This window comes from Corynebacterium sp. ACRQP (genome assembly GCF_022345915.1).
In the GTDB taxonomy this organism is placed as follows: Bacteria; Actinomycetota; Actinomycetes; order Mycobacteriales; family Mycobacteriaceae; genus Corynebacterium; species Corynebacterium lehmanniae.
In genome coordinates, this window is sequence record NZ_JAKRMZ010000005.1 from 1 (window position 1) to 102,432 (window position 102,432).

Consider the following 102,432-nt stretch of genomic DNA (forward strand, 5'->3'; position numbering starts at 1 on the left):
TTTCTGGCGGGTTCGGCGGGGGTGGCCGGGGTGGCGTCGACAGGCATGCTGCTTGCAGCTTGCGACGACGAGCCGAGCAACTCCGAGCCGAACACCGAACCGTTGACGGAGGCGTCCGTCGCCTTCGACGGTGCCCACCAGGCTGGCATCCAGACGCCGACGCAGGCGTCGCTCAACCTGGTCGGGTTCAACCTCAGGGATGGGGTGGACGCTGCGGGCGTCGTCAGGCTGATGCGCCTGTGGACGGAGGACGCCCGCGAGCTGACCGCCGGCCGCAACCCGCTGTCCAGCCTGGAGCCGGAGATGGTGCAGTGGCCCGCCAACCTCACCATCACCTGCGGGTTCGGCGAGCGCATTTTTGATCTTGCGGCGCCGGAAGCCAAGCCAAAGTGGCTGCACGACATCCCCGCGATGCCGCGCGAAGAGCTGCGGTCGGAATGGGGCCAGACCGATCTGGTGCTGCAGATCTGCTCCGACGACCCGGTGATGTGCGCCTGGGCGCTGCGCCACATGTCACGCGCCGGCATGGACTACGTGGAAACCGCCTGGCTGCAGCAGGGGTTCATGCACGCGTTCGGCTCCATCCCCAAAGGCCAGACGCCGCGCAACCTCTTCGGCCAGGTGGACGGCACGGTCAACCCGCGCTCGGACGAGGACTACGCCGAGCAGGTGTTCGCGGACGACGGCTCGTCGTCGCTCGTGGTGCGCCGCATCGCGATGGACCTCGACGACTGGGAGCGGCTGGACCGCACCTCCCGCGAGGTTGCCGTGGGGCGAAAGCTTTCCGACGGCGCTCCGCTGACCGGCGAGGACGAGTTCGATGCGCCGGACATGGACGCGTTGGACGAATACGGGCTGCCCGTCATCGACAAGAACTCCCACATGGCGCGCGCCATGCCGCCTGCGGACCACCCGGAGCAGAAGTTCTTGCGCAGGCCGTACAACTACTCGCTGCCGCCGGCGCCCGGCGAGCTGTCTGACGCAGGCCTGGTCTTCTTGGCCTACCAAAAGGACCCGGACGTGCAGTTCACCCCCGTGCTGCAACGGCTTTTGGAGGTGGACCGGCTCAACGAATGGACCACGCACATCGGATCCGCGGTGTACTGGATCCCGCCGGGCACACGGGAGCCCGGTGGTGAGGCAAGCGGCGACGCGTTCTGGGGCGAAACAGTGCTTTCCGGCGCCCGGGGGTAGAATCCCTGGCGTCCGGCGCGCCACCTGCGCCGTCGGGAGAGAACGTAGAAGATGGGCGGCGTCCAGGTATGACGCAGCCCAGTGACGCGCAAAGGAGCGCACGACAGATATGTCTACCGAAGCAGCAGTCGAGTTCGCACCGTTCGAGGTTCCCGCCGGCACCGCCGTCGGCGCCGCCATGCGGGAGCTGAACCTGCCGAACAAGGGGGAGGACGCCGTCGTGTGCGTCCAGGACGAAGCGGGCGAGCTGAAAGACCTCTCGCACGTCCCCGAGGCCACCGCGACGTTCACGCCGGTGCCGGCAAACACTGAGCTCGGCCGCTCCGTGATCCGCCACTCCTGCGCCCACGTGCTCGCCCAGGCCGTGCAGGCCGAGTTCCCCGGCACCAAGCTGGGCATCGGCCCGGCCATCAACGACGGCTTCTACTACGACTTCGATGTTGCGGAGCCGTTCACGCCCGAGGATCTGAAGACGCTGGAAAAGCGGATGAAGAAGATCATCAAGCAGGGCCAGAAGTTCGTCCGCGGCGTCTACGCCTCCGCGGAGGAGGCCGCGGAAGACCTCAAGGACGAGCCGTACAAGCTCGAGCTGATCAACGACAAGGGCAACGTCGACCCTGACTCCGACGAGGCCACCGAGGTCGGCGCCGGAGAGCTGACGCACTACGACAACGTCAACCCGCGTACGAACGAGGTGGAGTGGCACGACCTGTGCCGCGGCCCGCACGTGCCCACCACGAAGTACATCCCGGCGTTCGCGCTGACCCGCTCGTCCGCCGCCTATTGGCGCGGCGACCAGAACAACGCCGGCCTGCAGCGCGTCTACGGCACCGCTTGGGAGTCCAAGGAAAAGCTCGAAGAGTACATGACCATGCTCGAGGAGGCGGAAAAGCGCGACCACCGCCGCCTGGGCAACGAGCTGGACCTGTTCTCCTTCCCGGACGAGGTCGGTTCCGGCCTGCCGGTGTTCCACCCGGACGGCGGCATCGTGCGCATGACCATGGAGCAGCACTCGCGCGAGCGCCACGTCGCCGCCGGCTACTCCTTTGTCAACACCCCCCACGTGACCAAGGGCGACCTGTTTAAGAAGTCGGGCCACCTGGACTGGTACGCCGACGGCATGTTCCCGCCGATGAAGCTCGACGGAGAGGTCGACGAAGACGGCAACGTGACCAAGCAGCCGGTGGACTACTACACCAAGCCGATGAACTGCCCGATGCACAACCTCATCTTCGACTCGCGCGGGCGTTCTTACCGCGAGCTGCCGCTGCGCCTGTTCGAGTTCGGCACCGTCTACCGCTACGAGAAGTCCGGTGTGGTCCACGGCCTGACCCGCGCCCGCGGCTTCACGCAGGACGACGCCCACATTTACTGCACCGAGGAGCAGCTCGAAGAAGAGCTGACCAGCGTGCTGGAGTTCATCATCTCCCTGCTGCAGGACTACGGACTGGACGACTTCTACCTGGAGCTTTCCACCAAGGACCCGAACAAGTACATCGGCGACGACGAGATCTGGGAGCGCTCCACCAGCATCCTGGAATCCGTGGCGAAGAAGTCCGGCCTGGAGCTCGTTCCGGACCCGGCGGGCGCCGCGTTCTACGGCCCGAAGATTTCCGTGCAGGCGCGCGACGCCATCGGCCGCACCTGGCAGATGTCCACGGTGCAGCTGGACTTCAACCTGCCCGAGCGCTTCGACCTGACGTACACCGCCTCGGACGGCTCGAAGAAGCGCCCGGTGATGATCCACCGCGCACTCTTCGGCTCCATCGAGCGCTTCTTCGGCGTGTTGCTCGAGCACTACGCCGGCGCTTTCCCAGCATGGCTGGCCCCGCACCAGGTGGTGGGCATCCCGGTGGCTGACGCGTTTGCCGACCACCTCGACGGTGTCATCGGTGCTCTGCGCGAGCGCGGCATCCGCGCCGAGGTGGACCACTCGGACGACCGCATGCAGAAGAAGATCCGCACCCACACCACCTCCAAGGTGCCGTTCATGCTCCTCGCCGGCGAGCGCGACGTGGAGGCGAACGCGGTGAGCTTCCGCTTCCTCGACGGCAGCCAGATCAACGGCGTGCCGGTCGATCGCGCGGTCGAGCTGATCACGGACTGGATCACCGCCAAGCGCAACGACCAACCGAGCGAGGACACCGTTGCAGCCGGCAACTAACGGGGAGACCTACGTCGATACCGGCGTGGGCGACCCGGACCGTCTTGCCCGTCTGTGGGCGCCGTACCGCTCCAGCTACATCACCCAGATGCCGGCGGGGGAGGAGACGGGGGAGGCCGAAGGATCGTCGAGAAGCAAAGGCGATCCCTTCCTCGACATCCCGGAGATGAGCGACGAGGACGGCCTGATCGTCGCGCGCGGGGAGACGGTGTACGCGGTGTGCAACCTGTACCCGTACAACGCCGGGCACCTGATGGTGGTGCCGTACCGCAAGGTCGCCGAGCTTGAAGCGCTCACCGACGCGGAGACAGCCGAGCTGATGGCGTTTGCGAAGCACGCGGTGAAAACACTCAAGCGAGTGTCCAAGCCGGAGGCGATCAACGTCGGGCTCAACCTGGGCAAGGCCTCGGGCGGGTCGGTGGGCGACCACCTGCACCTGCACGTGGTGCCGCGCTGGGCGGGCGACGCGAACTTCATGACCGTCATCGGCGGCACCAAGGTGCTGCCGCAGCTGCTGCGGGAAACACGGGCGCTGCTTGCCGAAGGCTGGCGCGAAGTCCACGAGATGGAAGCAGGTGAACGCGATGCTTAGCGTGCATGGACGCAAACCCGCCGCTGTGGTGGTTGAGCCGGTGGCGAAGGGGCTGCTGAAGATCGGACTGACGCCGAACGCAACAACTGTTGCGGGCACCGTGCTGACCATGCTGACAGCGATGGTGCTCATCCCCACCGGCCACCTGGTGTGGGCGGCGGTGCTCAGCCTGCTCTTCGCCGCCTTCGACATGGTCGACGGCACGATGGCCAGACTGCGCGGCGGGGGCACCGCATTCGGTGCGACGCTAGACGCGAGCTGCGACAGGCTTACCGACGGCGCGCTGTTCGGCGCGATCGCGATGTGGCTGATCTACGTCGCGGACGCCGCGCCCGTCAATGTGGCGGTGTGCCTGGCGGTCATCGTGCTCTCGCAGACCATCAGTTACATCAAGGCGCGCGGCGAGGCAGGCGGGTTGAAGATCGTCGGAGGCCTGATCGAACGCCCTGAACGGTTGATCCTGGGCCTCGGCGGCATCGCGCTGGAAGGCTTCGGCGTGCCAAACGCCGTGGTGGTTTCGCTGTGGATCCTGCTGATCGGGTCCGTGATCACTGTGGTCCAGCGCCTGATGTTCGCCGGGCGCGACAGGGGAGCGGACGCGAAGATTGCGCCGCCGGCGGGAGCGTAAATGGCTTCCGTGCGGGAGCGAATTGTCGCCGCGGGCTACATCGCCGGCTGGATAATCGTCGGCGCGCTTCCGCAGCGACTGACCGCGCGGGCCGCGCAGTGGGCCGCTGACCGGGCCTCTGGCGACGGCGCGGGCATGGAGATGCTGCGGCGCAACCTCACCCGCGTGGTGGGGCCGGAAAACGTCACGCGGGAGTTGGTGCGCGACGCTACGCGCTCCTACGCGCGCTACTGGCTGGAGGCCTTCCGCCTGCCGCGAATGGTGGGCGACCCGGGGTTGAACGCTGCGCTTTCTGCCGGGGTGGTCGGCCGCGAACACCTCGACGCCGCCGTGGCGCGCGTCAAAGGCGTCGTGCTCACGCTGCCGCACACCGGCAACTGGGACATGGCGGGAACGTGGCTGGCTGAAAACTATGGAGGGTTCACCACCGTCGCCGAACGGCTCGAGCCCGAAGCGCTGTTTGACGCCTTCGTTAAGTTCCGGGAGTCGCTCGGCTTCGAGGTGGTGCCGCTGACAGGGGGCGAGCAGCCCCCGTTCGAGCGGCTGAAGGAAGTGCTGTTAGACGACGGGATCGTGTGCCTGCTGGGGGAGCGGGACTTCTCGCGCCACGGGGTGCCGGTGACGTTCTTCGGCGAGGAAACGACTTTTCCGGCGGGCCCGGCCAAGCTAGCGCGGGACACCGGCGCGACACTGCTTGTGGCCCACTCCTGGTTCACGGGCACGTGGCGCAATCCCGGCTGGGGCTTCAGTATCTCCGCCCCGGTGGAGGCGGCAACGCTCGAGGACACGGCGCAGCGGGTGGCCGACCAGTTTGCAGAAAACATCGCCGCCCATCCGACGGACTGGCATATGCTGCAGCCGTTATGGCCCTCAGACAGGCCGCAGCCGAGCCGTCGCAGGGAGCTGGAGCGGCGGTCGCGCGAGCATCCCAAACGGAGGAGGTAGCCGAGGTGCGGATTGGTCTGGTGTGCCCGTATTCCTTCAACGTGCCGGGCGGCGTTCAAGCCCACGTGCTTGACCTTGCCGCCCAGCTGCGCACAATGGGCCACCACACCGAGGTACTCGGACCGGCCTCCGACAGCGTCGACCTTCCGGAGTGGGTGACCCGCGGCGGTATCGCCGTGCCGGTGCGCTACAACGGCTCGGTCGCGCGGCTGTCCTTCGGCCCTCAGGTGCGCCGCACCACGCGCCAGTTCGTCGAGCGCGGAAACTTCGACATCCTGCACGTGCATGAGCCGAACTCGCCGAGCTACTCCATGGCCGCGCTGCGCATGGCCACCGGCCCGATCGTGGCCACGTACCACGCCTCGGCGGATTCCTCGTACGCACTCAAACTTGCGTTGCCCGCGCTGCGCGGCAGTCTGGAAAAGATCCGAGCCGGTATTGCGGTCAGCGAGGAGGCGTGGCGCTGGCAGTCGCAGCAGGTGGGCACCGACCCCGTGATCATCCCCAACGGCGTGGACACCGCCCGGTTTGCGGCGGCGCGGCGCGTTTCGGGAAACCAGGCAAGGCCAGAAGTGGTCTTCCTGGGGCGATTGGACGAGCCCCGCAAGGGCCTGGAGGTGTTTTTGCAGGCTGTGGACCAGCTTCCGCAAAAGCCCCGGGTCACGGTTATTGGAGCTGGCGCGCCCCGCGAGGTCGAGGGCGTCGAATTTACGGGCCTGGTCTCCGAGGCGGAGAAGGCGGAGATCCTCGGTCGCGCGGACATATTCGTCGCGCCGAACCTCGGCGGTGAATCCTTCGGGATCGTGCTCGTGGAGGCGATGGCCGCCGGCTGCGCCGTCGTGGCCAGCGACATTCCGGCGTTCGCCGCGGTCTGCGGCGAGGGTTCGGGGGTGTTGTTTCCTCCCGGCGATGCGTCGGCGCTCGCGCAGCAGTTGCAGTTGCTTATCGACGACGCCCCGCTCCGCGCCGACCTCGCCACCCGCGGCGTGAGGCGGGCCGAAGACTTCGACTGGTCCGTTGTGGCACGTCAGGTGCTGGCGGTGTACGAGGCTGTGTCGATCGGGGAGAAGGTCGGGGTGGAAGGATGGCTATGACTTTGGTGTGGATCGCCGTGGCGGTGGTGGTGACGCTGCTGGCTGCGTGGGCCTACAACACGGCGCAGCGGCTCAACCGGCTGCACATCCGGCTCGACCGTTCGCGCGACGCCTTGCAGGCGGCGCTGGACCGGCGCTGCGCTGTCATCGCTGCCATTTACCCCGAGCTTCGTTCCGCCGTGGAAGATGCGGAGCACGTCAGGATGACACCGCAGGACATACACACACGTCTTACGCAGGAGGAGCAACTCTCGGCCCAGGTGGCCGAGCGGATCGCAGGCAAGGAGGCGCCGGGCGCGCTCAGTGACGCGGACATCCGGGTTGAGCTGGCGACGCGGTTCTACGACGACGCTGTGGCGGATACGCGTGCGCTGCGCCTTCGGCCGTCGGTAAGCATCTTGCGTCTCGGAGGCACGGCGGCATTGCCACAGTTTGCGCGAGGTGACCGGTAAGAGCTTGATTGAGGCGGTGCGTATAATGCCGTCTGTTACACGTCAACCGAGGAAAAGGGGTGCGTTATGTCGGGCCACTCAAAGTGGGCAACCACGAAGCACAAGAAGGCCGCAAACGACGCGAAGCGGTCGAAGTTGTGGGCGAAGATGATTAAGGACATCGAGGTCGCAGCACGAACCGGCGGCGGCGACCCGGCTGCGAACCCCACCTTGGACGACATGATCCGCAAGGCCAAGAAGGCCTCGGTGCCGGGCGACAACATCGAGCGCGCCCGCAAGCGCGGCTCCGGTGAGGAAGCCGGCGGCGCGAACTGGGAGACCGTGATGTACGAGGGGTACGGCGTCAACGGCGTCGCCGTGCTCATCGAGTGCCTAACGGACAACCGCAACCGAGCGGCCACCGAGGTGCGCACCGCTATGACCAAGAACGGCGGCAACCTGGGCGAGTCCGGTTCTGTCGGCTACATGTTCGAGCGCACTGGTGTGGTGACCATCCAGAAGGGTGAGCTCAGCGAGGACGACGTGCTCATGGCGGTGCTCGACGCCGGAGCTGAGGAAGTCAACGACCTCGGCGATGAATTCGAGATCACCTGCAAGCCGACCGACCTGCCGGCGGTGCGCGAGGCGCTCGGCGGCGAGGGCATTGAGATCGAAGACGCCGGGCAGGAGTTCCGTGCCGACGTTGAGGTCGAGGTTGACGCTGAGAGCGCGAAGAAGATGATGCGCATCATCGACGCCCTCGAAGACTCCGACGATGTGCAAAATGTCTACACCAACATGAGCATCTCCGACGAAGTGGCCGCGCAGCTCGAGGACTAGATCCGATTCGCGTAAACGCCCGTGCCGCTGACTGTGGCGCGGGCGTTTGCTGTGTCTACTGTGGTAGAACATATGTGTCACATGTGCGGAAAGGAGAGGCAATGTCGCTGGAGGGTCTGCGGGTCATGGGCATCGACCCTGGCTTGACGCGGTGCGGTCTTTCCGTGGTGCAGGCGGGACGTGGCCGCCAAATCATCCCCGTCGCCGTCGGCGTCGTGCGCACCCCGTCTACCGCGGAACTCGCGGAGCGTCTTTTGCGCCTCTCCCGCGCCGTAGGCGAATGGATCGACGACTACCAGCCAGACGTCATCGCCATGGAGCGCATTTTCGAGCGGGGGAACGTCTCCACGGTCATGCACACCGCCCACGCTGTGGGCGTGATGGTGCTCGCCGCCGCGGAGCGCGGGATCCCGGTGCACATGTACACCCCGTCCGAGGTAAAGAAAGCCATCTCCGGCAACGGCAGGGCGGACAAGAAGCAGATGACTGCGATGATCACCCGCATTCTCGGACTGTCCGAGGCACCGAAACCCGCGGATGCGGCAGACGCACTGGCCATCGCGGTGTGTCATTGCTGGCGCGCCCCCTTGATCGCACGAACCAACCAGTTGACCATGAAAGCGGCGAACCAATGATTGATTCTCTCAACGGCGAAGTGCTCACCATCGGGCTCGACCACGCAGTGATCGAGTGCTCCGGCGTGGGCTACCGCTTCTTGGCCGCACCCCAGACGCTGGGCCGTCTCACCCGGGGCGAGACATGCCGGGTGATGACGTCCATGGTGGTCAAGGACGACGGTGTGACCCTCTACGGCTTCGGCGACACGGACACCCGCGAGATGTTCCACAAGCTGCAGACCGTCTCCGGGCTGGGCCCGAAGCTTGCACTTGCCACCCTTTCTGTCTTCGAACCGGGGGAGTTGTCCTCCCATATCGCGTCCGGGGACGTGAAGGCGATTCAATCCATCCCCGGTGTGGGCAAGAAGATGGCGGAGCGCATTGCCCTAGAGCTCAAGGACAAGGTGGAGGCTTTCGTGCCGGTGGGCGACGCTGCAGCTGCCGGCGGACCCGCCACTGCCGCAAAGGGCACTTCGCTGGTCTCCGAGCAGGTGGTCGAGGCTCTCGTCGGGCTGGGCTTCCAGGAGCGATCGGCAAGGCCGGTGGTGGATGCGCTGGTGCAGGAGAACCCGGACGAAGACGCGTCCGCGTTGCTGCGCCAGGCGCTGAGCCAGCTGGGCAAGAAGTAGGGAGGCAGCCGTGTCCGACGTGGAAAAGACAGAGTTTGAACTGCCGGACGGGTTCGCGGCGAAGCCGCCGTCGCCAGTAGACGCGCATGCGCAAGCAGACGAGCACGACATTGAGCGTTCGCTGCGCCCAAAGTCGATCAACGAATTTATCGGCCAGCCAAAGGTGCGCGAGCAGCTCAACCTCGTGCTCGCGGGCGCGCGAAGCCGCGGTGTGACCCCGGACCACATCCTGCTGTCCGGCCCGCCCGGGCTGGGCAAGACCACCATGGCCATGATCGTCGCGCAAGAGCTGGGCACCTCCCTGCGGATGACATCTGGCCCGGCCCTCGAGCGGGCGGGTGACCTCGCGGCGATGCTGTCCAATCTGATGGAAGGCGACGTGCTTTTCATCGATGAAATCCACCGCATCGCCCGCCCGGCTGAGGAAATGCTCTACATGGCGATGGAGGATTTCCGCATCGACGTCATCGTGGGCAAAGGCCCCGGTGCGACGTCGATCCCGCTGGAGATCCCGCCGTTTACCCTCGTCGGCGCCACCACCCGCGCCGGCATGCTCACCGGTCCTTTGCGTGACCGCTTCGGCTTTACCGCGCAAATGGAGTTCTACGACGTGGAGGACCTGACCAAGGTGGTCAGCCGCGCCGCGCAAATCTTGGGGGTCGGCATAGACACCGATGCCGCGGTGGAGATTGCCTCGCGCTCCCGCGGCACCCCGCGCATCGCTAACCGTCTGCTGCGGCGCGTGCGCGATTTCGCGGATGTGCACGGCGACGGCCATGTCGACCTTGGTGCCGCGCGCTCGGCGCTGAGCGTGTTCGACGTGGACGAGCTCGGCCTTGACCGGCTGGATAGGGCGGTGCTGGACGCGCTGATCCGCGGTCACGGCGGGGGACCGGTGGGAGTGGGCACGCTCGCCATCGCGGTCGGTGAGGAGCCGGGCACTATTGAAGAGGTGTGCGAGCCCTACCTCGTGCGCGCCGGCCTGATGTCGCGCACCGGGCGTGGGCGGGTGGCCACGGCGGCGGCGTGGGAGCACCTGGGGCTGCAGGCGCCGCCGGACGCACCGGGCCAAATGTCGCTCTATTAAGGCTGACACGGACCGGACTGCTGGTTTTGCGGGGCTATGCCGTAGCATGTTCCGTTGTGTCTTCACCGGCACGCTGTTCACTCATACCGCTTCATGGGTGTTTTGGGGCAGGTGGAGGAGAAAAATTGGAGCTCGGAAAGCAGAGGAGTCAGCTCAGTGTCCAACAGCACTCGGCGGTCCCGCGAAGTGAAGGGGAAGAAGCGCTGGCCTGCCCGGCTACTCGCGCTTTTCGCCCTCATTGTCATCGGCGTCTACGCCCTAGTCTTTTTCACCGGAAGCAAATCCGCTGAGCCGAAGCTCGGCATCGACCTGCAGGGCGGCACGCGCGTGACCCTTGTCCCGCAGGGCGAGGAACCGACCAACGAGCAGTTGCAGGACGCCCGCAAGATCCTTGAAAACCGTGTCAACGGCATGGGTGTCTCCGGCGCGTCCGTGGTCGTGGACGGCAACACGATTGTCATCGAGGCAGCCGGCGACGACACCGCTGAGATCCGCAACATCGGCCAGACTTCCCAGCTGTTCTTCCGTCCGGTGCTCGACCCGCCGGCGGCGGACAGCACAAAGGTCGACGATGTCATCCTGGACATGACCAACGAGTGGGTCGAGTACGGCATTTTCACCCCGCAAGAGGGCCAGGCAGTGCTCACCCAGATCGCGGCCCGCAAGGAGGCGGCGGAGAAGGAGAACGAAAAGGCTGCCGAGAATCCGCAGGATCCAAACGGTGAGGGCAAGGACGCCGCGCCGAAGGAAGAGGAAGAGCCTGCCGCGCCGAAGGATGTCCCGCAGCTGAGCGCCGAGCCGCTGCCGGAGCCGGACGGCCCGGTGGAGGCGGCGGAGCGCCGCCAGGAAACGACGGACATGCTGCGCCGCACCCGCCAGTCCACTGATCCGACGGAGCAGTTCGCGGCCCTGACACTCATGTCCGCGCGCTGCATGGGCCAGATCACCGACCCGCTCGCCGGTTCCGACAAGGCGGACCTTCCGCTCGTTTCCTGTGACCCGACTTCGGGCCAGGCGCTGCTTCTCGACGAGGTTCCCTTGCTCGACGGTGTCACCGATCCGGACGGACCTCGCCTGACCGGCGAGCAGATCGACACCAACCGCGCGATCACCGGCGGCTTCAACCCGCAGTCCAGCCAAATGGAAATCAGCTTCGCCTTCAGCCAGGCGGGCGAGCCCAACGGCTCCGAGACGTGGGCGCACCTGACCAGCGAGATGCTGCAGAAGCAGATCGCCATCACCTTGGACTCCCAGGTGATCTCCGCTCCGGTGATCCAGGGCCCCACCCCGGTGGGCTCCGCTACCTCTATCACGGGCAACTTTACTCAGGAGGAAGCTGAGGGCTTGGCAAACAACCTGCGCTACGGTGCACTGCCGCTGTCCTTTGCCGGCGAGAACGGAGAGCCCGGCGGCACCGCGCTTTCCGTGCCGCCGTCACTGGGCCAGGCGTCCCTGAAGGCCGGCCTCTACGCCGGCCTGGTGGGCCTGATCCTGGTCGCACTGTTTGTCTTCGCCTACTACCGCCTCTACGGCCTGATTTCGCTGGCCTCGCTGGTTGCCTCAGGCGCGCTCGTCTACGGCACGCTGGTGCTGCTGGGCCGCTGGATCGGCTACTCGCTGGACCTGTCCGGCATCGCCGGCCTTGTCATCGGCATCGGCGCAACCGCCGACTCGTTCATCGTCATCTACGAGCGCATTAAGGATGAGGTGCGCAAGGGCAAGACGTTCCGCTCCGCCTCCGCATCCGGTTGGCAGCGCGCGAAGGACACGGTCGTCACCGGCAACATGGTCACATTGATCGCCGCGGTCATCATCTACTTCCTGGCTGTCGGCGACGTGAAGGGCTTCGCCTTCACCATGGGTCTGACCACCGTCTTCGACCTGGTCGTGACCTTCCTTGTCACCGCGCCGCTGCTGATCATCGCGTCGCGCAGCAAGTTCTGGTCCAAGCCGTCCGTCAACGGCATGGGCAAGGCGTTCAAGACTGCAGAAGCACGGCGTGCGGAAACCCGTGGCGTCGGGGAGCAGGATGGCGTCGAAAAGCATGAGCTCGAACCGGCCGCAACGAATGAGGAGATCTAGACATGTCGAGCACCAAGGCAACATCGACACACACCTCCACTGACGCGGCGGGCACCGCCGCCCCAGTGAAGGCGAAGCGCTCCGCGGAGACGCTCTACGACGGCTCCGGCGCCATCGACTTCGTGGGACGCCGCAAGCTCTGGTACGGCATCACGTTCGTGCTTTTGGTGATTTCGCTGCTGGCAATGCTGCTGCGCGGATTCAACATGGGCATCGACTTCGAAGGCGGCACCAAGATGACCATGCCGGCCGGCGACCTCGTCGCTGAGCAAGTGGAGGAGACCTTCGTCGACGCCACTGGCGTAACTCCGGAACTGACCCAGATCGTGGGCGCCGGCGACACACGCACCCTGGAGATCAACTCCGAGCACCTCAGCCAGGAACAGATCGACGCCGCACGCCAGGCAATCTTCGACGAGTACCAGGTTGAAGACCACACCGGCGAGCCCAGCGCCGACGCCATCGGCGACTCCACGGTGTCGGAGTCTTGGGGTTCAACCATTACGAACCGCATGCTGCTGGCGATGGCGGTGTTCATGGTCGCCGCTGCCGTGTACGTGGCTGTCCGCCTGCAGCGTGAAATGGCGGCCGCCGCCATGGCCGCGCTCGTCGTGGACGGTGTCCTGATCGCCGGCTTCTACGCCCTGTTCGGCCTAGAAGTCACGCCGGCGATGATCATCGGCCTGCTCACGGTGCTGACCTTCTCCCTGTACGACACCGTCATCGTGTTTGACAAGGTGCGCGAGAACACCTCGGGCGTGCTAGATTCGCGGCGCTCCACCTACGCCGAAGAGGCAAACCTGGCCGTGAACCAGACGGTGATGCGTTCCATCTCCACCTCCGTGATCTCGGCGCTGCCGATCGTGGCGCTGATGGTCGTGGCGGTGTGGATGCTTGGCGTGGGCACGCTGAAGGACCTGGCGCTGATCCAGCTCATCGGCGTGATCGAGGGCATCTTCTCCTCGCTGTTCCTGGCTACGCCGCTGCTGGTGAGCCTGGTGAACCGGAAGAAGAAGTACAAGGAGCACAACGCCGCAGTGGAGCGCTACCGCGCCCGCGGAACCAGCGAGCTGGAGGAGGAGACGACCGAGGAGGTCGCCCACGAGAAGCGCCAGGTGGCCACGCCAGTGCGGCGCACCGACGCCGCAACTGACGGTACCGCCGGATCCGCAACCTGGCGTCCCGGGCGGTAGACGGCGGCACGCACATGGCAGGACGTTTCATACGGGGACTAGCCGCGGTTGCCGCCGCGGCGATCGGTTATGCCTCGCTCGCAGGGTGCGGCACGGCAGACAACGACGACAACCAGTCGAAGAAGCTGTTCGGCTACCAGGTGCTCGGTGAACTGCGCACCACAAATGCCGGCACGCTCGAGGGCGCCACCGACATGGCTGAGGTGCTATCTGGTCGTTTGTACCCGGGTGTGTACGTGCCGGGCCCGAGCGGGCAGATGATCCCGAACACGGATTTGGTCACCACCCAGGTGCTGCCGAGCGATCAGCGCAAGGTGATCTACACCTTGTCCGACGCCGCGGTCTTTTCCGACGGCACGCCGGTGACTTGTTCCGACTACTTGCTCACGTTCACAGCCGGGCATTATCCGGGCATGTTCGGATCGCACATGCCGCTTTTCGACGACACGGAAGCGCTGTCGTGCACCCCAGGCGCCAAAGAATTCACTTTGACGTTCAAAGAGAAGCGGGGCGCACGCTGGCGCGGATTGTTCGACGCCGGCACGGTGCTGCCAGCCCACGCCGTGGCCGCGAAGCTGGACAAGAGCGTTGAGGAGCTGGACCACGACTTGCAGTCTGGCGATTTCTCCCTGCTCAAACCAATTGCCAATGTGTGGCGCCACGGCTTCAGCCTCTCCGAGTTCGACCCCGATCTGCAGGTGTCCTTCGGCCCCTTCAAGATCGCTGAGGTAGGAGAGCGCGGTGAGGTAACGCTAGTCGCCAACGAGCACTACTACGGCGACGCGCCGCAGACTTCAGAAATGGTTGTCTGGCCCGGGTCCGCAGACTCCGGAGAGCTGGCGGCGGACGAGGCGCTGCGCATCGGCGATCTGCGCGAGACCTCCCCGGCATGGCACAACGTCAACGCCGAAGGCAACCGGCTCAGCGTTGACACCCAGATCGGCGAGCTGACTGAGGCGTTGACGTTCCCGGAGATCGGCATGTGGGCGATCCCCGAGAACCGCCAGGCGTTTGCCAAGTGCGTGGACCCGCGTGCCGTCGCTAAGGCATCCAGCGGTGTCGCCGGCCTCGACGTGCCCGTCGCACCGCTGCACGTGCTGCAGCACGCTGACCCACTGGCGGCGCGCCTCAACGACGTCGCAGCCCCCAATCTCGACGTGGACATCGAAGCCGCGTCTGCGCTTTCGGGCACAGAGATTCGCATCGGCTACCCCTACCCGGATAAGCGGTTTGCCGCGATGGTGGAATCCATCCGCCGCACGTGCGAGCCCGCCGGCATCACTGTCACGGACGTGACAGAGGGCGGAAAAACGCTCGCGGACCTGCCGCGGGCGGAGTACGACGAATGGGGCAACGAGACCTGGACCGAAGGCGCGGCCGACGTGATCTTGCATGCCACCGACCCCATGCGGGAGTTCCCGTCCGCCAACAACCGCGCCCAGGAACTCGGCGCCCTGCGCGCACAGGAAGGTCACCTGTGGAAGCAGCTGCCGTCCATTCCGTTGGCCGCACAGCCCCGCACCTTCGCGGTGGACGGCGCAGTGCGTAACGTGGTGCCGTACACGGGTCTTGCCGGCATCGGCTGGAACATGGACCGGTGGCAGCTGAATTCAGAGACAACCCCGGCCGAAAAATAACAGGAGAATTCAACCAATGGCCCCCACACCTATCGACGGCAACCGCTACGCCACCGCCCGAGACGCGCTGAAGGACAAGATCCGCCAAGTGCAGGACTTCCCGGAGAAGGGCGTACTGTTTGAGGATCTCACCCCGGTGCTCGCGGACCCGGCGGCGCTCAACATCGTCATCGCGGAAATGGCCACCGCCAGCCGCAAGCTCGGCGCAGACCTCGTCGGCGGCTTAGACGCCCGCGGTTTCCTGCTCGGCTCTGCTGTGGCGTACGAGCTCGGTACCGGCATTCTGGCGATCCGCAAGAAGGGTAAGCTCCCGCCGCCGGTGATCACGCAGGAGTACACCACCGAGTACAGCTCGGCCGCACTGGAGATTCCGGCGGACGGCATGGACATCACCGGCAAACGCATCGTGCTTGTGGACGACGTGCTCGCCACCGGCGGCACCCTCGTCGCTGCCCGCGACCTAATTGAGCGGGCCGGCGGTTCTGTCGCCGGTTACGTGGTCGTGCTCGAGGTCCCGGGGCTTGGAGGGCGAGCCAAGCTTGGCGACGCTCCGCTGGTGGTCCTCGGCGAAGAGCACCCCGAGGAAGCGTAGTATTACGGCTTTAGTCGCTGGAGTAGTTCCTGGGATCGGAGGCTGGAGATGACCGACAAGCCGGTGAAGAGGACAGGCCCCTCCGTGCGCAGCATGTCCGCCCGCCTGGCACGGTCGCTGACCGGCAACAGCCGCTCCAAAACCAACCCTGTGCTCGATCCGCTGCTGTCGTTGCACCGCAAGTTCCACCCCAAGGCCGACGCGGAACTGCTCGACCGCGCCTACTCCACTGCGGAGCGTCTGCATGAAGGCGTCTTCCGCAAATCCGGCGATCCATACATCACCCACCCGTTGGCGGTGGCGACCATCTGCGCCGAGATCGGCATGGACACCACCACGCTCGTGGCGGCGCTGCTGCACGACACCGTGGAGGACACCGACTATTCGCTCGACGACCTCACCCGCGACTTCGGGCCCGAGGTAGCCAAGCTGGTCAACGGCGTAACCAAGCTGGACAAGGTCGCCCTCGGCGCGGCGGCCGAGGCGGAGACGATCCGCAAAATGATCGTCGCTATGGCGGAAGATCCGCGCGTGCTGGTGATCAAGGTGGCGGACCGCCTGCACAACATGCGCACGATGCGCTTTTTGCCTCCGGAGAAGCAGGCGAAGAAGGCGCAGGAAACACTTGACGTCATCGCCCCGCTGGCACACCGCTTGGGCATGGCCAGCGTGAAATGGGAACTGGAAGACCTCGCCTTCGCCATCCTGCAGCCGAAGAAGTACGAGGAGATCGTGCGCATGGTCGCCGACCACGCGCCGTCCCGCGACAGGGCGCTGCGGGAGATCACCGAGGTGCTGCAGCGCGAGCTCGCATCCAACGGCATCACAGCCGAGGTGATGGGCCGCCCGAAGCACTACTGGTCCATCTACCAGAAGATGTCCGTGCGGGGCCACGACTTCAACGAGATCTTTGACCTCGTGGGCATGCGCGTGCTGGTGGACACCGTCAACGACTGCTACGCGGCAATCGGCGTGGTCCACTCCCTGTACTCCGTGATGCCGGGCCGGTTCAAGGACTACATCTCCAACCCGCGCTTCGGTGTGTACCAGTCGCTGCACACGACCGTGATGACGCAGACGGGCCGCCCGCTCGAGGTGCAGGTGCGCACCCACGAGATGCACTACAACGCTGAATTCGGCGTAGCCGCGCACTGGCGCTACAAGGAGACGAAGGGCTCGCACAAGGGCGACCAGTCCGAGGTGGACCAGATGGCGTGGATGCGCCAGCTGCTTGACTGGCAGAAGGAAGCCGCGGACCCGAACGAGTTTCTGGATTCTCTGCGCTACGACCTGACCAGCCAGCAGATCTTCGCCTTCACCCCGAAGGGCGACGTGGTGGACCTGCCTGCGGGGTCCACGCCGGTGGACTTCGCGTACGCGGTGCACACCGAGGTCGGCCACCGCTGCATCGGCGCCAAAGTCAACGGCAAGCTGGTCACGCTGGAAACCGAGCTCAAGTCCGGCGACCGGGTGGAGATTTTCACCTCCAAGGACCAGAGCGCGGGGCCGTCGAGGGACTGGCAGGACTTCGTCGTGTCCCCGCGGGCGAAAGCGAAGATCCGCCAGTGGTTTGCCAAGGAGCGGCGCGAAGAACAGCTCGAGGCCGGGCGCGACGCGCTCGCGGCGGAAGTGCAGCGTGGCGGGTTGCCCATGCACCGCCTGTTCACCAATGAGTCCATGCGGCAGGTGGCGACGCGTCTGCACTACCAGGACGTGGACGCGCTGTACACCGCTATCGGTGCCGGCAACGTCTCTTCCCAGCACGTCGCGCACTTGCTCATGGACATGTTCGGCGGCGACGACGACGCCGTCGATGCGCTTACCGCGCGCACGCCGATGTCGGCTTTGGTGCGCCCGCAGACCAGCGGCGACGGCCCCGCGATTCTGGTAGAGGGCAGCCCGGATGTGATGGCGAAGCTGGCCAAGTGCTGCCAGCCGGTGCCCGGCGACGCCATCTTCGGTTTTGTCACCCGCGGCGGGGGAGTGTCGGTGCACCGCACGGATTGCACGAACGCCAACAAGCTCAAGGACGAGCCGGAGCGCCTGGTGGACGTCGAGTGGGCGAACCAACGCTCGCACAAGAGCGCGTCGCGAGCCACCATCCAGCTGGAGGCGCTGGACCGCAACGGCCTGCTCACGGAGACCACCGGGGTGCTCTCGGAGGCGAAACTGCCAATTTTGGCAATGTCGTCCCAGGCGGGCGACGACCGCATCGCCACGATCCGTTTGACCATCGAGGTCTCCGACATCAAGCAGCTCGGTTCCATCATGAACCAGATCCGCAACATCGAGGGAGTCTTCGACGTCTATCGCGTGACTGCCTAACGACGGCCAAAGGTTGCCCTCACCCTCCTCTGAGCCGACCTTAAGGTGTCCAATAGATGAAATGTTGGTGGACGCGAGGTTATTTTCCCAGCGCAGACCGGCGAGTGGCGGGAAGTTGCGCTGCGGAGTGGAGGAATCAGGGATAAAAGGGAAGGACACCATCCCCCGACACCGAGGAGTCTCCCGTGTTTGATTTCCGTCGCGCTGGCGCCCTGATCGCCGCAACCACCACGACCGCTGTGGTGCTCACCGCAGCACCGTTCGCTGCAGCAGCTGAGGCTGACCAGGTCACCATCAACGTTGCCAACATCACCGACTTCCACGGTCGCCTGAAGTACAACCCGTCCACGACCACGGTGAAGGACGCCGCAGGCAACCCGGTCCTCGACGAGAATGGCAAGGAAGTCAAGGAAATCACCCCGAAGGCCGGCGACGAGATGGGTGCCGCCAATGTCGCGGGCATCATGAACTACCTGCGTGAGCAGAACCCGAACACCATCGTCACCACCTCCGGTGACAACCAGGGTGGCTCGGCGTTCGTTTCCTTCATCTCCGACGACAAGTACACGATGGACTTCATCAAAGCCATCGGCACCGACGGCTCCGCTGTGGGCAACCACGAGTTCGATAAGGGCTACCAGGACCTGATCGACCGCATCGTTCCGGGCACCAATGACAAGCAGCTCGGCGCGAACATCTTCGTTGATGGCGAGCAACCGGTGAAGCCGTACACCATCGTGGAGAAGGAGGGCGTGAAGGTTGCCCTGGTGGGCACGACCTCCAACCTCACCCCGGAAAAGTCCAGCCCGGCCAACGTTGCGGGTGTGAAGTTCACGGATTCCGCCGAGCAGGTCAACGTCGAGGCCAAGAAGCTCAAGGAGTCCGGCAAGGCTGACCTCGTCATCGCTCTGATTCACGATCCGGCCCACACCAGCGCACCGAAGCTCGACGCGAAGTACGTCGATTTCGTATTCGGTGGCGATGACCACATCAAGCGCCTGGAGCTCGACCGCGACGGCAAGGTTCCGTACGCGCAGTCCCACGAGTACGGCAAGGTCGTCACCGATATTGCTTTCACCTACGATAAGGCCGAGAAGAAGCTCGTCGAGGTCGACGGTCGCCAGATCGAGGCGTCGCAGCTCGAGGAGCTCGGCATCACCCCTGATGCCGAGGTTGAGAAGATCGTTGCAGAGGCAGACAAGATTGCCAGCGAGCTCGGCCAGAAGGTCGTCGCCAACATCGCCGCCGACTTCAAGCGTGGCTCCAATCCGGAGGATAAGCCAGGCTCCAACCGCGGCACCGAGTCCACCGCGAACAACATGCTGGCGCAGTCCGCCGTCGCTGCGCTTTCCGCATTCCTCGACACCGAGATCGACTTCGGTGTGATGAACGCCGGCGGTGTTCGTGCGGACCTGACCAAGGGCGATGTGACCTACGAACAGGCCGCCACCGTCCAGCCGTTCGGCAACAACATCGCTGTTGCCAAGCTGTCCGGCGCCGCCATCAAGGAAGCGTTGGAGAATCAGTGGCAGACCCCGGAGGTTGCAGCAAAGTCGGGTCGCCCGCGTCTGGACATGGGCCTGTCCGACAACGTGTCCTACACGTACAACCCGAACGCTGAGCGTGGCAACCGCATCCTGGACATCCAGATCAACGGCGAGTCCGTGGATCCGGAGAAGGACTACACCGTTGCAGCGTCGACCTTCCTGCTCGACGGTGGCGACGCCCTGATCAACGCTGACGAAGTCCGCGACCGCAACGATGTGGGCTACAACGATCTGCAGGCATTTGTGGACTACCTGCAGACCGGCGACGCCCAGGTCCGTGAGGGCCAAAAGGACGTCGGCGTGGTGCTCCCGGAGGGCGGTCTGAAGGCTGGCCAGAAGAACACCATCGAGCTGACCTCCCTGAGCTACTCCTCCGAGGGCGAGGCGCAGGCTGAGACCGTCACCGCGAAGGTGGGCGAGGCAACGGCTACCGCCGACGTCGACAACGCGGTCACCGACGCCGACAAGGGCTTAGGCGAGCAGGGCCGCGCAAAGATTGAGCTGGAGATCCCGGCGGGCGTGTCCGGCGAGCAGACCCTGGAGATCACCACCGACAAAGGCACCAAGGTGTCCTTGCCGGTAACTGTTGCCGAGGCTGAAAAGCCGGCTCCGGAAGAGAAGCCGACCGAGGAGCAGAAGCCGGCTCCGGAAGAGAAGCCGACCGAGGAGCAGAAGCCGACCGAGGAGCAAAGCTCCGCTTCTTCCTCCTCCGACGCTCCGATTGGCGTCATTCTCGGCATCATCGCCGCTGTCCTGGCTCTCGTGCTGCCGCTGGCGCTGGCGTTCCCGATTGACTCCGTGCTTGGCCCGATCGCGCTGCTGAACAACAACAAGTAGGACGAGCACGATCCTGACCTGATAGAGGCTGCACGCGACAACGCCGCCGTTTCCCGCGAGGGGGAGCGGCGGCGTCGCCGTTGGCGCGGTCGTGGGGCTGGAACGAAAAGAACCGGCTACCTAGAGCCGGTTACCAACGGAAATTTTCGCTGGTAGCCGGTAGTAGGTAGCCGGTTGTGTTTTGCGCAGCGGCGCGAGTGTGCCCCGTGCGAGAACGCGGTGGCTCTAACGCGCGAACTTAGACGCGATGGACAGCACCTGGGTGAGCATGCCGATGATCGCGGTGACCACGGCGATCCAGCTCTTCAGCTCCTCCGGGCTCATGTCCTCGATAGAGGAGCCCTCTTCACTCGAGGAGGACAGGCTGTCCTTGATGGTCCTCTTGTCGGAGTCCTTGCCGCCGGAGTCCTTGGACTTGCTCTCTGCGGTGTCGTTGACCGTCGGAGCTGCGTCGGCGACTGCGGCGCCAGAAACCATGACCGCGGTGGCGGTTGCTGCCGCTGCAAGGCTGGTGCGAAGCTTCATCGAATTTTCCTCACTCGTAAAAATGTGTGTGCTTCTCGGAATGCTATCGGGTGCGCTGGTAGAGCGCTACCTAGGACAGTAAGCTCTGAGGCGATTCCCAGAGCTATGACGCTCGAGCGGGCCACTGTGTTACTGCGCTACTTCACGGTCGCCTTCTTGATACGGACCTCGTCTGCCGGGGCGCCGCCCTGTTCGCCGCCCTCGACGCCGGCCTCGGCAATCTTGTCCAAGGTGGAAAGGCCTTCGTCGTCGATGTGGCCGAAGTAGGTGTACAGCGGCGGCAGCACGGAGTCGCCGTAGTTGAGGAAGAACTGGGAGCCGTTGGTGTCCACGCCGGCGTTCGCCATAGCGATGGTGCCGCGGTCGTAACGCTGCGGCTGGCTGTTCTGCTGCAGCATCATCGTCTTGGCCTGCATCATCTCTTCCTCGGACGCGCCTTCTGGGATGCCCGCCTCAGACAGGTCGATGCCCTCGAGCGCCTGGTCGGTGGGCAGCTCGTTGGCGAACTGGAAGCCCGGGCCGCCGGCGCCGGTGCCGGCGCGGTCGCCGCACTGCAGGACCTTCAGGCCGTCGCCGGTGGTCAGGCGGTGGCAGACGGTGTCGTTGTAGAAGCCCTCCTCAGCGAGGTATTCGATGGCGTTGACGGTGCACGGGGAGGCCGCACGGTCCAGCTCCATGCCGATGGGGCCCTGGTTGGTGTCCAGCTCGACGGTGACGGTGCCCTCGGTGGACACGCCGTCGGTCTTCGGGGTGCCAACGCCGTCGCCGCCTTGCTCCTGGGCCTCGTTGTAGGTGCAGTTCACCGTCGCCGGCAGCGCCTGCTCGCGCTTGGTGGCGATCGGCTCGAACTTCGACGAGTCGAACGGCTCCTGCTCCTCGGTGGTGGCCTCGGACGCGGCGGTGGATTCGGAGGTGGCGAGGTCCTCGCCGCTGTCGTTGTTGGCCGCGAAGTAGATGCCGCCGCCGATCAGCGCGATGACGGCCGCGGAGATCGCCGCCACCGACCACGGGCGGGACTTCTCCTTGCGGTCGCGCGAATCCAGCTCGCTCTTCAGGTGGGACAGGGCTTCCTTGCCGCGCTTTTCGTTCGATGCCACTGGGGTTTACACCTCGCCAATTTGTCGGGATGGGCGGAGTAGACGTCGATAAGCATCCGCCCTTGAACGGCTAGAAAGCCTATCAGCACCGTTATAGTGGCCAGCATGAGAATCGCCGGTTTCGCAGCAGGACCGTTTCAAACCAACTGCTATGTCGTTGCCAACGGGGATCGCGCGTTTGTGATCGATCCGGGGTTGGGCGCTCATGAAGCGGTGAGCCAGATGGCGCAGGAGCAGGGGCTGACCGTGGAGGCGGTGGTGCTCACGCACGGCCACATCGACCACATCCGCGACGCCGCCGCGTTCGGGGTGGAGACGTTTGTCCACCCAGCGGACGCGTTCATGCTGCTGCGCGGCGAGGGGGTGAGCGAGCAGGCGCGCCAGCTTTACGACGCCTCCGCCATGCCCCCAATCGACAATCCGACGCCACTTGAGGACGGGCAGACGCTGACCGTGGCAGGAGTGGACCTGCGGATCGTGCACGCACCGGGGCACTCGCCGGGCTGCGTGATGCTGGTTGCGGACGAGGTGGTTTTTTCCGGCGACGTGCTGTTCCGCGGATCGATTGGCCGCACGGACCTGCCGGACTCGGACCCGGCGCAGATGCAGGAGAGCCTCCGCGGGCCGGTGTGGGACTTGGACGACGAGCTGCAGGTGCTGCCCGGCCACGGTCCCGCCACGACCGTTGCACAGGAGCGCGCAACCAACCCGTACCTGCGCCAGGCCAACGCCGACCGCTAATCGGGCACTCGTCCCGGGCGAGGTTGCCTGCACTAGACTTGCGCGGTGTGAGCGAGAACAAGAACGACCAGTTTCAGAAGCTTTCCGCCCCGAAAGGCGTGCCGGACTACGTGCCGCCGCAATCGGCGGCGTTTATCCATGTGCGCGACGAGTTCGCCCGCCAGGCGCGCATCGCCGGCTACCAGCACATTGAGTTGCCGGTGTTCGAGGACACGACGCTGTTTGCCCGCGGTGTGGGCGAGTCCACGGACGTGGTGAGCAAGGAGATGTACACCTTCGAGGACCGCGGCGGCCGTTCCGTCACGCTGCGCCCGGAGGGCACCGCAGGCGTGATGCGCTCCTTCATCGAGCACAACATGGACCGCGGCTACCTGCCGGTGAAGCTGAACTACTACGGCCCGTTCTTCCGTTACGAGCGCCCCCAGGCCGGCCGGTACCGCCAGCTGCAGCAGGTGGGCGTTGAGGCCATCGGCATGGACGATCCGTTGCTGGACGCTGAGGTCATCGCGCTGGCGGACCGCAGCTACCGCGCCATCGGCTTAAGCGGGTTCCGTCTGGAGCTGACCAGCCTCGGCGACAGGAACTGCCGCCCGGAGTACCGGGAGAAGCTGCAGGAGTTCCTCTTCGACCTGCCGTTGGATGAGGAGACCCGCAAACGCGCAGAGCTCAACCCGCTGCGCGTGCTGGACGATAAGCGCGCAGAGGTCCGGGAGATGACCGCGGATGCGCCGCTGATGCTGGATCACCTCTGCGACGACTGTCGCGCCCACTTCGAGGCCGTCACCGCGGCGCTGGACAGCTTCGGCGTGCCGTACGTGATCAATCCACGCATGGTGCGCGGCCTGGACTACTACACCAAGACCACCTTCGAGTTCGTCCACGATGGCCTGGGCGCGCAGTCCGGCATCGGCGGCGGCGGCCGCTACGACGGTCTTATGGCCCAGATCGGCGGCCCGGACCTGTCGGGCATCGGCTACGGCCTCGGCGTGGACCGCGCCGTGCTCGCGCTTGAGGCAGAAGGCGTGGAGTTGGACGAGGCGGCCCACCGCGTGGACGTCTTCGGCATCGCGATCGGCGACGAGGCTCGCGTGAAGATGAGCAAACTTATCGACGAGCTCCGCGCCGCCGGCGTGTCCGCCGACATGTCCTACGGGCAGCGCGGGCTCAAGGGCTCGATGAAAGGCGCCGACCGCGCCGGTGCGAGGTACGCGCTCGTGCTCGGCGAGCGCGAGCTGGAAGCCGGCGAGGTGGCGGTGAAGAACCTCGCGGAACACTCGCAGGAGTCCGTGGAGCTCTCTGTTCAGGCGGTGACTCAGGCGGTCACGGGAGCCTAGCTTCTAGCACTCGGTGATGTTCACCGGCAGGCCCAGCTGCACCGCCAGGCCGCCCATGGACGTCTCCTTGTACTGCGTCATCATGTCGCGGCCGGTGGCGGCCATGGTCTCCACCACGTCGTCGAGGGTGACGATGTTGGTGCCGTCGCCCAGCTTGGCCAGGCGCGCCGCGTTGATGGCCTTCACGCCGCCGATGGCGTTGCGCTCGATGCAGGGCACCTGCACGAGGCCGCCGACGGGGTCGCAGGTCAGGCCCAGGTTGTGCTCGAGGGCAATCTCGGCGGCGTTTTCCACCTGGGCAGGCGTGCCTCCGAGGGCGGCGCACATGCCTGCGGCAGCCATTGAAGACGCGGAGCCGACCTCGCCCTGGCAACCGACCTCAGCGCCGGAAATCGACGCGTTGGTCTTGATGATCGAGCCGACCGCGCCGGCAGTGAGCAAAAATTCGCGGGCGCGCTCGACGGTGAAATCGTCGGTGAAGTCGCGGCAGTAGTGCATCACCGCGGGGATGATGCCGGCCGCGCCGTTCGTTGGCGCGGTGACAACCTGGCCGTGCGCGGCGTTTTCCTCGTTGACAGCCAACGCGTAGAGGTTGACCCACTCCATTGCGTCCAGCCCGCGCGCAGTGGAAGCTTCGTATTCGGCGGTGAGCAGGCGGTGGAGGCGGTTCGCGCGCCGCTTGACGTTCAACCCGCCGGGCAGCGTGCCATCCGTCTTCAAGCCATGTGCGACGCATTCCTGCATCACGTTCCACACCGCGTCCAGGTGAGTGTCGAGCTTCTCGCTGCCGTGGATGGACTCCTCGTTGGCGCGCATGATCTCCGCGATGGTCAGGCCGGTCTCGTCGCAACGCTGCATGAGTTCGGCCGCGGTGTCGAAGGGGTAAGGCACAGACGGGATGTCGCGCGCTGCCGCGACGCCGGATTCGTCGCGGTGCGCCTCCATCTCCCAGCGGTCCTGAATAAACCCGCCGCCGACGGAGTAGTAGTCCTCGCGCTCTGCGAGCACGTTGCCGTCTGCATCCCACGCGTCGAAAATGAGGCAGTTCGGATGTGCGGCGACAGGAGCAGGGTCAAACCTGAGCTCGTATTCAACGGTGCCGATGGGCCCGGAAACGGTGCCGGTGGAGGGAATCGGCTCACCCGGCTTCGGCGCAATATCGGCAGACGTGGTGGTGGGGGTGTAGCCGACTAGGCCCAAGAGGGCAGCGCGGTCGGTGCCGTGGCCGACGCCGGTGGCTGCCAGGGAGCCGCGCAATTCAACAAGCACCTTGGCTGGGTAGGTGTCGAGTTTGTCAATGAATGCTTGGGCCGCGCGCATCGGGCCCACAGTGTGGGACGACGAGGGGCCGATACCAATACTGAACAGGTCGACAACGCTCACAAAGTTTGCAGACATGCCGGGGATACTACAGCACGAAAAAGGTGCGCGGCGCCACAGGAAAAGCGGTGCTTTACGCTTCCTGGGCGAGGGCCGGAATATCGGTCGCGCCCAGCACCGACAGCGGCTTCTGAGTGGGCTTTCCGTGCTCTGTGATGATGGCGAGGCGGGGGACCGCGCCGGAGGCAAGCGGTGTGCTCAGCGCCTCGACCGCGGCTGCGGCGGTGACGGTGCGCGGCAGAAAAATCGGCTGGTCCAATTTGCCGCTGTGGTCGAGCACCTCGGCCACGGTGCCTGCCGCAATCGTGTCGTCGTCACGCAGCTCCGCCGCCAGCCACCGCGCAATCGCGTTGGTGGTGAGCAAACCGACGCACTCGCCACCGTCGTAGACCGGGAACTGGGCGAGGCCTTGCGAGGCGATGATGTCCAACGGCTCGTGGATGTCGGTGTCGGGGGAGAAGGTGACCACCTGCTGGTGCTCAATGACGTCTAAGGCCAGCGTCGGGGCGAGCAGGGAATCCCGGATCCGCTCGATCTCAGCGACAGTTTCCGGCAGCGGCTCGGCGATCGGGCGCAGGTTGTCGTACTCGCCGTGGCTGATCGCGTTGCGCAGATCCGCGAACTCCTGCAGCGTCTCAGACTGCTCGAGCGTGATGACTCCCTTCTTCGCCGCCAGCCTGGTCATCCAGGAAAACGAATCGGACCGTTTGGCATCGAGTTCACTGCGCAAGAACTTCTCAATGGTGTTGAACGCAGCAAGAAACGGCACGGCGCGGTTGGGCTCAGCATTGCTCATGCCGGCCACTGTAGCGCCGTGCCGTTTCGAAAGCGGTGCGGAACAGAGGCGGTTTAGCTCTTGTACACGCCGCGGTTGAGCGTGTCGCAGGACGACATCTGGCCGGATTCGTAGCCGGACTTGAACGCCTGCATGCGCTGCTCGGAGGAGCCGTGGGTCCACGCGTCCGGATCGACCTCGCCGCCGGAGCGCTTCTGAATGTTGTCGTCGCCGATGGACTGCGCGGATTGCAGAGCCTGCTGCAGCTGCTCGTCGGTGATCGGCTCCAGAGCGGCGTTGTCGCCCTTGGAGGCGTGGTGCGCCCACAGGCCCGCGTAGCAGTCGGCCTGCAGCTCGATTGCCACCGCGGCGGAATCCTGGCCCGGATTCTTGTAGTCACTCAAACCAAGGGTGCCCTCAAGGTTCTGGATGTGGTGGCCGTACTCGTGCGCGGTGGCGTACTCCTGCGCCAGCGGCCCGTTAGAGCCGCCGAGCTGCGACAGCTGGTCGAAGAAGCTCACGTCCAGATAGGCGGTTTTGTCTTGCGGGCAGTAGAACGGGCCGGTGTCCGAGCTGGCGTAACCGCAACCAGAGTTCACGCTGCCCTTGAAGATGGTCATTTCCGGTTTGGTGAACTGGGTGTCGGACTGCGCCGGCAAAATATCTGCCCAGATGGTGTTCAGTGACCCCATCGTTGCGGCTGCCCGGCAGTCGTCGTACTCGTTGGAGGAACCTGCTTCCTGGCAGTGCTCCAGGGAGTATTCGCCCTGGGACTGCGACTGGGAGCCGCCTCCTCCGCCGAGGATGCCGTCAAACGCGCCGCTGAAGTACAGCAGCGCCAGCAGGACCAAAATGATGGTACCGCCGCCGCCTCCGCGCAGCAGGAGCGGCAGCAACATCATCGCGCCGTTGCCTAAGCCGCCGCCTCCGCGGCCGCCGCCGGAGCTGGTATTGACGTTGCCGCCTTGGCCCTGTGCGTAATCGCCTCTGAAAGTCATGGTCAGAATTGTGCCAAATAACTAGGGCACGTGTGGGATCTGGGTCGGTTGGCGCCTGTGTCGCCCCATCAGCGAGAGGGGCCGGGCGCACTGCGACGGAACGGCGGGTAAACTTTTACAGGTTAGATTTGCCATCACGTGGAAGGACGTGGATACCTTGCTGCGCACTCACCTTGCGGGGAACCTGAATAAAGAACTGGACGGCCAAACTGTCACGCTCACCGGCTGGGTGGCCCGTCGTCGCGACCATGGCGGCGTGATCTTTATCGACCTGCGCGATCGCTCTGGCTTGGCCCAGGTGGTCTTCCGCGAGTCCGAGGTCGCAGAGGCTGCGCACGACCTGCGCAGCGAGTACGTCATCCAGGTCACCGGCACCGTCGAGCCGCGCCCGGAAGGTTCCGCTAACCCGAGCTTGGCTTCCGGCGAGATTGAGGTCAACGTCACCGACTTGAAGGTGCTCAACAAGGCCGCGGCCCTGCCGTTCCAGATCGAGGACGCTTCCTCCAGCGAGGTCGGCGAGGAAGCCCGTCTGCGCTACCGCTACTTGGATCTGCGCCGTGAGCGCCAGGCGAAGGCGATTCGTCTTCGCGCGAAGGCGAACCAGGCTGCCCGCCGAGTGCTGGACAGCCACGACTTCACTGAGATTGAAACGCCGACGCTGACCCGTTCCACCCCGGAGGGCGCACGCGACTTCCTGGTGCCGGCTCGCTTGAAGCCGGGCTCCTGGTACGCCCTGCCGCAGTCGCCGCAGCTGTTCAAGCAGCTGCTCATGGTGGCGGGCATGGAGCGCTACTACCAGCTGGCGCGCTGCTACCGCGACGAGGATTTCCGTGCGGACCGCCAGCCGGAGTTCACCCAGCTGGACGTTGAGGCCAGCTTCGTGGACCAGGACGACATCATCTCGCTCGCCGAGGAGATCTTGGTCGAGCTGTGGAAGCTGATCGGCTACGACATCCAGACGCCGATCCCGCGCATGACCTACAAGGAAGCGATGGAGAAGTACGGCTCCGACAAGCCGGACCTGCGCTTCGACATCCCGCTGGTGGAGTGCACCGAGTTTTTCAAGGACACCACCTTCCGCGTGTTCAAGGCCGAGTACGTCGGCGCTGTGGTCATGGACGGCGGCGCTTCCCAGCCGCGTCGCCAGCTCGACGCGTGGCAGGAGTGGGCGAAGCAGCGCGGCGCGAAGGGCCTTGCGTACATCCTCGTACAGGAGGACGGCGAGCTGACCGGCCCGGTGGCCAAGAACATCACCGAAGAGGAGAAGGCCGGCATTGCCGCGCACGTGGGCGCAAAACCGGGCGACTGCATCTTCTTCGCGGCAGGTGAGACGAAGGCGTCCCGCGCGCTGCTGGGTGCAGCCCGCGGCGAGATTGCCCGCAAGCTGGACCTGATCAAGGACGGCGACTGGGCGTTCACCTGGGTCGTCGACGCGCCGCTGTTCGAGCCGGCCGCGGATGCGACGGCCTCCGGCGATGTCGCTCTCGGCCACTCCAAATGGACCGCCGTCCACCACGCTTTCACCTCCCCGAAGCCGGAGTACCTGGACAACTTCGAGGAGAACCCGGGCGAGGCTCTCGCGTACGCCTACGACATTGTGTGCAACGGCAACGAGATCGGTGGCGGCTCCATCCGTATCCACGAGCACGACGTGCAGAAGCGCGTGTTCGAGGTCATGGGCATCACCGACGAGGAAGCGGACGAGAAGTTCGGCTTCCTGCTGGACGCGTTCCAGTACGGCGCCCCGCCGCACGGCGGCATCGCCTTCGGCTGGGACCGCATCGTGTCCCTACTCGGCGGCTTCGAGTCCATCCGCGACGTCATCGCCTTCCCGAAGTCGGGCGGCGGCGTCGATCCGCTGACGGATGCTCCGGCGCCGATCCCGGCGGAGCAGCGCAAGGAGACCGGCGTGGACTTCAAGCCGAAGAAGGACGCCGAAGCACAGGGCGGCGAGGCCGGGGCCGGCGACGAAAAGTAGGCCAGCGATGGGCGATACGCAGGAGATCATCCGCGCAGCCGCCGACATACTGACCAAGCGCTACGGCGGCGAGCAGCAGCTTGTCGACGTCGAAAGGCTCGACGGCTCAGGGCTTGCGGACGTGTTCCGGGCACGTGTTGTGAACAACCCGTTTTTCCAGCACCGCTCGGTGGTGGTGAAGCACTCGCCGGCTACCGGCGACGAGCTGGCGGATGCGGCGTTTCTGCGCGAGACGGTGGCGTACCAGTTCGCCACGTCGTTAAGCGAGGAAGTGCGCCCGGGCCCGGTGCTGCTGGGCTACGACACCGCGCAGCGCATCCTGATCATTTCGGATCTGGGTGACGGCCGCACGCTCGCGGACCTGCTGCAGGACGCGGACCCGGAAACCCACGTGGATCTCCTGCGCCGCCTTGGCCGCGCGCTGGGCAAAATGCACGCCGGTACCGCGGACGATGAAGACGCGTTCAACGTGCTGTTTCAGCGCATGACGCGTTCGCGGAAGAACTCGGCGAACCTGCAGCTTTTGCGTGACCGCCTGCTGTCGCACCGCATCCGTATCGGCGTGGAGTTCCTGGAGCGGGCTGGAATCGACATTCCTGGCGAGGTCCGCTTCGCCGCCACGAACGTGCGTACCCGGCTACTGCGCGGCGGGATGCGTGCGTTCACCCCGTTCGACTTGACGCCGGACAACATCATCCAAACCGGCAACTCGTTCCATTTCCTGGACTACGAGTGGGCGGGTTACAGGGACGTCACGTTCGATGTGGCGTTTGTGGTTGCCCGCTTCCCGGTGTTTCTTGCGGCGCAGCCGTTCAACGCCGCCGCCACCGAGGCGTTCATCGACGCGTGGGTGAGCGAGGTGCGCGGCATCTGGCCGAGCGTGGAGCACCCGGATACGTTGCAGGCGCGGATTACTGCGGGGCTCATCGGCTGGGCGATGAGTAGCGTGGCCATGCTGGATCCGGTGAGCCCAGCCGAGTTGGTGGAACACGACGCCAAGCTCAAGGAGGACTTCGAGGCCGCTGGCCTTGACGTGTCCGACCTGGGTCCGTTGGAAGCGAGCGCCGAAACCGAAGAACACTCTGCGGACTACGCCGGAGATGTGCTGCGGCCGCACTCGCAGGGGCCGTTTACCGCCGATGAGGCGCTGGTGCGCCGGGACTTGCGCGAGACGTTCGAGTCCCTCGCCGCGTTCGCGGGCACCGGCAAGGACCCCGCGTACCGCACGATAAGCGAGTTCGCGCAAACGCTGGCTGAGCGCTTGCGCTAAGAGAGGTGCGCGTGGAACAAGAGGGACTATTCGCTGCCGCAGGCGGCAACAACAGCCGCGGCGATTCCGGCAACCGCGGCACCGCCTTTTTTGAGGCTGGGGCGTCCGCGCCGTTGGCCGCGCGCATGCGGCCGCGGACCCTCGACGAGATCGCGGGCCAGCGGCACCTGCTCAGCGAGGGCAAGCCACTTCGCAGACTTATCGACGGCTCCGGCGCCGCCTCGGTTATCCTCTACGGCCCGCCGGGGACCGGCAAAACCACCATCGCATCGCTGATCGCGTCTGCGATGGGGCAGAATTTTGTCGCGCTTTCGGCGCTGTCCTCCGGGGTAAAGGAAGTCCGTGCCGTCATCGACGAAGCACGGCGAGACCTGATCCGCGGGGAGAAGACGGTGCTGTTCATCGACGAGGTGCACCGTTTTTCCAAGACGCAGCAGGATGCGCTGCTCGCCGCCGTGGAAAACCGCACCGTGCTGCTTGTCGCGGCGACCACGGAAAACCCGAGCTTCAGCGTGGTTGCGCCGCTTTTGTCGCGCTCGCTGCTGCTGAAGCTGGAGTCCCTCGATGCGGAGGACTTGGGCAGGGTGCTCGACCGGGCGATGGCGGACGAGCGCGGATTCAACGGCGCATTCAAGCTTGACGACGCCGCACGGGACCAACTTGTCCTCCTCGCCGGCGGCGATGCACGCCGCGCGCTGACCTACTTGGAGGCCGCGGCCGAAGCGGTGCAGCCGGGGGAGACAATCACCGTCGACACTGTCAAGGAAAACGTCAACCGTGCGGTAGTGCGCTACGACCGCGACGGCGACCAGCACTACGACATCGTCAGCGCGTTCATCAAATCCATCCGCGGCTCCGACGTGGATGCCGCACTGCACTATCTCGCGCGGATGATCGAGGCGGGGGAGGACCCACGGTTTATCGCCCGGCGCCTTGTCATCCACGCATCCGAAGATATCGGCATGGCGGACCCGACCGCGCTGCAGACCGCCAACGCGGCGGCGAACGCAGTGCAGTTCATCGGCATGCCGGAAGGCAGGCTGGCGCTCGCGCAGGCGACGATTCATTTGGCCACGGCACCGAAGTCGCCCTCGGTGATCCAGTCGATCGACCGGGCCTTGGCGGACGTGCGCGCGGGACACGCCCCGCCGGTGCCGGCGCACCTGCGTGACGGGCACTACGAAGGGGCGAAGGCCATGGGCAATGCGGTGGGCTATGTCTATCCGCATGATGATCCTTTGGGCGTCGTGAAGCAGCAGTACATGCCCGACGGCCTCGAAGATGCTGTGTATTACGAACCCACCGACCACGGGGCGGAGCGGCGCATCAAGGACTACATCGGGCGGCTGAGGAACCTCGTCCGCGGGCGGTGACACCGGGCGGCGTCGAGGCGCGGGGTAGAGTAAGCGCGGATAAAAACCGGCGCTGCTGAAAGGACAATCACGCGTGCAGACCCATGAGATCCGAGAGCGGTTCACCAACCACTTCGTCGAGGCGGGACACACCCCGGTGCCCAGCGCTCCGCTGATTCTGGACGATCCGACGCTGCTGTTCGTCAACGCCGGCATGGTGCCGTTCAAGCCGTACTTTTTGGGCGACCAGACTCCGGATTTCGCAAACGGCACCGCCACATCCATCCAGAAGTGCGTGCGCACCCTGGACATCGAGGAAGTGGGCATCACCACCCGCCACAACACGTTTTTCCAGATGGCCGGCAACTTCTCCTTCGGCCAGTACTTCAAGGAAGGCGCGATCACGCACGCCTGGACCCTGCTCACCGGCGCTGTCGAGGACGGCGGGCTGGGCCTGGACCCGGAGCGCCTGTGGGTGACCGTCTACTTGGAAGACGACGAGGCCGCCTCGATCTGGCGCGACAAGATCGGCATTCCGGAAGAGCGGATCCAGCGCATGGGCATGGAAGACAACTTCTGGTCCATGGGTATCCCCGGCCCCTGCGGCCCGTGCTCGGAGATCTACTACGACCGCGGCCCGGAATACGGCGTCGAGGGCGGCCCGGTCGCCGACGACAACCGCTACATGGAGATCTGGAACCTCGTGTTCATGGAGTCCATCCGCGGCGAGGGCGACAAGAAGGGCAACTTCGATATCGTCGGTGAGCTGCCGCAGAAGAACATCGATACCGGCATGGGCATCGAGCGCGTCGCTTGCATCCTGCAGGGCGTGGACAACGTCTACGAGACCGACCTTTTGCGCCCCGTCATCGATGCTGCTGTGGAGCTGACCGGCGCGAAGTACGACGCCGGAAACAAGGACGACGACGTGCGCTTCCGCGTCGTCGCCGACCACGCACGTACCGGCATGATGATCATCCTCGACGGCGTGACCCCGTCCAACGAGGGCCGCGGCTACATCCTGCGCCGTCTGCTGCGCCGCATCATCCGCTCCGCGCGCCTGCTGGGCGCGACCGGCCCGGTCATGGAGACGCTGATGAACACCATCATGGACACGATGACCCCGTCGTTCCCGGAGATCGCCGACAACCGCGAGCGCATCCTGCGCGTGGCGGTAGCCGAGGAGAAGGCGTTCTCCAAGACACTTGAGGCGGGCACCTCGCGTTTCGACGAAGCCGCCTCCGCCGTCTCCGCATCCGGCGCCAAGGTCCTGCCGGGCGCGCAAGCCTTCGAGCTGCACGACACCTACGGTTTCCCGATCGACCTGACCGTGGAGATGGCCCGCGAGGCTGGCCTGGACGTGGACATGGACGCCTTCAACGCCGCTATGCAGGAGCAGCGCGAGCGCGCCAAGGCCGACAACAAGGCGAAGAAGCACCGCAACGTGGACGAGTCGCTCTACCGCGAGTGGGTGGACGCGAACCCGACCGAGTTCGTGGGCTACGACCAGCTCACCCACGACGCGAAGGTGATCGGCCTGGTGCGCGGCGGCGAGAAGGTCGGCGAGGTCGCCCAAGGCGACGAGGTCGAGGTCATCCTGGATGTGACCCCGATGTACGCGGAGTCCGGCGGCCAGATGGCCGACCGCGGCCGCCTGCTCATGGGCGACACCATCCTCAACGTCAACGACGTGCAGCGAGTGGGCAAGAAGCTGTGGCTGCACAAGGCCACGGTGCAAAACGGCGGGCTCGATCTGGGCTCCACCGTCACCGCCGAGGTGGACGAGGCGTGGCGCCACGGCGCGCGCCAGGCGCACTCCGCGACCCACCTGATCCACGCCGCGATCCGCCAGGTGCTCGGCCCCACCGCAGTCCAGGCTGGTTCCTTGAACAAGCCGGGTTACCTGCGCTTCGACTTCAACTACACCGACCAGCTCACGGACGGGCAGCTCGAGGAAATCGCCACCATCACCAACCAGGCGGTGGACGCGGACTTCGCGGTCAACACCATTGAGACCTCTCTGGACCATGCGAAGGAGATGGGCGCGATGGCGCTGTTCGGCGAGAGCTACGGCGACACCGTGCGCGTGGTGGAGATCGGCGGGCCGTTCTCCATCGAGCTGTGCGGCGGCACTCACGTCGAGCATGCCTCGCAGATCGGCCCGGTGGCCGTCCTCGGCGAATCCTCCGTCGGCTCCGGCGCCCGCCGCATCGAGGCGTACTCCGGCATGGACTCCTTCAAGTTCCTGTCCAAGGAGGCCGCGCTCGCGTCCGGCCTGGCTGCGGAGCTGAAGGCACCGACCGAGGAGCTGCCGGACCGGATCGCCCAGTTGACCGAGCGCCTGCGCGCGGCCGAGAAGGAGATTGAGAACCTGCACCGTCAGCAGCTTCTGGCCTCGACTGCCAACCTGGCGGATGAGGCGCAGACGCTCGGCGTGCACCGAGTCGTCGCAAAGCAGCTGCCCGAAGGTATCACCACCGGCGACCTGCGCACGATTGCCAACGACCTGCGGGGCAAGCTGCAGGCAGAAGACGCAGTGATCGTGCTGCTGTCCCAGGTGGACGGCAAGGTGTCGCTGGCCGCAGCCGCGACGCCGCAGGCCGTTCAGTCCGGCGTGAAGGCCGGCGACCTGGTCAAGCTGATCGGCCAGTACGTCGACGGCAAGGGCGGCGGAAAGCCGGACCTGGCGCAGGGCACCGGCGCGAACCCGGCCGGAATCGAGGACGCGCTGCGCGCAGTGCGTGAGTCGCTCGCCTGAAAACCAGCGCTGTAATGCGTGACACGCCGAAGAAGCGCCCCGCCGGTTCCACAGGAAACGGTTAGGTTTAACTAAGGCCAGTTAACCGCCCCGCCGGTAACCGGTCTGTTGTTTACGTAGCCGTCGAAGGTGGAAAGGACACACGGATGAAGGTGCAGCCAGACACCCCGGGGGTTGACGACCCGGGGCAGGGCCGCCGCATCGGCATCGATGTGGGCACCGTCCGCATCGGCGTGGCCTCCTCCGACAAGGACGCGACGCTGGCCACCCCGGTGGAAACGGTCCGCCGGGTCACCGGGTTCAAGGACCGCGACGGCGAAGACATCGAGCGTTTGCTTGAGCTTATCGACGAGCTCGACGCCGTGGAGGTCGTTGTCGGACTGCCGTCGAACCTCAACGGCGACGGCTCCAAGAGCGTCAAGCACGCGAAAGAAATCGCGTTCCGCATCAAGCGGCGCAGCGACGTGCCGGTGAAAATGGCGGACGAGCGACTGACCACGGTCGCCGCCACGCACGCGCTGCGAGCTTCAGGCGTGCGCGAAAAGGACGCGCGCGCCGTGATCGACCAGGCGGCGGCGGTGGAGATTCTGCAATCATGGCTGGACGGCCGCAAGAACTACCTCAAGGAGATTTAACCGTGACCCCACGACAGGCCGCCATGCGGCGCACACGCAGCACCGCAGTGCTGGTTGCTTCGCTCCTGCTGATCATCGGCTTGATCGCCTGGATCGCCATCGCCCGCGGCAACAACGTGTCGGATTACGAGGGCACGGGCAACGGCGAGGAGCAGGTAGTGCAGATCAAGGAGGGCGCAAGCCTGTCCGCGCTCGGCCCGGAGCTGGAAGAGCGCGGCATCGTCGCCTCCGACAACGCATTCCAGACTGCTGCGGCGAACAACCAAAACGCCGACAACATCCAGCCCGGTTTCTACCGCCTGCAGGGGGAGATGAGCGCCGAGTCCGCCGTGGAGGCGCTGCTCGACCCGAAGCAACGCGTCACGCCGCTGCAGGTTTACGGCGGCGCGACCTTGATGGACATCAACATCCTCGGCGGGCAGAAGCGCCTGGGCATCCTCACCATGATTCAGCAGTCCGCGTGCGGCGAGAAGCCAGCATCTGATTGCGTGAATCTGGAGGATCTGAACAAGGTTGCGGCGGATGCAGATCCGGAAGCCCTCGGTGTGCCCGAGTGGGCGCGAGAAACGGTGGCCGGACGCGCAGGCGACGCGAAGCGTCTTGAGGGCCTGATCGCTCCGGGCGAGTACGTCATTGATCCGCACGCGAGCGCGGAGGAGATCCTGACTGACCTGATCACCCGGTCCGCCAAGCAGTACGAATCCACCGACATTGTCGGCCGCGCAAAGGCTGTCGGCCTGACCCCGTACGAATTGCTCACGGCGGCGTCGCTGGTTGAGCGCGAGGCTCCGGCCGGCGAGTTCGACAAGGTCGCGCGAGTGATCCTCAACCGTCTGGATGAGCCGATGCGCCTGGAGTTCGACTCCACGGTCAACTACGGCCTGCCGTCCGTCGAGGTCGCCACGACCGACGAGGACCGTGGTCGGGTGACCCCGTGGAACACCTACGCCATGGACGGTCTGCCGCAGACCCCGATCGCCTCTCCGTCGATCGAGGCCATCGAGGCGATGGAGCACCCGGCCGAGGGCAACTGGCTGTTCTTCGTCACCGTGGACAAAGACGGCACGACCATCTTCAACGACACCTTCGAGCAGCACCTCAACGACACCCAGCGTGCGGTGGACTCCGGCGTGCTGGACTCGCAGCGCTAGCTCATGGAGATCACCCACCGCGCAGCGGTCCTCGGCTCGCCCATCGCGCACTCGCTGTCTCCGGTGCTGCATGGCGCCGGGTACGAGGCGGCGGGCCTTGAGGGCTGGGAATATACCAGGATTCTCTGCCAGGCAGAGGAGCTTTCCCGGGTCGTGCGGGAATCCGGCGAGACCTACCGCGGCTTCTCGGTGACCATGCCGTGCAAGTTTGCGGCGCTGGATTTTGCGGACGAGGTGACTGAGCGCGCGCAACAGATCGGTTCCGCGAACACACTCACGCGTGTCGACGGCCACTGGCGCGCCGACAACACCGATTGCGAGGGCGCCCTAGTGGCGTTGAGGGAGCTGTTGGGGCACACCCTTCCGAAGCGCGCCGTGCTTGTCGGCGCCGGCGGCACCGCACGGGCGGTGATGTGGGCGCTGCGCGAGCTCGGCTGCGAACAGGTCACGGTGGTCAACCGTTCGGACCGTGCTGCTGAGTATGTGGAGCTGGCGCAGGGGATAGATGTGTCCTTCTGCACCTACGACGCTGACTTGGAGAGCGTGGCGCTGCAGGCCGATGTCGTCGCGTCCACTGTGCCCGCGGATGTGCTGGAGCAGCACGCTGAACAGCTCGGGCACGCTCCGGTGTTCGACGTGATCTACAACCCGTGGCCGACCCCGCTAGCGATTCGTGCCGCTTCGAACGGCTACCCGGTGGTGGGCGGGTTGTCCATGCTGGCGGGGCAGTCCTACGCCCAGTTCGAGCAGTTCACCGGCGTTGACGCTCCGCGCGAGGCGATGCGTGAGGCGCTGTTGCGCCATTGGGAGCAGTCCCACTAGTCTCGCCTGCATGGGGATCGGGGGATTCGCCGCCTATGCGGCAGGGGGAGTTTTTCTTGCGTGGTCGGCGCTGTTGGGGGCTTACGACATCCGCGAGCGCAGGTTGCCGGACCCGTTGACTGTCCCGCCTGCGGTGGCGGCTGCCATCGCGTGCGTGTGGCACCCGCCGTTGGCGTGGGGGTTGCTGTGGCCGGCGTGGTACTTGCTGGTGGGCCGCGGCATTGGTGGGGGAGACATTAAGCTTGCGGCGCCGCTCGGCGTGGCCTGCGCGGCCGTCGGCGGGCCAATCGGGGTGATCGCCGGATTTGGTCTATCCGGGCTGCTCACCGTGGGAGCGGCAGGAGTGTGCGGGAGGCGCTCGGTGCCGCATGGACCGTCCATGTTGTGTGCGGTGTGGGTGCTGTTTCCTTTTTTGTGTATGTATTCGGGGGTTTGAGGGCCGAATTTGGCGGGGCTTGTGCAAGAATGTCGCCATGCTTCGTTGGACAACGGCCGGGGAGTCGCACGGCCAAGCCCTCATTGCGTTAGTGGACAACGCGCCGGCTGGATTGCCGGTGCGCAAGGAAGACATCGCCCACCAGCTGGCGCGCCGCCGGCTCGGATACGGGCGTGGAGCACGCATGAAGTTCGAGGCCGATGAGCTCACGCTTCTCACCGGCGTGGTCCACGGGACCTCCATCGGCAGCCCCATCACCATTCAGATCGGCAACACCGAGTGGCCGAAGTGGACCACGATCATGTCCGCGGAACCAGTGGACATGGAGGACCCGGAGGTGGCGAAGGCCATGTCGTCCGGGCGCGGAGCGTCGCTGACCCGCCCGCGCCCGGGCCACGCAGACTTCGCGGGCATGATCAAGTACGGCTTCGACTCCGCCCGTCCGGTGCTCGAGCGCTCGTCCGCGCGCGAGACCGCGGCGCGCGTGGCGGCTGCGACTGTGGCCCGTAGCTTCCTGCGCGAAACCCTCGGTGTGGAGGTGTTCTCGCACGTGATCTCCATCGGGGAGTCCGCCCCGTACGCAGGGCCGCACCCTTGCTTCGAGGACATTGAGGCTATCGACGCCTCCCCGGTCCGCGCCTACGACAAAGAAGCGGAGGTGGACATGGTCGCCCGCATCGAGGCTGCGAAGAAGGACGGGGACACCCTCGGCGGCGTTGTCGAGGTCATCGTGGACGGTTTGCCGGTCGGCCTGGGCTCCCACGTCTCCGGCGAACGCCGCCTTGACGCGCGCCTGGCTGGCGCGCTGATGGGCATCCAGTCTGTGAAGGGTGTCGAGGTCGGCGACGGTTTCGAGGAGGCCCGCCGCCGGGGTTCGCAGGCGCACGACGAGATGGTGCGCGGGCAGGGCGGCGTGACACGTTCCACGAACCGTGCCGGCGGCCTCGAGGGCGGCATGACCAACGGCGAGCAGTTGCGTGTGCGTGCGGCCATGAAGCCGATTTCGACTGTCCCGCGCGCGCTGAAGACTGTGGACATGTCCACCGGCGAAGCCGCCACCGGTATTCACCAGCGTTCGGACGTGTGCGCGGTGCCCGCTGGTGGTGTCGTCGCTGAGGCGATGGTGGCGCTGGTGCTCGCGCAAGCAGTGTCGGAGAAGTTCGGCGGCGATACTGTGGATGAGGTTCGACGCAACGTGGAGGCGTACCGCGCGTACGCGGCGGACCGGCTCGCGTTCGCCCGAGAGGAGGATTTGGCATGACCACTCCGGCCGGGGCATCCCCGGCAGATATTGTCAACGATTTGGCCCGCGGTCTCGCTCCGGAAGCCGCGCGCGCTGATGGCGCGGACAGCGCAACACCGTTCGACGAGAACGATGCGCCGAGTGCGACCGAACTCGTCACTGCGGCGCCTGCGTTGGTGCACTCCGCGCCGCGTGTTGTGCTAGTGGGCATGCCGGGTGCGGGCAAGTCGACGATTGGCCGGCGGATCGCCAGCGCACTGAACCTGCCCATCGTGGACTCCGATCTCCTCATGGAGCAGGGCGAGGGCAAGGCCTGCGGCGAGTTGTACTCGGAGCTCGGCGAGGACACCTTCCGCGAGCTCGAGGTGGGCTACGTGGCCCGCGCGCTCGCCACCGGCGGGGTGGTCAGCCTCGGCGGCGGCGCGATTGTCACCGAAGAGGTGCGCACGCTCCTGCAGCGCCACACCGTGGTGTGGATCGACGTCACCGCCGAGGAAGGAATTCGCCGCACGGCGGAGGATGCGTCGCGTCCGGTGCTCGACGGCGAGGACCGCGAACAGCGCTACCGGGACCTTTTGGAGCAGCGAGAGTCCTTCTACCGGGAGGTCTCCAGCTTCCGCGTGCGCACGGACGAGCGCCCACCGCAGCGTGTGGTGGCGGAAGTCCTCGGGTTCATTGACGTGGATTAGCCCTGCGGGAGAAAGGCGAGGCGCATGGCTGTAGTTGGGGTGACGGGGCAAAGCCCGTACGCGGTCAATATCGGGCGCGGCAACCTGGGCCAGGCGGCTCAGCGCGTCGCACAGGTCGGCGCGCGCCGCGCACTCGTCGTGCACCAGGCGCCGCTGGTTGATGCCGCGCGCGAGCTTGCGCAGCAGCTTGAGTCCGCCGGTGTGGAGCCGGTGGCGGTGTGCGTGCCGGATGCGGAAGCGGGCAAGGACCTGGCTGTGCTTTCCAGTCTGTGGGACACCCTCGGCGCGCACAGCTTTTCCCGCCAGGACGCGGTTGTCGGCCTCGGCGGCGGCGCAGTGACGGATCTTGCCGGCTTCGCCGCGGCGACGTGGATGCGCGGCATCAAGGTCGTGCAGGTGCCTACCACGCTTCTGGCCATGGTGGATGCGGCCGTCGGCGGCAAGACCGGCATAAACACGGCGGCCGGCAAGAACCTCGTCGGGGCGTTCCACGAGCCGGACAGCGTGTTTATCGACCTCGCCCGCATTGACACCCTCCCGGAGGCGGAGGTTGTCTCCGGCTCCGCGGAGTTGATCAAAACCGGCTTTATTGCGGATCCGCGCATTTTGGAGCTCTACCAGGACGGCGCCGAGCACCACTGGCCGGAGCTGGTGCGCCGTTCCGTGGCGGTGAAGGCGAGTGTTGTCGGGCAGGACCTCAAGGAGTCCGGCCTGCGCGAGATTCTCAACTACGGCCACACCCTCGGCCACGCCATTGAACGCCGCGAGAACTACACCTGGCGCCACGGCAACGCGGTCGCGGTGGGCATGATGTTCGTCGCCCACCTGGCATTGGGCAGGAAGCTTAACGACGCATCCTTGGTCGCCCTCCACGAAGAAATCCTGACAAAGGCGGGCCTTCCCACCCGTTACGAGGCGGGCGCGTTCGACGAGCTGCACGACGCGATGCTGCTGGACAAAAAGAACCGCGACGGGCGTATCCGCTTCGTCGTCCTCGACGGGTTGGGCTCGGCCACCAGGCTGGAGGACGCGACGGTGGAGGAGATGCGCGCGGCGTACGAGGCGATTTCGGAGTAGCGATGAAGATTCTGGTGGTAAACGGGCCAAACTTGAACAGGCTGGGCAAGCGGCAGCCGGAGATCTACGGGTCGGTGACACTGGCAGACGTCGAGAAGCAATTGTGTGAGCGCGGCGGCGAGCTCGGCGTGGAGGTGGAGTGCCGCCAGTCCAACCACGAGGGCGAGCTGATCGACTGGGTGCACGAGGCGGCGGATAACGGGTGGGCCGTGGTGATCAATCCCGGCGGATTTACCCATACCTCAGTCGCGCTGCGCGACGCGCTGGTAGAACTGAAAGATCACCACGGCTTTATCGAGGTGCACATTTCCAACGTGCACGCACGCGAGCCGTTTCGGGCGCACTCCTACCTTTCGCCGATCGCCGAAGGCGTCATCGCGGGGCTGGGGGTGGACGGCTACCGGCTCGCGCTCGAGTACTACGCAAGGAGGCTCTAATGGCATTGGCAGACACCCGTTTTGAGGACCGTCGCCGCAAACTGTCCACGAAGCTGGCGGAGCGCCGCATCGACGACATGCTGGTCACCCACCTGACCCACGTGCGCTACCTGTCTGGCTTCTCCGGGTCGAACGGCGCGATGCTGGTGTCGAAGGACCGCACCGCCGCAATTGCCACCGACGGGCGCTACACCACCCAGATCGGCGAGGAAGTGCCGGACATTGCGGCCACCATCGAGCGCAACGTCGGCGTGGCCATGCTGTCCAAGGCCGCCGAGGGGCACCGCGTGGGCTTTGAAGCCGACTACGTTTCGGTTGCCCAGCTGGAGAAGCTGCGCGAGGCGTGCCCCGAGGGGGTCACGCTCGTGCCTGTCAGCGGGGTGATCGAGGAGATCCGTCTGATCAAGGACAACCTGGAACTCACGCGCTTGACGGAGGCTGCGGAGCTGACGGTGCAGGCGATCGACGCAGCGTTGGACGCCGGCGAGCTGCGGGCCGGCCGCACCGAGCGGGAAGTCGCTGCGGACCTGGAATACCGCATGCGCGTGCTCGGCGCGGAGCGCGTCAGCTTCGACACCATCGTCGCATCCGGGCCGAACTCGGCGAAGCCGCACCATAGCGCCGGCGACCGGGTGATCGCGGAGGGCGATCTGGTCACCATCGACTTCGGCATGCACCGCCTCGGCTTCAACTCGGACATGACCCGCACGTTCGCGATCGGGGAGATCGGCTCCCTCGAGCGAGAGATCTACGAGGTCACCCTCGCCTCCCAGCTCGCGGGAGTGAAAGCGGCGGTGCCGGGGACGAAGCTTGTGGACGTGGACAAGGCCTGCCGCGACGTGATCGAGGAGGCCGGATACGGCGAGTACTTCGTGCACTCCACGGGCCACGGCGTGGGGCTGGACGTGCACGAGGCTCCCAGCGCGGCAAAGACCGGTACCGGCGTGCTCGAGGAGGGCATGACCTTGACCATCGAGCCCGGCATCTACATCCCGGGCAAGGCCGGCGTGCGTATTGAGGACACGCTCATCATCACCTCGGCGGCGCCGAAGGTGATCACGGAGTACACCAAGGAACTGACAGTGCTGTAACATTGCTGTGTTTGCACACGCCCCGATACTCCCAGGAGGAAGGTACTTACCATGGCAACTACCGCCGATTTCAAGAACGGCCTGGTGCTGAAGAACGAAGGCAAGCTGCAGCAGATCATCGAGTTCCAGCACGTCAAGCCCGGCAAGGGCCCGGCGTTCGTGCGCACCAAGCTCAAGGACGTTGTCACCGGCAAGACCGTGGACAAGACCTGGAACGCTGGTGTGAAGGTGGAGACCGCAACCGTTGACCGCCGCGACATGACCTACCTGTACAACGACGGCACCAACTACGTTGTCATGGACGACAAGACGTTCGAGCAGTACGAGCTGCCGGCAGACAAGTTCGGCGATGCCGCTCGCTTCCTGCTGGAGAACATGCGCGTGCAGGTTTCCTTCCACGAGGGCGAGGCGCTGTTCGCCGAGCTGCCGATCTCTGTGGACCTGAAGATCGAGCAGACCGAGCCGGGCCTGCAGGGCGACCGCTCCACCGGCGGCACCAAGCCGGCAACCCTGGAGACCGGTGCTGAGATCCAGGTGCCGCTGTTCCTGGAGACCGGCAACGTGGTCAAGGTGGACACCCGCACCGGCGAGTACCTGTCTCGCGTGAACAACTAATGCCCGATTACAAACGACACGGCGCGCGCTACCGTGCGCGTCGCCGGGCAGTAGACATCCTTTTCGAGGCGGAGACCCGCGACATCGATCCTGTGGCGATCGTGGAGGACCGCGCGCAGCTGTCCCAGGACCCGCTCAACGCAGTCGCGCCGGTGGCGGACTACACCCGCACCATCGTCGCGGGCGCGGCGGAGAAGCTGGACGACCTCGACGACGCTATTGAGCGCCACCTCTCCGAGGACTGGGAGCTGTTCCGCCTGCCCGCCGTGGACCGTCAGATCCTGCGCGTTGCGGCGTGGGAGATTCTGTTCAACGACGAGGTGGACGCGCCGATCTCCATCGCCGAGGGGGTGGAGATGGCCGCGGAGTACTCCGGGGCCCAGGCAGCGCCGTACATTAACGTCGTGCTCGACGGCATCGCCCAGCGCGCAGCGTCCAACTCGCCGTTTGCCGGCGAGGGCGCGGAAGACGCCTACCCGGTAGAGGACGAGAGTGCCCCCACCGATGAGCACTCAGAGGACTCCGGGCTGGAGCAGGCGGAGGACACCGACGCAGCCACGGCCCACGAGATCGCCGAGTCCACCGAAGACTTGGAGGCCGGGGAACCGGCGACGGACGGGACCCGCGGCTAGTACCGGGCCCGGCAGAAAGTCGAGTAGAGGAGGTCGAGTACACGCCCATTGAGCGGCGTACTCGACCTCCTTTACTCGACTTCCAGACCGAACACCACCGAAAGGAAGCGACATGTCCAAACTCACCGTTGAAGAAGCCAAGCAGTTTTTCGTGGGCCCCGATTTCCAGCTCGCGGACGTGGACCCGGCCGCCACGCCAGGGGTCTCGGACGTGGACGACGCGTTCAACGACTACGACGACGACCTGGACGAGCTGCAGGAGATGCTCTTCGCCAACGGGCGCGCCGGAAACGAGGACGCCGGTTCCATCCTGCTGGTGCTGCAGGGCATGGACACTTCCGGCAAAGGTGGCATCGTCCGCAACGTCATCGGCGCGACCATGGACCTGCAGGGTGTGCACGTCCAGGGCTTCGGCCGCCCGACGGAGGAGGAAGCCGCGCACGATTTCTTGTGGCGCTTCACCCCGCACCTGCCCAAGCCGGGGCAGATCGCGGTGTTCGACCGCTCGCACTACGAGGACGTGCTGGTGCAGCGCGTGAAGCAGATGGCGCCGCCGGAGGAGATCGAGCGCCGCTACGGCGCGATCGTGGAATTCGAGAACGAGCTCGCGGCGCGAGGCACGAAGATCATCAAGGTGATGCCGCACATCTCGCGCGAGTTCCAGGCGGAAAACCTGAAAAAGCGCATCGAGCGCGCCGACAAGCACTGGAAGTACAACCCGAGCGACATCGAGGACCGCAAGCTGTGGAGCCAGTTCATGGCCGCCTATCAGATCGCCATGACGCGCACGTCCACAGAGGTCGCGCCGTGGTACTGCATCCCGTCCGACAACAAGAAGTACTGCCGCACGGTGGTCAAGGCATTGCTTTTCGATGCGCTCAAGTCGCTCAACCTCGAGTGGCCTGCCGCCGATTTCGATCCCGAGGTTGAGCTGGAGCGTCTGGCGAACTCCTAGTCGGCGGAGTCGGTGGGGTCGGGCTCGGCCGGGGAGTCGGTCTCGCCGTCAGCCGGCGCGACGCCGGCGGCCTCGGCCTGCTTCTGAATCTCGCCGACCAGCGCCCGCATCGCGTCCTGGGTGGCCAGCACGCCGTCGACGGCGGCCTTGAGCGAGTTGGAGAGCTGGTCGTCCGCGAGCCCCGCGCCAACCTGGATCTCGGACTCGGTGCGCACGACGAGGTTCTCGGTGCGGTTGACCACCAGTGCGCGCGCGTCCAGGTAGGAGCTGTTGACCTGGTTCGCCGCCAGGTACAACGTGGCGTCAGGCGTGTCGGCTGGGGTGTCGGTGACGGAGTCCGCGCGGACGATGAGCACGGAATCCAGCAGCACGAACAGCAGATTGTAGCCGTTGACGTTGGCGTGGCCCGCGCGGCCCGAGGGGTCGTCGGAGACCTCCACGTCGTGGCCGGCCATGGCCTTGATCACGCGGTCGATGGTCACGAGCGTTGCGTTGCTCATTACTGCGGCTCCTCCCAGGTGACAACGGTGGGGAAAGTGTTCTTCAAAAAGTCGAAGGCCTGCAACGTGGTGTCGATGGAGCTGGCGATGAACGCGCCGAGCTGGTTGAACGACGCACCCTCGGCGATGCGCATCGCGCGGATGGCGCTGATGGCCAGCTGGTCCTCGCCGCGTTCGAAGAAACGCAGGGTGGGCGCGAAGTGCGTCTGGTTGTGCTCGTTGCACGCGTAGAGCACCTTCGGTGCCATCTCGCGGGGGAACTCGCCGCGCCACAGCGCTTCGAACACGAGGTGGTCGCCGTCGATGGCGACCACGATGGCGGCGTTGATGAAGCCGGAGCGCACTGCCTGGTCTTCGATGCGGTACTCGAGGTTTTCCTCCTCGAAGATCGCGGCGACGGCCTCGGGCGTGACCTGCTCGGTCACGTTGCGTTCGGGGTGCTCGCTCGGCTGGACGGGCTCTTCGGTTTGATCTGTAGTCACGCCTGCGAGACTAGCAGCTGCTCGCGGCCCAACTCGTGGCGCAGGGCTTCGTCGAGGGTGGGGTAGCGCAGCCGCCAGCCGTGCTCGGCCGCCACGGTGGGCAGGACGCGTTGGTCCGCCAGCGCGAGCTCGTGCGCGCCCTCTTTGCCCAGCAGCAGTTTCGGGCCGAACGTCGGGATGGAAAACAGGTCCGGCCGGCGCAGCAGGCGGGCGAGGGTGGCAGACAGCTCGGCGTTGGTCACCGGCTCTGGCGCAGTGGCATTGACGGGCCCGGAGACCGTCTCGTCCAGCAGGGCGCGCACGTAGAAATCGGACAGGTCGTCCAGCGCCACCCAGCTCATCCAGAAATCGCCGCGGCCGAACTGCGCGGTGAGTCCCGCGTTGACGCTGGCCTTGAGCACCGGCAACAGCCCGCCAGCGCTGGACAGCGCCAGCCCGGTGCGGATGTGCACGCTGCGCATCCCGTCGACATTGGCGGCGTGCTCCCAGGCGTCGCAGACCTCGGCCAAGAACCCCTCGCCGGGCCCGTCAGCCTCGGCGCGTGGAACGCTGCCAGCATCTGTCCCGTAGTACCCCACCGCCGAGGCGCCGACGAAGACCTCCACTCCCGAGTCCGCGGCGAGGCGGGCGAGTCTGCGGGTGGGCTCCACGCGCGAGTCGCGGATGCTGCGCTTCTTTTCTTCGGTGAACCGGCCCATGATGGTCTCGCCTGCGAGGTGGATCACCCCGTCCACGCCGGCTAGCAGGTCAGCTGCCGGGTTGTCCATGTCCCAGTGCCGCTCGCCGGGGCCCGCTGTGCCTCGCACCAGCGGGATCACGGTGTGCCCGGCGGTGGTCAGCTGCGCGCGCAGGTGGGTGCCGACGAGGCCGCTGGAGCCGGTCATGGCCACCGTCTTCGGGGCGGCGTGAGGCAGGGAAGCGATGAACCGCATGTCCTCCACCAGCTGGCGCTGGCGGTAAGCCCAGGCGGGGCGGAGCGCGGCTTCTGGGAGGCGGGCACTGACGTCGTCGATAAGCAATGTGCCCTCGCCCGCGTCCTCGAAACGGTGCACATGGCGCCAACCGGTGGCCGCGCGCACCGGCTGGTTCGCGGCGACGTCGGTGAACTGGCGGCCCGCGACGTAACCGTCGGCGAGGTGGCGCGCGACCCACTTCTGGCCCGCGGGGAGGCGGAACACTGTGGTGCCGCTGCGTATCGACGCGGCTTCGCTTGCCACCCGCATCGGCAGGAACCCGGGGGTAAGGCGGGTGACCGCGCCTGGGCGGGTGTGCCAGCGCCAGACGGTGTCGCGGTCGAAGGGGAGGGTGTACTCAGCGTGGATGCCCATGGAATCCTTCCCGGTTTATACATGCAGGTGCTAAGGTGAAACGCGGTCCCAAGACTACACACGGCCCCGGTAGGCGGGGCCGGTTCGAAATCCTTTAAATTCCGCACTGTGAGGCGGGGAAGGAGGTTCGATGAGTGAGAACGAACGGTCGACCGTTGAGTTGCTGAACGCTCAAGACGTCGGCCGCACTGTTGCACGCATCGCGCACCAGATCATCGAGAAAACGGCGTTGGACGATGAGACCAGCCCGCAGGTTGTGCTGCTGGGAATTCCGTCCGGGGGAGTGCCGCTGGCGCAGCGCATCGCTGAGGCCGTTGAAGAATTTTCCGGGGTGGCGATCCCCGTGGGCAGCTTGGACGTGACGCTGTACCGCGACGACTTGCGCAACCGCCCCCACCGCGCCCTGCGGCCCACCAACATCCCGGTGGACATTGACGGGGCAGTGGTCATCCTTGTCGACGACGTGCTGTACTCCGGCCGCACGATCCGCGCGGCGCTGGATTCCTTGCGCGACATCGGCCGCCCCGCAGCCATCCAGCTGGCGGTGCTGGTGGACCGCGGCCACAGAGAACTGCCCATCCGCGCGGACTACGTGGGCAAAAACATCCCCACCTCGAAGGACGAGGACGTCACCGTGTCGCTGACGCCGCTCGATGCCGAGGACCGGGTCACGCTGGCTAGGGAGGCGTAAATGAAGCACCTGATCGACATCGCGGACCTTTCCCGCGAGGAAATTGTCGGCCTGATGGACGAGGCGGACCGCTTCCGCGAAGCCCTGGACGGCCGCCAGATAAAAAAGCTGCCCACCCTGCGCGGTCGCACCGTGATGACGCTGTTCTACGAAAACTCCACCCGTACCCGGTCCTCGTTTGAGACGGCGGGCAAGTGGATGAGCGCGGACGTGATCAACCTGTCTGCGTCCTCGTCCTCGGTGAAGAAGGGCGAGTCGCTCAAAGACACCGCGGCCACCCTCGAGGCTATCGGCGCGGACGCGATCATCATGCGCCACCCGGCCTCGGGCGCGTCGCAGCTTCTGCGCAAGTGGCTGCCGGAAACCAGCATCATCAACGCCGGCGACGGCCAGCACCAGCACCCCACCCAGGCGCTTTTGGACGCGGTGACTATGCGCCAGCACATCGGCGACGTGGCCGGCAAGACCGTGCTCATCGTCGGCGACATCTTGCACTCGCGCGTGGCGCGGTCCAACGTGGACCTGCTGCACACCCTCGGCGCCGAGGTTGTGCTGGTGGCCCCGCCGACGCTTCTGCCCACCGGCGTGCAGTACTGGCCGGCACGTGTGTCGCACGACTTCGACGCGGAGGTCGAGCAGGCGGACGTGGTGATGATGCTGCGTGTGCAGGCTGAGCGCATGCACGGCGGGTTCTTCCCGTCGCACCGCGAGTACGCCACCCTGTACGGGCTGAGCAAGGACCGCGCGAACCGCATGAAGGATTCGGCGCTGATCATGCACCCGGGCCCGATGCTGCGCGGCATGGAAATCAACTTCGACGTCGCGGACCGCGACAACGCCGTGGTGCTGGGCCAGGTGTCCAACGGTGTCTACACCCGCATGGCCGTGCTGTTTACGCTGCTCGCCAGCTCAGGAGAGCAGGGCGGCAACGAGGAAGGAGCCAGCAAGTGACCACGCTCGCTTTGAACAACGTCCGCCCGTACGGCGAGGACGTGACCAACATTCTCATCGACGTCGCCGACGGCGTGATCGACTCAATCGGGGAGAACCCCTTCGACGACGCGGACGAGGTTATGGACTGCGAAGGCAACGTGCTGCTGCCGGGCCTGGTGGACATGCACGTGCACCTGCGCGAGCCGGGCCGCGAGGACACCGAGACCATCGCCACCGGCTCCGACGCCGCGGCCAAGGGCGGGTTCACCGCCGTGTTCACCATGGCGAACACCAACCCGGTGATCGACCAGCCTTTCCTCGCCGAGGCGGTGTGGGCGAAGGGCCAGGAGTACGGCAAGTGCGACGTCTACCCGGTCGGCTCCATCTCCCAGGGCTTGAAGGGCGAACAGCTCACCGAGATCGGGCTGATGTCCCGCAGCGGCGTGCGTATGTTCTCCGACGACGGCAAGTGCGTCAACGACCCGCAGCTGATGCGCCGCGCCATCGAGTACGCCAAGGCGCACGACGTGGTGCTCGCGCAGCACGCCGAGGACCACCGCATGACGGAAGGCGCGTCCGCCCACGAGGGCGATCAGGCCGCGCGCCTGGGCCTGCGTGGCTGGCCGCGCGTGGCGGAGGAGTCCATTGTGGCCCGCGACGCGATCATGACCCGCGACTACGGCGGCCGCTACCACCTGTGCCACGCTTCTACCGAGGGCACCGTGGAGCTTCTGCGCTTTGCCAAGAACCAGGGCATCGACGTCACCGCTGAGGTCACGCCGCACCACCTGATGCTCACCGACGAGAAGCTGGCCACCTACGACGGCCTGTTCCGCGTGAACCCGCCGCTGCGCGAAGCGCGCGACGCTGAGGCACTCAAGCAGGCGCTTCTCGACGGCACCGTCGACGTGGTCGCCACCGACCACGCCCCGCACGGCTCCGAAGACAAGTGCGTGGAGTTCGAGCACGCCAAGCCCGGCATGCTCGGCCTGGAGACCTCCCTTGCCGTGGTACACCGCATCTTCGTCGAGCCGGGGCTGGCCGATTGGCGCTTCGTGGCCAAGGTCATGAGCGAGCGGCCGGCCGAGATCCTGCGCCTGAAAGACCAGGGCCGCCCGATCAACGTCGGCGAGCCGGCCAACCTGGTGCTGGTGGACCCGCAATCGCCGTGGACCGCCCACGGCGACGAGATGGCGTCCAAGGCATCGAACACCCCGTACGAAGGCATCGAATTTTCCGCCCGCGTGGTTGGCACCTGGCTGCGCGGCACCCAAACCTACGACGCGAAGAAGGCGTAAACCATGTCTGAAAACACCACCACACAACCCCAGCGCACGCCCGCAACGCTCGTGCTTGACGACGGCTCCGCCTTCCCCGGCTTCATCTTCGGCGCGACGCCGGCTGCGGATGGCGCCAGTGAGATCGCCGGCGAGGTCGCTTTCACCACCGACATGTTCGGCTACGAGCGCGAGCTGTGCGAGGCGGAACGCTTCGGCCAGATCCTCGTCTTCGCCACCCCGCAGGTGGGCAACGTCGGCTGGACCGGCGAGGGCGCATCCGGCAGCACCGACATCACCGCCGCAGCAGTCATCGTGCGCGACCTCGCGCGCATCGCTTCCAACCACAACGCCCAGCGCACCCTCGCCGAAGAGCTCGAGGCGCAGGGGATTACCGGGCTGTGGGGCGTGGACACCCGCAAGCTCGTCCGACACCTGGCCGCCGCTGCCCGCGAGGGAAAGATGGTGCGGGGCCAGGTCACCGTCGAAAGCCAAGAAGCCTAAGAGAAAGACCAGGAGATACAGACATGAAGCGTAACGATTTGAACCACGTCCTGGTCATCGGCTCCGGCCCGATCGTGATTGGCCAGGCCTGCGAGTTCGACTACTCCGGCACCCAGGCGTGCCGCGTGCTCAAGGACGAGGGCCTGCGGGTGACGCTGGTCAACTCGAACCCGGCGACGATCATGACCGACCCCGAGTTTGCCGACCACACCTACGTGGAACCGATTGAGCCCGGCTACATCGATCGCATCCTCGCCCGCGAAGCCGAGCAGGGCCACCCGGTCGACGCTATTTTGCCCACCCTCGGCGGCCAGACTGCGCTGAACACGGCGATCAAGCTGGACCGCCTCGGCATTCTGGAAAAGCACGGCGTGGAGCTCATCGGCGCGGACATCGACGCCATCGAGCGCGGCGAGGACCGCCAGAAATTCAAGGACATCGTGGACAAGATTGGCGGCGAATCCGCCCGCTCCCGCGTCTGCTTCACCATGGAAGAGGTGGAGGAGACCGTCGCGGAGCTGGGGTTCCCGTGTGTGGTGCGCCCCTCGTTCACCATGGGCGGGCTCGGCTCCGGCCTGGCGTACGACATGGATGATTTGCACCGCATCGCCGGCGACGGCCTGGTGGCTTCGCCGGAGGCGAACGTGCTGATCGAGGAATCCATCCTGGGCTGGAAGGAAATCGAGCTGGAGCTCATCCGCGACTCCGCGGATAACTGCATCGCCATCGCCACCATTGAGAACGTGGATGCGATGGGTGTGCACACCGGCGACTCGGTCACCGTGGCGCCGGTGCTGACGATGACCGAGCCCGAGGTCACCGCCATGATCGAGCAGGGCAAGGCCATCATCCGCGAGGTCGGCGTGAAAACGGGCGGCTGCAACATCCAGTTCGCCATCAACCCCAAAGACGGCCGAATGATCATCATCGAGATGAACCCGCGCGTGTCGCGGTCCTCGGCGCTGGCGTCCAAGGCCACCGGCTACCCGATTGCCAAGGTGGCCACCCTGCTGGCCATCGGCTACACGCTCGACGAAATCCCGAACGACATGACCGGCGGCGAAACCACCGCGCTTGCGGAGCCGACGCTCGACTACGTCATCGTGAAGATGCCGCGTTTCGCCTTTGAGAAGTTCCCTGGCTCCGACGAGACCCTGGGCACGTCCATGAAGGCTGTGGGCGAGGCGATGGGCATCGGCCGCAACTACATCCAGGGCCTGAACAAGGTTATGCGTTCGATGGAGGACAAGCCGAACGGTTTCTGGACCAAGCCGGACGAGTACTTCGCCGACGAGCGCGCAACCGACGCCGCCGCGGTGCTCGAGGACCTGAAGGTGCCCACCGACAAGCGTCTCTACGACGTAGAGCTTGCGCTGCGCCTGGGCGCGAGCGTCGAGGAGGTCTACGAGGCCTCCGGCATCGACCCGTGGTTCCTGGAGGAGCTCGTCGCGCTCATTGACTTCAGGCAGCAGCTTGTCGACGCTCCGGTGCTCGACGCCGAGCTTTTGCGCGAGGCGAAGGCGTTCGGCCTGTCCGACGCCCAGATCGCCGCGCTTCGCCCGGAGCTGGCGGGGGAGTCCGGGGTGCGCCAGCTGCGCTGGTCGCTGGGGATTGCCCCGACTTTTAAGACCGTGGATACCTGCGCGGGCCAATTCGACGCGAAGGTGCCGTACCTGTACTCCGCCTACGAGCTCGACCCGGAGGCGGAAAATGAGGTTGTTTCTTCCTCGAGCGACAGCGGGAAGGAGAAGGTGATCATCCTCGGCTCGGGCCCGAACCGCATCGGCCAGGGCATCGAGTTCGACTACTCGTGCGTGCACGCGGCGCTTGAGCTGTCGCGTGTGGGATACGAGACGGTGATGGTCAACTGCAACCCGGAGACTGTCTCCACCGACTACGATACGGCGGACCGCCTCTACTTTGAGCCGCTGACGTTCGAGGACGTCATGGAGATCTACCGCGCCGAGGCCGCCACCGGCACCGTCGCCGGCGTGATCGTCCAGCTGGGCGGCCAGACTCCGCTGGGGCTGGCGCAGCAGCTTGAGGACGCCGGCGTGCCCGTGGTTGGCACCTCCCCCAAGGCCATCGACATGGCGGAGGACCGCGGCGAGTTCGGCAAGGTGCTCGACGCCGCGAACCTGCCGGCCCCGGCTTACGGCACCGCGACCACCTTCGAGGGTGCGCGCGAGGTGGCGGGCCGCATTGGCTACCCGGTGCTGGTGCGCCCCTCCTACGTGCTGGGCGGGCGCGGCATGGAGATCGTCTACGACGAGGACAACCTCCGTGATTACATCGAGCGCGCCACCGAGCTTTCCCCGGACCACCCGGTGCTGGTGGACCGCTTCCTGGACAACGCCATCGAGATCGACGTCGACGTGCTCTGCGACGGCACGGACGTCTACCTCGGCGGCGTGATGGAGCACATCGAGGAAGCTGGCATCCACTCCGGCGACTCCGCGTGTGCGCTGCCGCCGATGACGCTGGGCCCGGATGACATCGCCAACGTCCGCCGTTCCGCGGCGGCGCTCGCGCACGGTATCGGCGTCAAGGGCCTGATGAACGTGCAGTTCGCGCTCAAGGACGACATCCTCTACGTCATCGAGGCCAACCCGCGCGCATCGCGCACCGTGCCGTTTGTGTCCAAGGCCACCGGCGTGCACCTGGCCAAGGCGGCCGCGCGCGTCATGATGGGTACTACGATTGCCCAGCTGCGTTCGGAGGGGTTGATCCCGTCCGACTACGACGGCGGCTCGCTGCCGATGGAGCACCCGATCGCGGTGAAGGAAGCCGTGCTGCCGTTTACCCGCTTCCGTCGCCCGGACGGCGCGCTGCTGGACACCATCCTCGGCCCGGAAATGAAGTCCACCGGCGAGGTCATGGGCCTGGCGCCGTCGTTCGGCGTGGCGTACGCGAAGGCGGAGGCCGCCGCATTCGGCGAGCTGCCCACCGAAGGCACCGTGTTCGTCTCCCTGGCCAACCGCGACAAGCGCACCCTGATCTTCCCGATCCAGCGCCTGTCCACCATGGGCTTTAAGGTGCTGGCCACTGAGGGTACCGCCCAGATGCTGCGCCGCAACGGCATCGAGTGCGAGGTTGTGCTCAAGGGGTCCCAGGTCCGTGACGGCGCCGAGGGCAAATCCATCGTGGACCGCATCCTCGACGGCGAGATCGACCTGGTGCTCAACACCCCGGCTGGTTCCGCTGGCGCGCGCCACGACGGCTACGACATCCGCGCGGCTGCCGTCGTCGCCGACGTGGCCATCATGACCACCGTGCAGGGCGTCACCGCGGCGGTGCAGGGCATCGAGGCTATCCGCGCCAACGAAATCTCGGTGACTAGCCTGCAGGAGCTCGAGCACGGCAAGGCAGAGGCGAAGTAGTGGCTGCGCAGACCTTCAGCCAGCGTCTTGTGGCGGCCGGGCAAGAGCACGGCCGTCTATGCGTGGGCATTGACCCGCACGCCGCGCTGCTCGAGCAGTGGGGGCTGGACAACACTGTCGAGGGCCTGCGCGCGTTCTCGGAGACGTGCGTGGAGGCCTTCGCGGGCCACGCCGCGGTAGTCAAGCCGCAGGTGGCGTTTTTCGAGCGCTTCGGCGCAGTCGGATTCGCGGTGCTCGAGAACACGCTCGCCCGGCTGCGCGAGAGCGGCACCTTGGTGATCGCCGACGCGAAGCGCGGCGATATCGGCTCCACGATGGCGGGATACGCGTCAGCCTGGCTTGCGCCCGGTGCTCCGCTGGAGACGGACGCGCTGACTGTGACCCCGTACCTCGGCGTCGGATCGCTCGACCCGGCAATCGAATTGGCTGCGCAGCACGGCAAGGGCGTGTTTGTCATGGCCGCCAACTCCAATCCGGAGGCGGCGGCGCTGCAAACCGGCACGATCGACGGCAAGATGCTCTCGCAGCGGATGGTCGACGAGTGCGCGCAGTACAACCGTACCGACGATCCTGAATACATCGGGCACGTCGGCGTGGTCGTCGGCGCGACCGTGCAAACCCCGCCGGTGCTCGACGGCCTGAACGCCCCGGTGCTGATGCCCGGAGTGGGCGCGCAGGGAGCGACGATGGCCGATGCGGAAGCCATCGCGGGTGAAATTGGACACCTGGTTTTCCCGAGTGTTTCGCGTTCGGTGCTCACTGCTGGTCCGGATGTGGCTGAGCTGCGCAAACGCGTATCTGACCTGGGGAAACAGGCGAAAGGCTAGGGTCTATTAACTGCCCAGCAAAATCCCTGGTAGTTTAGTCCCGTCGCACGGTGACGTGGAGAAATGCGGTGTACAACGCGCTCCGCGGAACCGTTGCAGAATAAAGCAGTGTTAGACTGTGCCGAACGTGGCGAATTGCACCGATGACATTCGGAGGAGTGCGCCCCGGATCCGGCACATGTCGGACTGGACAATTGTTCGTAACTATTACATGGAGGAACCCGTGGCACTTCCACAGTTGACCGATGAGCAGCGCAAGGCAGCACTTGAGAAGGCAGCAGAGGCCCGTAAGGCGCGTGCTGAGCTGAAGGCATCCCTCAAGCGCGGCGAGACCACGCTCAAGGACGTCCTGAACAAAGCTGACACCGACGAAATCATCGGCAAGACCAAGGTCTCCGCACTCCTCGAGGCAATGCCGAAGGTGGGCAAGGTCAAGGCCCGCGAGATCATGGAGGAGCTGGAGATCGCTCAGACCCGTCGTCTGCGCGGCCTCGGTGACCGTCAGCGTCGCGCGCTGCTCGAGCGCTTCGGCTACGAAGAGAACTAGTCGTGTCTGAGGTGGCTCCCCGCGGACAGCTGGTCGTCTTGGCCGGCCCGTCCGCGGTGGGTAAGTCGACGGTGGTGAGCGGCCTTCGCAGCGCCGTACCGGATTTGTACTTCTCGGTGTCCATGACCACCCGCGCTCCGCGCCCGGGTGAGGTGGACGGGAAAGACTACTTCTTTGTCACCCCAGAGCACTTCCAGGGCCGCATCGACCGCGGAGAGATGCTGGAGTGGGCCGACATCCACGGAGGGCTGCAGCGCTCCGGCACACCCGCCGGGCCGGTGCAGGAAGCCATGGATGCAGGCCGTCCCGTCCTCGTCGAAGTTGACCTCGCAGGTGCACGGAACATCAAGCGCCTGCTGCCAGAAGCGCGGACCGTGTTTTTGGCGCCGCCGTCGTGGGACATTCTTGTCCAGCGGCTCACCGGGCGCGGCACCGAGACCCCGGAGGTGATCGAGCGCAGGCTCGCCACCGCCCGCGAGGAGCTCGACGCCCAGGGCGAGTTCGATGTCGTGGTGGTCAACGACAACGTGGACACGGCAGTGGCCACCATCGCCGGCATTCTTCAAGGCACATCTTCCAACAACAGTTAGCGAGTGGGTTACACGTGAGCAACACAACCAAGGATTTGTCCGAGACGTCCGCTGCTGAGGAAACCACCCAGCAGGAGAACGTTTACGACACTCCGGAGGGCATTACGGCGCCCCCGATCGACGAGCTTTTGACCAAGGTGTCGTCGAAGTACGCGCTCGTCATCTTCGCAGCGAAGCGTGCCCGCCAGATCAACAGCTTCTACCAGAACTCCGAGGACGGCGTCTTCGAGTTCGTGGGCCCGCTGGTCTCTCCGGAGCCGGGCGAAAAGCCGTTGTCGATCGCGCTGCGCGAGATCGAGGCAGGACTGCTCGAGCACGAGGAAGGCCAGTAAGCCTCACCCCATTGCCAGAGCGCTGCGCTAGCGCTCTGCAGGTGTCCGCCGCCGCCCAGCAATCATGCTGGGCGGCGGCGGTTTTGTATGCTTGGGGCTCATGAGCGAAGCCCCACACTCGTCCCATCCGCTGCGTGTTGTCGTAGGAGTCTCCGGCGGTATCGCCGCGTACAAGGCCTGCCATCTTGTCCGGAACTTCAAAGAGGCGGGTGATGAGGTTCGGGTGATCCCCACGCAGAACGCGCTCAATTTCGTGGGTGCGGCGACGTTCGAGGCGTTGAGCGGCAACCCGGTGGACACCGGAGTGTTCACCCGCGTCGACGAGGTGCAGCACGTGCGGGTGGGGCAGGAGGCCGACCTGATCGTCGTGGCGCCAGCGACCGCGGACTTCATGGCTCGGGCCGCCGCGGGGCGTGCGGACGACCTGCTCACCTCGACCATCCTCGTCGCCACGTGCCCGGTGGTGCTTGCCCCCGCGATGCACACCGAGATGTGGCTCAACCCGGCCACGCAGGCGAACGTCGCCACGCTGCGCGAGCGGGGTATCACGGTGCTTGAACCCGCGCACGGGCGTCTCACTGGCAAAGACACCGGGCCCGGGCGTTTGCTGGAACCGGACGTGATCGCCGAACTCGCTCGCACGGTGCTGCGCACTAGCACATTCGCCCCGACCCTTGCGGGCAAGCGCGTGCTGATCAGCGCGGGCGGCACCCAGGAGAACATTGACCCGGTGCGCTACATCGGCAACCGGTCCTCCGGCAAGCAGGGCTACGCGCTCGGCGACGTCGCCGCGCAACGAGGCGCGAAGGTGACCATAGTGGCGGGGGCGACCGATGCGCTGGATCCGCCGTCGGGCGCGGAGGTGATCAAGGTCGGCTCCACCCGCGAAATGCAACAGGCGATGGCGGAACGAGCGCCGGAGGCCGACGTGGTGATTATGGCTGCTGCCGTGGCGGATTTCCGTCCAGAAGCAGAAGCGAGCACGAAGCTGAAGAAGGGCAAAGCCGACGACGCGCTGTCCACGATCCGCCTCACCGAAAACCCGGACATCCTCAAGGGCTTGGTCCAGATGCGGGAGGCGGGGGAGACCGCCGCGACCATCATCGGCTTCGCCGCAGAGACGGACAACGAGTTCGAAAATGGCCGCGCCAAGCTCAAGCGCAAGGGCGCGGACATGCTCATGCTCAACTCCGTGGCCGGCGGCGGCGTGTTCGGCCAGGCCCGCAACCGAGGCTGGCTGCTTAGCGCAGACGGCCGCGAAGAGGAGATTCCCGACGGCACCAAGCACGAGGTCGCGGCCCGGATCTGGGACGCCGTCGAGCGCCTTTCGCAGTGACATTGCACATTTAGACAGCTTGGTCTATCGTGGGCATCACTTCACGACGTGCCGTTCCCGTTTCAGCCGTTGGACGCCGCCGGAACGCTACCCGTTCGCATAGACGCTAAGGAAAGACTGCTTTGTCCACTGATACGTACTTCCGCTTGTTCACAAGCGAATCGGTCACCGAGGGCCACCCCGACAAGATCTGCGACGCGATCTCGGACTCGATCCTGGACGACATGCTCGCTCAGGACCCGGACGCGAAGGTGGCCGTGGAGACCCTCGCCACGACCGGCCAGGTGCATGTGGCGGGGGAGGTGCGCACTTCCGCCTACTCCAACATCGCGCGGATCGTGCGCGAGAAGCTGGTGGAGATCGGGTTCGACTCTTCTGAGGTCGGCTTCGACGGCCGCAGCTGCGGCGTGAACATCGCCATCGGCGACCAGTCTTCGGAGATCCACGATTCCGTGGTGACGTCCCAGGAGGTCCGCGAGAACACCTCCACCGGCGAGGACGACCGGACCGGCGCGGGCGACCAGGGCCTGATGTTCGGCTACGCCACCAACGAGACACCGGAGTACATGCCGCTGCCGATCTCCACGGCGCACCGCCTGGCCCGCCGCCTGTCCCAGGTGCGCCACGAGGGCATCGTCGAGGGGTTGCGCCCGGACGGCAAGACCCAGGTGACCTTCGCCTACGGCGGCCAGACCCCGGCGTTCATCGACACGATCGTCATCTCCACCCAGCACGACCCGGACTTCACCGGCGAGGCGCTGGAGGCGGCGCTTCGCGAGCACGTGATCAACTGGGTGCTCAAGGACGCAAACCTGCAGCAGTACTACCGCGAGGACACCAAGGTGCTGGTCAACCCGTCCGGCTCCTTCATCCAGGGTGGCCCCATGAGCGACGCCGGTCTGACCGGCCGCAAGATCATCGTGGACACCTACGGCGGCATGGCCCGCCACGGCGGCGGCGCGTTTTCCGGCAAGGACCCCTCAAAGGTGGACCGTTCCGGCGCGTACGCGATGCGCTGGGTGGCCAAGAATATTGTCGCCGCGGGCCTGGCGGAGCGCGTCGAGGTGCAGGTGGCATACGCCATCGGCCGCGCGAACCCGGTGGGGCTGTACGTGGAGACGTTCGGTACCGCCGCGGAGGGCCAGACGGACGAGAGCATCCAGCAGGCGGTGGAGAAGGTCTTCGACCTGCGCCCCGAGGCGATCATCCGCGAGCTGGACCTCAAGCGCCCGATCTACGCGCAAACCGCCGCGTACGGCCACTTCGGCCGCACGGACATCGACGTGCCGTGGGAGCGCACCGACAAGGTCGACGACTTGAAGGGCGCCGCCGGCGTCTAGTCCGTCTCCGGCGTCTTGCCCGCCTGGTGTTGCTGCCAGGCGGCTTTTTCTTGCTCAGAACGCCGGTGGTTGCGCAGCGCGACCACGCCGACGACGATGCCGATGACCACCGGCACCCAGATCTTCGAGTACTCGAGCAGCCACAGCGCCCACTCGGGAACCTCGGGGAACTCCGGCAGGTCGATGTCTGGCATCGGCAGGTTGAATTCTGGCAGCGACGGCACCGGCAGGTCCATGTGCGGCAGCTGCCAATCGGGCAGGTCCCAGTCGGGCAAAAACCCAACTAGCCAGCCGATGAACCTCGAGATGATCGGGCCGAGCACGAGCACCGCGAGCGCCCAGCCGCCCTTGCCCAACCCTTCCGCCATGGGGATGAGGGTGCGCTTGAGCTCGCTGGACTGCATGGTTTCGCGCCTGTGCGCGCCGCGGGAGCCGGTGGGCGGGTCGAACTCCACCACCGTGTCGCCTTCGCGAAACTCCACGCTGAGCAGCTCGTCGAAACTACTGACCCGAAGCTTCAGGTGCGGTTTCTTGCGGTCGGTGCCGAGCCCCGCCGGCGTTTCCAGCTCGCCTTTCGGGCCGTCGCCGAACAGCGGCAGCCGGGCGCTTGCGACGTCGTTGTAGCGGTGCTGCACCTCGCCGTTGACGCGCACCTCCATGCGCTCGGTGGGGTTTTTCGTCCACAGCTTGATCCGCTCTTTGAGGGGGCTCTCCGCCGTGGCCAGGGTGCCGGGTTTGTCCGCTTCGTCGCCGGGCCAGCTGGGATCCTCGGCGGCGAAGTCGCGGTCGAAACCGACGCGGACCTCGATCAGGCCGTATTCGGGGTGGTTGAGGCTCCAGGTTTCCATCGGTTACGCCTCCGCTTTGCTTCTCGACGAGCTGCCGCCCACCAACGACCCCACCCACACTGCCGCCGCGCAGGCGAGCGTCACCGCGATGGAGTAGATGAACGTGCCGTCGTTGAAGTACAGGGCCTTGGAGATCCAGAAGCCCACCCCGGTCAAAAGGGGCAGGGACAAAGTGGGGCGGAAGGCGATGCCGTCGATAAGCCCGGCGATGATCGCCACTGCGAAGATGAACCCGACCATCACCCACGGGTTACCCACCAACGGGATGAGCAGCAGGGGCCCGAGCGCGTAGGCGGCGAGCATGGCGTAGGGGATGGCTTTGACCCATCCGTGGCGGCCGCCGTTGTCCTGCTGTTCAGTCACAGGCAGGAGTATAGGAACTAATCCGCGCGCGTGTAGACGTGGCCCGCCTCGGGTCGTTTGATCATCTCGTCTAGGCCAACGGGATTGAGCCCCTTGGCGCGCAGGCCGTCGATGACGCACTCCGCCGCGTCGACGGTTGGCTGGTGGATGTCGTGCATGAGGATGATGGAGCCCTCGCGTGCGCCGTCCACCGCCCGCTTGCAGGTGGTGGCGGGGTTGCGGTGCTGCCAGTCGGCGGTGTCCACGTCCCACACGGCCAGCGCCATGCCGCGGGCACCCGCGGCGGAGGCCACGCGCGGGTTGTGGGAGCCGTAGGGCGGGCGCAACCAGTGCGGGTCGAGGCCGGCCTGCTTCTGCAGCGCGGCGTCCGTGTCGTCCAACTGGGCGGCAATGGCGCCATCGGACTGCCTGGCCAGGTCCGGGTGGGAAAAGGAGTGGTTTCCGATGGTGTGGCCCTCGTCGCGGATCCGCCGCAGGATCTGCGGGTTCGCGTTGGCGTTTCGGCCCACCACGAAGAAGGTCGCGTGCACGCCCTTGCGCTTGAGGATGTCCAGCAGGCGCTCGGTGCTGCCGGGGACCGGGCCGTCGTCGTAGGTGATGGCGACGCAGTTGTAGCAATTGGGCGGCACCGGCGACGGCGCTGGCTCCTGCGCGGGCGCGACGGTGACGTCGGCCGGTTTCGCTGGCTCGGGCGGGCGCAGGTGCGGCGGCACGGCCTGCTTCACCTGCCCGGGAAGACCGTTGTAGGCGCGGCGCCAGCCGTCCTCGACGGTGCTGCGGGCGCGGTCGGAGGAGCCGGCGATGAAGGCGGAGCTGCCGTCGATAGGCAACCCAGCTCCCTGCACGAGGATGGGGCCGAAGCTGTCGCCGGAGATGATCTTTGCGTCCTGCGGCAGGGCGAGCTGCGTGACCTTGGACACATACGCGGAGGCGGGGGACGGGGCCAGTGTTGCAGCGGCGAGGAGTGTGGCAGAGGTGACTGCTGTGAGCAGGCGTTTCATAGGGCGGCGGGGTCTTTCAAACGCGCGTAAGGGGAAAACTTTCAGTCTTATTAGTACTCCATAAAAGACCGGGCCGGGGGATTGGAACGCTCGCGGGCAAGGCGGTGTCGGACGGTGGTTTAGAATCCGGGGTCATGTCTGACACGCCCGCCGCCGAAGCCCCCGTCGCGCGCGTGTTGCCCATGCTCGGGCTGGCGCACCTGGACAGGCCGTTCGACTACCTGGTGCCATCGCAGGATTCAGACGCGGTGCAGCCCGGGGTTCGGGTGCGCGTGCGGTTTGCGGGCCGGCTCGTGGATGCCGTGGTGCTCGAGCGCGCATCTTCTTCGCGGCACGAGGGGTCGCTGCGCTTCATCGAGCGCGTCATCTCGCCGGAGGTTGTGGCCCCGGCGAGGACGCGGGAGCTTATCGACGTGCTGGCGGACCGTTACGCAGGCGTGCGGTCCGACATCTACCGTTCTGCTATCCCGGCGCGCCACGCGAAGGCGGAGGAGACGGACACTTCCACGCCCTGGGAGGAGCTGGGGGAGGCCGGGGAGCCGGACTTGTCGGCGTGGACCGCCTACACCTTTGGCGAGTCGTTCGTGGACGCGGTGGTCGCCGGCAAGATTGCGCGGGCGGCCTGGCAGGTCGCACCGGGAGACAGCTGGGCCGCGGCACTGGCGTCGCTGGCGGCGAAGGTGGCGCTGGACGGGGCGAGCGCGCTGATCGTGGTGCCGGACCAGAAGGACGTGGACGCGTGCGAGGCGGCGCTGAAGGAGATCCTGGGGGCGCGCCAGGTGACTACGCTGACGGCCTCGCAGGGCCCGCAGGCGCGGTACTCGCGCTACCTATCGGTGCTGCACGGGCAGGGCCGGATCGTGGTGGGCACGCGCTCGGCGGCGTTCGCCCCGGTGAAAAACCTGCGCTTTGCGGCGCTGATGTTCGACGGCGACGACAACCTGGTGGATCCGCGCGCGCCGTACGTGCACGCCCGCGAGGTGCTGACTACCCGCGCGGCGAAGGAGGGGTGCTCGCTGGTCATCGGCGGGCACGCGCGCACCGCGGAGGCGCAGCTGCTGGTGGAATCCGGGTGGATGCACGAGCTGGTCGCCCCGCGACAGAGCCTGCGCACCCGCTCGCCGTACATTCACGCGGCGGGGGATTCGGACTTTGAGATGGAGCGCGACCCGCGCGCGAAGCAGGCGCGCCTGCCGTCTTCGGCGTTCCAGGCGGCGGCGCAGGCGCTCGAGCGCGGCACCCCCGTGCTGTTCCAGGTGCCGCGCACCGGCTACATCCAGTCGCTGGCGTGCGGGCAGTGCCGCACACCGGCGCGGTGCAGGTGGTGCAACGGGCCGCTCGGGCTGCCCTCGGGCGGCGAGGCCGTGGCGCCGACCTGCCGGTGGTGCGGCCGGATGGACCCGGCGCACGTGTGCCCGACGTGCGGCTCGCGCAGGCTGCGCGCGGTGGTGCTGGGCACGGAGCGCACGGCCGAGGAGCTCGGCCGCGCCTTTGCCAAGTACAAGGTGATCACCTCGGGCGGCGACAACGTGCGCGCGCAGGTGCCGGCGGGCCCGGCGCTGGTGGTGGCCACGCCGGGTGCGGAGCCGCACGTTGACGGCGGCTACGGCGCGGCGGTGCTTCTGGACGCCTGGGCGCTGATGCAGCGGCCCGACCTGCGCGCGGTGGAAGACACCTTTGCCAAGTGGATGGGGGCGGCCACGCTGGTGCAGCCGCACAGCGCAGGCGGGGAAGTCGTCGTGGTGGCCGAGCCCTCCCTGCCCGTGGTGCAGCACCTGATCCGGTGGGACGCGCCCGGGTTTGCAGCTTTGGAGCTTTCCTTGCGGCGCGAGGCCCGCTTCCCGCCGGCGGTGCACGTGGCGGTTGTGGACGCCCCACGCGACGGGTTGGAGGAATTCTTCGCCCGCACCGAGCTGCCCGAGCACGCCGAGCTGCTCGGCCCGGTGGACCTGCCGCCCGGGGTGCGGCTGCCGGGCGAGTGGAACCGGGAGGCGCTCGGGCCCGCGCAGCGGATCTTGGTGCGCACCCCGCTTGCCGGCCGCACCGCGCTGGGCAAGGCCCTGCGTGCCGGCGCGGTGGCGTGGACGACGGCGAAGCAGGACCTGCCGCTGCGCATCCAGGTCAACCCGGTGGACATCGGCTAGCGGGGTCGCGCTACTACACTTTGGCCCCATGGCTATCCGCGACATCCGCCTGTTCGGCGACCCAGTGCTCAACACCGCTGCGGCAGAGGTCACTGTTTTCGACGCCGCCTTGGAGCGGCTGGTCGCCGACATGCTGGAAACCATGGACCACGCCGGCGGAGTCGGCCTGGCCGCGAACCAGATCGGGCTTACGCGCCGGATTTTCGTCTTCGACTGCCAGGGCATGCGCGGGCACATCGTCAACCCCGTGTGGGAACCCTTGGGCGATGAGATGCAGACCGGCGTCGAAGGCTGCCTCTCGGTGCCGGACGTGCGAGGCGAGGTCACCCGCCACAAGACGGTCATTGTCCGCGGCCAGGACTGCTTCGGCCGCCCGATCGCGCTGCGCGGCACCGTGCTTTTGGCGCGCTGCATCCAGCACGAGGCGGACCACCTGGACGGCGTGATGTTCATGCGCAGGATGGCACCGGAGCAGCGCAAGGAAGCGATGGCGGCGATCCGGGCCGCCGACTGGAGCTAAGGAGAACGTTTGTATGCGACTCGTATTCGCCGGCACACCCGAACCCGCCGCTGCGGCGCTCGAGCGGCTCATCGCGTCTGACCACGAGGTCGTCGCGGTGCTCACCCGCCCGGACGCGCGCCGCGGTCGCGGGCGCACGCTGCACCCGTCGCCAGTCAAGGCGCTCGCTCTCGAGCACGGCATCGAGGTGCTCACCCCGGAGAGCCTCACGCGCGACGACGCCATCCGGGAGCAACTCACGGCGCTGGCCCCCGACGCGATTCCGGTGGTGGCCTACGGCAACCTCATCCCGGCGGACATGCTGGACATCCCCGCACACGGCTGGGTGAACCTGCACTTCTCGCTGCTGCCTAAGTGGCGCGGGGCGGCGCCGGTACAGGCGGCGATCGCGGCCGGTGACGAGGTCACCGGCGCCACCACCTTCCGCATCGACGAGGGCCTGGACACCGGCGACATCCTGGACACGCTGGAAACCGTCATCGGCGAGGCAGAAACCAGCGGCGAGCTGCTGGAGCGCCTCGCCTACGTGGGTGCAGACCTGCTGGTTGAGACCATGGATGCGTTCGAGGCCGGCACCGCGGACCCGACGCCGCAGCCGGAAGAGGGCACCTACGCCCACAAGATCGCCCCGGCGGACGCCCGGGTGGACTGGACGCAGCCGGCCGCCGTGATCGACCGCGGCATCCGCGCCCACACCCCGGCCCCGGGTGCGTGGACGATGCGCGGGGACGACCGCTTCAAGCTCGGCCCAGTCACCCCGACCGGGGAGGGCGCGCTCGCCCCGGGTGAGGCGGCGTTTAGCAAGAACGAGGTGCTCGTGGGCACCGCCGGCGGCGACGTTCGCCTGGGCACGATCCAGCCGCCGGGCAAGAAGATGATGAACGCGGCGGACTGGGCCCGCGGACTCAACCCGGAGGCGAAAGAAGGAGTGGTGTTCGAGTGAGCGGCGGATTCAGGTCGCGGTCCGCGGGGCGTCGAGAGGACACACCCGCACGCAACCGGCAGCAAGGCAGCAGGGCAAAGCAGCAGCCGCGCAAGCAGGGCGGCGGGCGCCAGCGCTACACGGTGAAGGGCCGCCCGGCCAGCATCGGTGACCCGGCGCGCGAGGCGGCCTTTGAGGTGGTGCTGCGCGTCGCCCGCGACGGCGCGTTTGCCAACCTCACCCTGCCCGGCATCCTGCGCGAGCGGAAGATCACCGGCCGCGACGCCGCGTTTGCCACCGAGCTGGCCTACGGCACGCTGCGCAGCCTCGGGGTGCTCGACGCGGTGATCGCGAAGAATTCCTCGCGCGAGCTCGAGCGCATCGCGCCCGAGGTGCTCGCCGCGCTGCGCCTGGGCGCCTACCAGCTGCTCTACACCCGGGTGGGCGACCACGCCGCGGTGGACACCTCGGTGCGGCTCGTCGAGGCTGCGGGCCATGAGAAGGCGAAAGGTTTCGCGAACGGCGTGCTGCGCTCCATCGGCCGCACGCCCGCCGACGAGTGGCTGCGCACCCTCGCCCCGGACAACGAGCTGGGCGCGCTGGCCTTCACCCACGCCCACCCGGAGTGGATCGCGCGCTCCTTCGCGGAGGCGCTCGGTGACAAGCGCGACGAGCTGGAAGCCGCGCTCGAGGCGGACTCGGCCCGCCCGGTCGTGCACCTGGTGGCGCGCCCCGGCGAGATCTCCGCGGAAGAACTTGCACTGTCCACGGGCGGCGAGCAGGGCAAGTACTCGCCGTACGCGGTGTACCTGCCGGAGGGGGATCCGGGCCAGCTCGAGCCGGTGCGCGAGGGGCTTGCCGCGGTGCAGGACGAGGGCTCGCAGATCATCGCGCGTGCCGTCACCGAGGTCCCCGTCGAGCAGGATCAAGGCCGTTGGCTTGACCTTTGTGCGGGTCCGGGCGGCAAGGCCGCGCTCATCGGGGCGATCGCGGCTATCGACGCCGCCGCGGTCGACGCCGTCGAAGTCAGCCCGCACCGCGCGGAGCTGATCACCAAGACAGTGCGCGGCCTGCCGGTGACCGTCCACACCGCGGACGGGCGCGACCCGAAGCTCGAGCCCGGCTACGACCGCATCCTTGTCGACGCGCCCTGCTCCGGTCTCGGCGCGCTGCGGCGGCGCCCGGAGGCGCGCTGGACGAAGTCCGAGGGCGACATCGCGGAGCTGAACCAGCTCCAGGAGGAGCTGCTCCAATCCGCCGTGAACCTGGCCAAGCCGGGCGGGGTGGTGGTCTACTCCACGTGCTCGCCGGATGTGCGGGAGACCCGGAGGATCGTCGAGAAGCAATTGGCGAAAGGCGATGTGGATGAGCTCGACGCTCGCGAGTGGGCCGCCGGCATGGAGGACGTGGGCGAGGGGCCGAGCGTGCAGATGTGGCCGCACCGCCACGGCACCGACGCAATGTTCTTCGCGGTGCTGCGCAAAAAGCTAGGGTAGGACCCATGATTCAGATCGCCCCATCAATTCTGGCCGCGAACTACGCCGCCCTCGGCGAGGACGTGCGCAAGGTTCCCAACGCGGACCTGATTCACGTGGACATCATGGACGGCCACTTCGTGCCCAACCTCTCTTTCGGCCCGGACGTGACCAAGGCGGTCAACGGGGTGACCGACCAGTTCCTGGACATGCACCTGATGATCGAAGAGCCGGAGCGCTGGTTCGAAACCTACGTCCAAGCTGGCGGCGACCGGCTGGTGTTCCACGTTGAGGCCACCGGCGACCACGTCGCGGCCGCGAAGCAGTGCCGCGAGCTGGGCGTGCAGTCCGGTTTTGCCATCAAGCCCGGCACCGCGATTGAGCCGTACCTGGACGATCTGGAGCACTTCGACCAGGTCATGGTCATGAGCGTGGAGCCGGGTTTTGGCGGCCAGAAGTTCATGCCGGAGGTCTTAAGCAAGGTGATGGTGCTGCGCGACCGCATTGCGGAAGCCGGCCTGGACACCATCATCGGCATCGACGGCGGCATCGCAAATGCCACCATCGCGCAGGCCGCGGAGGCCGGCGTGGACGCGTTCGTGGCCGGCTCCGCGGTCTTCGGCGCCGACAACCCGGCCGAGGCGGTAGAGCGCCTGCGCGAGCTCGCCCGCGAGGCCGCGCAAGGGTGACGGCGGAACTCGTCGCCATCTCCGCCGCGATCGAGGCGGGCGAATCGGTGCGCGGCACGACCTCGCCGAACCCTCCGGTGGGCTGCGCGATTGTCAGCGCCTCCGGTGCGCTCATCGCCACGGGCGCAACCTCGCCCGCAGGCGGACCGCACGCGGAAATCAACGCCCTGCGAGACGCGGGCGAGCGCGCCCGGGGCGCGACCGCCGTGGTGACCCTGGAGCCGTGCAACCACACCGGCCGCACCGGCCCCTGCTCGCAGGCATTGGTGGAGGCGGGGATCGCACGCGTGGTGTACTTCACCGCCGACCCGAACGACGCGGCCGCCGGCGGGGCCGAGTACCTGCGCTCCCACGGCGTCGAGGTGGACTTCCAGCCGGTGCGGATCGCGGCGTTGCAGCCGTGGCTGCGCTCGGTGCGCCACAACCGTCCGAGCGTGACGCTGAAGTTCGCCTCCACGCTCGACGGCTTCACCGCCGCGACGGACGGCACGAGCAAGTGGATCACCGGCGATGAAGCCCGCGAGCTGGCGCACGAGGACCGCGCGAAGCTCGACGCGATCATCGTCGGCACCGGCACCGCGATCGCGGACGACCCGTCGCTGACCGCGCGCTTCCCCGACGGCTCGCTGCGCGGACGCCAGCCGCGCCGCGTGGTCGTCGGCAGGCGCGAGGTGCCCGAGGGCAACCTCACCCGCTTGGGCTTCGAGCAGTACGCCACGCCCGAGGAGGCGATGGAGGTGCTGTGGGCAACCGGTGCGCGCGACGTGCTGGTCGAAGGCGGCGCGACGCTCGCCGCGAGCTTTCTCGAGCTGGATCTGGTGGACGCGGTGCAGGCCTACATCGCGCCCGCGCTTCTCGGCGCCGGCCGCGGGGTGCTGGACCGCGCGATTGCCGGCACCATCGCCGACGCCCGCCGCTTCCGCACCACCCTCGTGCGGCCGGTGGGAGGCGATGTGTTCATAGAAATGGAGAGAGATGTTTACGGGACTCGTTGAGGAAATCGGTGTGGTGGAGGAGCTGAAGCTGCTTGACGACGCCGTCCGGATCGCCGTGCGCGCCCCCAAGGTCACCGAGGACGCCGCCCCCGGCGACTCGATTGCCGTGGACGGGGTGTGCCTGACGGTGGTGGACAACGCGAACGGCACCTTCACCGCGGACGTGATGCGCGAGACCATGGACCGTTCCCGGCTCAGCACCTACGAGGCCGGCTCCGAGGTGAACCTGGAACGGGCGCTTGCCGCGGGCCAGCGGATGGGCGGCCACATCGTCCAGGGCCACGTCGACGGTGTGGCCGAGGTGGTCTCGCGCACCCCGTCGGAGCACTGGGAGGTGGTGCGCTTCACGCTGCCAAAGCAGCTTGAGCGCTACGTGGTGGAGAAGGGCTCCATCGCGGTCAACGGCACCTCGCTGACCGTCTCAGCGGTCGGCAAGGGCTACTTCGAGGTCTCGCTGATCCCTACCACGCTGCGCGAGACCACTGCCGGCGCGCTCGCCCCCGGCGACCCGGTGAACCTCGAGGTGGACATCGTGGCCAAATACGTTGAGAAGATGGTGCGGGGATAGGCTTGGACGGTATGACTTCCCCTAACTCCTTGAATACGGTCGAGGAGGCTATCGCCGCCATTCGCGCTGGCAAGGCCGTTGTTGTGGTGGACAGTGAGGACCGCGAGAACGAGGGCGACCTCATCTTCGCCGCCGAGGACGCCACCCCGGAGCTCGTCGCGTTCATGGTGTGCCACACCTCCGGCTACATCTGTGTTTCGATGCCGGATGAGCGCGCCACCGCACTCGAGCTGCCGCCGATGGTGGCCAACAACCAGGACCTGCACGGCACCGCCTACGCCGTCACCGTGGACGCGGCCACCGGTACCACCGGCATCTCCGCGCGCTCGCGCGCGACGACGATCGCCTTGCTTGCAGACGGCTCCGCCAACGCCTCGTCGTTTACCCGCCCCGGCCACGTGGTGCCCCTGCGCGCCAAGGCCGGCGGCGTGCTGGAACGCCCCGGCCACACGGAGGCGGCCGTGGACCTGGCGCGGCTGGCGGGCAAGACCCCGGTGGGCGCGCTGTGCGAGATCGTCTCCGAGGACGACCCCACCGACATGGCGCGTTTCGACGAGCTGCGCCGCTTCGCCAACACGCACGGGCTGCCCATGATCTCCATCGAGCAGCTGGCCGAATACCGCCGCCATCACGAACGCACCGTCGAGCGCGTCACCGCGGCGAAACTTCCCACCGAGTACGGCGAGTTCACCGCCGTGGGCTACCGCGACACTGTTTCCGGGGTGGAGCATGTGGCGTTGGTTGCCGGAGGCGTCGAGAAGCTGCGGGAAGCAACAGATGTGCTGGTGCGGGTGCACTCCGAATGCCTCACCGGCGACGTGTTCGGCTCCACGCGCTGCGATTGCGGCCCTCAGCTGCGCGAGTCCATGCGGCGCATCCAAGCTGCCGGGCGCGGCGTGGTGGTGTACCTGCGCGGGCATGAGGGCCGCGGCATTGGACTCATGGCGAAACTGCAGGCCTACCGGCTGCAGGACGCGGGCCTGGACACCGTGGACGCGAACCTGGAGCAGGGCCTGCCGGCGGACGCGCGGGAGTACTCCGCGGCCGGGCAGATCCTGGCGGATCTGGGGGTGGGCACCTTCGAGCTGCTCACCAACAACCCGGACAAGTCCGACGCGCTGGCGGGTTACGGCCCTGCGGTGGCGCGCCGCAGTAGGATCGAGATCGTTCCCACACACGACAACATCGAGTACCTGCGCACCAAGCGCGACCGGATGGGCCACGACCTGCCTGGTGTGGCCGAATGGCTCCACGCCCATCCGGGGTACGCAACCTAAACGGACCCAAAAGGAGCTGCAAGTGGCATCGAGTGGAGCACCCGAGGACTATTCCATACAGGCGGAGGGCATGACCATCGCCGTGGTTTACACCCGGTGGAACGACAAGATCGTCGACCTGCTGCGCGCCGGCGCGCGGGATGAGGCCCGGGAGCTCGGCGTGAAGGTGGAGGAGTACGCCGTCGCCGGCGCCCTCGAGCTGCCGGTGGTGGTCCAGGCGTGCGCTAAGCGTTACGACGCCGTGGTGGCCCTCGGCTGCGTCATCCGCGGCGAAACCGCCCACTTCCAGTACGTGTGCGACTCCGTGACCGCAGGGCTGACCCGCGTGGCGTTGGATGAGCAGACTCCGGTGGGCAACGGCGTGCTCACCGTCGACGACGAGGACCAGGCCTACGAGCGCGCCGGTGGCGAGGACGCCAAGGAAGACAAGGGTGCCGAGGCCATGCGCGCCGCCGCCGGTACAGCCGCGGAGCTGCGCAAAGTTCGCGCTCTGCCGTTGAAGGGCTAAGGTAGCCCGGAGGGCGTGGGGCGGCCTTTGGGACGCTGCCACGCAACATGCTCGAGCGCTTGTAAGGAGTAACGGCAGTGGCTGATCAGGCTGAACAGCACAACCCCACGGGACTTTCGGGCCGGGACGAGATTGCCTACCTCAACGCGCTCGACCCGCACGCCACCACCACCACGAAACCGTGGGAGCTGGAGCTGTCCTCGAAGTTTCTGCGCAAGGTCGCCGTCGGCTGGATCGTTGTGGTCATGGCGGTGCACGTGTTCATGTCCTGGGCCGTGGACGCCGAATTCACCGGCGTGTCCATCACCGACCTGGACAAGTTCGCCTTCATCGGCGTCGGCCTGATCATCTCCGTGCTGTCCTGGATCGCGCTGACCCGACCGCGGGTGCGCGCGAACGAGGACGGCGTGCAGGTGCGCAACATCATCGGCACCCGCTATTACCCGTGGGCCGTGATCTACGGGCTGAGCTTCCCCAAAGGCTCGCGCATGGCGCGCCTTGAGCTGCCGGAATTCGAGTACGTGCCGCTATGGGCGATCCAGTCCGGTGACAAGGAAGACGCCTTGAAGGCCGTGGATGACTTCCGCGCGCTCGAAGCCAAGTACATGCCGCAGGACTAAGCGTTGGCGGACCCGCAAAGCTACCGCCCGGCGCCGGGCACGATTCCGACCGACCCCGGGGTGTACAAGTTCCGCGACCGCGACGGCCGCGTCATCTACGTGGGCAAGGCGAAAAGCCTGCGCGCGCGCCTGAACAACTACTTCCAGCCGCCGCACACGCTGCACCCGCGCACCCGCCAGATGGTCTACACCGGCGCGTCCGTGGAGTGGACTGTGGTGGCCTCCGAGGTGGAGGCGCTGCAGCTGGAGTACACCTGGATCAAGCGCTTCGACCCGTGGTTCAACGTCATGTACCGCGACGACAAGACCTACCCCATGCTCGCGGTGAGCGTGAAGGAGCGCTACCCGCGCGCGTTCTTCTACCGCGGCCCGAAGCGCAAGGGGGTGCGCTACTTCGGGCCCTACTCTCACGCGTGGGCGGTGCGCGAAACACTGGACCTGCTCACGCGCGTGTTTCCGATCCGGACCTGCTCGAACGGTGTGTTCAACCGCCACGAGTCGCTGGGGCGGCCGTGCCTGCTCGGCTACATCGACAAGTGCGCCGCCCCGTGCGTGGGGCGCGTGGACGAGGCCGAGTACGACGAGATCGTGCAGGGCTTCTTGGGCTTCATGTCGGGGCGTACCGACCAGCTCGTGAGCGGCATCACCGCACAGATGCAGGAAGCTAGTGAGAACCTGGAGTTTGAGAAGGCGGCCAGGCTTCGCGACGACTTGGGCGCCGTGAACAAGGTCATGGAACGCCAGACGGTCGTCTTAGGGCAAAACACTGACGCCGACGTCATCGCTTTCGACACCGACGAGCTCGAAGCGGCGGTGCAGATCTTCAACGTGCGCGACGGGCGCATCCGGGCCCAGCGCGGCTGGGTGGTGGAAAAGACCGGCGATGAGCCCGGCGCCGCCGAGCGGCTGGAAGAGGGGCAGAAAGACCCGACCTTGCCGACGCTGATGCAGAACTTCCTTGTGCAGTACTACTCCGACGCGGTGGAGCGGGTCCGCCAGGAGCAGGAGGAAGACCGCACGATCGAGGCGCAGAAGGTGCGCCGCCGCGGCGTGGACCAGGAGTCCCGCGCCAAGGCGGAGGCGCCGATGCCGGTGCCGCGCGAAATCCTTGTGGAGACGCTGCCGGCGGAACTGCCAGAGGTCACCGAGCTGCTCGCGGAGCTGCGCGGCGGCCCGGTGGAGATCCGCGTGCCGCAGCGCGGCGACAAGCGCGCGCTGATGGAAACGGTGCACAAGAACGCCTCGGAGGCGCTGCACCAGCACAAGCTCAAGCGCGTCGGCGACCTGACCGCCCGTTCCCAGGCGCTGCAGGACATCCAGGACGCCCTCGGGATGGACGAGGCGCCGCTGCGCATCGAGTGCACCGATATTTCCCACATCCAGGGCACCGACGTGGTGGCGTCGCTGGTGGTGTTCGAGGACGGTTTGCCCAAGAAGAACGACTACCGCCGCTACCGCATCAAGGAGGCCGCCGGCGACGGCCGCTCCGACGACGTCGGCTCCATCGCCGAGGTGACCCGGCGCCGCTTCAAGCGCTACAACGAGGACAAGCTGGCTAACCCGGACGAGGTCGCGGAGGAGCAGACCTTCGAGGACGAAGCGGACGAGTCCACCGGGGCGAAGCGGTTCGCCTACCCGCCGCAGCTGTTCATCGTCGACGGCGGCAAGCCCCAGGTCACCGCAGCGCAGGCGGTGTTCGACGAGCTGGGCATCGTGGACGTGCAGCTCATCGGGCTGGCCAAGCGCCTTGAGGAGGTGTGGGTGCCGGACGACGACGAGCCGATCATCCTGCCCCGCAACTCCGAGGGCATGTACCTGCTGCAGCAGATCCGCGACGAGGCGCACCGGTTCGCCATCACGTACCACCGCCAGCAGCGCTCCAAGCGGATGCGCGCCTCGGCGCTGGACGCGGTGCCGGGGCTGGGGCCGGCCCGGCGCACGGACCTGGTTAAGCACTTCGGCTCCGTGAAGAAGATCAAGGAAGCGACGGTGGAGGAGATCCAGCAGGTCAAGGGTGTGGGCCCGAAGCTCGCGGAGACCATCTACCAGCATCTGCACCAGTAGAAGCGGGTTGCTAATCGACGGCACGTCGCCCCCTCCTTGTCTAGGATGTTCCTTATGTCCACGACATCCTCCGCACACGCATTGCCCCAGGAAGATTCCGCGACCCCGATGCGCCCTGTGATCATCACGGGCCTGTCGGGCGGCGGCCTGTCCACGGCAGCGAAGGTCTTTGAGGACAAGGGCTTTTTCGTCTCCCAGAACCTGCCGCCGCAGCTGATTCTGGAGCTGGTGGACCTGGCCGCCGCGGACGATTCCCCGGTGGAGCGCCTCGCGGTGGTCACCGACATCCGCGCGGCGAAATTCAACGGGTCCCTCATGGAGACCATCGCGGCGATCCGGGACCGCGGCCACCAGCCGTTCGTCCTGTTCCTGGAGGCGCGCGACGACGTGCTGATCCGGCGCTTCGACTCGGTGCGCCGCACCCACCCGCTGCAGGGCGACGGCACCCTGCAGTCCGGCATCGCGCACGAGCGCGAGGAGATGGAGGACCTGCGTGCCTCCGCGGACGTCATCATCGACACGTCCAACCTGTCGGTGCACGACCTGCGCCGCGCGGTGGAGGCCTCCGTCGGCGAGCTGCCGGTGGGCCGGCAACACGTCACCATCGAATCCTTCGGGTTCAAGCACGGCTCGCCGCGCGACGCTGATATTGTGCTGGACGTTCGTTTCCTGCCAAACCCGTACTGGGTGGAGGGGCTCCGGGAGTTCCGCGGCGTGGACAAGGCGGTTTCTGACTACGTGTTGAGCCAGGACGGCGCCCGCGAGTACGTGGACAACTTCGTCGACCTGCTCTCTAGCACCCTGGGCGGCTACCGCCACGAGGGCAAGGACTTCATCACCGTAGGCATCGGCTGCACGGGCGGCCACCATCGTTCGGTGGCGGTGGCGGAGGCCGTCGGCAAGCGTCTGCGTCAGCAGGGTCGCGTGGATGTCAACGTGATCCACCGGGACCTCGAACGCCACTAATCAGGCGGCAGGGCCAGCAGAAAGAAGGGTCAATTGAGCCATACGTCGTTCACGTGCCTCGGGGGAGGGCACGGCTTGTACCAGACGCTTACCGCCGCGCGCGAAGCCGGCGCGTCCACGATCAACGCAGTGGTCACCGTGGCGGACGACGGTGGATCGTCCGGGCGCTTGCGCCGCGAGATGGAGATCGTCCCGCCCGGGGATCTGCGCATGGCGCTGGCGGCCCTGACAGCCGAAGGGGAGGAGGGCGCGCAGTGGCGAGAGACCCTGCAGCACCGCTTCGGCGGGCACGGCGCGATGGCCGGCCACGCGCTGGGCAACCTGTTGATCACCGGGCTGGCCGAGCGCCTGGGCGACACCCAGGCCGCCCTGGATCAGGTGGCCGCCTGGACCGGATCCGCCGGCCGCGTCATCCCGGTGTGCCCGCAGCCGCTGGACATCGAAGCGGACGTGGCGGGCTTGGACGACGACCCGCGCGTGCTGCGCTCCGTGCGCGGCCAGGTGGCGGTGGCCACCACCCCCGGGGCGGTGCGGCGTGTGCGCCTGACCCCGGCGCAGCCAGCCGCGAGCGAGGCGGCGGTGCAGGCGATCATGGACGCGGACATGGTGACCATCGGGCCCGGCTCCTGGTTCTCCTCGGTGATCCCGCACATCCTCGTGCCCGACATCGCCCAGGCGCTCAACGAGACGTCGGCGACCGTCGCGGTGATCCTGAACCTTTCGCCGGAGGCGGGGGAGACCCACGGGTTCACCACCGAACGCCACATCCACGTGTTCTCCCAGCACGCCCCGCAGCTGCACGTGGACTACTTCCTCGCCGATGAGCGCACCGCCACCTCCGACGGCGAGCGCGACAACATCGCCCGCGCCGCCGCTCGTTTGGACGCAGAGGTCGCCTTCGCCCCGCTGCGCGAGGTGGACGCCGTGGGCGCACCGCTGAACCGCCACGACCCGAAGCAATTGGCATCTGCCCTCAAGGCGCTGCGCCCGGCACGATAGAATGCTGGGCGGTTCCAAGCTGCAACACACGTAAACGAGGGGAGGCGCCGGTGGCGCTCACGGCCAAGGTCAAGGACGAACTCCTGCGCGCCACCGGCGGCGGGCTGGAGGCGCGCGCCGCGGAAGCGGCCGCGCTGATCCGGTTCGGCGGGGAGATCCAGCCGGCGGAGGGCGGGGTGGCCATCGTCGCGGATTTTGAGGAAGAAGCGGTCGCGCGGCGCCTGGCCAGCACGGTGGCCGATTTGTGCGCGGTGGAGGCGAGTGTGGAGCTACTTGCGCCGTCTTCAGGCAACCGCGAATCGCGGTACGAGGTGCGCGTCGATGACGGCGCGGCGGACGTCATCCGCCGCTTGAAGCTCGTCACCGCGTCCGGCCACCCGGTCGTGGGGATGCCGCGGCAGGTCATTTCCGGCGACATGGCCGGGGTCGAGGCCGCGTGGCGCGGGGCCTTCCTCGCGCGCGGGCGCTTGGCTGAACCGGGCCGGACCGCCACCCTTGAGGTCGCCTGCCCGGGCCAGGAAGCCGCGCTGGCACTGGTCGGGCTCGCCCGGCGCTTAGGCCTGACGGCGAAGACCCGCGAGACCCGCGGCGTCGAGCGGGTGACCTTGCGCGACGGCGAGGCGATCGGCATCCTGCTCAGCCGCATGGGCGCGCCGGCAACCCGCATCGAATGGGACACGAAGCGCGAATCCCGCGCAGTCAAGGCGAAGGCGAACAGCAGGCTCGCCACGTTCGACGACGCGAACACCCGCCGCTCGGCGCAGGCGGCGGCCGCGGCGGCGGCCCGCGTGGAGCGCGCCATGGAGATCCTCGGCGACGACGTCCCCGAGCACCTCGCCGAAGCCGGCTACCTGCGCGTGGAGCACCGCCACGCTTCCCTGGAGGAGCTGGGGCGCCTGGCGGACCCGCAGATGACCAAGGACGCGGTGGCTGGACGCATCCGGCGCCTGCTCTCCCTCGCAGATAAGCGCGCCTCGGAACTGGGCGTGGAGGACACGCACGGGAGCCCGACCACCTAAAACCCGCACGGGTGACATACTTCACAGTGGGTGCTGCGCGGTCGGAGTCGGGGGGTGGAAGCGGCAGAAATGGCTCCCCCTGAGGCGTGGAAACGGGCATAAACCAACATCCGGGGCGGGTGGCAATTGCTGTTGCTACCCCTGGTTTCGTCGATAGGCAAAACGTTATCTGCAGGTAGGGGACCTGCTCATTACACTCGGGGGTGACCGACAGACCACGAGCACGAGGAGTGTTGACTGTGACTACCCGCATTGGCATCAACGGTTTCGGCCGCATCGGCCGCGCAGCGCTGCGCATCATCGAGGACGAGTACAAGGGCGAGCTCGAAGTGGTGAAGATCAACGATCTCACCGACAACGAGACCCTGGCGCACCTGATGAAGTACGACACAGCGTACGGCCAGTTCAACCACGACATTGAGCACGACGACGACTCCATCACCATCGACGGCCGCCGCATCGAGGTCTCCGCGGAGAAGGACCCGGCCAACCTCGCCTGGGGCGACTCCGACGTGGACATCGTGCTCGAGTGCACCGGCGTCTTCCGCAAGGGCCCGGACGCCAAGGCGCACATTGACGCTGGCGCGAAGAAGGTCATCATCTCCGCTCCAGGCAAGGAAGTCGACGGCACCTACGTCTGGGGCGTCAACCACGCCGACTACACCGGCTCCGAGGACGTCATCTCCGCCGCATCCTGCACCACCAACTCTCTCGCGCCGGTGGCGAAGGTGCTCGACGAGGCGTTCGGCATCGAGCGCGGCCTGATGACCACCGTGCACGCCTACACCGGCGACCAGCGCCTCCAGGACGCGCCGCACAAGGACCTGCGCCGCGCCCGCGCCGCCGCCCAGAACATCGTGCCCACCACCACCGGCGCCGCAAAGGCCGTTGCGCTGGTGCTGCCGAACCTGGAGGGCAAGCTTGACGGCTTCGCCATGCGCGTGCCCACCATCACCGGTTCCGCCACCGACCTCACCGTCACCCTGGGCAAGGAGGCCACGGTCGAGGAGGTTAACGCAGCGGTAAAGAAGGCCGCCGAGGACGCCGAGTTCGGCCAGGCGCTGCTCTACACCGAGGACCCGATCGTCTCCTCCGACATCATCGGCAACTCCCACGGCGCGATCTTCGACGCCGGCATGACCCGCGTGATTGACGGCAACATGGTCAAGATCATTTCGTGGTACGACAACGAGTGGTCCTACACCTCCCAGTACATCCGCCTGACCAAGTTCGTGGCGGACAAGCTCTAAGGAGCTTGAGTTGCGGGTCTGCGGTGCTTCCGGCACGGCGGACCCGTTTTTCATACGATGGTGAGTGTTCACAGAACAAAGGAGATACCAATGACCAAGAACTTGCAGCAGCTTCTCGACGAAGGCGTGGACGGCCGCCACGTCCTGGTCCGGTCCGACTTCAACGTCCCCCTGGACGACAACGGCAGCATCACCGACGCCGGCCGCATCGACGCCTCCCTGCCGACCCTGAAGGCGCTGCTGGACGGCGGTGCCAAGGTGATTGTCATGGCCCACCTGGGCCGCCCGAAAGGCGAGGTCAACCCGAAGTTCTCCCTCGCCCCGGTGGCGGAGGCGCTGTCTGAGCGCCTTGGCCAGTTCGTCGCGCTGGCGGGCGACGTCTCCGGCGAGGACGCCCACGAGCGCGCCAACGGCCTGACCGAGGGCGAGATCCTCCTGCTCGAAAACGTCCGCTTCGACGCGCGCGAGACCTCCAAGGACGAGGCGGAGCGCACCGCCTTTGCAGAGGAGCTCGCGGCGTTGGCGGCCGACAACGGCGCGTTCGTCTCCGACGGCTTCGGCGTGGTGCACCGCGCGCAGGCATCCGTCTTCGACGTGGCGAAGAAGCTCCCGGCCTACGCCGGCTACCTCGTGGACAAGGAGGTGGAGACCCTGTCCTCCGTGAAGGACAACCCGGAGCACCCGTACGTGGTGGTGCTGGGCGGCTCCAAGGTCTCCGACAAGCTCGGCGTGATCGAGGCGCTGGCGGAAAAGGCCGACAAGATCATCATCGGCGGCGGCATGTGCTACACCTTCCTCGCCGCGCAGGGCCACAACGTGCAGAAGTCCCTGCTGCAGGAGGACATGGTGGACACCTGCAAGGAGCTCATCGAGCGCTTCGGCGACAAGCTGCTGCTGCCGGTGGACGTCGCCGCAGGCGCGGAGTTTGACAAGGACACCGAGAAGAAGGTCGTCGGCCTGGACGAAATCCCGGAGGGCTGGATGGGCCTGGACATCGGCCCGGAGACCGCCAAGAGCTACGCCGAGGCTATCAAGGACTCCAAGACCGTGTTCTGGAACGGGCCGATGGGTGTGTTCGAGTTCCCGAACTTCGCCGACGGCACCAAGGCCGTCGCCGAGGCCATGATCGCGGCGACGAAGGAGAACGGCTCCTTCACCGTGGTCGGCGGCGGCGACTCCGCGGCGTCGGTGCGCACCCTCGGCCTTGACGAGGGCGGCTTCAGCCACATCTCCACCGGCGGCGGCGCCTCCCTCGAGCTGATCGAGGGCAAGGAACTGCCGGGCGTTTCCGTACTGAACTAGGAGGTTTGCTACCCATGGCACGCACGTCACTTATTGCGGGCAACTGGAAGATGAACCACGACCACCTCGAGGCCATCCAGAGCGCCCAAAAGCTCGCCTTCGCGTTTCCGAAGGACGGCTACGAGTACGTCGACATCGCGCTGACGGTCCCGTTCACGGACCTGCGCTCCATCCAGACCCTGGTGGAGGGCGACAAGCTCAAGATCACCTACGGCGCCCAGGACGTCTCCGAGCACGACAACGGCGCCTACACCGGCGACATCTCCGCGTCCATGCTGGAGAAGCTGGGGTGCTCCTGGGTGGTCGTCGGCCACTCGGAGCGCCGCGAGTACCACGGCGAGACCAACGAGCAGGTCGCCGCGAAGGCCGCCAAGGCCATCGAGCACGGCATCGCACCAATCGTCTGCGTGGGCGAGCCGCTCGAGGTGCGCGAGGCGGGCGAGCACGTGGAATTCGTCGTGAAGCAGGCGCGCGAGTCGCTCGCGGGCGTGGACCTGTCCAAGGCGGTCATCGCCTACGAGCCGGTCTGGGCGATCGGCACCGGCAAGGTCGCCTCAGCGGAAGATGCCCAGGAGGTCTGCCACGGCATCCGCGAGCTCGTGCGCGAGCTTAGCGACGACTCCGTCGCCGACGCGATCCGCATCCTCTACGGCGGCTCAGTCAAGGCCGACACGGTCGCCGAGATCATCTCGCAGCCGGACGTCGACGGCGGCCTGGTCGGCGGCGCCTCCCTGGACGGGCAGGACTTTGCCAAGCTTGCCGCGGCGGCCGCCAACGCGGTGATGTAAGTCGCTGCTGGGTTCGTCTTTGCGGTGGTGTAAGCTCATCGGGAGTTTGCACCATCGCCCATTTTGAAAGGTGTCGCACACATGGCTTTAGCCCTTGAGATTGTGCTGGTGATCGCCGCGATCCTCATGACCGTCTTCGTCCTGCTCCACAAGGGTAAGGGCGGCGGCCTGTCCAGCCTGTTCGGCGGCGGCGTCCAGGCAAACCTGTCCGGTTCGACCACGGTGGAGAAGAACCTCGACCGCGTCACCGTGCTGCTGGCCCTGATCTGGATCCTCTGCATCATCGGCCTGAATCTGATTCAGACCTACGCGGTCTAAGCACGCGCGAAGCTAGAACGGTCCTGTTGCGTCCTTCGTGGCGAACAGGACCGTTTCTTTGCGCCCGATAGCGCCGGCGACCGGCCAGTCGTCGGCGGCCTCGGCGCCGTCGCCGGCATGGCTCGCGGCCTCCGCCTTCTCGGCGCCGGAGACCAGCAGCCACACCCGGTCGGCGGACTGCACCGCCGGCAGCGTCAGGGTGGCGCGCTCGGCGGGCGGCTTCGGCGAGTCCGTCACCGCCACGACCATCGCGTCGCGCTCGCGCACCGCGTCGGTGTGGGGGAACAGGGAGTTGATGTGGCCCTCGCCGCCCATACCCAAAAGGTGCAGGTCGAAGCCGCCGTCGCCGACGAGTGTGCGGTAGCGCTGAACCGCGGCGTCCATCGGGCCGCCGTCGAGGCCGTAGCCGTGGATGTTCTCCTCCGGGATGTCCACCTTGGACAGCAGCGCCGCCCGTGCTTGGCCTTCGTTGGAGTCGGGGTGGCTGGCGGGCACGTTGCGCTCGTCGCCAAAGAAAACCTTCACGCGCGACCAGTCGATGTCCTCGCCGGCGAGGCGCTCCAGCAGTGCGATGCCGGCGGTGCCGCCGGTGAGCACCACGCGTGCGGTGCGGCCCTCCGCGTGGACATCGGACATGAGGGCGGTGAACCGGGAGGTCGCGGCGTCGAGAAGCGATGCAAGATCCTTAAAGCTCATTGTGTACTCCTTGAAGTCCGCGCAGCGCGCGCTCGTAGGTGGTGTCCGGGCCGAGGTGGCGCAGGTCCTCGGCGAGGCTTTCGGCCTCGGTGCGCTCGCCCATGGCCACGAATGAATCGGCGTTGCCGGGGGCGGAGATACGCACGGTGTGGCTGTCCTGGACCGCTACCCCCACGTCGCCACCGTCGCAGTGCAGCACCAGGCGGGCGATAGGGAAGTCGCCGGCCGCATCGCCCTCGCAGCGGGTCACATCCACGCCGAGGCTGGAGGCGAGCCAGCCCGCGGCCAGGTCCACGCTCGGGTCCCCGGCGGCGCCCGCGATTTCGGCGCTGTGGACGCGTGTGCCGGGATGGCGGTCCAGGGCGGAGGCGACGATGCCGCGCCACGGGGTGATCCGCGACCACATCATGTCCGAATCGCCGTGCTCGTAGCCGTCCGTGAGCTGCTTGAGGGTCACGCCGTTCGTGCCGCGGCGCAGGTTCGTGATGCGGCGCTGCGCGATCCTGCCCAGCTGCGTGCCGGCCGGGTGCTTCGGGGCCTTCTGCGGCCAGCACGCCACCACGGGGGTATCGGGTAACAGCAGCGGGGTGACTACGGCGCCCATATGCCCCGTCAGTTCGCCGTACAGGCGCATGACCACAACCTCGGAGGCGCCGGCGTCGGTGGCCACCAGCACCTGCGCGTCGAGGCGGGTGTCGGCCTCCGAGTCGCCGGAGATGAGCACCAGCACACGGGCGGGGTGCTCGAAGGAGGCGTCGCGCAGGGTCGCAAGGGTCTCGTCGATGCTGTCCTCGCGCGAGTCGTCAATAGCCACCAGCAGGGTGAGCACGCGCCCGGTGGCAAGCGAGTGGCGCTCGCGCGCGTGCGCGAGCTCTGCGGCGATGGCCTTGGTTGTGGTGTCCGGCAATTCGGTGATCATGCTCGAGCCTTTCGTGCTTATGGACGCCGCCAGGCACGGCCGTCCTTCGACAGCATGCGCTCGGCGGAGGCCGGCCCCCAGGTGCCGGCGGCGTAGTCGTCGGGGCTGCCTTGATCGGCCCAGTAGTTCAGCACCGGGTCCAGGATCTCCCAGCTGCGCTCCACCTCGGAGTTGGTGGGAAACAGGCTCGATTCATCCAAAAGAGCGTCGAGGATGAGGCGCTCGTAGGCCTCTGGCGACTGCTCGGTGAACGCCTCGGAGTAGGAGAAGTCCATGTTCACGTCGCGCAACTCCATGCCGGGGCCGGGCACCTTGGAGCCGAAGCGCATCAGCACGCCCTCGTCGGGCTGGACGCGGATGACGACGGCGTTGTTGGTCAAAAGGTCGGTCTGTCCCTGGGAGAACGGCTGGTACGGCGGGCGTTTGAACACCAGCGCGATCTCGGTGACGCGGCGGCCCAGTCGCTTGCCGGTGCGCAGGTAGAACGGCACGCCGGCCCAGCGGCGGGAATCGATCTGTAGGGTGCAGGCGGCGAACGTCTCGGTGGTGGAGTTCGGGTCGAACCCTTCCTCCTCGCGCAGGCCGACCGCTTTCTTCGACCCCTGCCACCCGGCGGTGTACTGCCCGCGCGCGGTGGTTTTGCCGAACGGGCCCACCGCTGAGGTGGCGCGCAGCACCTTGAGCTTCTCGGCGCGCAGCTGGCCGGGGGAAAAGGAGGTCGGCTCCTCCATAGCCACCAGGGCGAGCAGCTGGATCAGGTGGTTCTGGATCACGTCGCGGGCGGCGCCGATGCCGTCGTAGTAGCTGGCGCGCCCGCCCAGGCCGATGTCCTCGGCCATGGTGATCTGCACGTGGTCGATGTAGTGGGAGTTCCACACCGGCTCAAACATCTGGTTGGAAAAGCGCAGTGCAAGGATGTTCTGGACAGTTTCCTTGCCCAGGTAGTGGTCGATGCGGAACACAGAGCGCTCGTCGAACACCGCGCCGACGACCTCGTTGAGCTCCTTGGCGGACTCGAGGTCGTGGCCGAACGGCTTTTCAATGATCACGCGGCGCCACTGGTTTTCGCCCTCGTGCGCCATGCCGGAGCGATCCAACTGGTGGACAACCTCGGCGAAGAACTCCGGCGGCACGGACAGGTAGTAGGCCCAGTTGCCGGCGGTGCCGCGCTCGTCGTCGCTGCGTTTGCAGGTGGCGGCGAGCCGGTCGAAGGCGGCGTCGTCGTCGAAGTTGCCCTGGACGAACTCTAGGCCCTCGGCGAGGCGCTGCCAGACGTTCTCGTGAAACTCGGTGCGTGCGCCTTCGTCGATAGCTTTGCGCACGTACGCCTCGAAGTCGGCCTTGGACCAGTCGCGCCGCCCGTAGCCGACCAGGGTGAACCCGCCGGGCAAAAGGCCGCGGTTGGCCAGGTCATAGACGGCCGGCAGCAGCTTCTTGCGGGCGAGGTCGCCGGTGACGCCGAAGATCACCATGCCGGAGGGCCCGGCGATCTGGGGGAGACGTTTGTCGGCGGGGGAGCGCAGCGGGTTAGTCCACTGCTGGTGCGGAGAAGTCACGTTAGGCGAGCCTAGCAGTCATGGAATCGAGCAGCTCCTGCCACGCGTCCACGAACTTCTCCACGCCTTCGCGCTCCAACACGGCCACTACGTCGTCGAGGTCGATGCCCACGCCGCGCAGCGCCGCGAAGGTCTCGCGGGAGACGGCTTCGGTGCCGGTGAGGGTGTCGCCGTGCACGCCGCCGTCGCGAAGCACGGCGTCGAGCGTCTTCTCCGGCATCGTATTCACGGTCTGCGGGCCGGCGAGCTCGGTGACGTACATCGTCGCCGGGTAGTCCGGGTTCTTCACACCGGTCGACGCCCACAGGGGGCGCTGGGCGTTCGCATTTGCAGGAAGCTTAGCGACGTCAACGTCGCCGAACTCACGCTCAAACAGCGCATACGCCAACCGCGCGTTGGCGATGCCCGCCTTGCCGCGCAGCGCCAGCGCTTCGTCGGTGCCGATGGCCCCCAGGCGCTTGTCCACCTCGGTGTCCATGCGGGAGACGAAGAACGACGCCACCGAGTGGATGCGGCTGACATCGTGGCCGTTGGCGGCGGCCTTGCGGATGCCGTCCTTGTAGGCGTCGATGACTTGCTGGTAGCGCTCCACGGAGAAGATCAGGGTGACGTTGACGGAGATGCCCTCGGCCAGTGCGGCGGTGACGGCGGGCAGCGACTCGTCGGTCGCCGGGATCTTGATCATGAGGTTGTCGCGGTCCACCAGCTGCCACAGCTCGCGGGCCTGCGCGATGGTCTTTTGCTCGTCGGCGGCGAAGCGCGGGTCCACCTCGATGGAGACGCGGCCGTCCTTGCCGCCGGTGGCCTCGTAGGTGTCGCGGAAGAGGTCGCAGGCGTCCTGCACATCCTTGACGCTCATGGCGTAGACAGCGGCGTCGGCGGTGGTGCCAGCCTGCTTCAGCTCGGCGAGCTGCTCGTCGTAGTGGTTGCCGGAACCCATGGCAGCGGCGAAGATCGCCGGGTTCGTGGTCACACCCACGATGGACTTCGCGTCCTTCACCTCGGCGAGGTTGCCGGTGGCGATGCGCTCGCGGGAGAGGTCGTCGAGCCAGGTGGAGGTGCCGGCCTGGTACAGATCGTCGATAGCAGTCATGCCGCAACCCTACTTTCCGTCGCCGCGGGTCGGCTCAGCCTCGGTGTCGCCGACGCGCACGCTCGTCGCCACGCTGCGCTCCTCGCGCACGCACTCGAGGGTCTCGCGGCCGGTGCGAACGACGTTGTCGGTGGTGAAGCCGAAGCGCTCGAACAGCTCCGCACCCGGCGCGGAGGCGCCGAAGTGCTCCAGGGACACCGCGCGGCCGTATTCGCCGAGGAAGCGGAACCACGGCATGGAGGTCGCGGCCTCGACGGACACGCGGGCCTTGACATCGCGCGGCAGCACGGAGTCGATGTAGGCATCGTCCTGCTCCATGAACCAGTCCATGGACGGCACGGACACCACGCGGGTGGCGGTGCCCTCGGACTCGAGGACCTTGGCGGCCTCGACGGCGTACTGCACCTCGGAGCCGGAGGCCATGAGGATCACGTCCGGGGTGTCGGCGGATTCTTCGACCAGCACGTAGGCGCCGCGGGCCACGCCGTCGAAGGCCTTCTCCTTGGTGCCCTCGAGCACGGGCAGGTTCTGGCGGGACAGCGCCAGCGCCTTCGGCTGCTCCTTCGCCTCGAGCGCGGCGATCCAGGCGGCCGAGGTCTCGTTCGCGTCCGCCGGCCGGATCACGGCGACATCCGGGATGGCGCGCAGGGCGGCGAGGGTCTCCACCGGCTGGTGGGTCGGGCCGTCCTCGCCAAGCCCGATGGAGTCGTGGGTGAACACGTAGTAGCCGTCGATGCCGGACAAGGCGGCGACACGGATGGCGGGGTAGAGGTACTCGGAGAAGATGAGGAAGGTGCCGCCGTAGACGCGGGTGCCGCCGTGCAGGGCGATGCCGTTCATCACCGCGCCCATGGCGTGCTCGCGGATGCCGAAGTGCAGGTTGCGGCCGTAGGGGTCGGCGGAGAACATCTCGGTGGAAATGGAGCGCGGGCCGAAGGACCTCTCGCCCTCGATCAGGGTGTTGTTGGACCCTGCCAGGTCGGCGGAGCCGCCCCACAGCTCAGGCAGCGCGGCCGCGGCGGCCTGGATCGCGGCCGCGGACGCCTTGCGGGTGGCCACACCCTTCGCGTCCGGCTCCCAGGTGGGGAAGTCCTTCTTCCAATCCGTCGGCAGCTCGCGGGCTGTGAGGCGGTCCAGCAGCGCCTTGCGCTCAGGGTTCGCCTCGGCCCAGGCGTTGAACTTCTCGTCCCAGACGGCCCGCTTCTCTGCGGCGCGCTCGCGCAGCTTGCGGGTGTGAGCGATCACCTCATCCTCTTCCGGGAAGTTCACCGCCGGGTCGAAGCCGAGCGCCTCCTTGACCGCGGCGACCTCGTCGGCGCCGAGTGCCGCGCCGTGGATGGCGCCGGTGTTCATCAGGTTCGGGGCCGGGTAGCCGATCACGGTTTTCACGCGGATGATCGTCGGCTTGGTCGGCTCCGCCTTCGCCTCGGCCACGGCGGCCTCGATGGCGGCGACGTCCTCGCCGGATTCGACGGTAAGCGTCTGCCAGCCGTAGGCGTCGTAACGCTTGAGCACGTCCTCAGTGAACGCAATTTGGGTGTCGTCCTCGATGGAGATGCGGTTGTCGTCCCAGAACAGGATGAGGTTGCCCAGCTGCTGGGTGCCGGCGAGCGAGGACGCCTCGGCGGTCACACCCTCCTGCAGGCAGCCGTCGCCGGCGACGACGTAGATGTAGTGGTCGAAGGGCGACTCGCCGGCGGGGGCGTCGGGGTCGAACAGGCCACGTTCACGTCGAGAAGCCATCGCCATGCCCACTGCGGAAGCGAGGCCCTGGCCGAGCGGGCCGGTGGTGATCTCGATGTGTTCGGTGTGGTTGTACTCCGGGTGGCCCGGGGTCTTCGAACCCCAGGTGCGCAGGTCCTTCAGGTCCTGCAGCTCCAGGCCGAAGCCGCCGAGGTACAGCTGCACATACTGCGTGAGCGAGGAGTGGCCGTTGGACAGCACGAAGCGGTCGCGGCCCACCCAATCCTTGTCGGTCGGGTCCACGTCCATCACGCGCTGGAACAGGGTGTAGGCCAGTGGCGCGAGGCTCATGGCGGTGCCAGGGTGTCCGGAACCGCAGTTTTCCACCGCGTCGGCGGCGAGCACCCTGGCCGTGTCAACGGCGCGGGTGTCGGTCTCGGTCCAATCCTGCGGGTAGTTGCGCTCGGTCATTGCCTGCAGTTTCGGGGGCAGCGTCATGGGGTCCTCGCTTTCTTTAAGGTCGCACAAAAGCATATCGCTTATCGACGCCTCCGGTCCCACCCCATCCTCGATTCGTTGACTCGCGTTGGTTGGGGCTACCATCGTCCGAAGGTATGATTGCCCGCGCCCGACGGCGGTACAAAAAGGAGAGAGTTGTTGGAGACCATCAAGGCATATTTCGCGTTGACGAAGCCGAGGGTCATTGAACTTCTCTTGGTCGCCGCGATCCCCGCGATGCTGCAGGCGCACCGCGGCGAGGTGCACCTCTGGCTCGTGCTGGGCACGCTGCTCGGCGGCTGGATGGGAGCCGCGGCCGCGAACACCTTCAACATGGTCGCGGACTACGACATCGACCAGAAGATGGGCCGCACCCGCGCCCGTCCGCTGGTGCGGCACTCGGTGACCAAACAGAAGGCGGCCGTGTTCGCCTGGGTGATGCTCGTGCTGTCCGTGCTCTGGCTCGGGGTGCTGTGCAACTCCTGGCTGGCGGCGTTTTTCATCCTCCTGACCAACTTCTTCTACATCTTCATCTACACGAAGTGGCTGAAGCGCCGCACCTGGCAAAACGTGATCTGGGGCGGTGCGGCCGGCTGCATGCCCGTGATGGTGGGCTGGGCCGTGATCCGCGACAACGTCCACGACGGTTCCGCCGACAACTGGTGGCAGGCCATCGTGCTGTTTTTGATCATCTTCTTCTGGACCCCGCCGCACACCTGGGCGCTGGCCATGAAGTACAAGGACGACTACGCCCGCGCCAACGTGCCCATGCTGCCGGTGGTGGCGACTGCGGAAGAAACCTCCCGCCAGATCGTGATCTACTCCTGGCTCACCGTGGCCGTCTCGCTGCTGCTGGTGCCGGCCGCGTCCTGGATCTACCTGGTAATCGCGATCGCCTCGGGTGCGGCGTTCTTGGTCATGGCGACCAAGCTGCACCAGGGCATCGTGCGCGACGAGAACGTCAAGCCGCTGAAGCTGTTCATCCTCTCCAACAACTACCTCGCCGCGCTGTTTCTGGGCCTGTCCTTCGACGCAGTGCTCGGCTGGGAGACCGTCGGCCAGCTGCTGTTCTAAACCTTCAGCACAACCGAGCCGGTGGTCTTTCGCGCCTGCAGGTCCTCGTGGGCCTGGCGGGCGTTTTTCAGCTCGTAGGGCGGGTGGATGCGGATTTTCACCGTGCCCTCTTCTACCGCCCGGGCCACGGCCTGGGCGCGCATGAGGAACTCGTCGTCCGTGGCCACGTAGTGCTTCAGCGACGGGCGGGTGAGAAACAGCGCGCCGTGGGCGTTGAGCTCCTGGATCTTGAACGGCTCGACGTCGCCGGAGGCGGAGCCGAACGAGCAGACCAGCCCGCGCGGGCGGGTGACGTTGAGGCACATCTCGAAGGTGTCTTGGCCGACGCCGTCGTAGACCACGTCCACGCCGCCGCCGCCGTTCTCGGCCTTGATCTGCTCGGCTAGGTCCTCGCCGTAGCGGAACACCTTGGTCGCGCCCGCCTCGTAGGCGAGCTTTTCTTTCTCGTCGCTGGAGACCACCGAGTACACGGTCGCCTCCTCGGCGGCCGCCATCTGGGTCAGGATCAGCCCCACGCCGCCGGCGCCGGCGGTGACCACCATGGTGTCGCCCGGCTTCGTCTCGCGCACGCCGTGGAGGAGGTAGTGCGAGGTCATGCCCTGCAGCAGCATCGAGGCCGCCACCGCAGGATCGACGCCCTCCGGCACGGCGACCAGCCGGTTGCGGTCCACCGCCACCTGCTCGGCGTAGGAGCCGGGGGCGGCGTGCCAGGCTACGAGGGTGCCGGGCGCGATCTCGCCCTTGGGATCTTCCACCACGCGGCCGCAGCCCTCCGTGCCGGGGATGTACGGCGGGTTCGAGGGGTAGGTTCCGGAGCGGAAGTAGGTGTCGATGTAGTTGATGCCGGCGTACGTGACGTCGACAAGCAATTGCCCCTCGGTGGGAGTCGGCGGCTCGGCGTCCTTGTACTCGAGGACTTCCGGGCCGCCGTGGGATGTGACAACGATTGCTTTCATGTCACACGAGCGTAGGCAACCTGCGCTTCCCATGTGCAAAAAGGAACCCGCTGAATGCAACGACGGTCGACGACATGGCGATATGCGCCGGAATTGTCCAGCGCGGAACGCCCATGCGGAACTGGATCACGCCGATGGCCCATTGCACCAGAATCATGGCGATGAGCACGTATGCGGTGCGCTTTGCGTCCTCCGGCGCGCCGGAGTTGCGCAGCAGCACCGTGGTGATGATCGTGGCGATGAGGTAGAGGTACATGCACGCCGCGTGCACGTATGCGAGCACGCGCGTGTCCATCTCGAGGCGGCCATCCATGCCCGCGCCCGCGTCGCCCGAGTGCGGGCCGGAGCCGGTGACCATGGTGCCGGTGATGAGCACGAGGCACAGCGCCGCGGCGGCGATGAGCGTCCACGTCTGCGCCGAGCCGGGGTAGCGGCGGGTGGGGGCGGAGTTGTCGGGCTCGGCGATGCGCATGTAGAGCATCGCAGCGACGAATACGAGCACCATCGACGGCAGGAAGTGCACCGCCACGGACCACCAGCGCAGGTCCAGTCGCACGGAGATGCCGCCGATGACGGCCTGCACGACCACGCCGAGCAGGGAGATCCAGGCCAGGGTCTTGATGTCCTTGCGGCGCCCGGCGCGGATCACGGCGTACAGCACGAGGCCGGCGGCCGCGGCGACCACGAAGGTCAGGGTGCGGTTGCCGAACTCGATGGCTTGGTGGATCCAGGGCGCCGCGCCGGCGACCGGCACGAGCGAGCCCTCGTGGCACAGCGGCCAGGTGTCGCAGCCGAGGCCGGAGCCGGTCACGCGCACGAGCGAGCCGGTGACGGTGATGCCGCCCTGGCACAGCAGCAGCACCATCGCGAGGGTGCGCTGCAGCTTCAGTGACGGGTCGCGCCAGGCCTCCCTCCAGGAGTTCGGGCGGGTCTCGGCTGTGGTTGCGGTCACTGTTTCTCCAACTTTCGGACGATGTTGATCGTGGTGAGTGTATCGCGCCTAGCCGTCAAAGCGGAACAAGCGCACGGCCGCGGTCACCGCGGCGACCCCCCAGGCGGCGAGTGAGGCCCACGCCACCCAGTTGACCTGCAAAGACAGCGCTTGCACCAGCGCGCCTGCCAGCGCCACGGTGGGCACCGCGTTCCACCACCCGGCGTGCGCGATGTCGCCGGAGTAGCCCACCCAGCCGAGGATGCCCATGAGCACCAGCCAGATCAGGTTCGCAAGCGCCAGCACCAGCTCGGCGCGCAGGGTGCCGCCCATCAGCAGCCCCAGCGCGGTGAACGCGGCCACGCCACACAGGAGGGTGGCCAGCCCGAACGCGGCGCCGGCGGGGGTCACGCGCCACCCCAACGCCAGGGCGATTGCGCCGAGCACCACCAGCTGCACCACCACCGTAGCCAGCACGCCGAGGATCTTGCCCACGATGATGGTCCAGGGCGGCACCCCGGACGCGCCGGTGCGCTTCAAGGCCCCGTAGCGGCGGTCGAAGGCGACGGCGATGGCCTGGCCGGTAAAGCCCGCACCGGTGGCGGCCACGGCGAAAACCATGGGCACCAGCACACCCGAGTCGGTGTTGTCGCCCAAAATCGGGGCGAAGTGGGCCGCCAGCAGGATCGCCGCCGGGATCAGCACGTTGACCAGGAGCTGCTCGCCGTGGCGCAGCATCAGCTTCGCCTCGATGCGCCCCTGGGCCGCGGCCATCCGGCCGAAGGACGCCCGCTGCGGCGCCGGGGCGAAAATGCCGGGGGTGAGCTTTTTCATTAGCTCCTCAGCTCCCTTCCTGTGATGTCCAAAAACACGTCCTCCAAGTTGCGGTGGGACACGCTCAGCTCGCGGATCAGCACACCTTGGCGTGCGGCCTCGCGCGCCAGCTTCTCGACGACCTCCGGCGAGCCCGAGCCCTTGATCCGGTAACTGCGGGGCCGGATCTCCTCGACGGTGAGGCCGGCGGGCGTGAGCTCGTCGTTAAGCTTGTGCACCTCGAAGGCCTCTGCAGTGTCGAAAGAAAGCACCGGAAACTCCTCGTGGCTGGTGAGCTCCTCCGGGGAGCCCTGGGCGACGACGGTGCCGTGGTCGATGATGACCACGTCGTCCGCGAGGCTTTCGGCCTCGTCCATGAGGTGGGTGGTGAGCAGGACGCTCACCCCGTCGCGCTTCAGCGCCGAGATGATGTCCCACACCGCCATGCGTGACTGGGCGTCCAGGCCCGCGGTGGGCTCGTCCAAGAAGATCAGCTCGGGGCGGCCGATCAGGGCCAGCGCCAGCGACAGGCGCTGCTGCTGGCCGCCCGAGAGGCGCCGGTAGGTAGTCTTCGCCGCTCCCTGGAGGCCGACTAGCTCCATGAGCCAGCGCGGGTCGTGGGGGTGCTTGTTGTAGCTGGCGGCGAGGTTGAGCATCTCCTCGACGGAGACGCCGGCGTAGGAGCCGCCGCCCTGGAGCATGATGCCGATGCGGTCGCGCACCTTCTGCGGATGCGCGACCGGGTCCATGCCGAGCACCCGGATCGACCCGGAGGTGGGTTTGGTGAAGCCCTCGCACATCTCGATGGTGGTGGTTTTGCCGGCTCCGTTGGGGCCCAGAAGCGCGAGCAGCTCGCCGCGCCGCGCTGTGAAAGAGAGCCCGTCAACCGCCGTTTTCTCGCCGAATCGCTTGATAACGCTTTCGACGACCAGCGCGTGATCACTCATGGGTGATGAGTGTAGACCTCCTGCGCCGCCACACCCGAAGCGCGAGCGCTACGCACGCCGCCAGGAGGATGAAGCCGACGACGGCGGAGCCGTAAATCGTGGCGACGGCGCCCGCCTGGAGACGGAGCCCGCGAGGGAGGACGAGGAAGCTCACCAGCGCCGAGTACCCGGCCACAGAGGCGCGGAAGGTAAAGCGGTTCGCCCACGCCGCGAGCGGAAGCACGGCCCACAGCGGGTACCAGGGGTGCACGACGGGAAACAGCACCACCAGCACGAAGGTGGACACGCCGAGCCCGCCTACCGGGTGGATGGTGCCGCGGTAGGTGGCCCACAGCATGCGCAGCGCAAACGCCGCCGCGACCGTTAGCCCCGCCCAGCGGGTCACGCTGAGCATCGCGTCCGTGTGGTCGCCGAGCCCCAGGTTCATGCCGAGGAAGCCTCCGGCGACGCCGATGTCGGTGGTCAGAGACAGCCAGCTGCGGATCTGGGCGGCGCCGCCTTGGCCGGTGACCCAGCCCAGGCCGATGCCGGAGGCCAGCGAGACCGCGATGGCGGTGGCCGCCAGCATGGTCGCGTGCAGGGCGGCGGAGGTCGCGATGGCGCGGGGGCCGCTGCGCTGGCGCTGCGGGCGGGTGCGCAGGTGGCGGGCCAGCGCCATGCCGGTGAACCCGAGGGCCAAAAAGCCGATCACCTTCACCATGCCGGCGCAGCTGATCAGGGCGGCAGAGGCAGCGAGCAGCGCCCAGCCGGAGCGGCGGTTGCTCTCGAGCCGGTCGATGCCGCGCAGCCCCACCTCCAGGCCGACGAGCAGCAGGCCCATCATGATGGCCTCGTTGTGGATGCCGCCGACCATGTGCAGCACCGTCAACGGGTTGAGGATGCCCAGCCACAAAGCGGCCGGGCCGGTCACACCGCAGCGCTTCGCCAGCGCGAGCACGGCCCAGGCCGCGGCGAGGATGCCAGCGACAGACACGGCGCGGTGGGCGAGCACGCCCCAGAAGATCGAGTCGCCAGTGATGTGCGAGATCACCGCCGCGGTCCCCAGCGCCACCGGTCCGTACGGGCTAGGCGAGTGCGCCCAAATGAACGGCACGGAGCGGGCGAGGTGGTGCTCCACCCCCAGCAGCTCGACGGGGCCGGAGGAGTACGGGTCGAGCCCCTGGCGCACGATGCTGCCGTTGGCCAGGTAGGAGTAGATGTCCTGGGTGAAAAGCGGCGCGGTGGCGATAAGTGGGACCACCCAGGCGATGAAAGTGCGCAGCATCTCCGGGTTGCTCACCCGCGCCCCGCGCGCCGCGCCTGGCGACGCCCCGACGAACGGGGCCATGGCCAGCCACGCCGCCACCAGCACGCCGACGCCGATGAGCACAAGCGCGTTGGAGGCGAGCATCATGCGCCCCATCTCCGCGCCGAAGGGGAAATTCTGCCACGGGTTTTCCACCACCGGCAGGGCGCCGCCGCCGATGCCCGCGAAACCGATCAGGAACGCTCCGGCGGCCCCTGCCCAGCGCAGCGCGGCGAAACGGCCGCGCTCGCGGGCCCGCACAGCCGCGCTTGTGGGTGCGCTGTGCGCAGGCGAGGCCGGGTCGTGCAGCAGCGTCGAGCGGGACCCGGGTCGCCCGAAGCGCGGCAGCTCGCTGGCCACGTTCACGCGCGGGGCGCGGCGGGCGCGTCGGGAGCCGTGCGGGCGGTCGGGTGCAGTCACGGTTGAACAGTCTAAGGCGCGCCCCGACACGGGCCCACCCGGTGCGGCAGGAATATTTACAACACACTAGTGTTGTGAAAAGGCAGCGACCCAGACCACATCGAGCGAAAGGTGGTGCCATCGTGGATACAGTGGAAACCCACAACCCCGCTCCTGCGGACGCGTCCCGCGCTGGCGGCGACACGCGCTCGCAGGTGATGTCGGTCCTGCTCAAGCGGGGGCCGGTAGCGGCCAGCGACATCGCGGAAGAGCTCGACCTCTCGGCGGCCGGCGTGCGCAGGCACGTGGACAAGCTCGTCGAGGAGCAGCTGGCCGAGCCTTGCGCACCGCGCGCCGTCGCGGGCGAGGAGCAGGGGCGCGGCCGTCCGGCCAAGCACTTCCAGCTCACCGCCGCGGGCCGGGAGCGCTTCGGTTCGCATTACGACGGTCTCGCGCTCGACGCCGTGGAACTGATCCAGCAGATCGGGGGCGAAGACGCGGTGCGCGACTTCGCCCGCGCTCGCGTGGAGAAGATCCTCGGCGACGTGGAACCGGCGGAAGATGCCGAGTCGACGGCGCGCCGCGTCGCCGCCGCGCTGGAAAGGCACGGCTACGCCCCGAGCGTCCACCGCACCGACGCCGGCATCCAGATCTGCCAGCACCACTGCCCGGTGTCCGCCGTCGCCGCGGCGCACCCGGAATTCTGCGAGGCGGAAAGGGAGGCGGTGGCGCGGATCGTCGATACGCATGTGCAGCCGCTCGCCCTCATCTCCGACGGCGACGGAATCTGCACAACTAACATCCCCCTTGCTGCGGCGCGCACCCGGACGCGCCCGGCGGGAACAGCAACGAAAGGAGCGGCTGACAATGACTGAAGTGAAGCCCACACCAGGCCTTGAGAAGCCGATGAACGACGACGAGATCATCGAGTCGATCGGCGCCTACAACTACGGCTGGCACGACTCTGACGTCGCCGGCGCCTCCGCGCGCCGCGGCCTGAACGAAGAGGTCGTGCGCGACATCTCCGGCATCAAAAACGAGCCGGAATGGATGCTCAACCAGCGCGTGAAGGCGTTGGAGATCTTCGACAAAAAGCCGATGCCTACCTGGGGCGCGGACTTGTCCGACATCGACTTCGACAACATCAAGTATTACGTCCGCTCCACCGAGGAGCAGGCCGCCAGCTGGGACGACCTGCCGGAGGACATCAAGAACACCTACGACAAGCTGGGCATCCCGGAGGCGGAGAAGCAGCGCCTCGTCGCAGGTGTGGCCGCGCAGTACGAGTCCGAGGTGGTCTACCACCAGATCCGCGAGGACCTGGAGGAAAAGGGCGTCATCTTCGTCGACACCGACACGGCCCTGCGCGAGCACGAGGACCTGTTCAAGGAGTACTTCGGCTCCGTCATCCCGGCCGGCGACAACAAGTTCTCGGCGCTGAACACCGCCGTGTGGTCCGGCGGCTCCTTCATCTACGTCCCGCCGGGGGTCCACGTGGACATCCCGCTGCAGGCCTACTTCCGCATCAACACGGAGAACATGGGCCAGTTCGAGCGCACCCTCATCATCGTCGACGAGGACGCCTACGTGCACTACGTCGAGGGCTGCACCGCCCCGATCTACAAGTCGGACTCGCTGCACTCCGCGGTGGTGGAGATCATCGTGAAGAAGGGCGGCCGCTGCCGCTACACCACCATCCAGAACTGGTCCAGCAACGTCTACAACCTGGTCACCAAGCGTGCGAAGGCTGAAGAGGGCGCGACCATGGAGTGGGTCGACGGCAACATCGGCTCCAAGGTGACCATGAAGTACCCGGCCGTGTGGATGACCGGCGAGCACGCCCGCGGCGAGGTGCTCTCCGTTGCGTTCGCTGGCGAGGGCCAGTTCCAGGACACCGGCGCGAAGATGACGCATATGGCGCCGCACACCTCCTCGTCCATCGTGTCCAAGTCCGTCGCCCGCGGCGGCGGCCGCGCGGCCTACCGCGGCCTGGTGCAGATCAACGCCAACGCCCACGACTCTGCGTCCAACGTGGAGTGCGACGCGCTGCTGGTGGACGACATCTCGCGCTCGGACACCTACCCGTACAACGACATCCGCAACGACCGCGTGACCCTGGGCCACGAGGCGAAAGTGTCCAAGGTCTCCGAGGACCAGCTGTTCTACCTCATGTCCCGCGGCATCGCCGAGGAAGAGGCCATGGCCATGATCGTGCGCGGCTTCGTCGAGCCGATCGCCAAGGAGCTGCCCATGGAGTACGCCCTCGAGCTGAACCGCCTCATCGAGCTGCAAATGGAAGGATCGGTGGGCTAAATGGCCGAAACCGTCAAAAACGCCACCACGCACAACAACAAGGGCGACCTGTTTTCCTCCTTCAACGTGGAGGACTTCGAGGTCCCGGGCGGCCGCGACGAGGTCTGGCGCTTCATCTCCCTGCGCCGCCTGCGCGGCCTGCACAACGGCGAGTTCGCCCCGCAGGCCGAGGCGCAGATTGCGGTGGAGGGTCCCAGCGAGGTCGCAGTCGAGCAGGTTTCGCTTGACGACGAGCGCGTGACCGCCGCCGGCGCCCCCGTCGACCGTGTCGCCGCCCAGGCGTGGACCTCCTCCGAGAACGCGACCCTGATCTCGGTGCCGGCGAACGCGGAGCTGACCGAGCCGATCACCGTGACCATCACCGGCGCGGGCGCCGACAAGACCACCTTTGGCACCGTCGTGGTCGAGACCGGCGCGAACTCTTCCGCCACCGTTGTGGTGCGCTACGCGGGCTCCGGCACCCACGCCGACAACGTCAACTGGGTCATCGGCGAGGGCTCCCGCGTCAACGCCGTGGTGGACGCCGACTGGGAACTGGATGCGGTGCATGTGGGCCAGCAGTCGATCGTCGTGAAGCGCGATGCGACCCTGCGCCACCACGTGGCCACCTTCGGCGGTGAGATCGTCCGCATCACCCCGCGCCTCGCGTTTGAGGCGCCGGGCGGCGACGCCGAGTTGACCGGCGTGTACTTCGCGGACGCGGGCCAGTACATCGAGAACCGCCTCCTGGTGGACCACGCGGTGCCGAACTGCCGCTCCAACGTGCTGTACAAGGGCGCGCTGCAGGGCGACAAGGCCTCCAAGCTGCCGGAAGCCCGCACCTGCTGGGTGGGCGACGTGCTCATCCGTGCCGAGGCGAAGGGCACCGACACCTACGAGACCAACCGCAACCTGGTGCTCACCGACGGTGCCCGCGCCGACGCCATCCCGAACCTGGAGATCGAAACCGGCGAGATCGCCGGCGCAGGCCACGCCGCGACCGTCGGCCGCTTCGACGACGACCAGCTGTTCTACCTGCGCTCCCGCGGCATCCGCGAGGAAGACGCCACCCGCCTGATCATCCGCGGCTTCTTCAACGAGGTCCTCAACCAGATCCCCGTCGAGTCCATCCGCGAAGAACTCATCGCCCGCGTCGCCGGCGAGCTCGAGCGCAACGAAAACTAAAAGGAGCAATACATGTCCACCCTGGAAATTAAGAACCTGCACGCCAACGTCCTGCCGACCGAGGAGGGCCAGGAGCCCAAGCCGATCCTCAAGGGCGTCAACCTGACTATCAAGGGCGGCGAGACCCACGCGATCATGGGCCCGAACGGCTCCGGCAAGTCCACCCTTGCCTACACCCTTGCGGGCCACCCGAAGTATGAGGTGACCGAGGGCGAGGTGCTTCTCGACGGCGAGAACGTGCTCGACATGGAGATCGACGAGCGCGCCCGCGCCGGCCTTTTCCTGGCCATGCAGTACCCGGTGGAGGTGCCGGGCGTGTCTTCGTCGAACTTCATGCGCTCCGCCGTCACCGCGGTGCGCGGCGAGGCTCCCAAGCTGCGCGAGTGGGTCGGCGAGCTCAACGCGGCCCGCGAGGCGCTGCAGATGGACGCCTCCTTCTCCGAGCGCTCCGTCAACGAGGGCTTCTCCGGCGGCGAGAAGAAGCGCCACGAGGTCATGCAGCTCGCCCTGATGAAGCCGAAGTTCGCGGTCATGGACGAGACCGACTCCGGCCTGGACGTCGACGCGCTGCGCATCGTCTCCGAAGGCATCAACCGCTACCAGGACGAGACCGGCGGCGGCGTGCTCATGATCACGCACTACAAGCGCATCCTGAACTACGTCAAGCCCGACTTCATCCACGTTTTCGCCGACGGCAAGATCGTGCAGACCGGCGACTCTTCGCTCGCCGACCAGCTCGAGGCCGAGGGCTACGAGAAGTTCATCTAATGGCGCTCGACGTAACTGCCATCCGCAAGGAGTTCCCGATCCTGTCGCGCACCGTGCGCGGCGGCAAGCCGCTGGTGTACCTGGATTCGGGGGCGACGTCGCAGCGTCCGCAGCGCGTGTGGGATGCCGAGCGCGACTTCGTGCTCGGCTGCAATGCGCCCGTGCACCGCGGCTCCTACGAGCTGGCGGAGGAGGCCACCGACGCCTACGAGTCCGCCCGCGAGGCCATCGCCGCCTTCGTCGGCGCGGACAACGACGAGATCGCGTTCACCAAAAACGCCACCGAGGCGCTGAACCTGGTCGCGTACGTGCTGGGTGATTCCCGCGCCGGCTCGTTCGTGGTGGGTGAGGGCGACACCATCGTGATCACGGAGCTCGAGCACCACGCGAACCTGGTGCCGTGGCAGGAGCTGGCGCGACGCACCGGAGCTGAACTGAAGTGGTATGCGATGACCGAGGACGGCCGCATCGACCTCGACTCCCTCGAGCTCGACGACACGGTCAAGGTGGTGGCTTTTACCCACCAGTCCAACGTCACCGGCGCGCACGCCGACGTCGCCGAGATGGTGCGCCGCGCTAAGGCGGTCGGCGCGCTCACAGTGCTCGACGCCTGCCAGTCGGTGCCGCACATGCCGGTGGACTTCCACGCACTCGACGTCGACTTCGCGGCGTTTTCCGGCCACAAGATGTGCGGCCCGTCCGGCGTGGGCGCGCTGTACTCGAAGCACCTCAACGAGCTGCCGCCGTTCCTCACGGGCGGCTCCATGATCGAGGTCGTGCGCATGGAGGGCTCAACCTACGCGCCGGCGCCGCAGCGGTTCGAGGCCGGCACCCAGATGACCTCCCAGGTCGTCGGGCTCGGCGAGGCGGTGCGTTTCCTCAACGAGGTCGGGATGGAAGACATCCAGGCTCATGAGCACGAACTCACCGAGTATGCGCTGGAGCAGATGCAGGCAATCGACGGGCTGCGTATCGCTGGCCCGCTCACCGCCGACAACCGCGGCGGCGCGATCGCGTTCACGGTCGAGGGCGTGCACCCGCATGACCTGGGCCAGGTGCTCGACTCCGAGGGCGTTGCCATCCGCACGGGCCACCACTGCGCGTGGCCGCTGCACCGTGGCCTGGACATGCAGTCCACGTCACGTGCGAGCTTTTACCTGTACAACACGCTGGACGAGGTTGATACCTTGGTGTCGTCGATTAGCAAAGCGAAGGAGTTTTTCGCGCGATGAACCTCGAATCCATGTACCAGGAAGTCATCCTGGACCACTACAAGAACCCGCAGCACGCCGGGTTGCGCGAGCCGTACGAGGCGGAGGTGCACCACGTCAACCCGTCGTGCGGCGACGAGCTGACCCTGCGCGTGCACCTGTCCGAGGACGGCGCCACGGTCGAGGATGTCTCCTACGACGCTGAGGGCTGCTCGATCTCGCAGGCCTCCACCTCGGTGATGGCCGAGGAGGTCATCGGGCTGCCTGTCGACGAGGCGATGTCGAAGCTCGCCGCCTTCGACGAGATGATCACCTCGCGCGGCACCGTCGAGGGGGATGCAGCGAAGATCGGCGACGGCGTGGCCTTCGCCGGCGTGGCCAAGTTCCCGGCGCGCGTGAAGTGCGCACTTATGGGGTGGAAGGCGTTCCAGGCGGCGACGTCGGACGCCCTGGGAGAATCGGACGCCCCGGAAGATAAGGAGTAGCTATGACTGAACCGGACAAGCAGCCGGAGCGCCCACAGCAGACCGAGGAGCAGCTCAAGCTCATCGGCGAGGTGGAGGAGTACCTCCACGACGTGATCGACCCGGAGCTGGGCATCAACGTCGTCGACCTCGGCCTGGTCTACGACACCTGGATTGAGGAGCGCGAGGGCAAAACTGTCGCGGTGATCAACATGACGCTGACCTCGCCGGCGTGCCCGCTCACCGACGTGATCGAGGAGCAGGCCACCCTGTCGGTCGTGAACAACACGGCGGTCGACGAGCTGGACCTGAACTGGGTCTGGATGCCGCCGTGGGGCCCGCAGTTCATCACCGAGGAGGGCCGCGAGCAGCTCCGCGCCCTCGGTTTCGCGGTGTAAAAGCGCCCCTTGAAGTCCCCCCAGGTTGTTAACCTGTGGGGGACTTGCGCGTTGTGAAGGAGGATTGTAGTGAACGTTGGGTTTGCTGAAATTCTGGCCATGCTCGGTACCGTCGGCCTGGTTGCGCTGAAGGTCGCGCTGATCATCGCGCTAATCGTTTGGATCGTGCGCGCGGTGTCGAAGAAGTAGCTGGCGATTTGGGGGTGGTTGATACAGTGAACCCCCGTGATTGTCACCAATGATCTCGAGGTCCGGGTCGGCGCGCGCACGCTTCTCGACGCCCCCGGCCAGCACCTCCGCGTCCAACCCGGCGACCGCATCGGCTTGGTCGGCCGCAACGGCGCCGGCAAGACCACCACGATGCGCATCCTGGCGGGGGAGACCGAACCCTACGGCGGTTCGGTGACCCGCTCGGGCGAGATCGGCTACCTCCCGCAGGACTCCAAGGAGGGCGACATTGAGCAGACCGCCCGCGACCGCGTCCTGTCGGCCCGCGGCCTGGACCAGATCCAGCGTTCGATGGCCAAGCAGCAGAAGCTGATGGAGGAGACGGACGGGGAGGAGCGCGACAAGGCGATCGCGAAGTTTTCCCGCTTGGAGGAGCGCTACCAGGCGCTCGGCGGTTACGAGGCCAACGCGGAGGCGGCGCAGATCTGCGACAACCTGGGGCTGCCGGAGCGCATCCTGGACCAGCAGCTGAAGACCCTGTCGGGCGGCCAGCGGCGCCGCGTGGAGCTCGCCCAGATCCTGTTCGCCTCGCGCCAAGGCTCGGGCAAGTCCCAGACCACCCTGCTTCTCGACGAGCCGACCAACCACCTCGACGCCGACTCCATCTCTTGGCTGCGCAACTTCCTGTCCAAGCACGAGGGCGGGCTGATCATGATCTCCCACGATGTTGAGCTGCTCGACGCGGTGTGCAACAAGGTCTGGTTCCTGGACGCGGTGCGCGCCGAGGCCGACGTGTACAACATGGGCTTTTCCAAGTACAAGGATGCCCGCGCCCTCGACGAGGCCCGGCGCCGCCGCGAGCGCGCCAACGCCGAGAAGAAGGCCTCAGCCCTGCAGAAGCAGGCCGCGAAGTTGGGCGCGAAGGCCACGAAGGCCTCGGCCGCGAAGCAGATGATGGCGCGCGCCGAGCGAATGATGGGGGAGCTCGACGAGGTCCGGGTGGCCGACAAGGTCGCCTCCATCTCCTTCCCGGAGCCGGCGCCGTGCGGCAAAACCCCGCTGTTTGGCAAGGGCTTGACCAAGATGTACGGCTCCCTCGAGGTCTTCGCGGGGGTGGACTTGGCGGTGGACAAGGGCTCGCGCGTGGTCGTGCTGGGCACCAACGGCGCCGGCAAGACCACCTTGCTCAAGCTGCTCGCTGGGGTGGAGCGCACCGACGGCGAGGGCGGCGTGGTCTCGGGCCACGGGCTGAAGATCGGCTACTTCGCCCAGGAGCACGACACCATCGACGGCGACAAGAGTGTCTGGGAGAACACCATCGAGGCTTGCCCCGACGCCGGCCAGCAGGACCTGCGAGGCCTGCTCGGTGCCTTCATGTTCTCGGGCGACAAGCTGGAGCAGCCCGCCGGCACGCTCTCGGGCGGCGAGAAGACCCGCCTCGCGCTGGCCACCCTCGTCTCCTCGCGCGCGAACGTCCTGCTGCTCGACGAGCCCACAAACAACCTCGACCCCCAATCCCGCGAGCAGGTTCTCGACGCGCTGAAGACCTACACGGGTGCCGTCGTCCTGGTCACCCACGACCCGGGCGCGGTGCGCGCGCTTGAGCCGGAGCGGGTCATCATCATGCCCGAGGGCGACGAGGACATGTGGAGCGACGAGTACATGGAGATCGTCGAGCTCGCCTAAACTTCCCGAGGTGCTCGGGGCAAATCTAGAACGGCGGGTACGGGTCTTGCCCCTTCGCCCATGGCGGGGGCTCCACCGGCTCCCGTGGGGGAGGTGGATCCGGCGGTTCTGGTGGTACGCGAGTATCCGGTGGGGCCGTAGCGCCACCCGGATCGGGCACGGTTGCCCGATCGCGCTGCCGGTGTCTCTTCCGTAACCTGTTCACCGCTGAATGCTCGGCCGAGTCCGCGTGGTTGAACTGCAGCGTTGCACACTCGGGTTCCTTCACCCCGGCCCGACCCGTCGCTGGGTCCACATCCATGTGACTGGTGTTGTTTCTGTGGTCTTTGAAGTCGTTGTTGCAGCGGTGGTGGGTCCGACACAGCGCTGTGAGGTTGTCGATGTTGGTGTCACCGCCTTGCAGCCACGATGTGATGTGGTGGATCTCCGTCTCCGTGAGCGGGGCAGTGCAGCCGGTCCAGGCGCACACGCCCTGCACCGCCAGCAAGGTGATCCGCTGCGCCAGTGACGCCAGTCGACGCGTCCGATAGAGGTTCAACGGCAACGACGTTGCGTCGTCGACAGTCAGCACGAAGTCGGAAGTACGATCCATGCCCAAACGCACGAGGTCGAAGGCGTCGAGCTCGATTCCGGTGTTGGTGGCGAACTTCGTGGTCGGCTCGGCCTCCGCCAGCTCGTCCAGCGTCACCGACACAACCACGGACGCGCACCCGCCGCCGGTTGGCTTCTCACAGGCGTCGTAATGCTTGAGGATCTCAGAGAACTGGTCGTACCTGCGTTGCGACGGCGTGCGGTAATCCTCGACACCCTCGGGGAGGTTCGAGTTGGGCACCAACCCCTTATCGCTCAGCGCTTTGAACAGCGCTGAATCAGAGGCCACGGCATCGATAGTTATCCGGCATGTCCCGTCTGCGCGCTGGGCGCCGATGTGCAGCCCGCGGTTTTCCATGCCCGCGTTCGGGTTCGTAGGCTCGACGTGCTTGCGGTTCTCGCGCTCGACCCAGCGGCGCACGGTGGCGCGCAAATCTTTCACGGAACGTCGAGGAGCCTCCGCGAGCGCGTCCGCCTGGAGACGGGCACGCGCTCCCTTCGCATCCCCGACAAGCTTGTCTAGCTCTTGGCGGATCACGCGCTGTTTCTCGGCGTTCACTCGCTCGGCGGCACGGCGGGCTTCTTCTTGCTTGCGCCGCGCCTCTTCGCGGGCAGCCGCTCGAGCAGCCTCGCGGGCCGCTTCCTCCCGCTCTGCCTCCGCCGCCGGATCCGCGGGGGTTTCCTCACAATCGGTATCGAACAGGTCGGTGACCTGCTCCTCTTCAACCTCGGGCTCACCGTAGTAGTCCCGGCCTCGGGCGAGACGGTCGTAGGCGTCCTTGGGCTCCAACCCGAGCTTCTTTTGAAGGTACTGATTGGCGTGCTTTGAGCCGACGACGCGCCCGGCGTCGTCACGCTCGCACACGTACGCGAAAAGCGCGTCGAGCGTAGCCTTCACGTTGAATATTGCTTCGAGGCGCTCGAAATCCTCCCGAACCTCCTCGAACTCGACCGCATCGGGGTCTGCACACAGGTCCTTCATGGCCAGGAGGGCATGAATGATTGTGTCGACGTGCTTTCGCAGTTCAACGGTCATTTCGCCCTCCTTTCAAGTTGCCTAATCGGATGGGTTTACGATTAACCTACAAGCCGCCCCGACATAAACAGGATCTATGTCCACCATCGAACACATAAGGAGAAAAACTGTTACGAGGATCACATTTTTCAGAATGGCACAGCGCCAGCCCAGGGCTCATAGTCGGGATGTGAACCGACGGGCATCCGAGGCTGCGCCCAGGGGTCCACTAGCCGCCTAAATTCGGCCAACATCCGCTCAACGGCCTCATCGGTGAGGTCCACAATCATCAGCAACTCGCCGTCGGCCTTACTTAGCCGGAGCGACTCGTTGGGGACATCAACGGTGACCATCGGGCAGTCAACCTCGCGCGGTGGCGGTGTCGTAGTCGCGTACTCGTTTCCGATTTTCAGGCATTGAAACGGTTTCACCAAGTCGTTCAGCTCTCCGAAGTGCCAGAGGTCGGAGAAGAGTGAATCGACTGTCTGGCCCCAACGAACTCGGGGTAGGAACTTCTCTATGGCATCTTCACCGCCCACTGGGTAGAAGACGTCAATGTTTAGAAGATTGAAATGGTAGCGGTGTGGTGAGTTTGTGGTAGCGCCTGAGTGGGGATCCGGTAGCGGTCCCCGCTCAGGCGTGTTGTGGAGTTACTGGTTAGCTTCCAGTCTCATGT

At 66.8% G+C, this 102,432-nt stretch carries 95 protein-coding genes; 73 read left to right on the forward strand and 22 right to left on the reverse strand.

Annotated elements, in window-relative coordinates; translation table 11 throughout:
* From MHY23_RS03065 to MHY23_RS03145, 17 genes are all read left to right on the forward strand, one after another.
* Positions 1–1,194, forward strand: a 1,194-nt coding sequence (locus tag MHY23_RS03065; protein ID WP_239306382.1) for a Dyp-type peroxidase, incomplete at its 5' end; no start/stop codon positions are given.
* Between the two features lie 109 nt (positions 1,195–1,303).
* Positions 1,304–3,358: a threonine--tRNA ligase gene (thrS, locus tag MHY23_RS03070; RefSeq protein ID WP_239306383.1), complete on the forward strand. Its 2,055-nt coding sequence runs from the start codon at positions 1,304–1,306 to the stop codon at positions 3,356–3,358.
* Positions 3,342–3,950, forward strand: a complete 609-nt coding sequence (locus MHY23_RS03075) for an HIT domain-containing protein (protein ID WP_239306384.1) — start codon at positions 3,342–3,344, stop codon at positions 3,948–3,950. The genes thrS and MHY23_RS03075 overlap by 17 nt, the downstream gene beginning before the upstream one ends.
* Entirely contained in the window at positions 3,943–4,578 is a 636-nt protein-coding gene (pgsA, locus tag MHY23_RS03080) for a phosphatidylinositol phosphate synthase (RefSeq protein WP_239306385.1), read from the forward strand. Before MHY23_RS03075 ends, pgsA begins: the two co-directional genes overlap by 8 nt.
* Positions 4,579–5,523 (forward strand): phosphatidylinositol mannoside acyltransferase, encoded by a 945-nt coding sequence (locus tag MHY23_RS03085; protein ID WP_239306386.1) that lies wholly within the window; start codon positions 4,579–4,581, stop codon positions 5,521–5,523. It abuts the gene before it with no gap.
* Positions 5,524–5,528: 5 nt separating this feature from the next.
* Positions 5,529–6,617: a glycosyltransferase family 4 protein gene (locus MHY23_RS03090; protein ID WP_239306447.1), complete on the forward strand. Its 1,089-nt coding sequence runs from the start codon at positions 5,529–5,531 to the stop codon at positions 6,615–6,617.
* On the forward strand, positions 6,614–7,069 hold the full coding sequence (locus MHY23_RS03095) for a hypothetical protein (RefSeq protein WP_239306387.1): 456 nt from the start codon (positions 6,614–6,616) through the stop codon (positions 7,067–7,069). The genes MHY23_RS03090 and MHY23_RS03095 overlap by 4 nt, the downstream gene beginning before the upstream one ends.
* 66 nt (positions 7,070–7,135) lie before the next feature.
* Positions 7,136–7,888, forward strand: coding sequence for a YebC/PmpR family DNA-binding transcriptional regulator (locus MHY23_RS03100; protein WP_181888537.1), 753 nt, complete (start codon positions 7,136–7,138; stop codon positions 7,886–7,888).
* A gap of 101 nt (positions 7,889–7,989) precedes the next feature.
* Complete coding sequence (gene ruvC, locus MHY23_RS03105; protein WP_181888536.1) at positions 7,990–8,523, forward strand: crossover junction endodeoxyribonuclease RuvC; 534 nt, start codon at positions 7,990–7,992, stop codon at positions 8,521–8,523.
* Positions 8,520–9,134: a Holliday junction branch migration protein RuvA gene (gene ruvA, locus MHY23_RS03110; RefSeq protein ID WP_239306388.1), complete on the forward strand. Its 615-nt coding sequence runs from the start codon at positions 8,520–8,522 to the stop codon at positions 9,132–9,134. The genes ruvC and ruvA overlap by 4 nt, the downstream gene beginning before the upstream one ends.
* A 10-nt stretch (positions 9,135–9,144) precedes the next feature.
* Complete coding sequence (gene ruvB / locus MHY23_RS03115; protein WP_181888534.1) at positions 9,145–10,221, forward strand: Holliday junction branch migration DNA helicase RuvB; 1,077 nt, start codon at positions 9,145–9,147, stop codon at positions 10,219–10,221.
* 156 nt (positions 10,222–10,377) lie between these two features.
* Positions 10,378–12,303 (forward strand): protein translocase subunit SecD, encoded by a 1,926-nt coding sequence (gene secD, locus MHY23_RS03120; protein WP_239306389.1) that lies wholly within the window; start codon positions 10,378–10,380, stop codon positions 12,301–12,303.
* Between the two features lie 2 nt (positions 12,304–12,305).
* A complete protein-coding gene (gene secF / locus MHY23_RS03125; RefSeq protein WP_239306390.1) occupies positions 12,306–13,496 on the forward strand; it encodes a protein translocase subunit SecF in 1,191 nt (396 codons plus the stop codon).
* Between the two features lie 14 nt (positions 13,497–13,510).
* Positions 13,511–15,133: an ABC transporter substrate-binding protein gene (locus MHY23_RS03130; RefSeq protein ID WP_239306391.1), complete on the forward strand. Its 1,623-nt coding sequence runs from the start codon at positions 13,511–13,513 to the stop codon at positions 15,131–15,133.
* Between the two features lie 16 nt (positions 15,134–15,149).
* Positions 15,150–15,725: an adenine phosphoribosyltransferase gene (locus tag MHY23_RS03135; RefSeq protein WP_239306392.1), complete on the forward strand. Its 576-nt coding sequence runs from the start codon at positions 15,150–15,152 to the stop codon at positions 15,723–15,725.
* A gap of 48 nt (positions 15,726–15,773) precedes the next feature.
* Complete coding sequence (locus MHY23_RS03140; RefSeq protein ID WP_239306393.1) at positions 15,774–18,050, forward strand: bifunctional (p)ppGpp synthetase/guanosine-3',5'-bis(diphosphate) 3'-pyrophosphohydrolase; 2,277 nt, start codon at positions 15,774–15,776, stop codon at positions 18,048–18,050.
* A gap of 185 nt (positions 18,051–18,235) precedes the next feature.
* On the forward strand, positions 18,236–20,434 hold the full coding sequence (locus tag MHY23_RS03145; RefSeq protein WP_239306394.1) for a bifunctional UDP-sugar hydrolase/5'-nucleotidase: 2,199 nt from the start codon (positions 18,236–18,238) through the stop codon (positions 20,432–20,434).
* A 225-nt stretch (positions 20,435–20,659) separates the two neighbouring features.
* Here MHY23_RS03145 and MHY23_RS03150 read toward each other — a convergent pair whose 3' ends face one another.
* Together MHY23_RS03150 and MHY23_RS03155 are read right to left on the reverse strand one after the other, a co-directional pair.
* Positions 20,660–20,959 (reverse strand): hypothetical protein, encoded by a 300-nt coding sequence (locus MHY23_RS03150; protein ID WP_070843972.1) that lies wholly within the window; start codon positions 20,957–20,959, stop codon positions 20,660–20,662.
* 137 nt (positions 20,960–21,096) lie between these two features.
* Positions 21,097–22,056, reverse strand: a complete 960-nt coding sequence (locus MHY23_RS03155; RefSeq protein ID WP_239306395.1) for a peptidylprolyl isomerase — start codon at positions 22,054–22,056, stop codon at positions 21,097–21,099.
* Positions 22,057–22,161: 105 nt separating this feature from the next.
* On the opposite strand from MHY23_RS03155, the gene MHY23_RS03160 reads away from it, so the two are divergent.
* Entirely contained in the window at positions 22,162–22,797 is a 636-nt protein-coding gene (locus MHY23_RS03160; protein ID WP_239306396.1) for an MBL fold metallo-hydrolase, read from the forward strand.
* Between the two features lie 47 nt (positions 22,798–22,844).
* Positions 22,845–24,131, forward strand: a complete 1,287-nt coding sequence (gene hisS / locus MHY23_RS03165) for a histidine--tRNA ligase (protein WP_239306397.1) — start codon at positions 22,845–22,847, stop codon at positions 24,129–24,131.
* A gap of 3 nt (positions 24,132–24,134) precedes the next feature.
* Here hisS and MHY23_RS03170 read toward each other — a convergent pair whose 3' ends face one another.
* Genes MHY23_RS03170 through MHY23_RS03180 form a run of 3 tightly spaced genes read right to left on the reverse strand, consistent with a single transcriptional unit; the run spans position 24,135 to position 27,284 of the window.
* Positions 24,135–25,529, reverse strand: a complete 1,395-nt coding sequence (locus tag MHY23_RS03170) for an L-serine ammonia-lyase (protein WP_239306398.1) — start codon at positions 25,527–25,529, stop codon at positions 24,135–24,137.
* 55 nt (positions 25,530–25,584) lie between these two features.
* Positions 25,585–26,307 (reverse strand): CBS domain-containing protein, encoded by a 723-nt coding sequence (locus MHY23_RS03175; RefSeq protein WP_239306399.1) that lies wholly within the window; start codon positions 26,305–26,307, stop codon positions 25,585–25,587.
* A gap of 53 nt (positions 26,308–26,360) precedes the next feature.
* On the reverse strand, positions 26,361–27,284 hold the full coding sequence (locus tag MHY23_RS03180; RefSeq protein WP_239306400.1) for a neutral zinc metallopeptidase: 924 nt from the start codon (positions 27,282–27,284) through the stop codon (positions 26,361–26,363).
* Positions 27,285–27,441: 157 nt separating this feature from the next.
* On the opposite strand from MHY23_RS03180, the gene aspS reads away from it, so the two are divergent.
* The 16 genes from aspS (at position 27,442) to MHY23_RS03260 (ending at position 44,425) form a co-directional block, all read left to right on the forward strand.
* Positions 27,442–29,262: an aspartate--tRNA ligase gene (gene aspS, locus MHY23_RS03185; RefSeq protein ID WP_239306401.1), complete on the forward strand. Its 1,821-nt coding sequence runs from the start codon at positions 27,442–27,444 to the stop codon at positions 29,260–29,262.
* Positions 29,263–29,269: 7 nt separating this feature from the next.
* A complete protein-coding gene (locus MHY23_RS03190) occupies positions 29,270–30,532 on the forward strand; it encodes a phosphotransferase (protein ID WP_239306402.1) in 1,263 nt (420 codons plus the stop codon).
* Positions 30,533–30,543: 11 nt separating this feature from the next.
* The gene (locus MHY23_RS03195) at positions 30,544–31,905 is read left to right on the forward strand and encodes a replication-associated recombination protein A (protein ID WP_239306403.1); all 1,362 of its coding nucleotides are present in this window, start codon (positions 30,544–30,546) and stop codon (positions 31,903–31,905) included.
* Between the two features lie 73 nt (positions 31,906–31,978).
* On the forward strand, positions 31,979–34,642 hold the full coding sequence (gene alaS, locus MHY23_RS03200; protein WP_239306404.1) for an alanine--tRNA ligase: 2,664 nt from the start codon (positions 31,979–31,981) through the stop codon (positions 34,640–34,642).
* A gap of 146 nt (positions 34,643–34,788) precedes the next feature.
* Positions 34,789–35,277, forward strand: coding sequence for a Holliday junction resolvase RuvX (gene ruvX, locus MHY23_RS03205; RefSeq protein ID WP_181888518.1), 489 nt, complete (start codon positions 34,789–34,791; stop codon positions 35,275–35,277).
* A 23-nt stretch (positions 35,278–35,300) separates the two neighbouring features.
* Positions 35,301–36,428, forward strand: coding sequence for an endolytic transglycosylase MltG (gene mltG, locus MHY23_RS03210; RefSeq protein WP_239306448.1), 1,128 nt, complete (start codon positions 35,301–35,303; stop codon positions 36,426–36,428).
* 3 nt (positions 36,429–36,431) lie between these two features.
* Complete coding sequence (locus MHY23_RS03215) at positions 36,432–37,250, forward strand: shikimate dehydrogenase (RefSeq protein WP_181888516.1); 819 nt, start codon at positions 36,432–36,434, stop codon at positions 37,248–37,250.
* Between the two features lie 10 nt (positions 37,251–37,260).
* Complete coding sequence (locus tag MHY23_RS03220) at positions 37,261–37,686, forward strand: A24 family peptidase (RefSeq protein WP_239306405.1); 426 nt, start codon at positions 37,261–37,263, stop codon at positions 37,684–37,686.
* Between the two features lie 37 nt (positions 37,687–37,723).
* On the forward strand, positions 37,724–38,947 hold the full coding sequence (gene aroC / locus MHY23_RS03225) for a chorismate synthase (RefSeq protein WP_239306406.1): 1,224 nt from the start codon (positions 37,724–37,726) through the stop codon (positions 38,945–38,947).
* A gap of 191 nt (positions 38,948–39,138) precedes the next feature.
* Positions 39,139–39,618 (forward strand): shikimate kinase, encoded by a 480-nt coding sequence (locus tag MHY23_RS03230; RefSeq protein WP_239306449.1) that lies wholly within the window; start codon positions 39,139–39,141, stop codon positions 39,616–39,618.
* Between the two features lie 24 nt (positions 39,619–39,642).
* A complete protein-coding gene (gene aroB / locus MHY23_RS03235; protein WP_239306407.1) occupies positions 39,643–40,695 on the forward strand; it encodes a 3-dehydroquinate synthase in 1,053 nt (350 codons plus the stop codon).
* 2 nt (positions 40,696–40,697) lie between these two features.
* Positions 40,698–41,132, forward strand: coding sequence for a type II 3-dehydroquinate dehydratase (gene aroQ, locus MHY23_RS03240; RefSeq protein ID WP_239306408.1), 435 nt, complete (start codon positions 40,698–40,700; stop codon positions 41,130–41,132).
* A complete protein-coding gene (locus MHY23_RS03245; RefSeq protein WP_239306409.1) occupies positions 41,132–42,223 on the forward strand; it encodes an aminopeptidase P family protein in 1,092 nt (363 codons plus the stop codon). Before aroQ ends, MHY23_RS03245 begins: the two co-directional genes overlap by 1 nt.
* A 51-nt stretch (positions 42,224–42,274) precedes the next feature.
* A complete protein-coding gene (efp, locus tag MHY23_RS03250; RefSeq protein WP_181888509.1) occupies positions 42,275–42,838 on the forward strand; it encodes an elongation factor P in 564 nt (187 codons plus the stop codon).
* Positions 42,838–43,470 (forward strand): transcription antitermination factor NusB, encoded by a 633-nt coding sequence (gene nusB / locus MHY23_RS03255; protein ID WP_239306410.1) that lies wholly within the window; start codon positions 42,838–42,840, stop codon positions 43,468–43,470. The genes efp and nusB overlap by 1 nt, the downstream gene beginning before the upstream one ends.
* 112 nt (positions 43,471–43,582) lie before the next feature.
* The gene (locus tag MHY23_RS03260; RefSeq protein WP_239306411.1) at positions 43,583–44,425 is read left to right on the forward strand and encodes a PPK2 family polyphosphate kinase; all 843 of its coding nucleotides are present in this window, start codon (positions 43,583–43,585) and stop codon (positions 44,423–44,425) included.
* On the opposite strand, the gene MHY23_RS03265 is transcribed toward MHY23_RS03260, so the two are convergent.
* The 3 genes from MHY23_RS03265 to MHY23_RS03275 are packed head-to-tail and all read right to left on the reverse strand — an operon-like array spanning position 44,422 to position 46,735.
* Positions 44,422–44,925: a YbjN domain-containing protein gene (locus MHY23_RS03265; protein ID WP_239306412.1), complete on the reverse strand. Its 504-nt coding sequence runs from the start codon at positions 44,923–44,925 to the stop codon at positions 44,422–44,424. The two genes, MHY23_RS03260 and MHY23_RS03265, sit on opposite strands and share 4 nt — an antisense overlap.
* Positions 44,925–45,407 (reverse strand): YbjN domain-containing protein, encoded by a 483-nt coding sequence (locus MHY23_RS03270; RefSeq protein ID WP_239306413.1) that lies wholly within the window; start codon positions 45,405–45,407, stop codon positions 44,925–44,927. Before MHY23_RS03270 ends, MHY23_RS03265 begins: the two co-directional genes overlap by 1 nt.
* Complete coding sequence (locus MHY23_RS03275; protein WP_239306414.1) at positions 45,404–46,735, reverse strand: TIGR01777 family oxidoreductase; 1,332 nt, start codon at positions 46,733–46,735, stop codon at positions 45,404–45,406. The genes MHY23_RS03270 and MHY23_RS03275 overlap by 4 nt, the downstream gene beginning before the upstream one ends.
* 130 nt (positions 46,736–46,865) lie before the next feature.
* Between MHY23_RS03275 and pyrR the strand changes: the two genes are divergently transcribed.
* From pyrR to metK, 11 genes are all read left to right on the forward strand, one after another.
* The gene (pyrR, locus tag MHY23_RS03280) at positions 46,866–47,426 is read left to right on the forward strand and encodes a bifunctional pyr operon transcriptional regulator/uracil phosphoribosyltransferase PyrR (RefSeq protein ID WP_181888503.1); all 561 of its coding nucleotides are present in this window, start codon (positions 46,866–46,868) and stop codon (positions 47,424–47,426) included.
* Positions 47,427–48,377 (forward strand): aspartate carbamoyltransferase catalytic subunit, encoded by a 951-nt coding sequence (locus tag MHY23_RS03285; protein WP_239306415.1) that lies wholly within the window; start codon positions 47,427–47,429, stop codon positions 48,375–48,377. It begins immediately after the preceding gene.
* Positions 48,374–49,657, forward strand: a complete 1,284-nt coding sequence (locus MHY23_RS03290) for a dihydroorotase (protein WP_239306416.1) — start codon at positions 48,374–48,376, stop codon at positions 49,655–49,657. Before MHY23_RS03285 ends, MHY23_RS03290 begins: the two co-directional genes overlap by 4 nt.
* 3 nt (positions 49,658–49,660) lie before the next feature.
* Positions 49,661–50,140, forward strand: a complete 480-nt coding sequence (locus MHY23_RS03295; protein WP_239306417.1) for a carbamoyl-phosphate synthase domain-containing protein — start codon at positions 49,661–49,663, stop codon at positions 50,138–50,140.
* A 23-nt stretch (positions 50,141–50,163) separates the two neighbouring features.
* Positions 50,164–53,520 carry a carbamoyl-phosphate synthase large subunit gene (gene carB, locus MHY23_RS03300; protein WP_239306418.1) on the forward strand — a complete coding sequence of 1,119 codons (3,357 nt, stop codon included), beginning with the start codon at positions 50,164–50,166 and terminating at the stop codon, positions 53,518–53,520.
* A complete protein-coding gene (gene pyrF / locus MHY23_RS03305; RefSeq protein WP_239306419.1) occupies positions 53,520–54,347 on the forward strand; it encodes an orotidine-5'-phosphate decarboxylase in 828 nt (275 codons plus the stop codon). The genes carB and pyrF overlap by 1 nt, the downstream gene beginning before the upstream one ends.
* A gap of 223 nt (positions 54,348–54,570) precedes the next feature.
* Complete coding sequence (mihF, locus tag MHY23_RS03310) at positions 54,571–54,894, forward strand: integration host factor, actinobacterial type (RefSeq protein ID WP_181888497.1); 324 nt, start codon at positions 54,571–54,573, stop codon at positions 54,892–54,894.
* A gap of 2 nt (positions 54,895–54,896) precedes the next feature.
* Positions 54,897–55,484 carry a guanylate kinase gene (gene gmk, locus MHY23_RS03315; protein WP_239306420.1) on the forward strand — a complete coding sequence of 196 codons (588 nt, stop codon included), beginning with the start codon at positions 54,897–54,899 and terminating at the stop codon, positions 55,482–55,484.
* 35 nt (positions 55,485–55,519) lie between these two features.
* Positions 55,520–55,816: a DNA-directed RNA polymerase subunit omega gene (rpoZ, locus tag MHY23_RS03320; protein ID WP_239306450.1), complete on the forward strand. Its 297-nt coding sequence runs from the start codon at positions 55,520–55,522 to the stop codon at positions 55,814–55,816.
* 100 nt (positions 55,817–55,916) lie between these two features.
* Positions 55,917–57,152, forward strand: a complete 1,236-nt coding sequence (coaBC, locus tag MHY23_RS03325) for a bifunctional phosphopantothenoylcysteine decarboxylase/phosphopantothenate--cysteine ligase CoaBC (protein WP_181888494.1) — start codon at positions 55,917–55,919, stop codon at positions 57,150–57,152.
* Positions 57,153–57,274: 122 nt separating this feature from the next.
* Entirely contained in the window at positions 57,275–58,492 is a 1,218-nt protein-coding gene (metK, locus tag MHY23_RS03330) for a methionine adenosyltransferase (RefSeq protein ID WP_239306421.1), read from the forward strand.
* Here the strand turns inward: metK and MHY23_RS03335 are convergent.
* Genes MHY23_RS03335 through MHY23_RS03345 form a run of 3 tightly spaced genes read right to left on the reverse strand, consistent with a single transcriptional unit; the run spans position 58,489 to position 60,704 of the window.
* The gene (locus MHY23_RS03335) at positions 58,489–59,340 is read right to left on the reverse strand and encodes a hypothetical protein (RefSeq protein WP_239306422.1); all 852 of its coding nucleotides are present in this window, start codon (positions 59,338–59,340) and stop codon (positions 58,489–58,491) included. The two genes, metK and MHY23_RS03335, sit on opposite strands and share 4 nt — an antisense overlap.
* A gap of 3 nt (positions 59,341–59,343) precedes the next feature.
* Positions 59,344–59,703 carry a hypothetical protein gene (locus MHY23_RS03340; RefSeq protein ID WP_239306423.1) on the reverse strand — a complete coding sequence of 120 codons (360 nt, stop codon included), beginning with the start codon at positions 59,701–59,703 and terminating at the stop codon, positions 59,344–59,346.
* Between the two features lie 17 nt (positions 59,704–59,720).
* Complete coding sequence (locus MHY23_RS03345; protein ID WP_239306424.1) at positions 59,721–60,704, reverse strand: polysaccharide deacetylase family protein; 984 nt, start codon at positions 60,702–60,704, stop codon at positions 59,721–59,723.
* 134 nt (positions 60,705–60,838) lie between these two features.
* Between MHY23_RS03345 and MHY23_RS03350 the strand changes: the two genes are divergently transcribed.
* From MHY23_RS03350 to secG, 18 genes are all read left to right on the forward strand, one after another.
* Positions 60,839–62,848, forward strand: coding sequence for a primosomal protein N' (locus MHY23_RS03350; protein ID WP_239306425.1), 2,010 nt, complete (start codon positions 60,839–60,841; stop codon positions 62,846–62,848).
* Positions 62,849–62,876: 28 nt separating this feature from the next.
* Entirely contained in the window at positions 62,877–63,368 is a 492-nt protein-coding gene (gene def / locus MHY23_RS03355) for a peptide deformylase (RefSeq protein WP_239306426.1), read from the forward strand.
* Positions 63,369–63,381: 13 nt separating this feature from the next.
* Entirely contained in the window at positions 63,382–64,311 is a 930-nt protein-coding gene (gene fmt, locus MHY23_RS03360; RefSeq protein ID WP_239306427.1) for a methionyl-tRNA formyltransferase, read from the forward strand.
* Complete coding sequence (locus MHY23_RS03365; protein ID WP_239306428.1) at positions 64,308–65,786, forward strand: transcription antitermination factor NusB; 1,479 nt, start codon at positions 64,308–64,310, stop codon at positions 65,784–65,786. The genes fmt and MHY23_RS03365 overlap by 4 nt, the downstream gene beginning before the upstream one ends.
* Positions 65,787–65,791: 5 nt before the next feature.
* The gene (rpe, locus tag MHY23_RS03370; RefSeq protein WP_239306429.1) at positions 65,792–66,454 is read left to right on the forward strand and encodes a ribulose-phosphate 3-epimerase; all 663 of its coding nucleotides are present in this window, start codon (positions 65,792–65,794) and stop codon (positions 66,452–66,454) included.
* A complete protein-coding gene (ribD, locus tag MHY23_RS03375) occupies positions 66,451–67,449 on the forward strand; it encodes a bifunctional diaminohydroxyphosphoribosylaminopyrimidine deaminase/5-amino-6-(5-phosphoribosylamino)uracil reductase RibD (protein WP_239306430.1) in 999 nt (332 codons plus the stop codon). Before rpe ends, ribD begins: the two co-directional genes overlap by 4 nt.
* On the forward strand, positions 67,430–68,017 hold the full coding sequence (locus tag MHY23_RS03380) for a riboflavin synthase (RefSeq protein WP_239306431.1): 588 nt from the start codon (positions 67,430–67,432) through the stop codon (positions 68,015–68,017). Before ribD ends, MHY23_RS03380 begins: the two co-directional genes overlap by 20 nt.
* Before the next feature lie 11 nt (positions 68,018–68,028).
* Entirely contained in the window at positions 68,029–69,294 is a 1,266-nt protein-coding gene (locus MHY23_RS03385) for a bifunctional 3,4-dihydroxy-2-butanone-4-phosphate synthase/GTP cyclohydrolase II (protein WP_239306432.1), read from the forward strand.
* Between the two features lie 22 nt (positions 69,295–69,316).
* The gene (gene ribH / locus MHY23_RS03390; protein ID WP_181888482.1) at positions 69,317–69,802 is read left to right on the forward strand and encodes a 6,7-dimethyl-8-ribityllumazine synthase; all 486 of its coding nucleotides are present in this window, start codon (positions 69,317–69,319) and stop codon (positions 69,800–69,802) included.
* A 77-nt stretch (positions 69,803–69,879) separates the two neighbouring features.
* Positions 69,880–70,422: a PH domain-containing protein gene (locus MHY23_RS03395; RefSeq protein ID WP_181888481.1), complete on the forward strand. Its 543-nt coding sequence runs from the start codon at positions 69,880–69,882 to the stop codon at positions 70,420–70,422.
* Positions 70,423–70,425: 3 nt separating this feature from the next.
* Complete coding sequence (gene uvrC / locus MHY23_RS03400; protein ID WP_181888480.1) at positions 70,426–72,486, forward strand: excinuclease ABC subunit UvrC; 2,061 nt, start codon at positions 70,426–70,428, stop codon at positions 72,484–72,486.
* A 54-nt stretch (positions 72,487–72,540) separates the two neighbouring features.
* The gene (rapZ, locus tag MHY23_RS03405) at positions 72,541–73,452 is read left to right on the forward strand and encodes an RNase adapter RapZ (RefSeq protein WP_236883402.1); all 912 of its coding nucleotides are present in this window, start codon (positions 72,541–72,543) and stop codon (positions 73,450–73,452) included.
* A 33-nt stretch (positions 73,453–73,485) separates the two neighbouring features.
* Complete coding sequence (gene yvcK, locus MHY23_RS03410) at positions 73,486–74,451, forward strand: uridine diphosphate-N-acetylglucosamine-binding protein YvcK (RefSeq protein WP_181888479.1); 966 nt, start codon at positions 73,486–73,488, stop codon at positions 74,449–74,451.
* A gap of 50 nt (positions 74,452–74,501) precedes the next feature.
* Positions 74,502–75,470 carry a DNA-binding protein WhiA gene (gene whiA, locus MHY23_RS03415; RefSeq protein ID WP_239306434.1) on the forward strand — a complete coding sequence of 323 codons (969 nt, stop codon included), beginning with the start codon at positions 74,502–74,504 and terminating at the stop codon, positions 75,468–75,470.
* Between the two features lie 239 nt (positions 75,471–75,709).
* Positions 75,710–76,720, forward strand: a complete 1,011-nt coding sequence (gene gap / locus MHY23_RS03420) for a type I glyceraldehyde-3-phosphate dehydrogenase (protein WP_239306435.1) — start codon at positions 75,710–75,712, stop codon at positions 76,718–76,720.
* 90 nt (positions 76,721–76,810) lie between these two features.
* Positions 76,811–78,022 (forward strand): phosphoglycerate kinase, encoded by a 1,212-nt coding sequence (gene pgk, locus MHY23_RS03425; protein ID WP_239306436.1) that lies wholly within the window; start codon positions 76,811–76,813, stop codon positions 78,020–78,022.
* 14 nt (positions 78,023–78,036) lie between these two features.
* Positions 78,037–78,810, forward strand: a complete 774-nt coding sequence (tpiA, locus tag MHY23_RS03430) for a triose-phosphate isomerase (RefSeq protein WP_239306437.1) — start codon at positions 78,037–78,039, stop codon at positions 78,808–78,810.
* Between the two features lie 81 nt (positions 78,811–78,891).
* A complete protein-coding gene (gene secG, locus MHY23_RS03435; RefSeq protein ID WP_070473991.1) occupies positions 78,892–79,128 on the forward strand; it encodes a preprotein translocase subunit SecG in 237 nt (78 codons plus the stop codon).
* 12 nt (positions 79,129–79,140) lie between these two features.
* Here secG and pgl read toward each other — a convergent pair whose 3' ends face one another.
* Genes pgl through tkt form a run of 5 tightly spaced genes read right to left on the reverse strand, consistent with a single transcriptional unit; the run spans position 79,141 to position 85,573 of the window.
* Positions 79,141–79,824 (reverse strand): 6-phosphogluconolactonase, encoded by a 684-nt coding sequence (pgl, locus tag MHY23_RS03440; protein ID WP_255713827.1) that lies wholly within the window; start codon positions 79,822–79,824, stop codon positions 79,141–79,143.
* Complete coding sequence (locus MHY23_RS03445; RefSeq protein ID WP_239306438.1) at positions 79,814–80,743, reverse strand: glucose-6-phosphate dehydrogenase assembly protein OpcA; 930 nt, start codon at positions 80,741–80,743, stop codon at positions 79,814–79,816. Before MHY23_RS03445 ends, pgl begins: the two co-directional genes overlap by 11 nt.
* Positions 80,744–80,760: 17 nt before the next feature.
* On the reverse strand, positions 80,761–82,299 hold the full coding sequence (zwf, locus tag MHY23_RS03450) for a glucose-6-phosphate dehydrogenase (RefSeq protein WP_239306439.1): 1,539 nt from the start codon (positions 82,297–82,299) through the stop codon (positions 80,761–80,763).
* Position 82,300: 1 nt separating this feature from the next.
* Positions 82,301–83,392: a transaldolase gene (gene tal / locus MHY23_RS03455; protein ID WP_239306440.1), complete on the reverse strand. Its 1,092-nt coding sequence runs from the start codon at positions 83,390–83,392 to the stop codon at positions 82,301–82,303.
* 9 nt (positions 83,393–83,401) lie between these two features.
* On the reverse strand, positions 83,402–85,573 hold the full coding sequence (tkt, locus tag MHY23_RS03460; RefSeq protein WP_181888468.1) for a transketolase: 2,172 nt from the start codon (positions 85,571–85,573) through the stop codon (positions 83,402–83,404).
* A 156-nt stretch (positions 85,574–85,729) separates the two neighbouring features.
* On the opposite strand from tkt, the gene MHY23_RS03465 reads away from it, so the two are divergent.
* A complete protein-coding gene (locus MHY23_RS03465) occupies positions 85,730–86,647 on the forward strand; it encodes a heme o synthase (protein ID WP_255710957.1) in 918 nt (305 codons plus the stop codon).
* Here MHY23_RS03465 and MHY23_RS03470 read toward each other — a convergent pair.
* The 5 genes from MHY23_RS03470 to mptB all read right to left on the reverse strand — a co-directional run bounded on the left by MHY23_RS03470 (position 86,644) and on the right by mptB (position 91,999).
* Positions 86,644–87,603, reverse strand: coding sequence for a quinone oxidoreductase (locus MHY23_RS03470; protein ID WP_239306441.1), 960 nt, complete (start codon positions 87,601–87,603; stop codon positions 86,644–86,646). The genes MHY23_RS03465 and MHY23_RS03470 overlap by 4 nt on opposite strands.
* 1 nt (position 87,604) lies before the next feature.
* A complete protein-coding gene (locus tag MHY23_RS03475; RefSeq protein WP_181889588.1) occupies positions 87,605–88,468 on the reverse strand; it encodes a heme A synthase in 864 nt (287 codons plus the stop codon).
* A gap of 135 nt (positions 88,469–88,603) precedes the next feature.
* Positions 88,604–89,368, reverse strand: a complete 765-nt coding sequence (locus MHY23_RS03480) for an ABC transporter permease (RefSeq protein WP_181888465.1) — start codon at positions 89,366–89,368, stop codon at positions 88,604–88,606.
* Positions 89,368–90,294: an ABC transporter ATP-binding protein gene (locus tag MHY23_RS03485; RefSeq protein ID WP_181888464.1), complete on the reverse strand. Its 927-nt coding sequence runs from the start codon at positions 90,292–90,294 to the stop codon at positions 89,368–89,370. Before MHY23_RS03485 ends, MHY23_RS03480 begins: the two co-directional genes overlap by 1 nt.
* Positions 90,287–91,999 (reverse strand): polyprenol phosphomannose-dependent alpha 1,6 mannosyltransferase MptB, encoded by a 1,713-nt coding sequence (gene mptB, locus MHY23_RS03490; protein WP_370642059.1) that lies wholly within the window; start codon positions 91,997–91,999, stop codon positions 90,287–90,289. The genes MHY23_RS03485 and mptB overlap by 8 nt, the downstream gene beginning before the upstream one ends.
* A 122-nt stretch (positions 92,000–92,121) precedes the next feature.
* Here mptB and MHY23_RS03495 point away from each other — a divergent pair, with 122 nt between their 5' ends.
* The 8 genes from MHY23_RS03495 (at position 92,122) to MHY23_RS03530 (ending at position 100,150) form a co-directional block, all read left to right on the forward strand.
* Positions 92,122–92,853, forward strand: a complete 732-nt coding sequence (locus MHY23_RS03495; RefSeq protein ID WP_338026577.1) for a metalloregulator ArsR/SmtB family transcription factor — start codon at positions 92,122–92,124, stop codon at positions 92,851–92,853.
* A complete protein-coding gene (sufB, locus tag MHY23_RS03500) occupies positions 92,846–94,291 on the forward strand; it encodes a Fe-S cluster assembly protein SufB (RefSeq protein ID WP_269951916.1) in 1,446 nt (481 codons plus the stop codon). Before MHY23_RS03495 ends, sufB begins: the two co-directional genes overlap by 8 nt.
* Positions 94,292–95,455 (forward strand): Fe-S cluster assembly protein SufD, encoded by a 1,164-nt coding sequence (sufD, locus tag MHY23_RS03505; protein WP_239306442.1) that lies wholly within the window; start codon positions 94,292–94,294, stop codon positions 95,453–95,455. It begins immediately after the preceding gene.
* A 12-nt stretch (positions 95,456–95,467) separates the two neighbouring features.
* Positions 95,468–96,223 (forward strand): Fe-S cluster assembly ATPase SufC, encoded by a 756-nt coding sequence (gene sufC, locus MHY23_RS03510; protein ID WP_194992348.1) that lies wholly within the window; start codon positions 95,468–95,470, stop codon positions 96,221–96,223.
* A complete protein-coding gene (locus MHY23_RS03515) occupies positions 96,223–97,455 on the forward strand; it encodes a cysteine desulfurase (protein ID WP_239306443.1) in 1,233 nt (410 codons plus the stop codon). The genes sufC and MHY23_RS03515 overlap by 1 nt, the downstream gene beginning before the upstream one ends.
* Positions 97,452–97,919 carry a Fe-S cluster assembly sulfur transfer protein SufU gene (sufU, locus tag MHY23_RS03520; RefSeq protein ID WP_239306444.1) on the forward strand — a complete coding sequence of 156 codons (468 nt, stop codon included), beginning with the start codon at positions 97,452–97,454 and terminating at the stop codon, positions 97,917–97,919. The genes MHY23_RS03515 and sufU overlap by 4 nt, the downstream gene beginning before the upstream one ends.
* A gap of 2 nt (positions 97,920–97,921) precedes the next feature.
* Positions 97,922–98,296 carry a metal-sulfur cluster assembly factor gene (locus MHY23_RS03525; RefSeq protein ID WP_239306445.1) on the forward strand — a complete coding sequence of 125 codons (375 nt, stop codon included), beginning with the start codon at positions 97,922–97,924 and terminating at the stop codon, positions 98,294–98,296.
* Between the two features lie 225 nt (positions 98,297–98,521).
* On the forward strand, positions 98,522–100,150 hold the full coding sequence (locus MHY23_RS03530) for an ABC-F family ATP-binding cassette domain-containing protein (protein WP_181888458.1): 1,629 nt from the start codon (positions 98,522–98,524) through the stop codon (positions 100,148–100,150).
* Between the two features lie 25 nt (positions 100,151–100,175).
* Here MHY23_RS03530 and MHY23_RS03535 read toward each other — a convergent pair whose 3' ends face one another.
* The gene (locus MHY23_RS03535; protein ID WP_239306446.1) at positions 100,176–101,777 is read right to left on the reverse strand and encodes an HNH endonuclease signature motif containing protein; all 1,602 of its coding nucleotides are present in this window, start codon (positions 101,775–101,777) and stop codon (positions 100,176–100,178) included.
* Positions 101,778–102,432: the final 655 nt, after the last annotated feature.

What these genes read in the sequence shown, in the direction of transcription:
- thrS (WP_239306383.1), top strand. Translation starts at nt 1,304, where the DNA reads ATGTCTACCGAAGCAGCAGTCGAGTTCGCACCGTTCGAGGTTCCCGCC.
- pgsA (WP_239306385.1), top strand. Translation starts at nt 3,943, where the DNA reads ATGCTTAGCGTGCATGGACGCAAACCCGCCGCTGTGGTGGTTGAGCCG.
- MHY23_RS03085 (WP_239306386.1), top strand. Translation starts at nt 4,579, where the DNA reads ATGGCTTCCGTGCGGGAGCGAATTGTCGCCGCGGGCTACATCGCCGGC.
- MHY23_RS03095 (WP_239306387.1), top strand. Translation starts at nt 6,614, where the DNA reads ATGACTTTGGTGTGGATCGCCGTGGCGGTGGTGGTGACGCTGCTGGCT.
- MHY23_RS03100 (WP_181888537.1), top strand. Translation starts at nt 7,136, where the DNA reads ATGTCGGGCCACTCAAAGTGGGCAACCACGAAGCACAAGAAGGCCGCA.
- ruvC (WP_181888536.1), top strand. Translation starts at nt 7,990, where the DNA reads ATGTCGCTGGAGGGTCTGCGGGTCATGGGCATCGACCCTGGCTTGACG.
- ruvA (WP_239306388.1), top strand. Translation starts at nt 8,520, where the DNA reads ATGATTGATTCTCTCAACGGCGAAGTGCTCACCATCGGGCTCGACCAC.
- secF (WP_239306390.1), top strand. Translation starts at nt 12,306, where the DNA reads ATGTCGAGCACCAAGGCAACATCGACACACACCTCCACTGACGCGGCG.
- MHY23_RS03130 (WP_239306391.1), top strand. Translation starts at nt 13,511, where the DNA reads ATGGCAGGACGTTTCATACGGGGACTAGCCGCGGTTGCCGCCGCGGCG.
- MHY23_RS03135 (WP_239306392.1), top strand. Translation starts at nt 15,150, where the DNA reads ATGGCCCCCACACCTATCGACGGCAACCGCTACGCCACCGCCCGAGAC.
- MHY23_RS03140 (WP_239306393.1), top strand. Translation starts at nt 15,774, where the DNA reads ATGACCGACAAGCCGGTGAAGAGGACAGGCCCCTCCGTGCGCAGCATG.
- MHY23_RS03150 (WP_070843972.1), bottom strand. Translation starts at nt 20,959, where the DNA reads ATGAAGCTTCGCACCAGCCTTGCAGCGGCAGCAACCGCCACCGCGGTC.
- MHY23_RS03160 (WP_239306396.1), top strand. Translation starts at nt 22,162, where the DNA reads ATGAGAATCGCCGGTTTCGCAGCAGGACCGTTTCAAACCAACTGCTAT.
- MHY23_RS03170 (WP_239306398.1), bottom strand. Translation starts at nt 25,529, where the DNA reads ATGTCTGCAAACTTTGTGAGCGTTGTCGACCTGTTCAGTATTGGTATC.
- MHY23_RS03175 (WP_239306399.1), bottom strand. Translation starts at nt 26,307, where the DNA reads ATGAGCAATGCTGAGCCCAACCGCGCCGTGCCGTTTCTTGCTGCGTTC.
- MHY23_RS03180 (WP_239306400.1), bottom strand. Translation starts at nt 27,284, where the DNA reads ATGACTTTCAGAGGCGATTACGCACAGGGCCAAGGCGGCAACGTCAAT.
- MHY23_RS03190 (WP_239306402.1), top strand. Translation starts at nt 29,270, where the DNA reads ATGGGCGATACGCAGGAGATCATCCGCGCAGCCGCCGACATACTGACC.
- ruvX (WP_181888518.1), top strand. Translation starts at nt 34,789, where the DNA reads ATGAAGGTGCAGCCAGACACCCCGGGGGTTGACGACCCGGGGCAGGGC.
- mltG (WP_239306448.1), top strand. Translation starts at nt 35,301, where the DNA reads ATGCGGCGCACACGCAGCACCGCAGTGCTGGTTGCTTCGCTCCTGCTG.
- MHY23_RS03215 (WP_181888516.1), top strand. Translation starts at nt 36,432, where the DNA reads ATGGAGATCACCCACCGCGCAGCGGTCCTCGGCTCGCCCATCGCGCAC.
- MHY23_RS03220 (WP_239306405.1), top strand. Translation starts at nt 37,261, where the DNA reads ATGGGGATCGGGGGATTCGCCGCCTATGCGGCAGGGGGAGTTTTTCTT.
- aroC (WP_239306406.1), top strand. Translation starts at nt 37,724, where the DNA reads ATGCTTCGTTGGACAACGGCCGGGGAGTCGCACGGCCAAGCCCTCATT.
- MHY23_RS03230 (WP_239306449.1), top strand. Translation starts at nt 39,139, where the DNA reads ATGCCGGGTGCGGGCAAGTCGACGATTGGCCGGCGGATCGCCAGCGCA.
- aroB (WP_239306407.1), top strand. Translation starts at nt 39,643, where the DNA reads ATGGCTGTAGTTGGGGTGACGGGGCAAAGCCCGTACGCGGTCAATATC.
- aroQ (WP_239306408.1), top strand. Translation starts at nt 40,698, where the DNA reads ATGAAGATTCTGGTGGTAAACGGGCCAAACTTGAACAGGCTGGGCAAG.
- MHY23_RS03245 (WP_239306409.1), top strand. Translation starts at nt 41,132, where the DNA reads ATGGCATTGGCAGACACCCGTTTTGAGGACCGTCGCCGCAAACTGTCC.
- efp (WP_181888509.1), top strand. Translation starts at nt 42,275, where the DNA reads ATGGCAACTACCGCCGATTTCAAGAACGGCCTGGTGCTGAAGAACGAA.
- nusB (WP_239306410.1), top strand. Translation starts at nt 42,838, where the DNA reads ATGCCCGATTACAAACGACACGGCGCGCGCTACCGTGCGCGTCGCCGG.
- MHY23_RS03260 (WP_239306411.1), top strand. Translation starts at nt 43,583, where the DNA reads ATGTCCAAACTCACCGTTGAAGAAGCCAAGCAGTTTTTCGTGGGCCCC.
- MHY23_RS03265 (WP_239306412.1), bottom strand. Translation starts at nt 44,925, where the DNA reads ATGAGCAACGCAACGCTCGTGACCATCGACCGCGTGATCAAGGCCATG.
- MHY23_RS03275 (WP_239306414.1), bottom strand. Translation starts at nt 46,735, where the DNA reads ATGGGCATCCACGCTGAGTACACCCTCCCCTTCGACCGCGACACCGTC.
- pyrR (WP_181888503.1), top strand. Translation starts at nt 46,866, where the DNA reads ATGAGTGAGAACGAACGGTCGACCGTTGAGTTGCTGAACGCTCAAGAC.
- MHY23_RS03285 (WP_239306415.1), top strand. Translation starts at nt 47,427, where the DNA reads ATGAAGCACCTGATCGACATCGCGGACCTTTCCCGCGAGGAAATTGTC.
- MHY23_RS03295 (WP_239306417.1), top strand. Translation starts at nt 49,661, where the DNA reads ATGTCTGAAAACACCACCACACAACCCCAGCGCACGCCCGCAACGCTC.
- carB (WP_239306418.1), top strand. Translation starts at nt 50,164, where the DNA reads ATGAAGCGTAACGATTTGAACCACGTCCTGGTCATCGGCTCCGGCCCG.
- coaBC (WP_181888494.1), top strand. Translation starts at nt 55,917, where the DNA reads ATGAGCGAAGCCCCACACTCGTCCCATCCGCTGCGTGTTGTCGTAGGA.
- MHY23_RS03335 (WP_239306422.1), bottom strand. Translation starts at nt 59,340, where the DNA reads ATGGAAACCTGGAGCCTCAACCACCCCGAATACGGCCTGATCGAGGTC.
- MHY23_RS03345 (WP_239306424.1), bottom strand. Translation starts at nt 60,704, where the DNA reads ATGAAACGCCTGCTCACAGCAGTCACCTCTGCCACACTCCTCGCCGCT.
- MHY23_RS03350 (WP_239306425.1), top strand. Translation starts at nt 60,839, where the DNA reads ATGTCTGACACGCCCGCCGCCGAAGCCCCCGTCGCGCGCGTGTTGCCC.
- def (WP_239306426.1), top strand. Translation starts at nt 62,877, where the DNA reads ATGGCTATCCGCGACATCCGCCTGTTCGGCGACCCAGTGCTCAACACC.
- fmt (WP_239306427.1), top strand. Translation starts at nt 63,382, where the DNA reads ATGCGACTCGTATTCGCCGGCACACCCGAACCCGCCGCTGCGGCGCTC.
- rpe (WP_239306429.1), top strand. Translation starts at nt 65,792, where the DNA reads ATGATTCAGATCGCCCCATCAATTCTGGCCGCGAACTACGCCGCCCTC.
- MHY23_RS03380 (WP_239306431.1), top strand. Translation starts at nt 67,430, where the DNA reads ATGTTTACGGGACTCGTTGAGGAAATCGGTGTGGTGGAGGAGCTGAAG.
- MHY23_RS03385 (WP_239306432.1), top strand. Translation starts at nt 68,029, where the DNA reads ATGACTTCCCCTAACTCCTTGAATACGGTCGAGGAGGCTATCGCCGCC.
- rapZ (WP_236883402.1), top strand. Translation starts at nt 72,541, where the DNA reads ATGTCCACGACATCCTCCGCACACGCATTGCCCCAGGAAGATTCCGCG.
- pgk (WP_239306436.1), top strand. Translation starts at nt 76,811, where the DNA reads ATGACCAAGAACTTGCAGCAGCTTCTCGACGAAGGCGTGGACGGCCGC.
- tpiA (WP_239306437.1), top strand. Translation starts at nt 78,037, where the DNA reads ATGGCACGCACGTCACTTATTGCGGGCAACTGGAAGATGAACCACGAC.
- secG (WP_070473991.1), top strand. Translation starts at nt 78,892, where the DNA reads ATGGCTTTAGCCCTTGAGATTGTGCTGGTGATCGCCGCGATCCTCATG.
- pgl (WP_255713827.1), bottom strand. Translation starts at nt 79,824, where the DNA reads ATGAGCTTTAAGGATCTTGCATCGCTTCTCGACGCCGCGACCTCCCGG.
- MHY23_RS03445 (WP_239306438.1), bottom strand. Translation starts at nt 80,743, where the DNA reads ATGATCACCGAATTGCCGGACACCACAACCAAGGCCATCGCCGCAGAG.
- tal (WP_239306440.1), bottom strand. Translation starts at nt 83,392, where the DNA reads ATGACTGCTATCGACGATCTGTACCAGGCCGGCACCTCCACCTGGCTC.
- tkt (WP_181888468.1), bottom strand. Translation starts at nt 85,573, where the DNA reads ATGACGCTGCCCCCGAAACTGCAGGCAATGACCGAGCGCAACTACCCG.
- MHY23_RS03470 (WP_239306441.1), bottom strand. Translation starts at nt 87,603, where the DNA reads ATGAAAGCAATCGTTGTCACATCCCACGGCGGCCCGGAAGTCCTCGAG.
- MHY23_RS03475 (WP_181889588.1), bottom strand. Translation starts at nt 88,468, where the DNA reads ATGGTGCTGCTGCTGTGCCAGGGCGGCATCACCGTCACCGGCTCGCTC.
- MHY23_RS03480 (WP_181888465.1), bottom strand. Translation starts at nt 89,368, where the DNA reads ATGAAAAAGCTCACCCCCGGCATTTTCGCCCCGGCGCCGCAGCGGGCG.
- MHY23_RS03485 (WP_181888464.1), bottom strand. Translation starts at nt 90,294, where the DNA reads ATGAGTGATCACGCGCTGGTCGTCGAAAGCGTTATCAAGCGATTCGGC.
- sufB (WP_269951916.1), top strand. Translation starts at nt 92,846, where the DNA reads ATGACTGAAGTGAAGCCCACACCAGGCCTTGAGAAGCCGATGAACGAC.
- sufD (WP_239306442.1), top strand. Translation starts at nt 94,292, where the DNA reads ATGGCCGAAACCGTCAAAAACGCCACCACGCACAACAACAAGGGCGAC.
- sufC (WP_194992348.1), top strand. Translation starts at nt 95,468, where the DNA reads ATGTCCACCCTGGAAATTAAGAACCTGCACGCCAACGTCCTGCCGACC.
- MHY23_RS03515 (WP_239306443.1), top strand. Translation starts at nt 96,223, where the DNA reads ATGGCGCTCGACGTAACTGCCATCCGCAAGGAGTTCCCGATCCTGTCG.
- sufU (WP_239306444.1), top strand. Translation starts at nt 97,452, where the DNA reads ATGAACCTCGAATCCATGTACCAGGAAGTCATCCTGGACCACTACAAG.
- MHY23_RS03525 (WP_239306445.1), top strand. Translation starts at nt 97,922, where the DNA reads ATGACTGAACCGGACAAGCAGCCGGAGCGCCCACAGCAGACCGAGGAG.
- MHY23_RS03535 (WP_239306446.1), bottom strand. Translation starts at nt 101,777, where the DNA reads ATGACCGTTGAACTGCGAAAGCACGTCGACACAATCATTCATGCCCTC.